This is a genomic window from Chitinophaga agri (genome assembly GCF_010093065.1).
GTDB lineage: Bacteria > Bacteroidota > Bacteroidia > Chitinophagales > Chitinophagaceae > Chitinophaga > Chitinophaga agri.
Map to the genome: position 1 here is coordinate 1268769 of NZ_CP048113.1, position 115343 is coordinate 1384111.

The 115343-nt window shown below is 47.3% G+C and carries 91 protein-coding genes and 1 other RNA gene (2 of these 92 cut by a window edge); 44 read left to right on the forward strand and 48 right to left on the reverse strand.

Annotation, left to right across the window (positions count from 1 at the left end; translation table 11 throughout):
* Positions 1 to 147: the start of a threonine--tRNA ligase gene (gene thrS, locus GWR21_RS04795; protein ID WP_162330637.1), read on the reverse strand. 1794 nt of this gene lie to the left of the window's left edge; the window shows 147 of its 1941 coding nt (coding positions 1–147); the start codon lies at positions 145 to 147; its stop codon lies off the left edge, out of view.
* Between the two features lie 155 nt (positions 148 to 302).
* Positions 303 to 866 carry a DUF3347 domain-containing protein gene (locus GWR21_RS04800; protein ID WP_162330638.1) on the reverse strand — a complete coding sequence of 188 codons (564 nt, stop codon included), beginning with the start codon at positions 864 to 866 and terminating at the stop codon, positions 303 to 305.
* A 115-nt stretch (positions 867 to 981) separates the two neighbouring features.
* On the opposite strand from GWR21_RS04800, the gene GWR21_RS04805 reads away from it, so the two are divergent.
* From GWR21_RS04805 to GWR21_RS04820, 4 genes are all read left to right on the forward strand, one after another.
* On the forward strand, positions 982 to 2970 hold the full coding sequence (locus GWR21_RS04805; protein ID WP_162330639.1) for an ABC-F family ATP-binding cassette domain-containing protein: 1989 nt from the start codon (positions 982 to 984) through the stop codon (positions 2968 to 2970).
* A gap of 240 nt (positions 2971 to 3210) precedes the next feature.
* The gene (locus GWR21_RS04810) at positions 3211 to 3897 is read left to right on the forward strand and encodes a response regulator transcription factor (RefSeq protein WP_162330640.1); all 687 of its coding nucleotides are present in this window, start codon (positions 3211 to 3213) and stop codon (positions 3895 to 3897) included.
* Positions 3894 to 5297, forward strand: a complete 1404-nt coding sequence (locus tag GWR21_RS04815; RefSeq protein ID WP_162330641.1) for a HAMP domain-containing sensor histidine kinase — start codon at positions 3894 to 3896, stop codon at positions 5295 to 5297. The genes GWR21_RS04810 and GWR21_RS04815 overlap by 4 nt, the downstream gene beginning before the upstream one ends.
* A 110-nt stretch (positions 5298 to 5407) precedes the next feature.
* Positions 5408 to 6073: an efflux RND transporter periplasmic adaptor subunit gene (locus tag GWR21_RS04820; protein WP_162330642.1), complete on the forward strand. Its 666-nt coding sequence runs from the start codon at positions 5408 to 5410 to the stop codon at positions 6071 to 6073.
* A gap of 205 nt (positions 6074 to 6278) precedes the next feature.
* Here the strand turns inward: GWR21_RS04820 and GWR21_RS04825 are convergent, their stop codons facing one another.
* The 3 genes from GWR21_RS04825 to GWR21_RS04835 all read right to left on the reverse strand — a co-directional run bounded on the left by GWR21_RS04825 (position 6279) and on the right by GWR21_RS04835 (position 8597).
* Complete coding sequence (locus GWR21_RS04825; protein WP_162330643.1) at positions 6279 to 6818, reverse strand: hypothetical protein; 540 nt, start codon at positions 6816 to 6818, stop codon at positions 6279 to 6281.
* A 257-nt stretch (positions 6819 to 7075) separates the two neighbouring features.
* A complete protein-coding gene (gene trhO, locus GWR21_RS04830; RefSeq protein ID WP_162330644.1) occupies positions 7076 to 8125 on the reverse strand; it encodes an oxygen-dependent tRNA uridine(34) hydroxylase TrhO in 1050 nt (349 codons plus the stop codon).
* Positions 8126 to 8390: 265 nt separating this feature from the next.
* Positions 8391 to 8597 (reverse strand): hypothetical protein, encoded by a 207-nt coding sequence (locus GWR21_RS04835; protein WP_162330645.1) that lies wholly within the window; start codon positions 8595 to 8597, stop codon positions 8391 to 8393.
* A gap of 244 nt (positions 8598 to 8841) precedes the next feature.
* Here GWR21_RS04835 and GWR21_RS31655 point away from each other — a divergent pair, with 244 nt between their 5' ends.
* Positions 8842 to 8964, forward strand: a complete 123-nt coding sequence (locus GWR21_RS31655) for a hypothetical protein (RefSeq protein WP_262888484.1) — start codon at positions 8842 to 8844, stop codon at positions 8962 to 8964.
* Positions 8965 to 9000: 36 nt separating this feature from the next.
* On the opposite strand, the gene GWR21_RS04840 is transcribed toward GWR21_RS31655, so the two are convergent.
* The 4 genes from GWR21_RS04840 to GWR21_RS04855 all read right to left on the reverse strand — a co-directional run bounded on the left by GWR21_RS04840 (position 9001) and on the right by GWR21_RS04855 (position 13831).
* A complete protein-coding gene (locus tag GWR21_RS04840; RefSeq protein WP_162330646.1) occupies positions 9001 to 11550 on the reverse strand; it encodes a DUF5686 family protein in 2550 nt (849 codons plus the stop codon).
* A gap of 119 nt (positions 11551 to 11669) precedes the next feature.
* The gene (locus GWR21_RS04845; RefSeq protein ID WP_162330647.1) at positions 11670 to 12053 is read right to left on the reverse strand and encodes a hypothetical protein; all 384 of its coding nucleotides are present in this window, start codon (positions 12051 to 12053) and stop codon (positions 11670 to 11672) included.
* Between the two features lie 143 nt (positions 12054 to 12196).
* A complete protein-coding gene (locus GWR21_RS04850) occupies positions 12197 to 13378 on the reverse strand; it encodes a trans-sulfuration enzyme family protein (RefSeq protein ID WP_162330648.1) in 1182 nt (393 codons plus the stop codon).
* Between the two features lie 30 nt (positions 13379 to 13408).
* The gene (locus tag GWR21_RS04855; RefSeq protein WP_162330649.1) at positions 13409 to 13831 is read right to left on the reverse strand and encodes an OsmC family protein; all 423 of its coding nucleotides are present in this window, start codon (positions 13829 to 13831) and stop codon (positions 13409 to 13411) included.
* A 126-nt stretch (positions 13832 to 13957) separates the two neighbouring features.
* Between GWR21_RS04855 and metX the strand changes: the two genes are divergently transcribed.
* The 6 genes from metX to GWR21_RS04885 all read left to right on the forward strand — a co-directional run bounded on the left by metX (position 13958) and on the right by GWR21_RS04885 (position 24212).
* Complete coding sequence (gene metX / locus GWR21_RS04860) at positions 13958 to 14974, forward strand: homoserine O-acetyltransferase MetX (protein WP_162330650.1); 1017 nt, start codon at positions 13958 to 13960, stop codon at positions 14972 to 14974.
* Positions 14975 to 15078: 104 nt separating this feature from the next.
* Positions 15079 to 15468, forward strand: a complete 390-nt coding sequence (locus GWR21_RS04865; RefSeq protein ID WP_162330651.1) for a hypothetical protein — start codon at positions 15079 to 15081, stop codon at positions 15466 to 15468.
* A gap of 122 nt (positions 15469 to 15590) precedes the next feature.
* Positions 15591 to 16892, forward strand: coding sequence for a TolC family protein (locus GWR21_RS04870; RefSeq protein ID WP_162330652.1), 1302 nt, complete (start codon positions 15591 to 15593; stop codon positions 16890 to 16892).
* 15 nt (positions 16893 to 16907) lie between these two features.
* Entirely contained in the window at positions 16908 to 17987 is a 1080-nt protein-coding gene (locus GWR21_RS04875) for an efflux RND transporter periplasmic adaptor subunit (RefSeq protein WP_162330653.1), read from the forward strand.
* 14 nt (positions 17988 to 18001) lie between these two features.
* Positions 18002 to 21124, forward strand: a complete 3123-nt coding sequence (locus GWR21_RS04880; protein ID WP_162330654.1) for an efflux RND transporter permease subunit — start codon at positions 18002 to 18004, stop codon at positions 21122 to 21124.
* A 331-nt stretch (positions 21125 to 21455) separates the two neighbouring features.
* Positions 21456 to 24212 (forward strand): TonB-dependent receptor, encoded by a 2757-nt coding sequence (locus tag GWR21_RS04885; protein ID WP_162330655.1) that lies wholly within the window; start codon positions 21456 to 21458, stop codon positions 24210 to 24212.
* Positions 24213 to 24301: 89 nt separating this feature from the next.
* On the opposite strand, the gene GWR21_RS04890 is transcribed toward GWR21_RS04885, so the two are convergent.
* A complete protein-coding gene (locus tag GWR21_RS04890) occupies positions 24302 to 25612 on the reverse strand; it encodes a glucosidase family protein (protein WP_162330656.1) in 1311 nt (436 codons plus the stop codon).
* A 102-nt stretch (positions 25613 to 25714) separates the two neighbouring features.
* On the opposite strand from GWR21_RS04890, the gene GWR21_RS04895 reads away from it, so the two are divergent.
* The gene (locus tag GWR21_RS04895) at positions 25715 to 26728 is read left to right on the forward strand and encodes a phosphotransferase enzyme family protein (RefSeq protein WP_162330657.1); all 1014 of its coding nucleotides are present in this window, start codon (positions 25715 to 25717) and stop codon (positions 26726 to 26728) included.
* An 81-nt stretch (positions 26729 to 26809) separates the two neighbouring features.
* Here GWR21_RS04895 and ychF read toward each other — a convergent pair whose 3' ends face one another.
* Positions 26810 to 27913, reverse strand: coding sequence for a redox-regulated ATPase YchF (ychF, locus tag GWR21_RS04900; RefSeq protein ID WP_162330658.1), 1104 nt, complete (start codon positions 27911 to 27913; stop codon positions 26810 to 26812).
* A 236-nt stretch (positions 27914 to 28149) separates the two neighbouring features.
* On the opposite strand from ychF, the gene GWR21_RS04905 reads away from it, so the two are divergent.
* Together GWR21_RS04905 and GWR21_RS04910 are read left to right on the forward strand one after the other, a co-directional pair.
* Positions 28150 to 29382 (forward strand): nucleoside recognition domain-containing protein, encoded by a 1233-nt coding sequence (locus tag GWR21_RS04905; RefSeq protein ID WP_162330659.1) that lies wholly within the window; start codon positions 28150 to 28152, stop codon positions 29380 to 29382.
* Positions 29383 to 29472: 90 nt separating this feature from the next.
* A complete protein-coding gene (locus GWR21_RS04910; protein ID WP_162330660.1) occupies positions 29473 to 30720 on the forward strand; it encodes a YeiH family protein in 1248 nt (415 codons plus the stop codon).
* Positions 30721 to 30793: 73 nt separating this feature from the next.
* Here the strand turns inward: GWR21_RS04910 and GWR21_RS04915 are convergent, their stop codons facing one another.
* Both GWR21_RS04915 and GWR21_RS04920 read right to left on the reverse strand, forming a co-directional pair.
* On the reverse strand, positions 30794 to 31090 hold the full coding sequence (locus GWR21_RS04915) for a thiamine-binding protein (protein ID WP_238430192.1): 297 nt from the start codon (positions 31088 to 31090) through the stop codon (positions 30794 to 30796).
* A gap of 12 nt (positions 31091 to 31102) precedes the next feature.
* The gene (locus GWR21_RS04920; protein ID WP_162330661.1) at positions 31103 to 32638 is read right to left on the reverse strand and encodes a bifunctional GNAT family N-acetyltransferase/carbon-nitrogen hydrolase family protein; all 1536 of its coding nucleotides are present in this window, start codon (positions 32636 to 32638) and stop codon (positions 31103 to 31105) included.
* A 134-nt stretch (positions 32639 to 32772) separates the two neighbouring features.
* Here GWR21_RS04920 and GWR21_RS04925 point away from each other — a divergent pair, with 134 nt between their 5' ends.
* Positions 32773 to 33975 carry a glycosyltransferase gene (locus tag GWR21_RS04925; RefSeq protein WP_162330662.1) on the forward strand — a complete coding sequence of 401 codons (1203 nt, stop codon included), beginning with the start codon at positions 32773 to 32775 and terminating at the stop codon, positions 33973 to 33975.
* A gap of 4 nt (positions 33976 to 33979) precedes the next feature.
* Positions 33980 to 34606 (forward strand): acyltransferase, encoded by a 627-nt coding sequence (locus tag GWR21_RS04930; RefSeq protein WP_162330663.1) that lies wholly within the window; start codon positions 33980 to 33982, stop codon positions 34604 to 34606.
* Between the two features lie 119 nt (positions 34607 to 34725).
* Here GWR21_RS04930 and GWR21_RS04935 read toward each other — a convergent pair whose 3' ends face one another.
* Positions 34726 to 39189: a PKD domain-containing protein gene (locus GWR21_RS04935; protein ID WP_162330664.1), complete on the reverse strand. Its 4464-nt coding sequence runs from the start codon at positions 39187 to 39189 to the stop codon at positions 34726 to 34728.
* A 501-nt stretch (positions 39190 to 39690) separates the two neighbouring features.
* On the opposite strand from GWR21_RS04935, the gene GWR21_RS04940 reads away from it, so the two are divergent.
* Entirely contained in the window at positions 39691 to 41028 is a 1338-nt protein-coding gene (locus tag GWR21_RS04940) for a lipopolysaccharide biosynthesis protein (RefSeq protein WP_162330665.1), read from the forward strand.
* 146 nt (positions 41029 to 41174) lie between these two features.
* Here the strand turns inward: GWR21_RS04940 and GWR21_RS04945 are convergent, their stop codons facing one another.
* Genes GWR21_RS04945 through GWR21_RS04975 form a run of 7 tightly spaced genes read right to left on the reverse strand, consistent with a single transcriptional unit; the run spans position 41175 to position 48667 of the window.
* Positions 41175 to 41909 (reverse strand): class I SAM-dependent methyltransferase, encoded by a 735-nt coding sequence (locus tag GWR21_RS04945; protein ID WP_162330666.1) that lies wholly within the window; start codon positions 41907 to 41909, stop codon positions 41175 to 41177.
* An 18-nt stretch (positions 41910 to 41927) separates the two neighbouring features.
* Complete coding sequence (locus GWR21_RS04950) at positions 41928 to 43058, reverse strand: glycosyltransferase family 4 protein (protein ID WP_162330667.1); 1131 nt, start codon at positions 43056 to 43058, stop codon at positions 41928 to 41930.
* Positions 43059 to 43062: 4 nt separating this feature from the next.
* Complete coding sequence (gene asnB / locus GWR21_RS04955) at positions 43063 to 44964, reverse strand: asparagine synthase (glutamine-hydrolyzing) (protein WP_162330668.1); 1902 nt, start codon at positions 44962 to 44964, stop codon at positions 43063 to 43065.
* On the reverse strand, positions 44952 to 45875 hold the full coding sequence (locus GWR21_RS04960; RefSeq protein WP_162330669.1) for a glycosyltransferase family 2 protein: 924 nt from the start codon (positions 45873 to 45875) through the stop codon (positions 44952 to 44954). The genes asnB and GWR21_RS04960 overlap by 13 nt, the downstream gene beginning before the upstream one ends.
* Positions 45859 to 47070: a glycosyltransferase gene (locus tag GWR21_RS04965; RefSeq protein ID WP_162330670.1), complete on the reverse strand. Its 1212-nt coding sequence runs from the start codon at positions 47068 to 47070 to the stop codon at positions 45859 to 45861. Before GWR21_RS04965 ends, GWR21_RS04960 begins: the two co-directional genes overlap by 17 nt.
* Positions 47070 to 48224 (reverse strand): sugar transferase, encoded by a 1155-nt coding sequence (locus tag GWR21_RS04970; protein ID WP_238430193.1) that lies wholly within the window; start codon positions 48222 to 48224, stop codon positions 47070 to 47072. The genes GWR21_RS04965 and GWR21_RS04970 overlap by 1 nt, the downstream gene beginning before the upstream one ends.
* Before the next feature lie 50 nt (positions 48225 to 48274).
* Positions 48275 to 48667: a response regulator gene (locus GWR21_RS04975; RefSeq protein ID WP_162330671.1), complete on the reverse strand. Its 393-nt coding sequence runs from the start codon at positions 48665 to 48667 to the stop codon at positions 48275 to 48277.
* Positions 48668 to 49148: 481 nt separating this feature from the next.
* Between GWR21_RS04975 and GWR21_RS04980 the strand changes: the two genes are divergently transcribed.
* The 9 genes from GWR21_RS04980 to GWR21_RS05020 all read left to right on the forward strand — a co-directional run bounded on the left by GWR21_RS04980 (position 49149) and on the right by GWR21_RS05020 (position 67016).
* On the forward strand, positions 49149 to 50339 hold the full coding sequence (locus GWR21_RS04980; protein ID WP_202929048.1) for a glycosyltransferase family 2 protein: 1191 nt from the start codon (positions 49149 to 49151) through the stop codon (positions 50337 to 50339).
* A gap of 371 nt (positions 50340 to 50710) precedes the next feature.
* A complete protein-coding gene (locus tag GWR21_RS04985; RefSeq protein ID WP_162330672.1) occupies positions 50711 to 57691 on the forward strand; it encodes a fibronectin type III domain-containing protein in 6981 nt (2326 codons plus the stop codon).
* A gap of 82 nt (positions 57692 to 57773) precedes the next feature.
* Positions 57774 to 59963: a GumC family protein gene (locus GWR21_RS04990; protein WP_162330673.1), complete on the forward strand. Its 2190-nt coding sequence runs from the start codon at positions 57774 to 57776 to the stop codon at positions 59961 to 59963.
* Positions 59964 to 59979: 16 nt separating this feature from the next.
* On the forward strand, positions 59980 to 61065 hold the full coding sequence (locus tag GWR21_RS04995; protein WP_162330674.1) for an acyltransferase family protein: 1086 nt from the start codon (positions 59980 to 59982) through the stop codon (positions 61063 to 61065).
* 135 nt (positions 61066 to 61200) lie between these two features.
* Positions 61201 to 62640: an O-antigen ligase family protein gene (locus GWR21_RS05000; RefSeq protein ID WP_162330675.1), complete on the forward strand. Its 1440-nt coding sequence runs from the start codon at positions 61201 to 61203 to the stop codon at positions 62638 to 62640.
* Positions 62641 to 62646: 6 nt separating this feature from the next.
* Positions 62647 to 63375, forward strand: coding sequence for a TolC family protein (locus GWR21_RS05005; protein WP_162330676.1), 729 nt, complete (start codon positions 62647 to 62649; stop codon positions 63373 to 63375).
* Positions 63376 to 63390: 15 nt separating this feature from the next.
* Positions 63391 to 65070: a hypothetical protein gene (locus tag GWR21_RS05010; RefSeq protein ID WP_162330677.1), complete on the forward strand. Its 1680-nt coding sequence runs from the start codon at positions 63391 to 63393 to the stop codon at positions 65068 to 65070.
* Positions 65070 to 66230 carry an acyltransferase family protein gene (locus GWR21_RS05015; protein ID WP_162330678.1) on the forward strand — a complete coding sequence of 387 codons (1161 nt, stop codon included), beginning with the start codon at positions 65070 to 65072 and terminating at the stop codon, positions 66228 to 66230. The genes GWR21_RS05010 and GWR21_RS05015 overlap by 1 nt, the downstream gene beginning before the upstream one ends.
* A 3-nt stretch (positions 66231 to 66233) precedes the next feature.
* Positions 66234 to 67016 carry a carboxylesterase family protein gene (locus GWR21_RS05020; protein WP_162330679.1) on the forward strand — a complete coding sequence of 261 codons (783 nt, stop codon included), beginning with the start codon at positions 66234 to 66236 and terminating at the stop codon, positions 67014 to 67016.
* Positions 67017 to 67441: 425 nt separating this feature from the next.
* On the opposite strand, the gene metK is transcribed toward GWR21_RS05020, so the two are convergent.
* Together metK and GWR21_RS05030 are read right to left on the reverse strand one after the other, a co-directional pair.
* The gene (metK, locus tag GWR21_RS05025) at positions 67442 to 68695 is read right to left on the reverse strand and encodes a methionine adenosyltransferase (RefSeq protein ID WP_162330680.1); all 1254 of its coding nucleotides are present in this window, start codon (positions 68693 to 68695) and stop codon (positions 67442 to 67444) included.
* A 178-nt stretch (positions 68696 to 68873) separates the two neighbouring features.
* Entirely contained in the window at positions 68874 to 69692 is an 819-nt protein-coding gene (locus tag GWR21_RS05030; protein WP_146305273.1) for a glycogen/starch synthase, read from the reverse strand.
* Between the two features lie 109 nt (positions 69693 to 69801).
* Between GWR21_RS05030 and panC the strand changes: the two genes are divergently transcribed.
* From panC to GWR21_RS05075, 9 genes are all read left to right on the forward strand, one after another.
* Entirely contained in the window at positions 69802 to 70659 is an 858-nt protein-coding gene (gene panC / locus GWR21_RS05035) for a pantoate--beta-alanine ligase (RefSeq protein WP_162330681.1), read from the forward strand.
* 137 nt (positions 70660 to 70796) lie between these two features.
* Positions 70797 to 71141, forward strand: a complete 345-nt coding sequence (panD, locus tag GWR21_RS05040; RefSeq protein ID WP_162330682.1) for an aspartate 1-decarboxylase — start codon at positions 70797 to 70799, stop codon at positions 71139 to 71141.
* A 28-nt stretch (positions 71142 to 71169) separates the two neighbouring features.
* Positions 71170 to 72189: a lysylphosphatidylglycerol synthase transmembrane domain-containing protein gene (locus GWR21_RS05045; RefSeq protein WP_162330683.1), complete on the forward strand. Its 1020-nt coding sequence runs from the start codon at positions 71170 to 71172 to the stop codon at positions 72187 to 72189.
* Positions 72190 to 72534: 345 nt separating this feature from the next.
* A complete protein-coding gene (gene ppk1, locus GWR21_RS05050) occupies positions 72535 to 74694 on the forward strand; it encodes a polyphosphate kinase 1 (protein ID WP_202929049.1) in 2160 nt (719 codons plus the stop codon).
* A gap of 113 nt (positions 74695 to 74807) precedes the next feature.
* The gene (locus GWR21_RS05055) at positions 74808 to 75689 is read left to right on the forward strand and encodes a Ppx/GppA phosphatase family protein (RefSeq protein WP_162330684.1); all 882 of its coding nucleotides are present in this window, start codon (positions 74808 to 74810) and stop codon (positions 75687 to 75689) included.
* A gap of 57 nt (positions 75690 to 75746) precedes the next feature.
* Positions 75747 to 76562 (forward strand): 3-methyl-2-oxobutanoate hydroxymethyltransferase, encoded by an 816-nt coding sequence (panB, locus tag GWR21_RS05060; RefSeq protein WP_162330685.1) that lies wholly within the window; start codon positions 75747 to 75749, stop codon positions 76560 to 76562.
* Positions 76563 to 76571: 9 nt separating this feature from the next.
* Positions 76572 to 77456: a DUF1338 domain-containing protein gene (locus GWR21_RS05065; protein ID WP_162330686.1), complete on the forward strand. Its 885-nt coding sequence runs from the start codon at positions 76572 to 76574 to the stop codon at positions 77454 to 77456.
* 111 nt (positions 77457 to 77567) lie between these two features.
* Complete coding sequence (gene amaB, locus GWR21_RS05070) at positions 77568 to 79103, forward strand: L-piperidine-6-carboxylate dehydrogenase (RefSeq protein WP_162330687.1); 1536 nt, start codon at positions 77568 to 77570, stop codon at positions 79101 to 79103.
* A 605-nt stretch (positions 79104 to 79708) separates the two neighbouring features.
* Positions 79709 to 81409: a S8 family peptidase gene (locus GWR21_RS05075; protein WP_162330688.1), complete on the forward strand. Its 1701-nt coding sequence runs from the start codon at positions 79709 to 79711 to the stop codon at positions 81407 to 81409.
* 82 nt (positions 81410 to 81491) lie between these two features.
* On the opposite strand, the gene GWR21_RS05080 is transcribed toward GWR21_RS05075, so the two are convergent.
* From GWR21_RS05080 to bioD, 10 genes are all read right to left on the reverse strand, one after another.
* A complete protein-coding gene (locus GWR21_RS05080; RefSeq protein WP_162330689.1) occupies positions 81492 to 81902 on the reverse strand; it encodes a DUF4870 domain-containing protein in 411 nt (136 codons plus the stop codon).
* 68 nt (positions 81903 to 81970) lie between these two features.
* Positions 81971 to 82364: RNase P RNA component class A (gene rnpB, locus GWR21_RS05085), an RNA gene on the reverse strand.
* Positions 82365 to 82398: 34 nt separating this feature from the next.
* Complete coding sequence (locus GWR21_RS05090) at positions 82399 to 83433, reverse strand: Smr/MutS family protein (protein ID WP_162330690.1); 1035 nt, start codon at positions 83431 to 83433, stop codon at positions 82399 to 82401.
* Between the two features lie 326 nt (positions 83434 to 83759).
* Positions 83760 to 84197: a DoxX family protein gene (locus GWR21_RS05095; protein WP_162330691.1), complete on the reverse strand. Its 438-nt coding sequence runs from the start codon at positions 84195 to 84197 to the stop codon at positions 83760 to 83762.
* Between the two features lie 108 nt (positions 84198 to 84305).
* Positions 84306 to 85955 carry an amino acid permease gene (locus GWR21_RS05100; RefSeq protein WP_162330692.1) on the reverse strand — a complete coding sequence of 550 codons (1650 nt, stop codon included), beginning with the start codon at positions 85953 to 85955 and terminating at the stop codon, positions 84306 to 84308.
* Between the two features lie 207 nt (positions 85956 to 86162).
* The gene (locus GWR21_RS05105) at positions 86163 to 87134 is read right to left on the reverse strand and encodes a polyprenyl synthetase family protein (protein WP_162330693.1); all 972 of its coding nucleotides are present in this window, start codon (positions 87132 to 87134) and stop codon (positions 86163 to 86165) included.
* A gap of 47 nt (positions 87135 to 87181) precedes the next feature.
* Positions 87182 to 89365, reverse strand: a complete 2184-nt coding sequence (gene rnr, locus GWR21_RS05110) for a ribonuclease R (RefSeq protein ID WP_162330694.1) — start codon at positions 89363 to 89365, stop codon at positions 87182 to 87184.
* An 11-nt stretch (positions 89366 to 89376) separates the two neighbouring features.
* Positions 89377 to 90444, reverse strand: a complete 1068-nt coding sequence (gene lpxK / locus GWR21_RS05115) for a tetraacyldisaccharide 4'-kinase (RefSeq protein ID WP_162330695.1) — start codon at positions 90442 to 90444, stop codon at positions 89377 to 89379.
* A 1-nt stretch (position 90445) separates the two neighbouring features.
* Complete coding sequence (locus tag GWR21_RS05120) at positions 90446 to 91027, reverse strand: 5-formyltetrahydrofolate cyclo-ligase (RefSeq protein ID WP_162330696.1); 582 nt, start codon at positions 91025 to 91027, stop codon at positions 90446 to 90448.
* Between the two features lie 11 nt (positions 91028 to 91038).
* Positions 91039 to 91665 carry a dethiobiotin synthase gene (bioD, locus tag GWR21_RS05125; RefSeq protein ID WP_162330697.1) on the reverse strand — a complete coding sequence of 209 codons (627 nt, stop codon included), beginning with the start codon at positions 91663 to 91665 and terminating at the stop codon, positions 91039 to 91041.
* A gap of 265 nt (positions 91666 to 91930) precedes the next feature.
* On the opposite strand from bioD, the gene GWR21_RS05130 reads away from it, so the two are divergent.
* The 7 genes from GWR21_RS05130 (at position 91931) to GWR21_RS05155 (ending at position 98243) form a co-directional block, all read left to right on the forward strand.
* Positions 91931 to 92947 (forward strand): PLP-dependent cysteine synthase family protein, encoded by a 1017-nt coding sequence (locus tag GWR21_RS05130; RefSeq protein ID WP_238430198.1) that lies wholly within the window; start codon positions 91931 to 91933, stop codon positions 92945 to 92947.
* A 55-nt stretch (positions 92948 to 93002) separates the two neighbouring features.
* On the forward strand, positions 93003 to 93290 hold the full coding sequence (locus GWR21_RS31460; protein WP_238430399.1) for a CBS domain-containing protein: 288 nt from the start codon (positions 93003 to 93005) through the stop codon (positions 93288 to 93290).
* Positions 93291 to 93298: 8 nt separating this feature from the next.
* Positions 93299 to 94102, forward strand: a complete 804-nt coding sequence (locus GWR21_RS05135; protein WP_238430200.1) for a helical backbone metal receptor — start codon at positions 93299 to 93301, stop codon at positions 94100 to 94102.
* 130 nt (positions 94103 to 94232) lie between these two features.
* Positions 94233 to 95300 carry a class II fructose-bisphosphate aldolase gene (gene fbaA, locus GWR21_RS05140; protein WP_162330699.1) on the forward strand — a complete coding sequence of 356 codons (1068 nt, stop codon included), beginning with the start codon at positions 94233 to 94235 and terminating at the stop codon, positions 95298 to 95300.
* Between the two features lie 210 nt (positions 95301 to 95510).
* Positions 95511 to 96359 (forward strand): acetyl-CoA carboxylase, carboxyltransferase subunit beta, encoded by an 849-nt coding sequence (gene accD, locus GWR21_RS05145; RefSeq protein WP_162330700.1) that lies wholly within the window; start codon positions 95511 to 95513, stop codon positions 96357 to 96359.
* 288 nt (positions 96360 to 96647) lie between these two features.
* Complete coding sequence (gene smpB / locus GWR21_RS05150; protein ID WP_162330701.1) at positions 96648 to 97085, forward strand: SsrA-binding protein SmpB; 438 nt, start codon at positions 96648 to 96650, stop codon at positions 97083 to 97085.
* Positions 97086 to 97106: 21 nt separating this feature from the next.
* A complete protein-coding gene (locus tag GWR21_RS05155; RefSeq protein WP_162330702.1) occupies positions 97107 to 98243 on the forward strand; it encodes a tetratricopeptide repeat protein in 1137 nt (378 codons plus the stop codon).
* A gap of 77 nt (positions 98244 to 98320) precedes the next feature.
* Here the strand turns inward: GWR21_RS05155 and GWR21_RS05160 are convergent, their stop codons facing one another.
* Positions 98321 to 98740 carry a DoxX family protein gene (locus GWR21_RS05160; RefSeq protein ID WP_162330703.1) on the reverse strand — a complete coding sequence of 140 codons (420 nt, stop codon included), beginning with the start codon at positions 98738 to 98740 and terminating at the stop codon, positions 98321 to 98323.
* A 300-nt stretch (positions 98741 to 99040) separates the two neighbouring features.
* Here GWR21_RS05160 and GWR21_RS05165 point away from each other — a divergent pair, with 300 nt between their 5' ends.
* Positions 99041 to 99535 carry a hypothetical protein gene (locus tag GWR21_RS05165; RefSeq protein WP_162330704.1) on the forward strand — a complete coding sequence of 165 codons (495 nt, stop codon included), beginning with the start codon at positions 99041 to 99043 and terminating at the stop codon, positions 99533 to 99535.
* A 268-nt stretch (positions 99536 to 99803) separates the two neighbouring features.
* Here GWR21_RS05165 and GWR21_RS05170 read toward each other — a convergent pair whose 3' ends face one another.
* The 6 genes from GWR21_RS05170 to GWR21_RS05195 all read right to left on the reverse strand — a co-directional run bounded on the left by GWR21_RS05170 (position 99804) and on the right by GWR21_RS05195 (position 105146).
* Positions 99804 to 100448 (reverse strand): START domain-containing protein, encoded by a 645-nt coding sequence (locus GWR21_RS05170; protein ID WP_162330705.1) that lies wholly within the window; start codon positions 100446 to 100448, stop codon positions 99804 to 99806.
* 320 nt (positions 100449 to 100768) lie between these two features.
* Positions 100769 to 101791: an LLM class flavin-dependent oxidoreductase gene (locus GWR21_RS05175; protein WP_162330706.1), complete on the reverse strand. Its 1023-nt coding sequence runs from the start codon at positions 101789 to 101791 to the stop codon at positions 100769 to 100771.
* Between the two features lie 35 nt (positions 101792 to 101826).
* Entirely contained in the window at positions 101827 to 102369 is a 543-nt protein-coding gene (locus GWR21_RS05180) for a YceI family protein (protein ID WP_162330707.1), read from the reverse strand.
* Positions 102370 to 102563: 194 nt separating this feature from the next.
* Positions 102564 to 103019 carry a ribonuclease HI gene (rnhA, locus tag GWR21_RS05185; protein WP_162330708.1) on the reverse strand — a complete coding sequence of 152 codons (456 nt, stop codon included), beginning with the start codon at positions 103017 to 103019 and terminating at the stop codon, positions 102564 to 102566.
* A 33-nt stretch (positions 103020 to 103052) separates the two neighbouring features.
* The gene (locus GWR21_RS05190; RefSeq protein WP_162330709.1) at positions 103053 to 104690 is read right to left on the reverse strand and encodes an acyl-CoA carboxylase subunit beta; all 1638 of its coding nucleotides are present in this window, start codon (positions 104688 to 104690) and stop codon (positions 103053 to 103055) included.
* Between the two features lie 114 nt (positions 104691 to 104804).
* On the reverse strand, positions 104805 to 105146 hold the full coding sequence (locus GWR21_RS05195; protein ID WP_162330710.1) for a winged helix-turn-helix transcriptional regulator: 342 nt from the start codon (positions 105144 to 105146) through the stop codon (positions 104805 to 104807).
* 99 nt (positions 105147 to 105245) lie between these two features.
* Between GWR21_RS05195 and GWR21_RS05200 the strand changes: the two genes are divergently transcribed.
* Positions 105246 to 106061, forward strand: coding sequence for an SDR family oxidoreductase (locus GWR21_RS05200; RefSeq protein ID WP_162330711.1), 816 nt, complete (start codon positions 105246 to 105248; stop codon positions 106059 to 106061).
* 285 nt (positions 106062 to 106346) lie between these two features.
* On the opposite strand, the gene GWR21_RS05205 is transcribed toward GWR21_RS05200, so the two are convergent.
* From GWR21_RS05205 to GWR21_RS05240, 8 genes are all read right to left on the reverse strand, one after another.
* Positions 106347 to 107060 (reverse strand): C40 family peptidase, encoded by a 714-nt coding sequence (locus GWR21_RS05205; protein WP_162330712.1) that lies wholly within the window; start codon positions 107058 to 107060, stop codon positions 106347 to 106349.
* Between the two features lie 13 nt (positions 107061 to 107073).
* The gene (locus tag GWR21_RS05210; RefSeq protein WP_162330713.1) at positions 107074 to 108222 is read right to left on the reverse strand and encodes a CapA family protein; all 1149 of its coding nucleotides are present in this window, start codon (positions 108220 to 108222) and stop codon (positions 107074 to 107076) included.
* Positions 108223 to 108447: 225 nt separating this feature from the next.
* Positions 108448 to 110289: a glycoside hydrolase family 76 protein gene (locus GWR21_RS05215; protein WP_162330714.1), complete on the reverse strand. Its 1842-nt coding sequence runs from the start codon at positions 110287 to 110289 to the stop codon at positions 108448 to 108450.
* A 20-nt stretch (positions 110290 to 110309) separates the two neighbouring features.
* Positions 110310 to 110504, reverse strand: coding sequence for a hypothetical protein (locus GWR21_RS05220; protein ID WP_162330715.1), 195 nt, complete (start codon positions 110502 to 110504; stop codon positions 110310 to 110312).
* Between the two features lie 120 nt (positions 110505 to 110624).
* Complete coding sequence (locus tag GWR21_RS05225) at positions 110625 to 111560, reverse strand: bifunctional helix-turn-helix transcriptional regulator/GNAT family N-acetyltransferase (protein WP_162330716.1); 936 nt, start codon at positions 111558 to 111560, stop codon at positions 110625 to 110627.
* Between the two features lie 119 nt (positions 111561 to 111679).
* Positions 111680 to 112117: a c-type cytochrome gene (locus GWR21_RS05230; RefSeq protein ID WP_162330717.1), complete on the reverse strand. Its 438-nt coding sequence runs from the start codon at positions 112115 to 112117 to the stop codon at positions 111680 to 111682.
* A gap of 2 nt (positions 112118 to 112119) precedes the next feature.
* Positions 112120 to 113418 carry a PQQ-dependent sugar dehydrogenase gene (locus GWR21_RS05235; RefSeq protein WP_238430202.1) on the reverse strand — a complete coding sequence of 433 codons (1299 nt, stop codon included), beginning with the start codon at positions 113416 to 113418 and terminating at the stop codon, positions 112120 to 112122.
* A 544-nt stretch (positions 113419 to 113962) separates the two neighbouring features.
* A protein-coding gene (locus GWR21_RS05240; protein WP_162330719.1) for a RagB/SusD family nutrient uptake outer membrane protein crosses the window boundary here: on the reverse strand, positions 113963 to 115343 show its 3' portion. 467 nt of this gene lie beyond the right edge of the window; the window shows 1381 of its 1848 coding nt (coding positions 468–1848); its start codon lies off the right edge, out of view; it ends in the stop codon at positions 113963 to 113965.

Below are 115343 nucleotides of genomic sequence, written 5' to 3' on the forward strand. Positions count from 1 at the left end.
CCGGGACGTATCCGTCACCTGACCATTAAATTTTGCGGCCAAAACTTTTCTTGCCAATCCCTCACTGATGGATTTGGCAACGTCCATTGCAGTTACTCCTGCCTCATACTGACGAACTGCGCCATCCGGTAATGTAATGTTGATCATACGATTTGAGCTGTTATTCTACAGCTATTGCTGTTTGCTTTTTATGTTGATTTTAAATAGCCTATTTAACAGGCTTGCGAAGTTAAGAAAAATGACGGCATTTTTGTATATCAAATGTAATGGCCCTCACTGCATTCTTACGGCATGTGCCCTGATTAATACTTTAAACTGTCCGTAACCTCGACACAGCCTAACATTCCGTTACCGAAATAAGGATTCTGTAACTTACTGCTGCGGCTCATCCAGTAGGCGCCCTTGTCATCAAATGCCATCGGACAATACTGTCTGTAAACTGTCTGTCCCTTCAGTCCTGTGGTCTGAACAATATCGTATAACATATCCGACACCATATTGAAACCGGCCCGTTTTTCCGCGATCGTCTCCTCTCCCAGTATGCCCGCCAGTTCGGCACTGATACTACCCGTGGCACTACGGATCGCCTCCAGCTTCACGGAATCTACCTGTAATAACTGCACTGGTAAGCTATCCATGTGCTGTTTCAGCATCGCTGACCACTTATCTACATACGTCACATTACCCTGGGACAATCCTTCGGCCAGGTCGTAATACGCATCCATCGTTACCTGAAGGGAATCATAAAACTGCTGGGCATAGGGCGCTTTCAGCGGCTCCTGCGCTGTTGCCTGCTCTGCCGGTTGTCTGGCCGGTTCGTTACAGGACAGGAATGCGATGATAACCAGAAATATAGCTGACCTCATGTTTTATTTCACTTTTGCGGCCAAAGATAATCGAATCATATGATAGAAGTACGCCCCTCCCACTAGGGACTCTCCGCGAAAAGCACTAACTTTGCCGCTCTCAATTAAATTTCGCATGCTGATAGCACTACAGGATATCACTTTTGAGTTTGGCGCAAGAGTCATCGTTGAAAATTCTTCATGGCACATTGTACCCGGCGACCGCGTGGGTCTGATCGGATTGAACGGTACCGGGAAATCTACCCTTTTACGTGTCATCAATGGTGAATACACCGTTTCGAAAGGCAGTGTAAACAAGATTAAAAACCTCTCCCTCGGATTCTTTAACCAGGACCTCCTCAGTTTTGAATCTGATGAATCTATCCTGAACGTGGGTATGACCGCTTTTGAAGCGGCCATCAAACTGGAAAAAGAGATTGAGCGGATCACCAAAGAGCTGGAAACCAATGAAGAAGAGGCCCTGCTCATGGAATATGCCGACAAACTGCACGAATTCGAAGCCCTGGATGGCTATAATATCAGACATAAGACAGCACAGGTACTGGAAGGTCTCGGATTTTCCACTGCCGACCTGGAACGCCCCTACAGTCAGTTCTCCGGAGGCTGGCGGATGCGTGTACTACTGGCCAAACTGATCCTTCAGCAGCCGGACGTACTCATGCTCGATGAGCCGACGAACCACCTTGACCTCCCATCCATCGAATGGCTGGAGAAATACCTCCTGGGCTATAACGGCGCCGTGATCATCGTTTCGCACGACCGTTTCTTCCTCGACAGAATGGTGAACAAGATCGTGGAACTCTACCAGCAGGAGTTACACCACTATGCCGGTAACTACGAAGACTACGAAGAAGAGAAGATCCTCCGCCGTGAAATGCAGCAGCGCGCCTATGAAAACCAGCAGGACTATATCCGTCAGCAGGAACGTTTCATTGAGCGTTTTAAAGCCAAAGCCTCCAAAGCGGCACAGGCACAAAGTATCGCCAAACGCCTGGACAGACTCGAAAGAGTCGAACAGGTAGATAATGGTCCTTCCAAGATCCGTATCAACTTCACTCCCGACAGAATACCCGGTAAGATCATCACCACCCTGAATAACGTAACCAAGAAATTCGGTAAACTGACCATTCTTGAAAACGCCAGCGCTGAGATCAACCGTGGAGATAAAATAGCCCTCATCGGTGCGAACGGTAAGGGTAAATCCACCCTGCTGCGCGTTATTGCCGGTGTTGAACCAATGGAAGGTGAGCGTATTGGTGGTCACAACGTCGTGCCCAGCTTCTACGCACAGCACCAGCTGGAAAGCCTCGACCTGAACAGTGAGATCCTGGACGAACTGAAGAACTTCGGTAGCGGTCGTACGGAGGTAGAACTCCGCGCCCTGCTGGGTTGTTTCCTCTTCACCGGCGATGATGTATATAAAAGGATCAAGATCCTTTCCGGTGGTGAGAAAGCACGTGTGGCACTGGCCAAGACCATTATCAGCCAGGCCAACTTCCTGCTGCTCGATGAGCCGACAAACCACCTCGACATGAACTCCGTGCAGATGCTGATCGATGCATTGGCACAATACGATGGTACCTATGTACTCGTATCGCACGACCGTTACTTCGTGAGCCAGACTGCCAACAAGATCTGGGAGATCGTTGACGGTGAGATCAAGGAATTCAAAGGCACCTACGCTGAGTGGGAGGAGTTTAAAAAACGCCAGGCAGATGCCCTGAAACTGGCTTCCGGCGACAAAGGCAACGAGTCAAAAAAAAAAGAAATAAAGAAAGAGCAGGCCACGAATAACAACAATAATTCCGGTAAAAAAGACAATACCCCTGCTCCTGACCAGCCGAAAAATGCACCTTTTGACAAGGAAAAACAAAAGGAACTGCAGAAGTACAAACGCCAGTTCCAGCAACTGGAAGACCAGCTGGCAAAACTGCATGAGAAAAAGGCATCCCTGGAAACGGCCATGAACAACCCGGACGTCTATGCCGACAGGAAGAAATTCCAGCAGCTGGAATCTGAGTACGCCCAGATCGGCAGAGACCTGAAACAGGCTACCGGTGAATATGAGCAGGTGTTTGAGAAATTAATGGAACTGGAGGGATAGTTAATTGAACATTAAGAACCTGGAAGTAGGAATTGGTGCTACCAATTGACTGACATACATAGAGAGCGCTCATGATTTTACTGTCATGAGCGCTCTTTTTATAATGTGAGGCCGGACCTGCCCAATGCATGATGGCTGATTCCCGGTTCCCGATTTCTTACAACACTTCCCGTAACCTGCACGATCAATAATCCGCCCAAACTCGTACCTTCAGGCCCGGAGAAATATCAATAACAATTTATGCAGCGCATACTCGTAGTAGAAGACGAAATCAAAGTAGCTAATACCGTCAAAAAGGGATTGGAAGAGAATGGCTTTGAAGTAGATGTTGCCTATGACGGCCGGATGGGCAAAAGCCTGGGCTCCAGTAACAATTACGATCTGGTCATACTGGACCTGAACCTTCCTCATGCAAACGGTTACGAAGTATGTGAAGTGATCCGCCGTAAGAATAATGCCATCCCTATCATTATGCTGACCGCCCTCGGTGGTATGGACGATAAAATGCAGGCGTTCGAACTCGGTGCAGACGACTACCTGGTAAAACCCTTTGACTTCCGTGAGCTCATGGCACGCATCCGCGTGTTCCTTAAAAGGGCCGGCTCTGAAGTACAGGAAAATAATCAGTACAAGATCGTCATCGGTGACCTGGAAATAGACCGGGAAAAGAAAGAAGTGACCCGTAGTGGTAAAAAGATCACCCTGACAGCCAAGGAATACCAGCTCCTGGAATTCCTCGCTCTCCACAAAGGCAAGGTGATCTCTAAGCTCGTTATTGCCGAAAAAGTATGGGACATCGATTTTGATACAGGCACCAACGTGATCGAAGTATACATGAACTTCCTCCGGAAGAAGATCGACAAAGATTTTGATAATAAACTCCTGCATACCAAAACAGGGATGGGATATTACCTGGCCGAAGAGTGAAGATCAAATATAAAATAGCGCTCTCCTATTCTGTATCAGCATTTGTACTGTTGAACACCTTTGCCATCCTGGCTTATTACTTCTCTGCGCAATCGCGTAAGGCTGAATACCTGGAGCGCCTGGAATACCGTGCCCGTTCCATCGCTAACGTGATCATCGAAGATGATTATGTGAAAGTGGACCTGCTCCGGAAACTGGATAAGACCACCTTCCAGGACCTGTATAAGGAAACGATCCTGGTATATAGTCCGTCATATGAATTACTTTATTCCAATGTAAAGGATACGGCTATCCGTACGCCCCGCCGGCTGCTGGATTATATAAAAAAGAATGGTGAATACAGCCATGAGCGTGATAATGGAGAACTTGTCGGCGTGTTCTATACCGAGGGCTCCATGTCGGTCATTGTACTGGTCACCTCCTTCGATAAATACGGCTTTCAGAACCTGCAGAACCTCAAACAGATCCTCATCATAGAGATCATCGTGGCGATCATCCTGCTGGTCGTCATTGGCTATTTCTTCGCCAAGCGGATGGTGCAGCCTATTGACAAACTTGTCGAGCAGGTGCAAACGATCAACGCCAATAACCTGCAGGGCATGACGGTCGATGCCAAAGGCAAAGACGAAATTGCGCAGCTGGGTGCTAACTTTAATACAATGCTCGAAAGGCTCAGCAATGCCTTTGACCTGCAGAAAAGCTTTGTAAGTAACGCATCCCATGAACTGCGAACACCCCTCGCTTCGATTATCAGCCAGTTACAGGTGTCCCTGTCCAAGGACAGAAGCAGGGAAGAATATATGGAAGTGCTCAACTCCGTACTCGAAGATGCCCAGCATCTCTCCGACCTGAGTAACGGCCTGCTGCAGCTGGCACAGTCCGGACTGGATGAACGTCAGTTCGTTTTTAACGAGGTCAGGATCGATGAGCTCATGCTGGATATGGGTAACCTCATTAAACTGAAACAAATGCCTGCTACGGCAGGTGCTGAACCGCAGAAGCCCCGCAGGGTTGATATAGACTTCCTGAAAGTGCCAGAGCAGGACACAGACCTCATCTGTGAAGGGAATGAGAGCCTGCTGAAGGTGCTGTTCCTGAATCTGCTGGACAATGCCCTTAAATACTCCAGCGACAATACCGCCTTCGTGACCATCGACTTTACAGGCACCGCCATCCAGGTACAGGTGAAGGATAATGGCATCGGCATTCCGGCGGACGAACTGGATAAGATATTTGAACCCTTCTACCGGGCCAGCAACTCACATTCCGTGCGGGGCCATGGTTTAGGACTATCTATCTGTAAGAAGATCGTACAATTGCATAACGGCCAGCTCACAGCGACGTCAACGCCTGGTGAAGGTACCACGTTCACAGTGGAACTGCCGCACAGACATCAGTAATCTACTTTCACATTTCTTCTCCCACAACTACATTTTAAGCTCATTTTAATTGTCTTTAAAGCCTCCTTTAATTGACATTGCAGAGCTTTGCTGTAATTCTGAAAGACGTCATGAAATGCACATTCTTCTTCACCGTTTTATTCGCCGCAGGCTTGAGCCTGTCAGCCTGTAGACATCAGGAGATTGAAGAAGGTGCTACTGACAAGACCTTCGTATTGAGTGATACCATGCTCAAAACGATCAGGATCGATACCGCCAACCTGAAGCCGGTTGAGAAGGAAGTACAGTTGCCGGGGAAAGTGGTCATCAACAACAGCAGGGTGCGGAAGACGGATGTAGTGATAGATGTCGCCCAGGCTGATCTCCGGAATGTGAAAGAAGGATATGAGGCAGAGATCATTTCTGAAAGTCTGCCAGAGAAAGTGTTCTATGGCAAAGTGGAGACCGTCTGCCCTTCTAATGATACCGGCACCGGAAGACTGAACATTATTCTAAACGACCCGGAAGGACTCCTGAAACCGGAAATGAAAGCAGCGGTGATCGTGCACTGTGATGAAGGGGATGACATGATCGCCATCCCGGAGACCGCTGTCATTGCCGATCACAGTAAAAATTTTGTACTGGTCTTCAAAGACAAATACAATATCCAGGTAAGAGAAGTGGTCACGTACACGACTGCCGGCGCCCTCACTTATATTCTGAGAGGGCTGAATGCAGGAGAGAACGTTATCTCCGCTCATCAGCGGCAGATATACGACGCACTCAGTGATAATTAAACAGATTTATGTTTTAGTTCGCATATAGGTTGATAGAATGGACATGCAAACAGGACTCTCACAGGTGTTATCATTTGTCTGAATCTGTTCTACATGCTCAATTACTCCGCCCCGCCGCAAAAGATACAACGCGGGGCGGTTTTTCTTTTATACCAATAGCTATATGCAGCCAATAACGTGCGTGACTGCACGCCGCCAGCTGGTTTCAGCTGATCAATAATTCTCTGATAGTCTGCCTCCCCGGCAGATCAGCTGCTACCACAATGACTTTACCGCCAGCGGGTAACGCAGCTGCATTATAATACCAGTCTACACCATTCCGGCCTAATACGGCCGCTCCCTTCTCTTTTACCACACCTTCCGCATCGGCTACCTGTACGGTTACAGCCGCTACGCGGAATTCATCCCTGGCTGTTACGATCACGTCCGTGTTTTCCAACCGGATGTTCTGCACTTCGGGAGAGCGGTAAGCGTCTTTCACCGCCATATTATAGGCATTCTGCCCTGGCCCTGCCAGTGACGCATAATAGGCCTTTATCGCGGGATCATTCATCATGTCCCTGGCTACATCCGCCGCTACACGCATTTTATGCCTCGCTTCGAGCTGTTTTTGAGTAGGTTTTTTATTGGAAGGGCGGCGTTTCTTCGCCATAATGATCTGCCCATTCCGTTCGTAGATGGTGACTTGCCTGCCAATGCTGCCCCGTACGAGTTGCAGCAGGATATTGTCTTTAACAATGGCCATATAAATAGTTTTTGAGGGTGTTGCTTACAAAGGTAACGCCTTCGGTCTGTACAATACTTATTATTCAGTGTAAATGAGTACTAATACTTCATCTATATATCACTTCAATATCCAAAGCATATACAAATGATATATAAATATCCTTATAGTGACGGTTTACATTGAATACTAAAGCGAATCAACATGCCTGTTAAAACAAAAGGGCGCCTGCCAGTGCAGACACCCTTTTCTACATATATATAAGTACTAAGCTGTTGTTATACTTCTGACCCCCGTTCTCTTTCCAGGCGTGGGCGTAAGCGTTGTTTGGACTTGTTAAAGATCATCTGGCCCTTGTCAACACCTTTCCTGATCTCGTCTCTCTCTTCTTCCGACATATGCAGGACAGAATTACACTCACTGCTGCAGGTGCCTTCATATTTGGCAGCACACTCCTCACACTGGATAAATAACAGGTGACAGGCGTCATTTGCACAGTTGGTATGTGTATCGCTCGGTTTACCACACTGGTGACACTGACTGATCACCTCATCGGTAATACGTTCGCCGAGACGGTCGTCAAATACGAAGTTCTTTCCTTTGAACTTGACAGGCAGCCCCTGTTGCTTCGCCTTGTTGGTATATTCAATAATGCCCCCTTCAAGGTGGTAGACATTCTTAAAACCGTTGTGTAACATATAGGCAGATGCCTTCTCACAACGGATACCGCCGGTACAATACATCACGATGTTCTTATCCTTCTGGTCTTTCAGCATGTCTACCGCCATAGGTAGCTGCTCACGGAAAGTATCGGAAGGTACTTCTATCGCATTCTGGAAGTGTCCTACTTCAAATTCATAGTGGTTACGCATATCCACGATGATCGTATCAGGATCGTCAGTGATCTCATTGAAGTGCTTCGCATCCAGGTATTTCCCTCTGTTGGTGATGTCGAATGTCGGGTCGTCAATACCGTCTGCCACGATCTTTTCACGCACCTTGATCTTCAGTACCCAGAATGATTTTCCGTCATCATCGACAGCGATGTTGAGGCGGATACCATTGAGGAAATCGTAGGAGTAAAGCGTTTCACGGAAAGCATCCACGTTATGCTCGGGAACACTGATCTGTGCATTGATACCCTCATGGGCTACATAGATACGTCCGAATACACCCAGCGCGAAAAGGCGCTCGTACAATTCGTTACGGAAAGCGGTAGGATCTTCGATCTTTGCGTACTGATAAAAGGAGATAGTGACGCGACGGAATGTCTCAGCTGCCAGCCTGACTTTTAATTCGGCTGCAGAAACTCTGTTGTGTAATGCCATTTGCTGTTTAAGAAATTTTAAGAACACTTGCCCTGTGAGCAAAATTTCATTCTTCGAGCCTTTCCGTTCTTCGTCCACCCCGTACTGCCCTGGTTACACAGGAGAAGCCAGGCTGAAACGCTTTTCCGGTCCAGCTCCGCAAAGATAGCAAAACTTAAATTATGGGGTAATGACAGTCGTCATACATAGCTGACACAACAGCTCATACGACCGCCCATATCCTGACTGCCGTCAGGTTTCTATTGCAAAAGGGGTCAAAGGGAGCTCACCCCTGCCAGGCCTCGGTTTCTCTCGACCATTCGTACAGAATAGCCGTCATGTAATACGCAGCTGCGCTGATAATCAGCACATAACCTGCGAAACCAAGTGTCATAAACTCAGGAGAGGCCGTCCATTCGTTCACTTCAGCAACGTAAGCTACGGTGGCCATCATGATTCCAAGGATAAATGCGAAGAGTGCAATTCGTCTCATAAGGGATAGTTTTGCTAAGATTCACATGAAAGTGTTAGACGATATACTTGTAAACTGGCTCAAAATGTGTTTACTATCTATATAACAGATCAGATGGTGAAATTGTTCAGGTGGGTAATGACATATCCCAACCTTTACAACTATTTGATTATTATCGTATATAAATAAACTCTAAGACTTGGCATCCTTTTTGAAATTGAGGTATTAGGACAAGCAATCAGAGTTTAACCCAAAAATGTTAATTATGAGTACAGTTTTTCTCTACATCTTTTATCTTATCGTGGCTTTATGGATATACCGTCTGCTGGCTTACTTCTACGATCGCGATCCGAAGGAAAGCTATAAGACAAGGAGACAAAGAATTTAGGCAAGCAGGGAAAGTCAGCAAAACGGCTTTCCCTTTTTACTGTACGGTATCGTCCTGCTGTGGCCTCACCAGGCTGCCAAAAAGTCCACCGAATCCAATTCTCACGCCTATGCGGGTATCATCTTTACTTTGGTAGCCTGCAATAACATCAACGCGCAGTACCTTCAGAATATTTTCCAGTCCGGCAAAAACTTCCACATAATTATTATCACGGTTCACATAGAATGCATTCGACCCGGCCACCAGGTTCCACTTTAACCGGTTGAACAGCGGGATCTTATTAGTCAGCAATCCATTAAAGTGATGTTCCACATTCGCAGTACCGAATACAGCCGCCGTGTTGCTGTACCGGTAATAGGGCGCCAGCTGGAAACTATTGAGGTAGCGGATGTTATAAAACATCTGATTACCATTAAAGTGCTGAAAATCAGGAATGTCTACACTTTTACTATTGAGGAATCCGCCCGCCCCAAAACGGTACTGAAATTCCCCGAATAACTTCAGGTTCACATTATCTCTCATCTCTACATTCCATTTGTCGAAATTAGCATCACTGCCGGCTATGTCCGGAATACCCTTGCTGTATGCTATACGGAAGACGGGGTATTTCGAGCCGATAGCGACTTTCCTGTCGGGCAACTCAATAAACCGCTGTCCCGGCTGGAAGCTAAACGCCAGGTTCAGCACCAGCGCCTGATTCCGCTCGAATGGCACACCTGCCAGTTCATAGGGATGGTTGGGCAGGAAGTGCTTACCCGTATCTTTCCGGAAGCTAAAATCGGTTGTATTCTGTACAGGTATCCTGTCTTCATAGGAGATGCCCGCACTGATAGTGGCGCTGCTCTGGAACTTCCTACGGAAACGTAATTCTCCGAACCAGTTCTCATACAGCTTCATATAGTTCTCTTTCAACAGCAAAGTATAGACGATATTGGCAATGGGCGACACCGGATTATCACGGTTAAACTGTGATACGCGTTTACCTCCACCGATCGTCCACGTATTGTAGCCATGTCTGCCCGCCAGTCTGGCTTCTTTGCCGTATGACACGAACGTGTAAGCATTCAGATGGGTATTGCTGAATCCATACCTTACCCGGGGAATAATACGCAGCTGCTGGTTCCGTGGAAGGTCAAGATCCAGTTCCGGTTCCACACTCAGTGCCACTCCTTCCACAGTATTATACTCCACCTGCGACAAAAGTGACTTAATGGAGAGGTCATGTGAGTAAATACCGGTATCCCGTCTGAAATAAAACTTATGTTCGGCGCCTCCCAGACTAAATAATAACTGAGATAGTTTGATAGGTGGCTGATGTGCCTTCAGGGTGTCCAGCCGCCACTGAGAACGCGCGCTATCCCTTCTGGCCCTGGCAGTGCTGTCTTTCGTCCGGAAGTCTTTCACCTCTTCTACTTCCAGCGGCACCGGACGTATACTGTCCCAGTAAGCCAGGTCCTTGCGGTCAAAAGCGGTATCATACCGCATAATGGTACGGTCGAAGTATTTTTTAGAGAAATGGGGGGTCAGGTTGTAATTGGAATATACATTCACGAAACTACCGGCCACATTAAATCCGAACTGCTTAATGGTCAGATTGATCACCTGATCTTTTGTACGCCATACCGCTGCATTCACCGGTACATGGATCTGTGTGATATGCAGTGTGTCCATGATCTCCAGCTGATATTCCTGTGTGACCATCACATCGATACTATGGATACGCCAGTCGTCATCGGTAATAAAGATATACCCCGAAAACAGCGGCTCATATTTACGGCGCGGAATGACCTTGATCTTGTTGATCGTCTTTCCATCCTCCTGGAACACACCTTCCAGCCTGTATTTATAATAGAACAGCGCATTTTCAGCAATCGGTGAGATGTATCCCCTTTTGCTGAACTGAGAAACCATGGCTGTTACATTGTTCTCATAAAAATCAATAAATGCCGGAAAACTGAAGCCAAAGCCGCCACCACTCTGACGGGCGGACAATACCTCCACTTTCACATCATCCGGCCTTCTTACGGCCACTTTGGTCATAGACTCAGACAGGAATAACACACCTCTGCGGTTCGAGTCCAGCCCCATATCTTCCACATCATCCGCACCGATCTTCTTGCCGAAGAAGCTACCGGGCATGTCACGCATCTTGAATACACCTTTAATATAGTCGTTACAGGTATACTCCTTTACCTGCTCGAGGTAGTGGCTGCGTTTCTTTATTGCCTGCCGAATGATGGCATATGCAGGATCTTCTCCACCCGATTTTACGATGACTTCCTTTATCTGCAGGCTCAAAGGTACCAGCACAAAATTCACGGTCTGCTCTGTTGCCGTTACTGTGACAGGCTGTTCCGCCTTTTTATATCCCATATACTGACACACGAGTATGTAGCTGCCTGCCGGCACGTCCAGGTGAAACTGGCCGGCGGCATTGGTGGTTGTACCATTTGTCGTGCCTTTAATAAATACGGATGCAAATGGCAGTGCTTCATTCCGGGCGTTTGTTACCTTACCGCGTATAGTAGTGGCGCCGGCATAATAACAACTGAAGAACAGCATAATGGTCAGTAAGATTCTGGGCATATTGGAGGATTATGATATCACCATGCTATTGCGGGCTGCTGGTTCTATCATTGAATATAATGTTTACGGGTAAGATACGGGTATATCGTGGTGGTTTTTATGGCAACTTTAACACGTCGTTAAGACCGGGCTGTTGCTACAGCCGGTTGCTCAGCGGGCTTCTTTTTATAGCGAAGATAACTACCCGTCAGACTACCGAATCCGGCTACCAGTCCGCCTATAAAAGCACTTACCATACCTATCAGCATAGGGTTCTTTACCTTGATTATCAGCTCGCTCATTCTGTTGGCCAGTATATGGTCGTTCTGGATATCTTTAAAGAATGCCAGTGCCAGCCATAACAGGAATACCGCGAGAAATCCGTTCAGGAAGGAACGTAATGGTGGCAATGGGATCAGTACAGCTACCAGGAAAGAGGCCAGTGCAACGGACCACCAGGTAAAGAAAAGACCACCCAGGTAACTGAGTGCTATAATGAGTATAAAGCGAGGAACGGACTTCATATATGAAAGATAAGGAAAATGTCAGATCAACAGATATATGTATCAAAACAGTTTAGGCATATGCGGGAGGAATCACTGTTCTCAGCTGCTGAAAATTGGGGGAAAAGCATACCGGGAGATCAGCAGACCTCCCGGTGCAATAACTATTTACTGTTCTCCAGTGCCTGAAGAATATCATTCAGTATATCCTGTACATTTTCCAGTCCGACAGATATACGGATCATACCGGCTGTGATGCCGACCTTTGCACGTTCTGCGTCGGTCAGCTTAGCATGTGTCGTACTGGCCGGATGAGAGGCTATACTTCTGCTATCGCCCAGGTTGGCGGTCAGTGTCAGCATTTTCAGTGAATCGAGGAAGCGGGTACCGCTTTGCAGTCCGCCTTTCAGCTCGAAACAGACGATACCGCCACCGGCGCTCATCTGCTGCTTAGCGATGGCATGTTGCGGATGGCTTTCCAGCATAGGATATTTCACCCAGCTGATATGCGGGTTGTTCTCCAGTGCTTTCGCCAGTGCCAGCGCACTTTCCGAATGGCGGGCCATACGGATATACAGGGTTTCGAGGCTTTTGCTCAGCACCCAGGCGTTGAACGGCGACATGGCGGGTCCGGTACTGCGGCAGAAGGTATGGATCTCCTTGATCAGGTCTTTACGGCCTACCACGACACCGCCCAGTACACGTCCCTGTCCGTCCATCCATTTGGTGGCGGAGTGGGTCACGATATGCGCACCCAGTTCTATTGGACGTTGCAGCACAGGTGTAGCGAAACAGTTATCTACGTTAAGGATGATATTGTGCTTGTCGGCAATTTCGGCCAGCAGGCGCAGGTCGATGATCTCCAGTCCCGGATTGGAAGGTGTTTCCACGAAGATCATTTTTGTATTAGGCTTGATCAGCGCTTCCACCGTTTCCGGTTTATTGATATCAAAATAACTGTATTCGATGCCCCATTTAGGCAGGAACTTAGTGATAATGGTGTGGGTAGAACCGAAAATGGAGCTGGCAGAGACCAGGTGATCTCCGGCATTCATCAGCGCCATAAAGCTGGCAAATACCGCGCTCATACCAGAGGCGGTCGCATAGCCGGCTTCAGCGCCTTCGAGTGCACATACTTTGCTGACAAATTCATCTACGTTCGGGTTGCTGAAACGCGTGTAGATGTTATTATCTGTTTCGTCAGCGAAGGTCGCCCTCATTTCTTCCGCGCTGTCGTAAGTGAAGCTGGAAGTGAGGAATAGCGGCGTGGAGTGCTCCATCTGCCATGTCTTTTCTGTCTGGATCCTTACTGCATTGGTCTCCGGCCGGTATTGATCTTTCTCCATCGGTATATCTGCTATAATGGTATGTAAATATTATTTACCGTTCACCTTCGTTTCCCAGGTGAGGTCTCCTCCTGCCCTGCGCAGGGTTTCTGCTACGGAGCAGTATTTGGTCATGGACAGTTCCACCGCACGGGCAGCTTTATCAGGATCGATATCGCCGCTCAGATGAAATACCACATGGACCTTTTCCCAGATGGAAGGTTCTTTCCCCTTCTCTCTGTCGCCGTCGATCTCGATCTGGAAATCGGTGATCTCCTGGCGTTGCTTTTTCAGGATCATGGCTACGTCAATAGCAGAACAACCGCCCAGCCCCATCAGGAGCATCTGCATTGGTCTTACACCATTGTTCTTACCTCCATTTTCCACGGAAGAATCCATCTGCACTGTATGTCCGCCTTCGTCCACTGCTTCCATATTGAACGCATCATCTAGTCTCTTTAGTGATATCTTCATTGTCGATAAATTATATTTCCAAAGATACTTAGTACAAAGCCAAATCCCAAATACCCCCTTGCTTCAAAGTCATTATGCATTAAGCATTTTTTAACTTAGCTTTGCCCCCAAAATTTTTAAGGGGCATTGACAGTACATCATTTCCATAGCAAACAGGCTTTTATATTGGAATCCGGCGCGACGCTGCCGGAGCTGCAGATCGCTTATCATACTTATGGTACGCTCAACAGTACGGCGAGTAATGTAGTTTGGGTATGCCATGCCCTGACAGCCAATTCTGATGTAAGAGACTGGTGGAAGGGCCTCATAGAGGCGGGTCATGCCATTGATCCGGAGCGCGATTTTATTGTCTGCGCCAACATACTGGGGTCTTGTTATGGCACCTCCGGTCCGACGTCTGTCAATCCGCTAACCGGTCAGCCCTACTTCCACTCCTTCCCCCTCATTACAGTGAGAGATATGGTGAACGCGCATGTACTGTTACGTAATCACCTGGGTATCAAACAGATTAAACTACTCATGGGCGGTTCTATGGGTGGGTATCAGGCACTGGAATGGGCCCTGCTGGAGCCGGGCATCGTACAGCGTCTCTGTCTGCTGTGTACCGGTGCTTCGGAAAGCCCGTGGAGCATCGCTATTCATACCGCACAGCGCCTGGCCATAGAAGCAGACCAGACCTGGCGGGAAGACTCCTTCGCTGCGGGTGCCCGGGGACTAAAAGCGGCCCGTGCCATAGGTATGCTTACCTACAGGAACTATCAGACCTTTGTACGTACCCAGGCAGATCCTGACAATGAAAAAACAGATCATTTCCGCGCATCCTCTTATATAGAATACCAGGGCGAGAAGCTGGTGAAACGCTTCAATGCACAGTCGTACTGGATACTGAGCAAGGCAATGGACAGCCACAATATCTCCCGCGGCCGTAACACCGACCTTGCAGGTGCACTCGCGTTGATACAGCAACCGGCACTGATCGTAGGCATCACGAGTGATATACTGTGTCCGCCGGAAGAACAGCTGTTCCTCTCACAACATATGCCGCAGGCCACCTATCATGAGATAGATTCTACGTATGGCCATGATGGTTTCCTGATTGAGTTTGAAAAAATAAATAAGCTACTGGCAGGGTGGATGGATTAGGCATTCCTCTTTCCTGATCCTTAAGGCTGCATTAAAAACGCCTTAAAGTTCCCTAAGCACACACAGATTATACCTGCGTCCATCTATATTTGTATCATAATATCATGGCGAGGTTTTTTGCATACATATTACTCTTTATACACGTCAATACGACGATGTTCGTTCCGGTCGCGGACGAGCACGATGTGTATGATGCATTCGGCCGCCAGATCAATGACATTAATACCTTCCTTGGACTCATCGATCAGATGGTCCTGGGTAATACTGAAATCACTACACAGGATGAAGATGATGACCTTGCGCATTTCTTCACTGGCAGCGCTGGCGTAACCTGCTATGTATCTAATGTGCAGGAAATAGTACTGACAAGGGACGAGCCTTCCACGGTTGATCTTGCAGTAGCCTACCCCCGCCTGCAGGCGCAGAAAATAAGCAGCATTGCCTATGACATCCTCACCCCTCCTCCTGAAACCGGTACTACATACCATTCTTAAGATCTCTCTATCATGCGAGCACGTTGGACAACCTATACAGGTTGACTGGTAAACCTTTTTGTGCCTGTATTGTTGATCTTTTCACATACCCTCTTTTATAAAATCTTATTTAAACGAATCAAATGTCTAGTAAGGACTTTCGTGCAGCCTCGCTCTGCCGGTTACTTACCTGTTGTGTGCTGTTGCTCACAACAGCGATAACCGCCAAAGCACAGGATACCCTGCACATCAACCTTCCCGAGGCAGAGAAGCAGTTCCTTGAAAAGAACCTGCAGCTGCTGGCTGAAAAATACAATGTATCCATCGCGCAGGCCGAGATCATTCAGGCACGGTTATATAATAATCCAAACCTTACTTTCAGTGGTAACCTGTATAATCCTGCCAGGAAACAATTCTTCGATCTTGGTAACAGGACCGGTCAGTATGAAGTAGAGATCCAGCAAATGATCTCTCTCGCCGGAAAAAGGAATAAACAGATACAGCTAGCCCGTACCAATGCCAGCATGGCTGAAAATGCCTTCTTTGACCTGCTGCGTACCTTACGCTATACGCTACGCAGTACCTTTTATCAGACCTACTACCTGCAGCACTCCATGAAAGCCTATGAGGAGCAGATCGCTTCACTGGCAAAAATGGATGCTACCTATAAAGATCTGCAGCAAAAGGGGCTGGTCACGCTGAAAGATGCCGTACGCCTCCGCTCACTGCTGTATAGTCTGCGAGCCGACCGCACCAGTATGCAGAACCAGCTGAATGACCTGGAAGCAGCAATGCAGCTGCTCCTGCAGAATAACCATGCATGGTATGTGCTGGAGATGGCAGATACGGCGGTGAACGGTATTCCGGAAATCAGGCAGACAAGTCTGCAGAGCCTTGTGGACAGCGCCTATGCGAACAGACAGGACCTGCAGCTGGCACAGAACAGCATGCAGTACAACCAACAGAACTACCGCCTGCAGAAAGCAATGGCTGTACCCGACTTTTCACTGGGCGCCGCTTTTGATAAACGGGGTAGTTTCGTGGACAATGCTACCTTTTTAAATGTGGGTATAGACCTTCCTTTCTTCAACCGCAACCAGGGGAATATCAAAGCAGCAAAGTATAATGCCGATCAGGCGAAACTGCTGGTACAGCAGCAAACGCAGGCCGTAGAGAATGAAGTGCAGACGGCTTATGCGAAGGCGATCAATACGGATAAGATGCTGGAAACAATTGATCCGGCATTCCGCGGACAGTTCGAGCAACTGCTCAGCGCTATCACCGACAACTTCCTGAAAAAGAATATCAGCCTGCTGGAACTGACCGACTTTTACGACTCCTATAAGGAGAATATGCTGCAACTGAATCAGCTGCAGAATGCCAGGATGCAGGCCATTGAAACGCTCAACTTTGCTGTGGGCAAAACCTTGTTCAATAACAAATAACAACTGAAATCCGTCATGAAATCTTTCGCTATATATATCCTTTCACTTGCTTTCACAGGCATGTTAGCTGCCTGCGGTTCTCATCATACGGAAACCAGGAAAGATGAACCAGCAGTATCCGATAGCCTGGTCAAAAACGTGGAAACCGCTCCCGCCACTATGGAAGCACCTTCAGAAACTATCAAACTGAATGGTAAGATCCAGCCCGATGAAGGGAAACAAGCCAAAGTATATGCGCTTGTAAGTGGTAAAATCAAAAGCGTACAGGTAGAACTGGGCGACTACGTCAAACAGGGCCAGGTACTGGCGGTACTGGAGAGTGCCGAAGTAGCCGGTATCACCAACGATGTATCGATCGCAGCATCCAGCGTGGAGATGGCCAGGAAGAACATGGAGACACAAAAGTCCCTGTTTGAAGGCAACCTCGCTACCCAACAGGATTATCTCTCTGCACAGATAGAATATAAAAAGGCACAGTCAGAACTGAACAGGGCCCGCCAGGTAGCAAATATCAGCGGTGGTAATAGCTCCGCTTACGCACTCCGGGCGCCGATCAGTGGGTATGTAATTGAGAAAAACATCACTGGTAACTCTGAAGTGCGCCAGGATAACAGCAACAGTTTATTTACCGTAGCCGATCTGTCTACTGTATGGATCATTGCCAATGTATATGAATCAGATATTGCCAATATCCGTTTAGGCGATGAAGTGAGAGTGAAAACGCTTGCCAGCCCCGATAAGGAGTACCTGGGCAAGATCGATAAGATCTACAATGTGCTCGACCCGGCCAACCGTACCATGCAGGTACGTATCAGCATGCCGAACGCCAGCGGTGAATTAAAACCCGAGATGTTCGCTACCGTGAAAGTGAGCGCCAAAACCACCGGTGCAATACTCAGTATTCCGGCGAAGGCAATGGTGATGGACAATAGTAAACAGTTTGTAATTGTAAAGAAGGCAAACAAGCTGGAGATAAAGGAGATCAACCTGCTACGCAGAATTGACGACCGTGCGTTTATCTCCGGTCTCCAGGAAGGCGACCAGGTGGTCACCTCCGCACAGGTCTTTATTTATGATGCGCTTAACCTTAAATAACCAGGCAGGATCTTATGCAGAAGATAATAAAATCAGTCATCGCCTTTTCTCTGAAGAACAGGCTCTTCATAGGTTTTGCTACGGTCATACTCATTATATGGGGTGTGATCGCGTTTAAAAAAATACCTATTGAAGCATTCCCGGATGTAACAAATACACAGATCACCATCATCACGCAATGGCCCGGCAGAAGTGCGGAAGAAGTAGAGAAGTTTGTAACGGTGCCGATTGAAATAGCCATGAATCCGGTACAGAAAAAAACCTCTGTACGTTCTACTACCGTGTTCGGATTATCCGTGGTAAAAGTCATCTTCGATGATGGTATAGACGACGCATTCGCCCGTCAGCAGGTCAACAACCTCCTGCGCGATGTTGAAATACCAGATGGAGCAGAACCAGATGTACAACCGCCCACCGGCCCTACGGGAGAGATATTCCGGTATACGCTGGAGAGTAAAACGAAGACCGTCAAGGAACTGAAAACCCTGCAGGACTGGGTGATCGAACGCCGGTTACTGAATGTTCCGGGCGTAGGCGATGTTGTTAGTTTTGGTGGGGAAGTGAAGACATACGAGATCACGGTAAATCCGCAGAAGCTGGCCTCTTATGACATCACACCACTGGATGTATACAATGCTATTTCAAAAAGTAATATCAATGTGGGTGGCGACGTGATCGTCGATAACTCACAGTCGTATGTGGTGCGCGGTATCGGGTTACTGAATAACGCAGAGGAGATCGGCAATATCATCGTTGATAATATCAATAATACGCCGATCCTGGTCAAGGACATCGCGCAGGTAGACATCTCAGCCCTGCCACGACTGGGCCAGGTAGGACGTGACAAGCAGAATGATGTGGTAGAAGGGATCATCGTGATGCGTAAGGGAGAGAACCCGAGTGAGGTGATCAACCGCGTGGAAGAGCGTATTAAATATCTGAATGAGAAAGTACTGCCAGCCGATGTGAAGATCAACACGTTCTACAACCGTAACAACCTGATAGACTTCGCGACACATACAGTGCTGCATAACATGCTGGAAGGGATCATCTTCGTAACCGTGATCGTATTCCTGTTCATGGCTGACTGGCGTACGACCGTTATCGTTGCCATTGTAATACCACTGGCATTATTGTTTGCCTTCATCTGCCTGACGTTAAAAGGTATGTCAGCCAACCTGCTGTCGATGGGGGCGATAGACTTCGGTATCATCATTGACGGCGCTGTCGTGATGGTGGAGGGGATCTTCGTATTACTCGACCATAAGCAGCATCAGCTGGGGATGGAAAGATTCAACAAACTGTCCAAGCTGGGTATGATCAAACAGACCGGCGGCGAACTGGGTAAAGCGATCTTCTTCTCTAAACTGATCATCATTGCGGGATTGTTACCGATCTTCTCATTCGAGAAAGTAGAAGGTAAGATGTTCTCTCCACTGGCCTGGACACTGGGCTTTGCATTGCTGGGTGCATTGTTACTGACGCTGACACTGATACCGTTGCTGAGTAGTATCCTGCTGAGGAAGAACGTGCGGGAGAAGCACAATGTATTTGTGGAATGGCTCACCAATGGTGTAATGAAGTTGTTCTCCAGCACCTATCGTCATAAGAAGCTGACGCTGATCATGGCCAGTGCACTGGTGGTGGTAGGACTCTTCAACTTTAAATTCCTGGGGTCTGAGTTCCTGCCCGAACTGGATGAAGGAGCCATCTACATTCGTGCAACCTGTCCGCTGAGTGTTTCGCTGGAAGAATCCAAGACACTGGCCAATAAAATGCGCCGTATTATTCTTACCTTTCCTGAGGTGAAGCAGGTCATGTCGCAAACGGGCCGGCCTAATGATGGCACGGATGCTACAGGATTCTATAATATTGAATTCCATGTAGATATCTATCCGAAAAACGAATGGAAAAGCGGGATCAGTAAAGAAGAGCTGATCGACAAGATGCAGGAGGAACTCTCCGTCTATCCCGGAGTGAACCTGAACTTCTCCCAGCCTATCATGGATAACGTGGAAGAAGCCGTATCGGGCGTTAAGGGGTCGCTTTGTGTGAAGATCTATGGCGACAGTCTGACGTATACCGAGGCCCGCGCCAATGAGATCTACGATATTATGAAAGACATTCCGGGGGTAACCGATCTGGGTGTGATCAAAAATATCGGTCAGCCGGAGATGAGAATTGACCTGGATGAAAATAAAATGGCACTTTATGGCGTTACTACAGCGGACGCAAATGCGATCATCGAAATGGCGATCGGGGGTAAAGCCATCACACAGATCTATGAGGGAGAGCGTAAATTCCAGTTACGTCTGCGCTATGAAGAGAAATACCGTAACACGGCGGAATCTATCAGTAATCTGATGGTCCCTACCCTCCGCGGTGCACGTGTGCCAATTAAAAATATTGCCACTATCCGTACACTTACCGGACCAAGTATTATCTTTAGGGACGATAACCAGCGTTATACGGCGGTGAAATTCTCCATCCGCGGACGTGACATGGGTAGTGCAGTTGCAGAAGCACAGGAAAAAGTAAACAAGCAGGTAAAGCTGGATAAAGGATATGAAATGCAGTGGGCCGGGGATTTCGAAAATCAGCAGCGTGCTACCAAACGCCTGACGGAGGTAGTGCCTATCAGCCTGATGATCATCTTCCTGATATTGTTCGTCATGTTCGGAAATGTAAAAGACGCGGGACTTGTATTGATCAATGTACCATTTGCCATCATCGGGGGTATTGCTGCACTGCTTATATCCGGGACAAACTTTAGTATTTCTGCGGGTATCGGCTTCATTGCATTGTTCGGTATCTGTATACAGAACGGGGTGATCCTCATATCGGTATTCAAAAATAATATGCAGTCGGTGAAACGACATGAATTTAATAAGCATACATTAGAAACAGCCATAAAAGACGGGGTACGTACGAGGGTACGTCCAGTGGTGATGACAGCGCTGATGGCTGCTATCGGACTATTACCGGCAGCTCTGTCCAAGGGAATTGGTTCTGAGACTTCCAAACCGTTGGCCATAGTAGTAATAGGCGGCTTGATCACTGCCACCGTACTAACGCTGCTGGTATTTCCATTGTTCTTCTACCTGGGTTACAGGAAGATGGGACAGAAGCTGGATTAATCAGGAATTAAGCAGCAGGAATTGCTGCTACTTATGTTCCTGTAGTGGGCAAATAACCTGAGAATAAGCAGGAGATATTACCCAGTAAGAAATAGGCGCTTCCTAACCGAAGCGCCTATTCTAATTAATAAGCCGTCTCTTACCACCTCTCAGTCCCTGATTCCTAATTCCCGATCCCTAATTATCTAGCCCCTTTTTCCTATCAGAACTAATTCTCTTTCTGGTTGTTAAGTAGATAGACGAGGCCTGTCAACAATTCAGGTATTTTTGTTATATTGATAAAAATTATAAACCTAACGGTAATCCCAAGATCATCCAAAATCGCCACAGTATGAAAAACTACTTACAACTCACCTGTTTGTGTGCCCTCATGTTACTCATGAACCTGTCTTCTGTCGTCTATGCACAGCAGCAACAGACTATTACAGGTACTGTAACAGACAAAACAACAGGCAATCCTCTTCCAGGCGTCACTGTCAGTGTAAAAGGCTCTTTATCCGGGACTATTACCGACGGCACCGGCAACTTCAGGTACAACACCAACCGGCAGTTTCCCCTGACGCTGATCTTTTCCTCAGTGGGCTATTCCAACAACTCATTAGTGGTCGACGGGCCCGGTCATGTTACCGTGCAACTTACCTCTACGGAGATCCTGGGAGAAGAAATTGTTGTTGCCGCCAGCCGTGTGTCTCAAAGTATACTGGAGTCGCCGGTATCTATTGAGAAACTGAATGCCACGGCGATACGGGAATCGGCAACACCCAGCTTTTATGACGCCCTACCCTCTCTGAAAGGGGTGGAATCCAGCGTCCAGAGCCTCACCTTCCGTACCATCACGACCAGGGGTTTCAACACAAATGGTAACACCCGTTTTAATCAGCTGATGGATGGTATGGACAACCAGGCTCCTGGCCTGAACTTCTCCGTAGGTAATATTGTAGGCATCTCGGAACTGGATGTGGCCAGCGTAGAATTACTGCCAGGCGCCAGCTCCGCGTTATATGGAGCAGGTGGTATGAACGGTACCCTGCTGATGACCAGCAAAAGCCCTTTCGAATACCAGGGTCTTAGTCTGAAACTACAGGCAGGGATCAACCATCTTGGTAAGAAACAGCAGAACTATGTTGGCTTCATCCCTGATGTCACCGCCCGTTATGCGAAAGCTTTCGGGAAATTCGCCTTTAAACTGAACTTCGGTTTTATGCAGGCAGACGACTGGCAGGCTGTTGACTCTACCAATTTCGACCGGTTGAACCTCCGTACCAAAGCAGGAACTTCTCACGCGACCGACCCGAATTATGATGGCGTGAACGTCTACGGTGATGAGATCACCAATACTTTTGGGGCAACAGGCGGATTACTCAATGGGCAGGCAGTGTCCCGCACGGGTTACAGGGAAAGAGACCTGGTGGACTACGGCACCCGCAGCCTGAAAACAGGCGCCGCCTTCCACTATAAGGTAACGGACAATACAGAGGTGATCCTCCAGGGTAACTGGGGTACCGGTACAACTGTATATACGGGTTCTGACCGCTATTCCCTGCGTAAATTCAACCTGGGGCAGTATAAGCTTGAAGTACGTGGTAAACGCTTCTTTGTACGTGGTTACACCACACAGGAGCGTTCCGGCGAAGCATACAATGCCACCGCCCTGGGTACGATCATGAACGAGGCCTATAATCCGAGTGTGGTAAGAGATGGCAGCGGCAACGTGATCGGTGGATGGTTTGCAGAATATGCCACTGTTTACAACCAGGCAAGAGCGGGTGTATTCCCGGGCGCGCCAGGTGTAAAGACCAATGAACAGGCACATGCCATCGCCAGGTCCTACGCTGACAGAAACCGCCTGCAACCAGGTTCCGCTACCTTCAACCAGGCAAAGGAAACCATTACCAGTAATTATATCGGTTTTGGTGCCGGTAGGAACGGTGCTAAGTTCAACGATAAAACAAACCTCTATCACTACGAAGGTTTCTACGACTTCAGCGATCATATAAAAATACTGGAAGTGCAGGCAGGCGCCTCTTTACGGCGCTACGCCCTGAACTCTGACGGTACCATCTTTGACGATGCCGACAAGGATATTAAGATAGATGAATACGGCGCGTATCTGCAGGTGGGAAAGAAACTGGTGAACGAGCGGATCAAGCTGACCGGTTCCATCCGTTATGACAAGAACGAGAATTTTGACGGTCGCTTTACGCCACGTTTATCAGGCGTATTCACCGTAGCACCGCGTCATAATATCCGTCTCTCCTTCCAGACCGCTTACCGCAATCCAACCAACCAGGACCAGTACATCGACCTCCCAATCCGTGCGAATACGCGTCTGATAGGAGGTTTACCTGAATTGCTGAACAAGTACAACCTGAATACCAATAAAGGCTACACGCAGGCGAGCGTACAGCGTTATGCGGCAACCGGCGATCCTACCCAGTTACAGCAATATACATTCAACAAATTCAGGCCTGAAAGCGTGAGCGCCTACGAGATCGGTTATAAGGGTCTGATCAAAAACCGCTTACTGATCGACGCTTATTACTACTACAGTTCGTACAAGAACTTCCTGTCGTACGTGGCGCTGATACAGCCTACACAGCCACTGGCACAGGACCCTGCACTGAACAGCGCCAGGATCTTCGCTACGTACGTGAACAATCCTGAAAAGGTAAGCGCGCAGGGCGGAGCGCTCGGACTGGACTACCTGATCCACAGCTGGACATTATCCGGTAACTTCTCCTACAATGCACTGACCGATAGCAAAAATGAGCTGGACAATGCATTCAACACACCTAAATACCGTTTCAATATTGGCGTAGCCAATAAGAACATTGCGAAAAACCTTGGTTTCAACGTGATGTATCGCTGGCAGGATGCGTTCACCTGGAGCTCCAGCTTCGTAAGAGGTGATGTATCGGCTTATGGTACGATCGATGCACAGGTGAATTACAGGATACCTAAGATCAAGGGAACGATCAAGGTGGGTGGTTCTAATATAACTAACCACTACTTCCAGACATCCTTCGGTAATCCGAAAGCAGGCGGTATTTATTATGTAGCAGTGTTGTTTGATGACCTGCTGAGATAGTAACTACCCGATATAGAACAGGAAGGGCCGTTCACTATGTGGTGAACGGCCCTTCCTGTTCTATAACATTGTCGTACGACAGCAATTAATTATTTATTTTTCTCCGCCCATTCGCGCAACATAACGATAGCGTCATACAGCACGCCTGCTTCTCCCCTGAAATCGCCGGAACCTTTGGGCGCACCGGTACGCACATCATACCATTCGTAAAACCCTTTATTCGCCAGTGTTCTTTCTATAATAGGCTGCAACTCTGCTACCGCTTCTTTCACCATACCATTCTCAATCAGCGCCTGTATCATCCTGCCACCGAACCAGGTCCAGTCGCCTCCGTTCTGATAGACGTAAGGATGCATGTTAGGGAAAAGTTCCGCCGGATAGGGAGGATATACCGTAATGCCGATGGTTGCATGTTTTTCTTTCGCAGCCGCAGCGACCATTTGTTGATTGATAGCGGCTATTTCTTTCGGTGTATTAAAACCCGCGAGTATAGCACAGGCAGAACCACCGGTATATAACAGGGCGTTTTCATTAAACGAAGCGGGGAACGGGCTACCATCAAGATACAGATGAGGAATGTACTTCTGCACGTCTGCTTTCCAGAGATATTTGCGCACATTCTTTTTTATCTCAGCAGCAGTTGCCGCCCAGTCTTTTTGTGTATGGTAAGCCGCAGGTTTGATTGCGAGGAAATCGTGTATGGCCATTACATACATCGCGTTGTCATATACATCTATTGCCCATTTCGTCTTATCATTAATACGAACACCCCAGCCGGTTTCAGGTTGTACATCGCCCCAGTCAACCGTCGTAGCACCTTTTACAAGACCATACTTTTCTTCCCACCTGTCGTTCAGGATGTATAATAAAGCCTCTTCCAGCCGGCGGATGACTTTCTTCCCTCCTATCTCTTCTTCCAGTATACCACGATCACCCGTCACATCGATATATTTTCTGACAGCCTGCAACAACGACGATTCCTGGTCGGTCTCCACTGTGTTCTTATGAGCGGCCCACTCAGGTGCGAGATCGGCATAACGGTATTCATAACCGGCGCCTGTGCCCATCTTCTTTTTATCGATCATGCCATCGACAATATCACCACCATCTCCCTGCATTTTCAGGAACAGCAGCAGCATCGATTTCACTTCTTCTTTCGGGTGTGTTTTAAGAGATCCTTTGATGAAAGTGTTCAGGTCACGGATCCAGACCTCTCCATAGGAAGTACCGGCCGTAAAGCCAGTCAGGAGACGCAGCGACCTGGCTTGTATCGTATCCAGGCGGGTGTCATGGAGAATAGTCAGCGACAGACCTTTTTTAGTGGTTTTCTGCGCGGAAGCTGGTGCGTGGAATGCCAGCGTCGATAAGGCAATGAGCAGGTAAGTTAAGCGTATACGCATATGAAAGCATGTTCAGTTTACATACAAATGTACAAACATGATTTCATATGTACAAACATAATAGTAGGAAGGTAATACAAGGTAACCCTGTATATTTGCGCCATGCAACCCATCTTCCCCACCACTTATTCGACCCTGAGCCCTGATGCCTTAGCCACCTACATCAGCCAGCAGTACGCCCTGGAAAATGTTCAATGCCAGTTCATTGTACGTGGCGTAGGTGACACGTACCTGATCACCACGAATGATAACCGCTTTATTCTGCGCATTTACCGGTCTTCGCACAGAACGCTGGGCAATATCCGGGCAGAGGTGACCTTACTGAATGCCCTGAAGGCGGCGGAGGTATCTGTCTCCTATCCGGTAGCAGACAAAGACGGCGGTCATATCCAATCCCTCCAGGCCGCAGAAGGCATCCGGCATGCCGTGCTGTTCTCTTATGCGGAAGGCCGCTCTCACAACATGCTTTCACACGAACAGCTGCGTACCCTGGGCAAAGAGATGGCACGCTTTCACAATGTCTCCGCCGCTATTATCCTGGCAGATGCCCGCTGGAATATTGACATCACCACTACCCTGGACGAACCGGTGGCAGCGGCAAAGGATTATTTCAAAGAAGACCAGGCCACGTATGAATGGATCACAGGCGCTGTAGAAAGGGTCAAAACAGCGCTTTCTACCCTCCCAACGGATCAATTCAGTGCTGGTTATTGTCACTTCGATTTTCTGCCTAAAAACTTCCATTTTGACGCAGCCGGCAGGATCACCATTTTTGACTTTGATTTCTTCGGACGGGGATGGCTGATCTATGATATTACAACTTTCCGCCAGCAGTTGTTGCTGGATAAACTAATGGGAAGACTAACGAATGAGACGATGGAAGAGACGTATGCCACCTTCCTGGAGGCATACCGATCGGAAAGACCACTGAGTGAGGGCGAACAGGCGGCTATTCCCTATATCGGATTGGGGTTCTGGCTGTTTTACATGCGCTTTCATATGACGCACGACCAGTTTTCACCATTGATGCAGCTGCATAATCTGCAAAGCAGGTTCGGGATGCTGAAAAAGCTGATGGAAGAAGAGTGGGACAAAACCGGACAGGTAACGCCATAAATAGGCGACGTCCCGGGATAGGTCCCGGGACGTCTGAGATTTGTTGTACCCTTCAGCGGAGAAAACCCTGAAGTATCTTTATTATACGTTAAAACGGAAGTGCATTACATCACCGTCGCTTACAACGTATTCTTTACCTTCTATACGTAAACGGCCATTATCGCGGCAGGCAGTTTCAGAACCGTACTTCACATAGTCATCGTAACCGATCACCTCAGCCTTGATAAAACCTTTTTCGAAATCGGTGTGGATCACACCTGCAGCCTGTGGCGCTTTCCAGCCGGTGTGGATGGTCCATGCCCTTACTTCCTGCACCCCTGCAGTGAAATAAGTGATCAGGTTCAATAGACCGTAAGCAGAGCGGATCAGGCGGTTCAGACCTGGTTCAGTCAGGTTGTATTCAGACAGGAACAGTTCTTTATCAGCCGGATCTTCCAGTTCGGAGATCTGTGCTTCGATACTGTTGTTCATTACCACTACAGTAGCATTTTCTGCTTTCACAGAAGCCTGCAGCGTTTCAGAGAATTTGTTGCCGGTCAGCATGGAGGCTTCATCAACGTTCGCCACATACAGTACCGGTTTTTCTGTCAGCAGGAACAGGTCAGCGATCGCAACGCGGTCTTCTTTACTCAGTCCCAGCTCACGGATATTTTTACCTTGTTCCAGGTGTGCCTGGCACTTTTTCAGGATTTCAAATTCTACCTTGGCTTTAGGATCACCACCGGTTTTAGCCATTTTCTCGGTACGCGCGATCTTCTTTTCAACGCTCTCGAGGTCTTTCAGCTGTAACTCCGTATCAATGATCTCTTTGTCACCTACAGGGTTGATCGCACCTTCTTCTCTCAGGATGTTGTCATCCTCGAAACAGCGGATCACGTGAACGATCGCATCTACCTCACGGATATTAGCGAGGAACTTGTTACCAAGACCTTCACCTTTACTCGCGCCTTTCACAAGACCTGCGATGTCAACGAATTCAATAGTAGTCGGAACCACACGCTCAGGCTTCACCAGCTCTTCCAGCTTAGCCAAACGCTCGTCCGGTACGTCTACAAGTCCTACGTTAGGTTCAATTGTGCAAAAGCGATAATTGCTCGCCTGCGCTTTTGCGCTGTTGCTTACCGCATTAAATAATGTCGATTTCCCTACATTCGGCAATCCAACAATTCCTACTTGTAACGCCATTTTCAAAAATTTGCGCAAAGATAATACTTTTTTCGCTACTAAAAATCCCACATACGAAGTGTGCGCACTATCAACAGCGAAAAACAGCCGGACTTTTCCCCTGTCAACGCCAGACGTCAGCCGTATATACTACATGGATAGGCCCTATCCCTCGTCTCCTCTCTCCCTGTCACACAGATTTTTACTTTTAATATTAAATTTTTGCCATTAGATTTGATGCTCAATCATTTCACCGTATGGCATTAAACTATGTTTGGCTCGGGTTCTTCCTGATATCTTTTGTTGTGGCCGTTTGCCGCCTCATCTTCCTCCAGGATACCGCCGTTTTCTCTACCGTTATGAACGGCATGTTCGATAGTGCCAAAACGGGAGCCGAAATATCACTTGGGCTGGCTGGCATCATGACCTTCTGGCTGGGCATCATGAAAGTGGGTGAAAAAGGTGGAATGATCAGCATCCTCGCCCGCTGGGTGGATCCCTTCTTTTCCAGGCTGTTCCCGGGTATTCCGAAGAAGCATCCGGCCATGGGCTCTATCCTGATGAACTTCAGTGCAAACGCCCTTGGGCTGGACAACGCCGCTACCCCGGTAGGGCTGAAAGCCATGAAGCAGTTGCAGGAACTCAATCCTGAGCCGGAAGTAGCGACCAATGCGCAGATCATGTTCCTGGTGTTGAACACAGCGGGTATCACCCTGATTCCAACTTCTGTGATCGCACTGCGTATTGCAGCTGGTAGTTCCAATGCCGCTGAGATCTTTATTCCCACGCTGATCGGTACCCTGATCTCTTTTATTTCCGGGTTACTTGCCGTGGCCTTATATCAACGTATCAATCTGCTGAAAGCCCCCATCCTACTCACGTTTGCCGTGTTTGGGCTGCTACTGGCAGGCCTCTTCTACGTAATGCAGTTCCTGACACCTGACCAGATCGCGACCTACACCGCCTTTATCGGTGGCTTCGTCATATTTGCGATCATTGTCTCTTTCCTTGCTTTAGGGGCCGCTAAAAAGATCAATGTCTACGATGTGTTCATTGACGGCGCCAAAGAAGGCTTCCAGGTATCTATTACCATCATCCCCTACCTGGTGACCATGCTGGTGGCCATCAGTACATTCAGGAATACGGGTTGTATGGATTATGTACTGGATGCGATCGCAGCGATCTTCAGCAGCATGGGCCTGAATACCGATTTCGTCCCTGCCCTGCCGGTAGGTTTGATGAAACCGCTCAGTGGTGGTGCAGCCCGTGCCCTTATGGTGGACATCCTGAAAACACATGGACCGGACTCCTTCGCCGGCAGACTGGCCAGTATCATCCAGGGGTCGACAGAAACCACCTTCTACGTGCTGGCGGTTTATTTTGGCTCAGTTAACATCAAAAAGACCAAATACGCCCTGACCTGTGGCCTGATAGCCGATGTTGTCGGCATCGTCGCGGCGATCGTGCTGGCATACATATTCTTTCACTAGATTATTTACTTTCATTAGATTCTTTTATTATCTTGGCTGGCACCACCAATAGATCTGCTTCCACCAGGGGAAAAACTTAATTATTTTGTCATGCCTAAGAAAACGCTTCACGAAGACTGGATTGCTGTTATTATCGCATTTTTAACAATTGGCCTGGTGCTGTTCGGCCTGAAACCCATACTGCCAAAGATCGCTGTATGGGACGATAGTTCTTTTATCACGGCCCAGTTTGCGGGCGTGGCCGTCTGGAAACAGACGGGGATACTTTTCCTGTGGGTCTTCGGCAGTCTACTGCTGGCAAAGGCCTTTACCGGAAAGGTGGAGATCGCGAAACTATTCGTTTCCCTCCTTTTCATCATCTTCATCACGTTGCTGGCGCAGTTTATTGCCAGTTACAAAACACTGAAGGATTTTGGTGTGGAAGTGGTATTATTCAGTCTCATACTCGGACTCCTCATCAGCAACCTGCTGGGCGTTCCTGCTATCCTGAAGGCGGCCATTCAAACCGAGCTGTATATCAAGATAGGACTCGTTCTGCTGGGTGCGAACGTCCTGTTTGATGATATTATCAAAGCCGGTGGTCTGGGGATACTGCAATCTGTTGCGGTAGTCTTTACCGTATGGTATTTCAGTTTCTGGGTATGTCGTAAGCTGAAACTGGATGATGAATTCCGGATGATGATATCCAGTGCAGTATCCATCTGTGGGGTATCGGCAGCAATCGCTACTTCCGGTGCTATAGAAGGCGACAACAAGAAGCTGTCTCATGTCATCTCCCTTGTACTCATCGTTGCCATACCCATGATGCTGTTCATGCCATACATTGCTACCTGGGCACATATGCCACCCGCTGTAGCAGGCGCATGGCTTGGAGGTACTATTGACACATCGGGTGCAGTGGTAGCAGCAGGTACGATGCTCGGGGAAGAAGCCCTTAAATACGCTACGCTGGTGAAATTCTCGCAGAATGTGTTACTCGGACTGGCCGCCTTCTTCATTTCACTGTACTGGTCGTATAGCCATAAGAAAGCCAATTATGAAAAACCTACACTGCGTACTATATGGGAACGTTTTCCAAAATTCGTATTAGGTTTCGTACTGGCGTCCATCCTGTTTTCCTTCCTGCTACCAGCAGGCACCGTGGCGACCGTTAAAGGCCCATTGAAGGAACTGCAAACCTATTGGTTCGCTATTGCGTTTACATGTATAGGACTCGAGACCAAATTCACGGATATCTTTAAAATGGAAAATGGCCGTCCGGCGATGGCGTTCATCATTGCCCAGGCATTCAATATCGTATTCACGCTGGTGATAGCGTATCTTGTATTCGGAAGGTAATACAACCCATAGCTGGTAGTCCGCCGGCATCTCATTCCGGCGGACTAGCGGCGTTTCCAGCACAGGTAACTACTTAATCGTATTTACCTGTCTTATCTTCAATGCTGACATCAGCATCTTTTCTGATCTGCATTTTCACATACACCAGCAGCTGTGATGCGCCTGCCTTGAAGCATACTTCCTGCGCCTTGCGGACTACCTCCATACACTCGTCGTAAGTGCCCTCTATCACAGTCTCGAAAGGACAAACCCTGTATTTCAGTCCGGAAGCCTGGATCACTGCAATGGCTTCATCTACCACTGCATATACCTGGTCACTGGGAACAGAAGGAAGGATCTGTAAGGCTAAATTGATCTTGTGTGCCATCATGTTTATTACTGTTTAACGTTTCTTCCACTTTATTTCATAGAGATCCCTTCTCATGTCTTTCTTCGTCTGCACACTCCCGAAAGCATGCAGCTCCTTGAGTAATACGAGGTCTACGTCCGCAATGACCACCATTTCTGTATTGGCAGTAGCATCTGCTTTCACACCGGTTACAGGAAAGGCAAAGTCTGACGGTGTCAGTACTGCGCTCTGTGCATACTGAAGGTCCATATTATTCACCTTCGGCAGGTTCCCTACACAACCAGCCATGGCCACATAACACTCATTCTCGATCGCCCTGGCCTGCGCACAGAACCGCACCCTGTTGAAAGCATGCTGGGTATCCGTCAGGAAAGGTACAAACAATATCTGCATTCCCTGCTCTGCCAATATGCGTGATGGTTCGGGAAACTCCACATCATAACAGATCTGTATACCTATTTTACCGCAATCTGTATCGAATACCTTGAGTGTATCTCCTCCTTTGATACCCCAGGCATACACTTCACTTGGTGTCGGATGCATTTTGATGTAGTAATCGTGCGTCCCGTCACGGCGGCACAGATAGCAGATGTTATACAATGACTCTCCGATCAGAATGGGCATACTGCCAGAGATGATGTTCACATTGTACGATACCGCATGTTTAATGAACTGGTCGCGGAGCTGTTCCGTATACTGTGCTACGCCCCTGATAGCAGCCGCGCCATCCATCTGATTAAACTCGGCCATCAGCGGCGCATTGAACAGCTCAGGGAAAACGACAAAGTCGGACCCATAGTCACTGACGGCATCTATGAAATACTCCACCTGCTGCAGGAAACCATCAAGTCCGCCGTAATCACGCATCTGCCATTGTACAAGTCCGATACGCACGGTAGATTTATTATATCTGATAGTATCATGGTCTTTCTCATAGTAGATATTATACCATTGCAGCAGGGTAGCGAAACCTTTTGAAGACTCGTCATGCGGCAGATAGTTCTTCAGGATCTTCTTGACCTGGAAATCGTTGGAGAACTGGAAGGTCAGTGTGGGGTCATAGATTTCCTTATCCCGCACCTTTTCGATATAGTCTCTGGGGGACATGTCAGCCGCATATTTCAGATAATTGGGAATACGGCCGCCGGCTACAATACCACGCAGGTTCAGCCGCTCACACAGCGTTTTACGGGCATCATACAGTCTTCTGGCAAGACGGCGTCCGCGATACTCAGGGTCTACGAACACCTCTATGCCATAGAGCACATCTCCTTTACGGTCGTGAGTACTAAACGTATAATACCCGGTGATCTGTTCATAGGTATGTTCGTCACCAAATTTTCCATAATCCACGATAATGGAAAGGGCACAACCTACTACTTTATCGTTCACGGTAACAGCGATCTGTCCTTCCGGGAAAAGCTCTACCAGTCTGCGGATGGTGGGTTCGCGCCAGTAACTGCCTTCCATGTCGGCATATGCGGAAACCATGGATGCCTTCAGGTCTAAATAATCTTCAGGAGTTAATTGCCTGATGTCAATTGTTTCGGGTACGTGTTTCGAGGTCATAACATTAAAGTTATCGGATTCTTTGCTGCCGCTTTTTCTATAATGTAAAAAAAGTAGCTATATTTGAAATGTTTTTTAACCATGCTCCCTTAAAGACCTCGATAAGCAATTGTTCATCTTAATTCGCAACTGCAGTGTCACTTATCAGGAACCGGGATATTGTTATCATTGGCTTACAACAGTGGTATACCCCTATCGGAAGTAATTGTAAGAATATAGCTTTGCAATTTGCGCGCCATAACCGCGTATTGTATGTCAACGCACCGCTTGACAGAAGAACGATCCTGCACCAGAAGGATGATCCGAACGTTATTTACCATCTGAAAACTATACAGAAGAAAGAGCCAGCGATCGTACCTGTCAGGGAAAATCTGTGGAGCTACTACCCTTCTGCGGTACTGGAATCGATCAACTGGTTGCCTGCCCCTGCGCGGCCGATCTTTTCCTTATTGAACAAACGTAATAACCGGAAGTTTGCGGCAAGTATCCGGGAGGCAATGAACCAACTGGGGTTCAGAGACGTTATATTATTCAATGATAATGATATTTTTCGTGGCTTCTACATGAAAGAGCTGCTTAAGCCGTCCACATATATCTATTATAGCAGGGACTACCTGCTGGGCGTGGATTACTGGCGAAAACACGGTGAAAAGCTGGAGCCACTACATATTGCAAAAGCCGACATTGCAGTGGCCAACTCTAACTATCTGACGGACATTCTCAGGAAATATAATCCAAACAGTTACTATGTTGGCCAGGGCTGTGATCTCAGTCTGTTCGATGTGACGCGGCAATATGCGAAGCCCGCAGATGTGCAGCAGATCAAAGGGCCTATAGTCGGTTATGTCGGCGCACTCAACTCCCTGCGACTGGACCTGGGCATCATTGAGCACGTTGCCCGGGAGAAAAAGGAGTGGTCCATCGTGCTGGTAGGACCAGAAGACGAAGCTTTTCAAAAATCAGTTTTACATACACTGCCCAATGTACACTTCCTGGGCAGAAAAGATTTAAAAGACCTGCCGTCTTATATCGCGTCATTTGACGTGTGTATCAATCCGCAGCAGGTGAATGTACTGACTATCGGCAATTATCCGCTGAAAATTGATGAATACCTGGCATTGGGAAAGCCTGTAGTGGCTACTGCTACACGAACAATGGAGTTTTTTGATTCACACACCTATCTTGCCCGGAACGCAAATGAGTATGTTACACTGATCAGCAAAGCTATTATGGAGGACAACACCACGCTGCGGGAACAGCGTATTGCTTTTGCAAGATCACATAGCTGGGAAAACGCTGTAACTGCCATTTACGAGGCAATATTAAATACAGCATAGTCTGATGAGCACACTTACCAGTCTGAAGATCAGGATTAAGAGTAATCCTAATGTGAAACAGTTCGTACACCGAATGTTAATGCCGAAGAACCAGGCCAGACCCCGGTTGTGGGTCAGGTGGATGGTGAACCCCCTTATACATAAGAAGGGCAAAGGCGCTATCATACGTCGTTACTCACGACTTGATGTTTTTCCTTTTAATGCGTTTGATCTTGGAGCAGGCTCCATTATCGAAGACTTTTCTGTTGTCAATAACGGTATGGGCGATGTCCGTATCGGAGACAAGGTACAGGTTGGTATCGGGAATGTACTTATCGGACCGTTGACTATTGCTGATAATGTGATCATCGCACAGAACGTGGTGATGTCAGGTCTTAATCACGGTTACCAGGATGTCAAGATACCTATCGGGCAACAGCCCTGTACGACCAGCGAAATCTACGTAGGCGCTGACAGCTGGATCGGTGCTAACGTGGTCCTCACTGCGGGCGTCAGGATCGGGCAACATGCAGTCGTCGCTGCCGGCAGTGTAGTGACGAAAGATGTGCCTGCATTCAGCGTCGTTGCGGGTAATCCGGCCAGGTTGATCAAACAATATAACCCTGCTACAAACCTGTGGGAACGTGTATAATTAACTGATATTACAGGCGCCTGACTCCGTCGGTGCTCCTTTTAACAGAAAGCGGCCGGACTAGTAGTCCGGCCGCTGTTTTGTGCCCTATGGGCTGCTAATATTGGCGTAGGTATGCACTATTCTGCTTTGATAAATTTGGTCGTCCATTTATAGGTGCTGTTCTTGTACACCACCTGGAGGATGTACGTACCTATTGGCAGTGAAGAGACATCCAGTGACTGTTGCAGGTTATCTCCTGCAGGCAGTGCAAATGTCTTCATCGTCTTACCGGTCATACTGAAGATCGAAATCGTACCCTGACCTGCATTTTTCATACGCTGTTTGTAGTTCAGCGTGCTCACGACAGGATTCGGATAAGTGGTGATCTCCGGAACGACGATGTTACCATCTTCCCCTTTATCCATCACGTTCACTTCAAATGTAGAACGGGCGCTTTGCTTCTTATCGTCAGTTACGGTCAGTTCAAACACATAGCTACCTGGGAACGTCAGTCCGGAGATAGCGGTCGCTTTAGCTGCCGGTGTGGTGATAGATGCCTGTATCGGACCATACACCTGCCTCCATGCATAAGTAGTGATATTAGCCCCGTTTCCGTAAGATCTGCTACCATCCGCATTCATGCTTGAAACAGGCAGCTGGATGGTCAGGTCGCCCTGTGTCAGGGATACCGGTGGCTTACCGGTGCTGTTATCAGCCGGCAGTACCGTGATCTGCACCCTATCAGTGGCAATGGCATTCTTATCGTCTGCTACGGCCAGTTCTATTTCGTAAGTACCCTCGGTGAGGCCGGAGACTACGTTAATAATACCGGTCGGATTAGAGAACCGTACGTCTTTACCTGCTACTTTCAGCCACTGGTATTTTGTTACGATACCATCTGCATCAGAAGAAGCAGCTGCGTTCAGTACTACACTGTTAGCCGGCAGTCTGATCGTCACATCATTACCTGCTCTTGCGATCGGCGGCGTGTTCACCACAGGTGCAGCAGGTTTCACGACCAGCTTCATTGTGTCTGTATCAGTAGCACCATCGTCGTCAGTTACGGTGAGTGCCAGGTAGAAAGTACCTTCTATCAACAGTTGCGCGCTCGTTACAGGTATGTCCTTGTACTTGATCGTACCACCGAGTGGCCCGCTGATCTTATGCCATGCATATTTCACGATCTTACCATCCGTGTCCATTGACAGGGACCCGTCCAGTGTTGCTTCGTTTACAGGCAGGGTGATCGTAACATCCGGACCTGCATTCGCTACTGGTGGTTTATTCGCCTGCGGAGCTGCCTTAACAGTCACTGTTACATTCGCGGTAGCGGTAGCGCCATTGTTGTCGGTAACAGTGAGTGAGTAAATATGCGTACCCACAGTCAGACCAGTGATCGTTGTTTTCACTGCGGATGGCGTTGTGATCGCGCCACCGGCAGGACCGCTTACTTTCTTCCACTCGTATCTGGTAATGGAACCATCTGCATCGCTGGAAGCCTTACCGTCCAGTGTCACCGTGCTCGCAGGCAATGTGATGGTCACGGCACTACCCGCATTGGCTACAGGCGCTTTATTGGGTGCAGGATTCACCGTTACCGTTACATTGGCAGTGCTGGTCGCTTTATCATCATCGGTTACAGTGAGCGAGAATACATAGGTGCCCTGTGTTAATCCGGTCATAGTGGTTTTTACTGCGGATGGCGTCGTGATCGTACCGGCGGCCGGGCCACTCACTTTCTTCCATTCATATCTGGTGATCGTACCATCAGCATCGCTGGAAGCTTTCCCATCCAGCGTAACGGCATTAGTGGGCAATGTAATGGTCACGGCGCTGCCGGCGTTTGCGACAGGCGCTTTATTGGGCGCAGGATTTACAGTAACAGTAACGTTAGAGGTGTTAGCAGCTTTGTCATCATCAGTTACAGTAAGAGAGAAGACATACGTACCCGCAGTCAGCCCTGTGATAGTTGTTTTCGCTGCGGATGGCGTCGCGATCGTACCGGCAGCCGGGCCACTAACTTTTTTCCAAGCATAGCTGCTTATCCTACCATCGGCATCGGTGGAAGCGTTACCGTCGAGTGTCACGGTATTGGTCGGCAGCGTAATGGTTACAGCACTACCTGGCTTGGACACAGGTGGCTTATTTGCCGGAGCCGGGTTTACGTTAACGGTTACACTGTCTACATCGGTAGCAGATTTATCGTCCGTTACGGTGAGTGTAAAAATATAGGAACCTGCCGTAAGGCCCGTAACGCTGGTGGTCGCTGTTGCCGCGTTGGAGATAGTACCTCCAGCCGGACCACTCAGCTTCTTCCAGGCGTACCTGCTGATCTTTCCATCTGTATCAATGGAAGCGGTACCATCGAGCGTCACCGTGTTAGTTGGCAATGTGATCGTGATATCTTTACCTGCGTTTGCAGTTGGCAGTTTGTTACCATTAGAAGGCGCTTTGGGTCCCTGGTATTCGTAGGCACCTACGTCAAATCCGCTATTGACAGGACGTTTCTGATCATCCAGGTCAGTAGTCAGTCCCAGGTCACTGACAGCTTTCGCAATACCGGCGTCTATTGCAGCAGAAGTATTTGTCAGATGGAAGTCTCCGCTGCTGACACTGGTCACGACCTTGCCGGCGTTTGCAGTTGTAACGAACAGGTTGTTCCCGTAGTCCAACTTGATGTTCTGTGCACCGCGGATATAGAGACCGTCTGTAGGATAGCTTCCCCCCAGCGCGTTTTCGATGACAAGATTATTGTAGACCTTGTGACCAACAGTTGTCAGATAAGCATATATTTTTATACCGGTATTACCTGTATTGTAGATAGTGTTATTATAGATATAGGCGGTGACAGGTTGCAGGATCAGTTTATCAGAAACGTTGATACCTTCTCCATTTTCAACATTGGATACCGTGTTGTTATACACGTAGGATATACCTGAACCAAACAATGCAATACCAGGCATAAAACCATTGTCAACCACGTTGTTATACAACTTCACGCGGGAGCCGCCACCCATCAGCAAGCCGTAAGCCTGCGCCTCTATTTTGGTACGGCCGTAGTACCGTACAAGGTTATGATGGATCTTGTTTTCTCCCAGGTCAGCCATGGATACCTGGATGCCATCCTGCGCCATGTACTGCAGGTCATTATCGTATACTTCCAGGTTCTCGATATGGTGAGACTTGATATTCTTACAAAAAGCAAAATCGAGTGTATAGTGCGTATTACCGATGTAAAAACCTTCCGCATCAGAATAACGCGCCTTGATATGGTGGATCTTCACATTCCTCATGACATAGGCGCCTTCCCAGAACTGCGGATTGGAACAGTCCTGCGTGGTTTTAGCCACGAGGAAAGACATTACATCATGAATATAAAAGTTGTGAATATCGATATCAGAACTACCTGATCCGAGGTACACACCCTGCATTTTTATACCCAGCAGGTTTTGACCATTCACATCGAATCCGTATTCAACACCGGGTGTACCGGAGCCATTGATGTGCACGTATTTTCCTCCCATGATACTGAAGGAAACGTCTGTTTTCAGCGTTCTGATACCGGTCCTTACCACGCCCCCGCAGTTCATTATAACGATGGGTTTAGCGGCAGTACCTACCAGATTACCGAGTTGTATGAATTCATAGTCACCGGCGGGAATACAAAGCGTATCACCAGGGTTCAGGTTGAAGGCAGCTTTCGCATCGGTGTACCACATACCATTGCCGACATTATTCTTTGCGATCACTTTTTTATTGCCGGGAGGCGGTGGCGCAGCAACAATACCCCCCTGCTGATATTGCAGCATCCACTCATATATATTCATACCATTCTCCTTATACGCGGGATCATACGCCTTTGACCAGGCATCATGTCCTATTGCGTTGAAGATGGTCAGTTTAGGCTGTGGATTGGGACTGGGCGTATATGCTCCCATCATGGAAGTCCAGTCTTTTGAATATTGAGAAGGAACAATAGGGTCGAGTTCGTTATGCAGGAACCACACCGGCACGTCATTCTTTGCGAGTGTCTTTGGTGCATTGGTCATCTGCCTTGGGTTCATGTTACCGGCTACAGCCACAACTGCGGCAGGAATCTTTGCGTAGGAGTCATTCGCACTCGCGAAATCTTCCGTAACACCACCGCCCATGCTCATACCGGTTACATAAATGCGTTTTTCATCAATCCTGAATTTTCCTTTCAGATAATTGACAAGGCTCAGTACATCTACCGGGCTGGGAATATTTTTAAACTGCGGAGAGGCGACGATAAAGGAAAATGACTTACCGCCCACGGTGAAAGATGCAGGAAACTGGCCTTTATCGATCAGCCTGGGCACACCATTCCGCAGGATCGAAGGAAGATCTGATGTACCATTACCCAGTTCCCCTATCCCATGAATGAAGATCAGCAAAGGATAAGATTCCTTGCTGGCAGCATACGATGGTGGCACATATTCATAATAACCTCCGGAGTTTGTAACTTTCGTTCCGGCTAATGATACCGCTTTCTGCTGGGCGGTTACTGCTAAAGTGGTGAACAGAAGCACTGCAAGGCAAGCAGCTAACTTTCTGAACATAGTAGAGTACAAATGTTTCATCAGTCAGGTTTTTCAAAATTATATGGTGTGCTTGCGGGGCCTATCCCCGTTCAAAAACGACAAGTAATTAGTCGAAAAAAGGTAAAGCACGTTGGTTGTAATCGTGTACGTTGTCCCAGTAAAGGTCTTTCGTCAAAAGTATGTCTTTTGCGCACTAGTCAACTCATAAGGGCGTCTGTCCTGATTATTCTGTACTAGTCATCCAATCCTCTGATAATCTAATACCTTCTGCTGTTTTTTCAAGTTCCGACGGCAAAGTAAACTATTTTTATTTGTCAAATAGAATATTTTTCATATGTAATTATATTAATTTATAAAGCGTGGAAAAATATAATACGTAAGAGAATAAAAAATACAGTATTGATGGGGCTGTTGTAAATTTAATTTTGATAAATTTTTACATATTGGTAATATTGTATCTGAGGAGGAACCTCCCCCAATAACCTGATCCTGTCAAAAAGACCGCTCAATATTTCAATTCACTGGATTTATATCATATACATGGGATTTAAATTATTATCGGTAATCAACAACAGGCATTTTCACTCCTTGTTAGGTAACCTCGTTTCTGCTTTTCTTAACGTACTATCCTTCGCGATCCTCGTTCGTCTACTTTCTTTACCGGCTTTCGGGGAATGGGTTTTATTCATCGGCACCTATACTGTTCTTGACCAGATCCGTACCGCTTTACTCAATTCAGGCATCATTAAATTCTATGCAGGCGTAGATGAAAAGACTGGCCGCGAAGTGGCCGGAAGCGCCTGGTATCTTGTATTGATCCTTACCGGCGTTTACCTCTGTCTCAATCTTGCTGTGGCCGTGGTCATGTACGGTCAATTTGATGAAACATGGCGCTTTTTTATGCGCTGGATCGGCGTGATGATGGTCGTATCTGTCCCGTTTAATATCGCCAGCTGGTTCCTGCAGGCCGAACATCGCTTCGATAAGATCTTACAGGTCCGTTTCTGGCAGAACGGTGGCTTCCTGGTAATGATACTCCTCTTTCATTTTTTCAGCACTGTAACACTACCCCATGTATTATTCGCCTATACCATCGGTCTTGCTGCTACCAGTTGCTTTACACTGATCAGGGGCTGGACGAAAATACGCTCACTCGTCCACAGCACGCACAAGCAGGTGATGATACTCGTTAAATACGGCTGGCTCATCGTCGGTAGCATGATCTCCTCCGGCTTCCTGAACTACTCAGATAACTTCCTCATCCGCACCATGATCAGCCCCGCTGCTGTAGCGATCTACAGCATTCCGCAAAAGTTCATGGAAGTGATCGAGATCATTCTACGCAGCTTCGTGGCCACGGCACAACCTACCTTGTCCAGCGCGGCCAACAGGAACGACTGGAACGGCGTGTCAAAAGCATTCAGCCGCTACACCGGCATCGTTAGCATTGTGATCATCCCGTTTATTATCGGATTGATCATCTTTACCAAACCACTGATCGTCATTCTGGCTGATAAAGCCTATCTGCCGGCTACGGATGTGGTAAGGATATTCCTGCTATGTGCCATCTTCTACCCTATTGACCGCTTCATCGGCGTAGCACTGGATATGATCAACCGTCCGCTGACCAACTTTTACAAGAACTTCCTGAAACTCATCCTGAACATCATCGGTGATATTGTCTTCATCACACTCTTTCATGATGTGCGCTGGGTTGCCTTCGGCTCACTGATCAATATGATCATCTGCGTGGTTGTCGGCTATTACATGCTGAAGAAATACGTTCCGTTTACAATGGGCGAGATCGTTAAACTCGGTTGGGCTGAATGCCTGAATATGCTTGAAAAAATAACCGGAAAACTGAAGCTCGTCAAATAGTAAAACGCGCTGTTATTCCCTGCTATCACAGTTATCACGCATAACAGCGCCGCACCTGATCTCCTTTTAACTTTTAGTGATATATAACGCAAAAGCCCCCGGTTCACCGGGGGCTTTTTGCTCCTTAAAACAATCCTGTTTGTATACTAAGCTTTTTTCAGCACACGCGATCTGATGATGCTCTTACAGATATGCGTGAAAGCGCGTGTTGCTTCCGCGAGTTCTTTCCCCAGCGAGCGCTGTGGAAAATAATGGAGTACCATTTCGCGGGTCCATGGCTCTTCGAAGTATTTAAGAATATCTTTATCATCAGGGTTCACGATAAAGTCAAAGCTACCCTCCCATTCTATACGCATGGTATGCAGGTTGGGGTGCGTTCTCTCCATGATCTTATACCCGATGGATGCTTTGGGCAGATACTCCAGGAAGAGGTCCCCAAAGTCGAAATTGGTCGGGAAAGAGATCCTTTCCTTGTCCACCATCACCACTTTATTGTCTACTTCCAGCAGTACCCATTTATGTGATTTCTTCGGATACAGATGTTCACCCAGCAGAGAAGGCGTTTCCATATATCCTCTCTTTGCCACGCGAAACTGCTCGCGGAGAAATGCATGCGGATTCTCTACATGTTCAAGTACGTGATTGCAGATAACGTAATCAAATTCTTTATCTTTAAATGGCAGGTTCTCTCCATCTGCACTCAGGAACTGCTGATTTCTCAGCACTTTTATATCACCACTACGATGTGTATTGTCATCTACGTATTTGTCTACCACAACATTCGACCGTGGGTGCGGATTGTGGCCGCCTCCAACCTCAAGTACCCTGTCCGTCTTTTTAATGTCCAGGTCAAAACGGGATTGGGGATTTCTGATTTTCATGCGTAAAGTTTAATGATCTTACAATGGCGCCAGCACCTGCTGGTACACCGTTTCAATTTTATGGGTCATATCCCGTACATCGAAGTTAGCCTGTACACACTTACCCGCATTCTCCTGCAGGTGGGTACGCAACGTACGGTCTTGTATCAGTCTTTCGAGGGCTGTTACCAGCGAAGCTTCATCTTTAGGGGGCACCAGCAGTCCGGTCACTTCATGCTCGACCGCCTCTCTTGTACCGTCCACATCCGAGGCTATAACCGCTTTCGCCATGGCCATCGCTTCCAGTACACCGATGGGAAAGCCTTCCCAGAGAGAGGGCAGACAGTAGATATCTACGGCATGCAATACAGCAGGTACATCCTGCCGGAAATTGTCAAATACGACCCTGTCAGCAATATTCAGTTCCTTTGCCAGATCCACGGCAGCCGCTTTCAGGTCGCCTTCTCCTATCATTAACAAGGTAACATCCGGAAAGTTGGCGCATACCCTGGCATATGCCCTAAGCATACCCAGCGGGTCTTTCTGCTCAGTGATGCGCACAATGTAGCCGATCACCAGGTGATGCGCAGGGATGCCATAGGCGGCCTTTACGTCCGGGTAAGTGCCATTACGGTTGAACTTGTCAAGGTTCACGCCGTTTTTGACCACAGTGGAATTAAAATGCCCAAATTCGCGTTCTCCTGTACGGTGATTGGAATCTGATACGGTAATATTGAGCCGGGTAAGACGGGTGATGAATTTTTCTGCCAATATCCGGGCTTTCCTGTTCCATGCCGGCAGACTATCATGAAATGACCATCCATGGATAGTATAGATGACTGGTAATCCGAGGGAGCGGGCCGCCCACAGCACATTTGTGTTGGCGCGGGTACCATGTACATGTACAATGTCCATGCGCTGCGCTTTCAGGAACTGCTTAACTTTCTTCCAGACGCCGATATCAAAAGCGCGCTCTGTATGGATAACATGCGCCGGCACGCCCATCTCGTTCAGTGAGGTGATCATCGGTCCATCGGTAAAGGATAATACCACCGGCTCGAACAGACCTTTATCGAGGTAACGTACCAGGTCCAGCACATGACTTTCTCCTCCACCGACCTTACCCTGACGGATGGTCTGTAAGACCCTGATCTTTTTCGTCGCTTCCATCTCTTTACAATTGTTCTATCCAACGGCTGTACCATAACTGGAACACGAGGATGTTCCAGAGTTTCTGGTGACTCACCTTTCCGCCATTAAAATAGTGCTGTTTCAGTGTTTCGATATGTGAAGGATCGAAAATACCCGTCTGCCGGAGCTTTTCAGGAGACAGATAATATTCCATCTGCTCTTTCAGCTCGTCTCTGAACCAGTGTGTCAGCGGAGCGATAAACGGACGTTTGGGACGGTCCATTAATGTTTTAGGGATATACTGGTGTACAATTTCTTTCAGAATGTACTTATTGATCTTATTCTTCACTTTGATGTGCGCAGGCACCCTTGCCAGGAACTCCACCAGTCTGTGATCCAGCATCGGCTCACGGCCTTCAATGCTCACTGACATGGTTGCCCTGTCCACCTTCACCAGGTTATTATCTACCAGGAAGGTTTTGTAATCGACAGACAACAGGCGGTTCAACGGATCATTGATGTTATTCAGTTCACCGTTCATATCAAAGTTGGTCTTGTAGGCGGAACGTGCGCCTCCCAGGTAACTGGCTGCCTCAGACTCAGTAATATACTGACTGATATATTTCAGTGCCTGCTGAGACTTACCGGATGCCCAGATGAGTTTCATCTTTTCATACCGGCTGGCGAAGTTGTATTGCTTATTGAAATATGGGATAGCAGCGGGATCAACCATGTTCATCACCTTGCTCACCATGCCCTGCAGCGATTTTGGAAAGCGCTCTGTATACTGCAGTGACTGATTGAATTTATTGTAACCTGCGAAGAGCTCATCCCCGCCATCAGCAGATAATACCACCTTCACCTGCTTAGCCGCCAGTTTACTTACCAGCGTGGTAGGCACTGTTGAATTATCTGCGAATGGTTCATCGTAAATCTCAGGCAGATGCTCCAGGATATCCTTCGCATCTTCCGGTCCTACGATCCACTCTGTATGATCTGTACCGAGGTGCTGCGCAATTCTGCGGGCTTCTTTTGACTCATCAAAGGCAGCTTCTTTATAGCCGATAGTAAAGGTCTTCAGACGGTTACCGGAAGAAGCCTGTAAGATGGCCGCTACACTGGAACTGTCATAACCACCGCTCAGGAATACACCGACGGGCACATCTGCCACCATTCTGTAACGGTAGGCACTTTCCATCAGTTCTTTGGTATGACGGATGATATCGCCCTCGTACATGTCGGTAAGCGGCTGGCGGTAAGCTTCGAGCACACTCCAGTATTCGGAGGTGGTCAGTGCTTTATTGGTCAGGGACATATGCATGTAATGCCCTGGTTTCAGTTTATGCGTATGTTCGAAAACGGTATACGGCGCGGGAATATAGCTGTACTGGAGGAACAGGGAGACACTGTTCACATCTATCTTCTTCTCAAAGCCGGGGAACTGATGAAAGCTTTTCAGTTCGGAGGCAAACAGCAGCACGTTATTATGCCAGTAGTAGTAGAGCGGCTTCACGCCGGCTCTGTCGCGGCAGAAGATGACCTGTTGTTCTTCCTTGTCATAGATCACAAAGGCAAACATACCTATACAACGGTCTACGATCTTTTCTTTCCAGCAATCATAACCTTTGATCAGTACTTCGGTATCGCTGCTGGAGGTAAAGTGATAGCCAAGTTGTTCCAGTTCATGGCGGATCTCCTTGAAATTATACACCTCACCATTGAAGATCATGGTGTATTGTTTATAGTGCATGGGCTGATGGCCACCACTGGAAAGGTCCAGAATGGAAAGGCGGCGCTGACCCAGTCCGATCAGTGCATTGGGGTGTTCATACACTTCGTAACCACCGTCATCCGGACCGCGATGCAGCAGGGCATCGGTCATGTCTTTCAGTACGGGAAGGCTGGCTTTTTTGGAGAAATCAATAAACCCTGCTATGCCACACATGGTATTAAATTTAAGTGACGGTGTTTTACGTTCCACATAATGCCTTTCCAGAAAGCTCTTAGGTGTTCCTTTTCTCTTTTGAGCAGGAATTGTAACGTATTCTTGGGAATGGTAAACAACGTCAGGTACAGTAAAAAGATGATCCGGTTCGGTAATGCCACGTTTCTGCGCATGAACAGTATTCTGTTTCTGGTCAGGTAGTATGTCTTCAATGGACTGTTCTTGCCCGTGGACATTGATTCTTTATGATAGATGAGTGATTTGTACTGATAATAGATCTTGTAGCCTTTGCGTTTGAATTGTTCGCACCAGTCAAATTCTTCGTAGTAGAGGAAATACACTTCCGGCATCAGTCCCACGTCCTTCAATACAGCCGCTGTTGTCATCATACCACCACCATGTGCATAGTGCGTGGAAGAGATCTGATCGTATTGTCCCTGGTCAGGTTCTTTACAACCGATCATGCTGTTACGGCCGGTGAATACATCTACTGACTGGTAACCTGCGTACTCGATCGTGCCTTTATGAAAGAAGTAATGAAACTTCGGACTGACCATTCCGGCATCAGGATGATGATAGAACACTTCCAGCAATCCTTCGATCAGGCCATCCGTAAATTCAGTATCATTATTCACCAGGAAGAGATAACTCCCTGTGGCAGCTGCGAGGCCAAGATTATTGCCACCGGCAAATCCTTTATTGGTAGCACTCCTGATGACCTTTACAGCAGGATAGGCCGCTAACAATGCATCCGTAGGATCTTCGGCAGAGGCATTGTCCACTACGATCACTTCTACATTACGATAGCTGTTATGGCTGATGGAATGCAGCAATTCACAGGTAACGGCAGTTGTGTTATAGTTAACCGTTACGATAGAAACCAGCGGTGCTATGTTATTTTCCTGCGACATTGACCAGGGGGTTATCGATGGTAGTTTTGGAATGCTTTGTATGAATGAACGTCTTGTTGGCGCCTTTGAGTTTGAATACCAGGCCCACCATAATACCGACTACACGTGGCAGATTGAGTATAACAGTGAACAGGTATTTTGAGTAGAACTTACCCGGTAAAGGCAGCAGCATACTAACAACAAACGCGCCAAGTGTGATAGCCCATACGTACAGGGGTACTGTGAGATACCGGCCTGCCACGAGGTAAATGAATGAGATAAAGAACAGGCCGGCCAGCAATAACATACGGGGCAGCAGCAGGTTTTGTCCGACGGACATATAGAAGTAGTCTATACGGCCTTTCAGCAAGGCGCTGAAGCCTCTTACAAAGTATTGACGCACGTACACCAGTTGGCTCGACAACCAGCGTTTACGCTGATTTTCGAAGGCGGCGGCATTTTCCACCTTTTCATCAAACATGAGTGCTTCTTCGAGATAATGGATCTTGTATCCTTTCTCTACAAGCAACTGCTGCAGTACTTTGTCAAAACCACCGGTAGCTTCTGTCTCCTTCAGCGCCTGTTTTATCAGCTGGTATTCGAATCCGATACCGGAACCAATGATGGAGGCAGACAATCCGAGCGCGTTGGCGCCTTTCCGGTTGATATGATTTGCGATCATCTCATTAGCTGCATCCAGTATGGCAAACGGCGTGTCCAGATTTTTGGCTACACGTTGCGCCTGGATGGCGTGATGCCCCTGCTGGAATGCGCTATTCATTTTTGTCAGGAAATCTACGGCCGGAATGTTATCGGCATCAGCGATCACGGCCATATCATACTGCTCTTCATCCAGCTGTGTGAATGCGACATTCAGTGATTTAGCCTTTGTACTTTTTTTAAATGAAACCGGTATCACAGTGATACCTTCCGCACGTAGTGTCGTGATTGTTTCAGGTTGCAGGGAATCTGCGATAACGATCACTTCATATTTATCAGCCGGATAATCCAGCGATTCATAGCTCCGTGCAGCGGAGAGAATAACTTCATCCTCCTTGTATGCAGGTACCAGAACGGCAATCCTGCTGTATTTCAGTGCATCCGGTGTATTTCTATTTTTCTTAGGGAACAGTCGGCCTGCTATTCCGAAGAGCAGGTTATAAAACACACAACCTCCCAGATAAATAAGCAGGATAAGTTCAATCGTAAAGATCATTACACATTATCTTTTTGTATTAAAGCTTTAGGGGTGTTTGCCATGATCCACATGTCGTACTTAAAGTTATGCTGATTGGAGTAGTTAATATCCAATGCAATTCTTTCCTGTGCGGACATTTCCTTTTTTCCCCTTTTGCTGATCTGCCACAGACCGGTGATACCAGCCGGAGCCAGAAAGCGTTGTGCCCATTCGTCGGTGGTCAGGGTGGAAGCTTCGTATAAAGGCAGGGGTCTGTTCCCAACGAGGGACATATCTCCTTTTAAAACATTAAAAAGCTGCGGAAGTTCATCGAGGCTGGTATTTCTCAGAAAAGCGCCGAAACGCGTTACGCGCGGGTCATTTGAGACCTTATAAAAAACGGGACCGTCACCGTTCTTATATTGATTCATATGCTGCAGCTGTTGCAGTTTCTTGTCAGCGTCGGCTACCATTGTTCTGAACTTATAAAATTTGAACACCTGATAGTTCCTACCAGCGCGGCGTGCGGCGTAAAAAACGGAGCCTCTTGACTCAAGTTTTATAATGGCTGCAATTAACAATAAGATAGGACTGATAACCAGCAGGGCTGTCCCTGCCACAATGATATCAAAACCTCTTTTTAATATTGCGTTCACCGTACGCTTGTGGTCCTGTTTCCGCTTGCCGCCCACTACCGTGAGAGGCGGAAATGCGTTCAGCTGTTTGAACTTGTTAATGAAAGCTACTTTGGATGCGAGCTTGGGGAGACATTTTGTAGTGATGATCTCGTCGATGAAAGTGTATTTTTTCACCGCGGCCGTCATCTCGGGGGTAACGTCTTCAGTATAGAGCAGGAATGGGATGCATGCGCAGCTGGAATCCTGCTGGAAGAATTGTTTCCAGGCATTCAGGCCTTTTTGATTATCAGTGTGCGACCTGTAAATAATAACGCCCGGCTTTCTGCGAAAAACAGATTGTAACTGCTCAATTGTAACAATTGCAGTATCATAATCCTGTGCGAAAAAACACTTATAACCCTGAGACTCCAGTTCGGGTGTCTCAATATGTTGCCCTACGAACAACACAATATGGCTGTCGGCGACAATCTGACGGGGCATTGTTTGTTCACGTTCTTCAAACTGTTTTGGGGCCGCATTCTTCAATACGCTCAGTTCAGGAGTAAATGTATTCATGCTAACAAAGGAATTAATGGTTACATACTGATAAAATCATCCATCATGTGCTATGAAAAAGCAGGAACATGCTGTGCTTTCAGTACATGATCAATAGTATCCAGTAAGATCACCGGATCAAACGGTTTTTTGATGATCGTCTTTATGTTGCCCGGACGTATGTGGGCGAAGGATTCTTTAGTGTCGTGTACACCAGAGAGGACCATTAAAGGGATGTGCTGGTACAGATTGCTCTCGGTCATAAACTCGATGAGCTCCCATCCGTTAATATTTGGCATCTGGAGGTCGGTGATCACCAGATCGGGGATATTGCCATTCTTTAACCATGCCATAGCTGCGAGACCGTCACACGCTGAAACAACGTTGTAAGTTCTGTTTAGCATCACCTCAAGTAAGTATCGGATGGGTAAACTATCATCTATAATTAAAACTGTTTTTTTCACCTTTAACCAATTTAATATTACTAAAAACAACCAATACCTGTTAGGATACTGGAAAATCTATCTGTTTATTGGCTTTAAATTGGATAAGGTTTCTATGGAACTTAAAACAGTTTCTCAGGGGATATGAAAGAAATGATTCAAATATGGTTTCTCGTAAAACTTCCACTAAAGTACGAAACTAATCATAAAGTGCAAGCTGTAAAAATTAGTAATTGTATATGTATACAACAACGATGTAAAAATATAATACTTTATTCATTTCCCCATATGTTTTCCGTAAACGGTCACTTTTTTTGGGTGAATGCGTTATAAATTATCGTGAACGAATAATCATGAGGGTCATAGGATTATTTTTTTTTAAATGTAGGAAACACTGCTGAAAAAATACTGTACAATTATTATACTTTTGCTCAGGACACCCATATGGGATTGTTATGTAATACGCTACTGGCGCTCCGATTACCCCTTAACTGCTTATATTATGATTGTGATCTCTACGATTTTCTGGTGCAGCATTTTCCTGGTTTGTTATAGTTACATTGGATACGGACTACTACTATATATAGTAATTAAAATACGTCGTTACTTCGTAAAAACCCAACATATTGGAGACGGATCTTCCTTTATACCGGAAGTAACATTTATGGTAGCCGCATACAATGAAGCGGCCTTTATCAGAGAAAAGATCACAAATACGCTTTCGCTAAATTATCCGGCTGACAAATTAAAGATCATCTTCGTCACTGACGGATCTACTGATGATACCAATAATATAATAAGGAGTTATCCACAGATCACGCTTCTGCATGAACCCGAAAGAAAAGGGAAAACAATGGCGGTGAACCGTGCGATGAAACATGTTAAAACACCATTTGTCGTTTTTTCTGATGCCAATACCTTATTAAATAATGATGTACTGATTTGTCTCATGCGTCACTTCCGTGATGAAAAGACAGGGGCCGTCGCCGGTGAGAAAAAGATCCTGGTTGCAGACCAGGCGGAGGCGGAAGGTGCAGGAGAAGGAATGTACTGGAAATATGAATCGCTGCTGAAGAAATGGGATGCGGAACTTTATAGTGTCATGGGGGCTGCCGGTGAACTTTTTGCCGTGAGAACTGTTTTATACGAGGATGTTCCGGCTGACACCATCCTGGATGATTTTATGATCTCTTTCGGCATCAACAAAAAGGGTTACCGGGTCGCCTATGCTCCTGATGCATACGCGCAGGAAACACCTTCTGCGTCCCTGCAGGATGAGTATAAACGAAAAGTGCGTATTGCCGCCGGTGGCTTTCAGTCAATGAGCCGTCTCCTGGATCTGCTTAATGTATTCCGTTATCCAAAGATCACCTGGCAATATGTGTCACACCGTGTATCCCGCTGGACAGTAGCGCCGTTATGCCTGCTGCTTGCATTGCTGTCCAACATCCTTATCTGCATTGCTGGCGGGGGGGGGATATACCAACTGTTCCTGTTGGCGCAACTGGCATTTTACGGCATGGCTTTCGCCGGATTCCTGCTGGCGAAGAAAGGTGTAAAGAGTAAACTGTTATATGTTCCTTTTTATTTCGTCTTTATGAACATCGCCGTATATCAGGGTTTTGGCCGCTTCCTGAGGAAAAAGCAATCCGCCGTATGGGATCGTTCACAACGGCAGTTAACTGTCGGATAATGTGTAATATTTACATTTACTGCTGAGTTATATGGTTTCACGAATCGATTTATAGCATTCACCGTCTAAAAACAGATTTTCGCTAAAAAAATGTCCAACTTAAGAAATATACACTTACTTTTGGAACTTGAACCGAGTACACTGAGCTTAATCCTTATCCAATGTAAGAGAGCTTCACGTGTGATATAATTCCTAACCTCATCCTACATAAAAGCCAATCTTGAGAGTTGCACGATACCTCGTCTTCTCTACTCTGATTTTACCATCTCCTCTGATCTGACCTGCACTAGGTGCTTTGGGTTATTTTATTTTATTATTTCTGGCTAATTACCGGGTTAATCCCCGATTGTCCATAATATATATTTCTTTTTATGAAAAGAACTGTACACTTACTTATCAGCATTCTGATGCTCTTTGCGGGTACGGCTCATGCACAGCAAGCCCTTAATCCCGCAGACCCCATTGTTGTGTACAACTCAGCCTCTCCCCCTACAGCGCCTGCCTATGGCCGCATAGGGAAATGGGTTAAAACCAACCGGCTAAGCTGGAATACATCCGACTTTAAATGTTATATCTACAAGGGACTTAACTTCCGTCTCAAATTCCCTAAGACCTATCAACATAACGTTGCTGACGGCAAGAAGTACCCTGTTTTCGTATTCCTTCACGGTCGTGGTGAAGGCGGTACCGTTTATGATAACGAATACCAGCTCTTACACGGTGGCCAGAACTTTGAAACACAAACGGACAACGGCAACTTTGACGGCTTTCTTTTTTATGGACAAACTGCTGACGGTAACTGGGGTAACGGCCAGTTCGACATCATCAAGGAACTGCTGGACAGCTTAGCTGTACAGACAAAAGCGGATCTCTACAGAGTAATTGTAAACGGCCTTTCGGCCGGTGGGTATGGTTCCTGGGGATTCGCAGAACGCTATCCACAATCCTTCGCCGCAGTAATGCCTATGAGTGGTATTGCCAATGGCGATGGCACCTCCGAAAATGTAAATAAACTGAAGTTCACCTCCATGTGGTATTTCCAGGGAGGTCTGGATAACTCACCTGCTCCCTACACCGCTAACACCGTAATGACGGCATACCAGAATGCAGGTGCAGACATGAAATACACACTTTACCCGAATCTTGGCCACGGCACATGGAACACCGCCTGGGCCGAAACGGACTTCATTCCGTTTATGAACAGGGCCAATGTACTTACACCATGGCCACTGACGGGAAGAGCTGAATTCTGTCCCGGAGAATCTGTCAACGTTGTTGCAGGTATTCCTCCAGGCTTTGCTGCTTATGAATGGCAGAAAGACGGTGTCACCATCCCTAACGCTACCGGTAATAGCATCACCATTACCGCACTCGGTTCCTACGCTGTAAGAGTGAGAAGAACTGCCGGCGGTGCGTGGTCTGAATTCTCCCCTACCCCACTTGTTATTAAAACAAAGGCAGCCACTGTAACGCCGCCTATATCTATTGACGCTCTTGCAACAAACGTACTGCCCGCTCCCGACGGCAGCACCACTGTGACACTGAAACTGCCTGACGGCTACGCTTCTTACGAATGGCGCCGCGTGGGTAACAATACCTCTATTGGTTCTACGAACACTATTGATGTTGGTGTAGGACAATACATCGCCCGCGTAACGGAACAATTCGGTTGTGCGAGCAGCTTCTCTAGTCCTTATGCTGTAATTGCTGCTGCGGGTACCAATGTACCTGATATCGTCAGTGGCGTTACGGTGACTCCTGTTTCACAGACACAGTTAACACTGAACTGGACAGATAAAGCCAATCCGGCTAACAATGAAACAGGCTTCGAAATATATCGTAGTACGACTTCCGGTAATAATTATAAACTGATCGGTAAAGTAGCGGCTGATGTGCTGGTATTTAATGATGCCAATCTCGCAGCTGGCACCAAATACTTTTATGTGATCCGTCCGGTAAATGGGAACGGCGCCGGTCCTGTATCTGCTGAAGCCAGTGGAACAACACAGAGCGACAAGGTGAAACCTACAGCTCCGCTGAATCTGACGGTCACCAATTCCACCACCAGCTCTGTATCCCTCAGCTGGTCAGCTTCTACAGACGATGTAGGTGTAGCGGCTTATGATATTTATGTGAATAATGCAAAAGCCTATACAGTAGAAGGCACACAGCTTTCCATGGTGACCTACGGTCTGACCGACAGGAAGGTGTACAACTTCTACGTAGTGGCAAGAGACGCTGCAAATAACAGCTCCGCTCCAAGCAACCAGGTAACTGGTACTACGGTGAATAAAGGCCTTAGCTATAAATATTATGAAGGCACCTATTCTACGCTGCCAAACTTTAATAACCTGACCCCTGTGGAAACAGGCAGAACACCGAATGTTGATATCACTGTCAGAAACAGAGAAACCAACTACGCCATGATGTGGACTGGTTTCATTACCATTCCGGTTGCAGGTACTTACTATTTCGGTACGAACTCTGATGATGGCAGCAAGCTGTATTTCAATATGAACTATTCCTTCAGCGGTACTGCAACTGTCAACAATGACGGTGCGCATGGTACTACCCAGGTAAGCAGTTCAGCGCTGAACCTTGCTGCTGGTGTTTATCCGATCACAGTTACCTACTTCCAGGGTACTGGTGGTCAGGCAATGAACATCCGCTGGAGATCCACTGCACTTGGTATCAACAGTCTGACCAACATTCCTGATCAGTACCTGGGCGATACCATGGCGATCCCTGGCAATGCGCCAACTACACCTGCCGTTTTTGGTGCGAAAGCTACTTCATTCGACAAGGTAACCCTGACATGGAGTGACAACAGTGATAATGAAACAGGCTTTGAACTATATCGCAGCACATCCCCTACCGGCACTTACAGTGTGATAGGAAAAGCGAATGCGAATGCAACTTCCCTCGTGGATAATTCCGTAGCCGCCAACACCCGCTACTTCTATAAAGTACGCGCAATAGGCCAGTTTGGTGAGTCTGCATTGTCTACTGGTTACCCATACAGCTCGGTATATGCTTTTGATAATAACATCACTGATATTTCTGTCAATAACAATACTACCAGTGCGAATGGTCTGACCTACTCTAATACCGATAAGGTAGAAGGTACCCACTCCGCTGTTTTCAACGGAAGCAGTTCTTATGTAAGTATCGGCGGTAATGGCAGTGGCTACCTGCATGATGCATTCTCTGCACGTACAATTTCACTGTGGTTCAAAGCCAACGTTACTGACAACAACCGGATCATCCTGGATATGGGTGGCAGCGACGCTGGTATTGCACTGCGTATAAATGCGAATAAACTGGAAGCCAATGTGGCCAGCGGTAGCAACCGTAGTACATTGTCAGTACCGTTCACCAGTCTTGCATGGACACATGTAGCACTGGTATACAGCAGCGGTGCCTTCCGCATGTATATTAACGGCGACCTGGCAGCGTCTCTGACAACCAGCTATACCACGATCGCAGCTACCAGCAATAACTCACGCCTCGGTGTGAACAATGGCACCAATGCATTCAACTCTACCGGCGTTTACTTCAACGGTAAGATGGATAATGTTGCGATCATCAGCCAGGCATTGACACAGGCAGAGATCACACAGCTCTCCGGACAGAACCTGCCATTCTACAGCACGTTGACCAATACGCTGCCTGCAGCTCCTGGTACGCCGGCTGACGTGGCGGCTACCGCAAATTCTGCATCAGCTATCCAGCTCACATGGACAAACAACGATGCGAATACCACAGGCTTCGACATTCAGCGTTCCTTCGGTACGAGCAACAACTTCATTCTTGTTAAAACATTAGATACTGTAACAGGTGCTTCCAATACCTACACTGATACAGCACTGTTTGCAAATCAGCAGTATGTATACCGTGTTCGTGCGAAAGGCGATGGTGGTAACTCCGGCTACTCCGCTAACGTTACCGCTGTTACAGGCAATAACAGACCTTCCATCGAAGCGATCAGCAACCAGTCAGCACGCTATGATGTGGAAACACATATCCGGATCGTAGCTACAGATGTGGATGAAGATCCGCTGACACTGACCACTGCTAATCTGCCTGCCTTCGTTACACTGGCAGCTGACGCACAGGGATCTTACCTGAAGGTAACTCCTAACGCAGGCGTGCAGGGTAGCTATACCAACCTTACAGTATATGCAGCTGATGCCTTCGGTGGTAAAGACACCGCTACTTTCAATCTCACGATCAATGACAACTTTAGCCCTATCATAACCTCAATTGCCAACGTATCTCTGAATGAGGGCGCAGGTCAGCAGCTATCACTCACAGCTGGCGACCAGAATACAGCAGACGTTCTTACATGGTCTGGTGTATCTCTGCCCTCATTCATCTCTCTCACCGGTAACAACCGTACCGCTACCCTGAATATCAATCCAGGCTACGCTGATGCGGGTGTATACACTGTGAAAGTGGCAATTGTGGACGGTAACGGCGGTACCGACAATAAGACATTCACCGTTACTGTGGCTGACAAGGATCCTAACTATAAATTCTTCGTCCGCTTCAAACATCAGACAGACATTGCTGCACCATGGAACAACATTTCCACTGTGTCAACGGCTAATCTGAAAAATGATAAAGGAGAAACCACCAGTGTCGGTCTGCAGTTACTGACAGGTAACTGGTTCTCCTGGAACGAAGGTCCTCAGACGGGCAATAATAGTGGTGTATACCCTGATGCTGTCATGAGAGAATACTACTTCTTCGGTTCTTATCCTGGTATCTTCACCTCTCAGAATGCTATTGATGGTAAACTGACAGGGCTGGATGCCAACAGGAAATACTCCTTCAAGTTCTACGCAGGTAGTTCCTGGTCTGTACTGGCCAACAATGGTACCACCATATTCACCATGAATGGTGTGAGCATTCCGATCAATGTACAGGGTAATACCTCTACTACCGCAAACTTTGATAACATCGCACCTAATGGTTCGGGCGAGATCACCTTTAACATGGCTTTAGCCAATGGAACACAGGTAGGTTACCTGGGCGCTATCGAGGTGAACGCGATCCTGGACGATGGTACAACACCAGCTGCTCCTAAAGACCTGACCGCAAGCGAAGCAAACGGTAATGTGTCACTCAGCTGGACCAACATTGCTTATAATGCGACCGGCTACAGGATACACCGCTCTACTGACTCACTGGGCAGCTACAGCCTGCTGGGCAGTCTGAACAGCGCCACCGCCAGCGCCTATGTAGACAGTACTGTGCATGGCAACACGCATTACTACTATAAGATCAGCGCGTCTAACTCTGCAGGTGTATCTGCAGGCTACAGTAACATCGCTGGTGTAGTGGTACCGGTTAAACCTCCCCGCATCGCTGCTATCGCTGACATCAAACTTAAAGCTGAAGCATCCGCACAGTTCAATGTACAGGCTACAGGCGATCTGGGTAATACCGTGACATTGACAGTAGACGGTCTGCCAGCATTCGGTAACTTCACCGACAATGGCGACGGAACCGGCACATTCTCCTTCAGTCCGACCGCCAACAACCTGGGTAGCTATGCAGTGACACTCACTGCTACCGACAACCAGGGTGCAGCGTCCAGCAGTACCTTCAATGTGCTTGTTTCTGATAAGAACACGAAGAGCATCTACTTCGACTTCTCATCCAGCAATCCGGCGCCTGCACCATGGAACAATGTGGCAGGGTTCCCTTACGCTGGTACAAGACTGACGAATGCAAAAGACGAATCAGGTTTCGCAACCGGCATCAATATGATCTTCAATGAAAACTGGGAAAATGATGCTACTGCTCCTGGTATGAGCACTTACGATAACTCAGGTATCTATCCTGACCAGGTAATGCAGTCCGCGGTATATGACAGCAGAAACATCACCCACACGGTAAGACTCACAGGATTGAACAATAGCAAACGTTATAACGTTGTCTTCTTTAGTAGTCTGAACTTCGGTGTGAACGCCAAAGTGAGGTATACTATCGGCACTGACAGCGTGGTAATTGATCCGGCATACAACACTTCTGTCACTAAACAGATCAATGGTGTGGCGCCTAGTGCGGCCGGTGAGATCACCATCCTCGTCAACAAGACCAGCGCAGGTTACTACATGCACATGAACGCGATGGTGCTGGAAGAATATGACGCATCATTAGGCGTACTGAATCCGGTGAACCTCCGTGCAGAAGCTACCGGTGCAAAATCAATCAAACTGGATTGGGCTGACAGGGCTAACAACGAATCAGGTTATCAGGTATGGCGTGCAGTATCAGGCGGCAGCTACTCACAGATAGCAACACTTGGTGCAAATGTGGTGACTTATACAGATAATAATCTGAGTGTCAACCAGAAGTACTACTATAAAGTGCGTGCAAACGGACTGCTGGGCAACTCTGACTACAGTAACGCGGCATCAGCTACGACCCCGGGCTTCAGCGTGCAGGTGAACTTCAGCGAACTGCTGGTAGCTCCTGCTCCATGGAACAACCTGGGTATGCGTCCACAAGCTGGTGTGGCAATCAGCAACATGAAGGACGGCCAGACGAATACAACCGGCATCGGTCTTACCATCCTGCAAAACTTTGATGGTATGTACTCAGCAGGTATGAATACCGGTAACAACAGCGGTGTTTATCCTGACAACGTAATGGTCGAAAACTACGGCCTGTTCCCGGGTAACCACGCTGACTTCAACATTACCGGACTTAACCAGACCCTGAAATATGACCTGGTATTCTTCGGTAGCTCTGTCGAGTGGGAAGACATTACTGGTAAATACACAGTAAATGGCACGAAGATGGCATGGTTGAATGCCTCTATGAACAAGAGTGGTGTAGTAACTATCCGCGATGTCTCTCCTGATGCCTATGGTAAGATCCACATCGATGTTGATCCTGGCACACCAGGATCCCGCTACGGTCTGATCGCAGCACTGACTATCAGAGGACATGTTGATCCTGCTACGCAGGACGAGGAGGGCCCGGTTGATCCTGAGGCTTCACCGGCCGGCAGATTGATCAACAACCTGGTGGGTGTAGTGACCGACGTGGTGAAACCAACTGAAAAAACAGCGGAATTTGGAGATGCGAAGGTGTATCCAAATCCATTCGATAATCAGTTCAACGTAGACATAGTACTGAAAGCAGAAACTGCCGTGAGAGTAGAGATCTTTGACGTAGCCGGCAGACTGTTGTACTCAGATTATAAGGGCTCCGTTCCAGCTGGTAACAGTACCCTGCGCATTAACACCGGTTCAAGGATTAGTGCTCCTGGTATCTACCTGCTCCGCATCAGCGGTAAGAATGGTGAAACCAAGATGGTAAAACTGGTTAAGCGTTAAGCTTAACCAGTTTTCTCCCCAAAAAGTCCGGGTCAACCGGATTTTTTTGCACGCTACAGATGTTAAATAATTACACTTTAATATGGATATTATATATTTCGTTAAAGCCCTGCTGAAAAAGAAATGGTGGATCATCATCAGTACCATCATTGCCATTGTTGCCGCTTTTGTTTTTACCCTTGGCAAACCCCGTATGTACGCCTCTGTAACCCAGATAGCCACCGGATTCACGATGAATGATCAGGTGAAGCTCCGTGATGAGAACGTGAACATATTTGAGGCAGATGTGAAATTCGACAACGCAATTGAAACTATGAATTCACCTGTTGTCATAGGTATGCTGTCTTATGATTTGCTGCTGCACGATCTGACCAGTAAAAAACCTTTTGTACAACTCAGTGAGAAAGACCGTTCATCAGACGCCTATAAAGCGGTTGACAAACAGGCAGCGGTTACCATCTTACGTAACAAGCTGGACTCCCTGCAGGTCCTCTCCTCTTATAATCCAACAGAACGTAATATCCTGGCTTTCCTGAAACTCTACAAATTTGACTACGAGTCTATCCGTAAGCACCTCAGCGCTGGCCGTGTGCAGCGCACGGACTTCCTGGAGATCGTATTCATGGCCGAGAATCCGGAGCAGGCAGCGTATACAGTAAATACCATCTACCGCGAGTTTATGCGTTACTACAGAAGCATGCGCTCTGAAAGATCAGTGGAAAGCGTGGAGTCTTTCGACCAGCTGGCAATACAGAAAAAAGCCGAACTGGATACAAAAATAGAAGCATTACGCGCGTACAAATCGTCACAGGGGCTACTGAACGTGGAAACAGCCAGTGGTAATCAGCTGGACCTGATCAAGCAATTTGAGAAAGGTCTGTCTGATGAAACAGCGAATTATAATACCATCAGCTCATCGCTGGAAAGCGTCAATAACCGTCTTGCCTCCGCTAGTGCCGGTAAGACCGTTTATACCAACAGCAATAGCGAGATCATTGACCTGCGCAGACAGATCAACGACCTCAATGAAGACCTTACGCAGAAAGGTGGAAATGATCCCGCCATCAGTGCTAAGCTGAGTACCCTCCGTGCCCAGCTCCAGAAGAAACTGGGCGCCTCCACCAGCGGTTCACAGAGTGCCACTACCAAAGAGGCACTGCTGGAAGAAAAAGCAAACCTGGAAGCACAGCTGAATGCCTCCAAACTAAATATGAGAAGCCTTCAGGGTCAGATCTACAGGCTGAAAGGTTCCGTAGGTTCCTATGCCAATAAGGAAGCTACCGTAAGCAGCTTACAGTCAGAAGTGGACATGGCCCAGGAAGAGTACAATAAACTGAAGGAAAAACTGAATGCGGCCCAGGACAATCAGACAACGCCTGACCTGAACTTCAAACAGGTACTCAAAGGACAGCCGGCGTTCAAGCCGGAGTCTTCCAAAAGGGTGATCATTATGGGGATGTCCGGTATCTCTATATTCCTGCTCACCTCCTTTATTGTGTTACTGCTGGAATTCCTGGATGGCTCTCTGAAATCGCCTTCTGTATTTGAAAAGCACCTGGACCTGCGTCTTATCAGTAGTGTAAACCATGCAGATCTTACCAAATATAGTATCCTGGAAGTGTTACAACGTACAACGATTCCGGACAAACACACTAAGCAACGTCAGAACACCTTCCGTGAGTTACTGCGTAAACTGCGCTATGAAATAGAAAGCAGTGGTAAGAAATCTTTCCTTGTTACCAGTACAGAATCGCGTCAGGGTAAAACTACGCTGACCCAGGCCCTCGCCTACAGCCTGAGCCTGAGCAATAAGAACGTCCTGGTGATCGATACGAATTTCTGTAACAACGATATCACTGTTCAGATGGAAGCTGCGCCAACATTAGAGACCTTCTCTGTGCCAGCATCAGAACTGAGCATTGACAAAGTAAAAGCAATTGTCACAACCTATGCTGTACCGGGTATTGAGGTGATTGGCTGTAAAGGTGGAGACTATACTCCATCTGAGATCCTGCCTAAGAACAACCTCTTAAACTACCTGCCTTTCCTCGCAGAACATTATGATTTCATTCTGCTGGAAGGTGCTCCGCTCAACGACTATACCGACAGTAAAGAATTGGCGCAATACGTTGATGGCGTCATAGCCGTATTCTCGTCCCAGCTCTCCCTGACACAGGTAGACCGTGAATCGGCGCAGTTTTTTGAAACTCTTGGCGGTAAATTCGTAGGAGCCGTACTGAATAATGTGCAGGAAGAATACCTCGAATTATAACCAATAAGTTAACCACATGCAAAAGAACTTCACGGTTAAATCATTACTCAGCTTCAAACCACCTGAAGCGAACAGATTAGGATGGATAGACTATGCCAAGGGCATAGCTATCGTCCTGGTCGTATACCGGCATGTCGTGTTCGGGCTCAAAAACAGTGGTGTGATGGTTCCTCAATGGATCGTTGATGGTAACAACATGTTCTACAGCTTCCGCATGCCACTTTTCTTTTTGCTATCCGGACTGTTCTTTGAAAGAAGTATTAACAAGAAAGGCGAATCCGGATTCCTTATTACCCGTGTCAATACATTGTTGTATCCCTATCTGCTATGGGCGTTGATTCAGATCACCCTGCAAATTCTCTTTTCTTCAGTTGTTAACGCCCATCGCACCGGTGCCGATTACCTGAATATTCTGATACAACCCCGCCATCTTGACCAGTTATGGTATTTGTTTGCATTATTTAATGTGACCCTGCTATATCTGCTGGTAGCAAAACTTTTTCGCTATGACAAATTTGCCCAGGTACTTATCTCCCTGGCCTTGCTTGCGACCGCCCCTCTTGTGAACAGTATCAGTACACTGTATGATATTGCTTTGCATTACATCTTTTTCTGTATTGGTAACCTTACCGCCAGCTTCTTCTTTTCAGAAAAGACACAGGAACGTCTGTCGTCGGCATACGCACTGATCATACTGCTGCCAGTCTTTGCATGGTGTCAGTATTATTTCCTGCTTCATATGCAGATGAACCTGTTCCTGTATGCAGGGATAGCACTAGTCGGCAGTCTGTTCACCATCATGCTGTCGCTCCAGTTCTCAAAGTATAAAGTGATGCCTGTTTTGCGAACATTAGGCCACTATTCACTATATATCTATCTGCTGCATGTGCCGATAGTCTCCGTGATCAGGTATTTCATGATCGCGACGCAGCTAAGGCAGCATGTGCTGATCACGTTGTTAGTGTTAATGTTCCTTGCGATTTTTTTATCTGTCGTTGTTTACAGATTATGTATGCGCTTTAGACTGGGTTTCCTGTTCACAGGCCCGTTTGCGGCACGACGCTATAATCCGCAGACAGTAACGACACCGAAAACACCGTAATCAATGGCTGTTAAAAAGAAATACACACCGGGCATCAGCAGGTCATTTCATAAGACAATGCTGCTGTTATTTGTGGCCCTGACGATGCTATTACTCTTTATGAAGATCATGTTTTTCTAACGTACCAGTATTATTATGTATAGTCAGCAGACTAAAAGAAACACCGTAATATACCTGTTCATCCTGTTGTGGGTGATTGCTGTTCCGGCGGTTGCCTTCCTCTCATCACTCAATGCGAAACTGAGCATCGTATTGTGCGGCGGTGTGATAGGTCTTGCACTGGCGACAGTGACGGCCCTCAATTTCCGCTTAGGATATTATATCTATATTGTCATCTCTTTCATCATCCATGTGCCTGAAAGAATGGCCAAGACGACGATGCCTGTGGGTGTTGTTATGGATATATTCCTGTTGCTTGTACTGGCAGGCGCCATCTTTACCAGAGAGAAGGAGAAATCCAATATAGAGTATTTTAAAGACCCCCTGCTGCTGATATTGTACCTGTATTCAGCCTATATGCTGATACAGTGCTTTAATCCGAATATGTATTCCTTCCAGGGATGGGTCATCTTTATTCGCGTGTATATCCGCAATTTCATCTTCCTGTTCCTTACGCTGCGGGTGATGAAAGGATGGCCGGAGATATATAAATTCTTCAAATTCTGGCTGGTGCTGGCTACGGCCGCCGCTTTATATGGCTGTCTGCAACAGGCGGTAGGACTACTCCCCTTTGAGAAAGCCTATATCGCTATGAACCCTGACAAGTTCAAAACAGTGGTCTTGCAGGGTCGCCCGAGGATCTTCTCCTTTATGGCCGATCCTGCTGCATTTGGTGTACTGATGGCCTGTAGTGCCATTATCTGTATGGTACTGCTTACGGCCAGTCAGAAACTGATCAGTTTTCCAAAGAAGTTCATATTGATCTTTATGATCGTGGTGCAGCTGCTGGCGCTTGGCTTCTCCGGCACCCGTACCGCGTACGTGATGCTGCCTGTAGGCCTGGTGTTATTCTTCCTGGTAAACCTGCACAACAGGAATACCCTGATCATCGCGGGTATTTTCACTTTCACGATGCTGGCGATACTGTTCGGTCCGTTTTATAGCAGTCCGACCATTATTCGTTTCAGAACGGCCTTTATGGGTAGCCAGGATGAATCGCTGAACCTGCGTGATGTGAACAGGCACAGTATCCAGCCATATATCTACTCTCACCCGATTGGAGGCGGCGTTATGACAGTAGGCGGAGACGGAGAGACCTATAATCCCGGACACCGGCTGGCAGGTTTCCAGCCTGACAGTGGTTACCTGCGTGCTGCGCTGGAACTTGGATGGATCGGTTTAATACTGGTATGCCTTTATACCTATATGGGCATACACTACGCCGTGGCCAATTACTTCAGGGAGGAAGATGAACTGCATAAACTACTACTGATAAGTATTGCCGCGGTGATGTTTGCCATATTGGTTGCCCAGTATGCACAGGAAGCAGCCGGTCTGGTCGAATCCTCTATATTTCTCAATGCCCTGCTGGGTATAACAATCCGGATAAAGTATAATCTTTCAAAATCTAAATAACAAAGTATGAAAAAGGGACTTTTCGTTATTATTGGCCTGGTAAGTTGTCTGTTCGTGCATGCACAAAGAAGAGAGACCAGCCTTTATATCCCTCTGGTAGATTCCCCCGAAGTAGCACAACTGAAAACTGTACTGGTAGAATTAGCCCTGCAGAACCCCGCCCTGAAAGTTTATGACAATAAACTGAAGGCAAACAGGTACGAAACCACCAAAGCAAAGGCGGGGTGGCTGAACATGCTGCAGGCATCCGGTAACCTCAATGAGTACACCCTGAAAAACAACAGTAATAATGCGACCTTCTTCCCGAGGTACAACTTCTCACTGACTATACCGATGGGTAGTTTCCTCACCATTCCGAATGATGTAAAGATCGCTAAAGCTGAAAAGAAAGTGATCATTAACATGAAGGAAGAAGAGCAGCTGAAGATAAAGGCAGATGTACTGAACGCGTATGAGCTCTATGCTGCCAACAAGAAAATGCTGGAACTGGAAGTGCCGCTGCTGGAGGATGTTTACAACCATTATAAACAAACAGAGGAGAAATTCTCCAGTGGCGATAAAGATGTAACGGTGGAGACGCTGAACATTGCGTACAGGAGCTACAATGAGGAAATGGTAAGAAAAGTAATGCTGGAGCGCGATATCAGACAGGCAAAGATTGAAATAGAAAAGCTGATCGGCATCAGCTTCGAACAAGCCGTTTTACAGTCCCAGTCACGGACCTTTTCTAAATAAGTGTAATCCCTGATAATGAAATATTATTTCCAAAAACACTACCCGGTTATTGCCACATTACTGTTCCTGACAGTAATGCTGGCAATTGCCTGTCGTCAGGTACTGACACAAACGGGTGGCCATTTCTGTTACCCACTGGACGATACCTTCATTCACATGGCCATCGCCAAGAATTTTGCGCTGCATGGTATATGGGGTATCAATGCGCAGGAGTTCAGCGCAGCCAGCTCCTCACCTCTTTATACCCTGGTACTGGCCGTGTTCTTTAAAGCCGGTATCAGCAGCATCTGGATGCCTTTTTTTATCAATGTCGTTTTTGCTTTTCTGCTGGTATATATGACTGACCTGTTATTACAGCGTTTCAGTTTACCTGCACCCGCCAGATGCCTTACATTGCTTGCACTGGTCATACTGGTACCCGTACCGGTAATGGTCGCGAGTGGTATGGAGCATATGATGCATGCGTTCCTGGCGATGTGTATGTTGTATCTGTCGGTTGGTTTGCTGCAAACTGCCAATACAACCCGTAGCCATATTCTGCTGTTGTCACTGGTAGCAGGACTGGCCATTCTTGCCCGTTTTGAATCACTGTTCCTGCTGGCAGGCGTTGTACTGGCCGGTATTTATAACAGGCGCTGGCAGCAGACGGCTGTAGTCCTGACACTTTCACTTGTCCCTTTAATTATTTTCGGTTATATCTCCGTGCAACACGGCGGGTATTTCCTTCCCAATTCCGTGCTACTGAAAGCCAGCCGTCTTACCGGCGGCGGTTCGCAACTGATGAGCAGTTTGCAGGAAATACTGATCTACAAGTTACTTTACGGCAATAATACCATGGTCAATATCTTTACCAACAGGTATTACCCCGAAGGGTCTTCTTCCCTGTCGGGTACCACCGTCGTAAGGCTCCTGCTGATCATTCCAGCGCTGATACTCATCTTACGTCCTAATGCAGACAATGTGAATACCATCGGTAAGGTGAAACAGCTGGCCTGCATCCCACTGGTCAATACGTTCCTGCACATGGCGCTTGCCGCAGTAGGCTGGCTGTTCCGTTATGAGGCTTACCTTATTGCGCTGGATGTAGCGGTGGTGGCGGTGCTGCTTTACTATTTTATCCTTCAGCTGCGGAATGCCGCACGAAAATACTCGCTGCTGGAAAAAGCGGTGGGCGTGTTCCTCCTGCTGTTCCTGTGTGCACCGCTGCCGTTCAGGGCATTGGGCGCATTTCACAATCTGCCGGCAGCTGCCCGCAATATTTATGAACAACAGTACCAGATGGGTAGTTTCCTGCAAAGTAACTATAAACAAACAGCGATCGCTGCGAATGATGTCGGCGCTGTGAGCTACTTATCTGACAACAGGATACTGGACCTGTGGGGACTGGGCAACAATGTTGTAGCAGCCGGAAAGCTGCATGGCCAGTACTCTCCGGAGTTCCTGCAGCAATTCAGTCAGCAGGAAAAAGTAAAAATTGCCGTGGTATACGACACCTGGTTTGATAGTAAGTTATTGCAGCAATGGACTAAAGTTGCCTCCTGGAAGATCTCGAACAACGTGATCTGTGGAGGTGATGAAGTGTTCTTCTACGCAGTAGACCCGGCGGAGGCCACTACATTACACAATAAGCTGATAGCATATAAACAGCAGCTGCCAGCCGATGTAACTGTCACCTATTATCCCATTCAGCCATAATGCAAACACAGCCAAATTATATCAAAAGCCTGGATGGCGTCCGTGCCATTGCGATATTACTGGTGATGGCCTTTCATTTCGGTATTATCCGCTTTGGATGGATGGGCGTACAGCTCTTCTTTGTGCTTTCGGGATTCCTGATCAGTAGCATCCTGCTGAAGGAAAAGGATAAACCAGCACCGATGGGCCAGCGTCTTAAAAGATTCTGGATCAGGAGGAGTTTGCGGATCTTCCCGTTGTATTACATCTACCTCACGGTATTTGTGGTCATCTGCCTGTTTACAGCTTTTCCGCCAGGGTATTTCAGCGATCTGCCTTACTTATATTCCTACACATTCAACCTGACCAGGATCTATAACAGCTGGCATGAGAGTCCGGTATATACCCATTTCTGGTCGCTCTGTGTAGAGGAGCAGTTTTACCTGTTCTTCCCTTTTATTGTATTCCTGCTATCCCGGCCTTCTCTCAAAGCATTGCTGATAGCAGTGTTAATAGCAGGTCCGGTATTCCGCTGGTCATTCGGTGGTTATCTCGCAGGCATTGGCAAGAACAGCTTTGAGGTGTTCGATGTTATTTACTGGTTTCCGTTTAGTCATCTGGACGCATTTTTTACCGGACTGGCCATTCCCCTGCTGGGACTGAAGGACCGCATTAAACGTCCGGAATGGCTCTTTATAGCCGGTGCCGCCCTGGCACTGACCGCAGGACTGGCCAACTATTTTTGCGAGAGCCACGGGCACTCGCTGCCCACTTCTATGGGTTATAATTTCGGAGATATCAACAGTTATCAGCATGTCTGGTATTATACGGTGCTGAATCTCTGTGCCGCTTCTCTCCTGTTATTACTGGTTTCAGGTAAAAGCAGTATGATCGGCGATCTGGCGAACAGGATATTGGAGAATAAAGTCCTGGTGGCCATTGGAAAGGTTTCTTACGGTATGTACATTTTGCATTGGGTCATTCAAACACAGCTGGTAGAAAGATGGATTCCCGTCAGCGAAAGCAATAAGTACTGGTTATTCCTGGTGGATGTACCGGTAGTATATGGATGCGCGCTACTAAGCTTTCATTTTATTGAACAACGATTCATTCAACTTAAAGACAAATTTACCACCGGCAACACACCGGCTAAGGCAAGCACACTGAGTACTAAAAACTAAATGATGAAACGAGTATTAATACTGGCCCTGTTGATTGTGGTTACAATGGCAGGCGCCCCTGGTCCCCTGGGTGATTTCAGGGAGATCAAAGTCCCTACCGATGGATGGCACACGGTGCCGGCTTTATTGCACGTTCCGCAAGGCAGCGCAAAGGAAAGATATCCGCTGATCGTCTGCTTTCATGGCAGGAGCATTGCAGGACATGATATCTCTAAACTTTTCAGGGAAGGTATTCCCCGTCAGATCAGGGAAGGCCGCAAGATACAGGCGGTGAACAAGGTGGACGGCAAGATGTATAAATTCATCGTCCTGGCACCACTGGCAGAAAGCTGGGGTATCAATCCGTCACAGCTGGAGTTTATCCTGAATGATGTGCTGAAGAAATATCCCGTCGATTCCTCCCGTATTTACCTGACAGGGTACAGCGCAGGTGGATGGTGTACACTGATGTCGATGACTGACAATAAACGCCTGACAACCCGCATTGCCGCAACGGTGCCGATGTCGCCACCACCGATGTACCCGGAGAACTACGGTCGTTTTAAGCTGGTCGGCGATGCGGGATTACATTCATGGTACTTTGCCGGCAATGCGGAGCCTCAATTTCTGGAGAACAGCCTGCGTTGCATAGATAGTACCAATCATTACCAGAAAGGGCTTATTAAGCTCACCAGGCACGAAAAAGCACATACCGGCTGGCATGAGTTCTATGACCCGGCCTACAGGGACAGCACGGATAATCTGAATATCTACGAATGGATGTTACAGTATAAGCGTAAGAAGTAGGGTTGCACTGAGCGTCATGCCCCGTTTACGTGCAGGAAGGATATAAAACAGCACTGGTCATGCTACAATCATTGTCTACACACCACAGCGACCAGCAGAAAAGGAATTTAAGAGACTGGATTGTCACGATACTATGAATACGAAGAGCGCAGATATTTGCTGTCGCCTTAACAGACAGAGGCACAGTGTTAAGATAATTTAACTACTTATTGATCAACCGCCCACAAGCACAACCCATGAAGGTGTATCACAATGATACACCTTCCAATTTTGTAGCTGGTCTGAAGGTGACGTTGACTGACATTGCTCATAGGTTATTGCCTTATTACCTGTAAGGTAACAAGGCAATCCCTCACAGCTACATAAAAAAAGAGGGTGTATCAAAGTAATTGATACACCCTCTTATAACTTATACATCTGGCTGATTACAGTCCGAATGCAGATTTTACTTTGTCAACGTAGTCCAGTTTCTCCCAGGTAAACAGTTCCACTTCTACTTTCTTCTCGTTCTTTTTACCCTTGTTGAACACTTTGGTAACTACCTTGCTATCGCGGCCCATGTGACCGTAGGCAGCGGTATCGCTGTAGATTGGATTACGCAGCTTCAGGCGCTGTTCGATAGCGTAAGGGCGCAGGTCGAAGATCTCTTCTACCTTTCTTGCGATCTCACCATCATTCAGCTGTACTTTAGCGGTACCGCGGGTATCGATGAACAGACCACATGGTTTTGCCACGCCGATAGCGTAAGATACCTGTACCAGTGCTTCGTCGCAGAGACCCGCGGCTACCAGGTTCTTAGCGATGTGACGGGTAGCGTATGCCGCAGAGCGGTCTACTTTGGAAGGATCTTTACCGGAGAATGCACCACCACCGTGGGCACCTTTACCACCATAGGTATCAACGATGATCTTACGGCCGGTCAGACCGGTATCGCCGTGAGGACCACCGATTACGAATTTACCGGTTGGGTTGATATGGTAAGTGATCTGGTCATTGAACAGCGCCTGTAATTCAGGTTTCAGCTGTGCTTTAACGCGTGGGATCAGGATCTTGATCATATCTTCCTTGATCTTTGCCAGCATCTGTGCTTCTGATTCAAAGTCATCGTGCTGTGTAGAGATAACGATGGTATCTATACGAATAGGTACGTGATCATCAGAGTATTCAATAGTTACCTGGGACTTTGCATCAGGACGCAGGTAAGTGATGTCTTTATTTTCGCGACGGAGCGCAGCGAGTTCGATCAGCAGTTTATGAGCCAGATCGAGCGCCAGTGGCATATAGTTTTCAGTTTCGCGGGTAGCGTAACCGAACATCATACCCTGGTCGCCGGCGCCCTGTTCTTCTGGGCTTTTACGTTCAACGCCCTGGTTGATATCAGGAGACTGCTCGTGGATAGCAGAAAAGATACCGCAGGAGTTAGCTTCGAACATGTACTCACTCTTCGTATAGCCGATCTTACGGATTACCTCGCGAGCTATTTCCTGCACATCCAGGTATGCTTCGGATTTAACCTCACCAGCCAATACCACCTGACCAGTTGTTACCAATGTTTCACAAGCTACTTTAGATGTTGCATCATAAGCCAGGAAATGATCTATCAATGCATCAGATATCTGATCGGCTACTTTATCCGGATGTCCTTCGGAAACGGATTCTGAGGTAAATAAATAAGGCATAAATTAATTGAATTTCGGCTTTTAGATTAGTAATGTTTAGTACAATTTACCATTTTTTTGCACTTTGGTGGTATGCATACTGGTAAACCGGGCCAAAAATAGGAAAAAACTTTGAGAATGAGTTTTTAGTCAATAAAAAAAGCCCCGTTTAAAACGAGGCTTTTCAAAATGGGAAGAACTATTTTCCAAGTAGTTGAGTATATAACTGCAGGTAGTCAGCCAGATCTTCGTTATCCTTTTTGTAAGGGAGGATGATCTTACCTTTTTCCGCTTTCAGTTCATCTACTACTTTCTTTTCTGTTTTTTCTCCGGCCAGTACCACTGCGTCGGCGTATTTACCCGCGCCTCTGTTCAGTGCACTGTTGGTGCCTTCTTTATATAACTCCAGATCTTTTTCCTTGATCTGGGTACTGATGGTCGCTTTCTTTACAAAGCCGGCGCCGAGTTTTTCCTTGAAGGAGTTAGGCTCCATGGAATAAACCACTTTCGAATGAGCAAACACCGGTTCTTTCTTGTAGGCAGTCTTCAGATATAAAGGGATCAGGGAGGTCATCCATCCGCTGCAGTGAATGATGTCCGGCGGCCAGCCAAACTTCTTCACCGTTTCCAATGCTCCTTTACAGAAAAATACTGCACGGGCTGCATTATCGTCGTAGAACTGCTCATTTTCATCCGTAAATAAGGTTTTACGTTTGAAATAGTCCTCGTTGTCCAGGAAGTAGACCTGTAAACGTGCGTTCGGCAATGATGCTACTTTGATAATCAATGGATAATCGTCACCCTCAATCACAATGTTAATGCCAGACAGTCTTACCACCTCGTGTAGCCGGTGCCTTCTCTCGTTGATAATGCCAAACCGGGGCATGATCACCCGCACTTCCAGACCGGACTCATTGGACTTAATTGCCATTTTATTGACCATATTCGCATAATCTGTTAATTCCAGATAAGGCGACATTTCCTGAGCAATAAAAAGAATTCGTTTCTTTGTGGACATCTAATGCTGATATTAATGCAGTAATTTTAAATTTGGTTTGCAAAATTACGGATTTTTAACGGAAGAAAAGACAATTTGGCACTTTTAACATCCTTTTAAGCAATAAATTATGTATCTGTTCAAGCAGAAAGACGATCTCGAAAGGCTCTTATCAACAGCAAGGAAACAAGGCAAACGTATTGGTTTTGTGCCTACTATGGGCGCATTACATCAGGGACACCTGTCTCTGATAGCTGCTGCAAAAGAAAACAGCGATCTGGTGGTTTGCAGTATTTTTGTAAATCCCACACAATTCAATGATCCTGCAGATTTTGAGAAATATCCCATCACGATAGACCAGGATATCCAGTTACTGACCGCTGCCGGCAACGATGTATTGTTCCTGCCATCTGTGCAGGAAATGTATCCTAAAGGCCTGGCACCCGAAATGCATTATGAGTTCGGTCCGCTGGAAACGGTGCTTGAAGGGGCTCACCGTCCCGGTCACTTCCAGGGCGTAGGCCAGGTAGTACATAAATTACTCAGCCTGGTAGCGCCGGACAAACTGTTCATGGGACAAAAGGATTTCCAGCAATGCCTGATTATCAATCGGTTAATAAAATTGTTAGACCTGAAAGTCGAACTGGTCATCTGTCCCACGCTTCGTGAAACGGACGGTCTCGCCATGAGCAGCCGCAACCTGCGACTGAACCCAACCGAAAGGCAAAATGCACTACATATATCGCGCGCGCTTAATTATATCAAAGATCACGTCCACACCGCCCCTTTACAGGCACTCTCCGACCAGGGTATCCATCAGCTCACGGATCACGGCTTTGAGGTAGACTACCTGGAGATGGTGTCCATCCTCCCGGACGGTAACATCAGTTTTCCGGACACGCCCGGTAATGATCCGCTGTACGCTGTTGTTGCGGCCCGGGAGAACAGCAGTGGGGTGCGACTCATCGATAACATGCAGGTCAACTGATCTCCGCAGTATTAATACAGTGCTTCGGCTCAAACGCAGGCGGACTATGACTCTGTCTGAGGCGAAACACTGTATTATATTTTTTCCCTAATTTTGCTACACACTAAGAGCCCCCACGAGGAGTGGGATATTTTAACATGCACATTGAAGTACTGAAAAGTAAGATCCACCGCGCAGTGATCACTGAAGCAAACTTACAATACGTAGGAAGTATCACTATTGATGAAGATCTGCTGGATGCAGCAAACCTTATTGAATACGAAAAAGTACAGGTAGTGAACGTTAATAACGGAGAACGCCTGGAAACATATATCATCAAAGGAAAACGCGGTTCAGGCGTTGTTTGTATGAATGGCCCCGCTGCCCGTCTCTGTGCGGTTGGCGATATCGTGATCATTATCTCTTACGCATCTATGGACTTTCAGGAGGCAAAAAAGCATACTCCTATCGCTATTTTCCCGAAAGAAAATAATAAACTGTAACCGCTGATCCCAAAAAATTACTATTACTATGCCCAAATTTTTGAAGTTTATCTGCTTTTTAGCCATTGGGCTGGGATTAGTTTGGCTCGTTACACATAATCTTACTGACAAGGAAAAGGACGATATATTCAGCTCCCTGCAGCGTGCCAACTACTGGCTGCTGATCCCTGTTATCATTGTCGGTATTGCCAGTCACTGGTACAGGGCAGTCCGCTGGAAGCTGATCATGGAACCGCTGGGCTATCGCCCCAGCACACTCAACACCTTCTTTGCCGTAATGGTAGGATACCTGGCCAATCTGGCCGTACCCCGTCTAGGCGAGGTAACCCGTTGCGGTATTGTAGCCCGGTATGAAAAGATCCCGGTAGACAAACTGGTAGGTACCATGATCGCGGAACGCGCCGTGGACATGCTCCTGTTGCTTATATTAATGGTTATCACTGTTGTGATACAGATAGACGTGATCGGTGGCTTATTCATCAATGAGATCTGGCATCCCATTGAAAATAAACTCGGTGCAGCGGGTAGCTCCCGGTCTATGCTGCTCGCAGGTATCGGAATTGGTCTGCTGCTGATCGGGTATATCGGGTTCCGCCTGATCTCCCGCTCTAGTATCGGTATCAAGATCCGTGCACTTGCCCATGGCGTATGGGACGGTATCCGCTCCATTGGTCAGATGGAAAAGAAAGGATGGTTCATCTTTTACTCTATACTCATCTGGCTGATGTACTTCGCTATGATGTACCTGGGTTTCTACTGTATGGAAGAGACACGCGACCTCGGCCTAAAAGCGGCACTGGCTGTACTCATCATCGGCAGTGTGGGAATGATCGTGACGCCTGGTGGTACCGGTGCCTATCAGTTCCTCGTACAGCGTACGCTCATGGTATATGGTGTACTCGACACTTCCGCCTATGCATTTGGCTGGATAGTATGGTCAGCCCAAACTGTGCTGGTACTGATCGTAGGTCTGGGAAGCCTGATCGCCCTGCCCCTGTTCAACCGTGCGCCGGTACAGACGTCTGGCGCAGCAGCAGATGTACACTAGGCTTATCTGAAAAGAACAAACGCTGGCTACCCACAGCCCTTCAATTTTCATCGAACATAGTTAAATTGTAAGCATCCCCCTACGCTGCTGATATAGCCATATACGGGCTTAATGAAACCTTAACGAACTCGTTGTCTCCGTGTATTTATCTGCCTTCAGCCTATCCCGCCCCGGTCCGATGATTTGTATAGTATATAAGATAAATATTACATGAATTTGCCGGTAAGTCTCGCACTATAATTGCTTACCTTTAAGAAAACGCATCAGAAATTTAACATACGATATTCTTCAAAATATGTATTGTTGCGATTAGCAGTGTAATCACAACCGTTAATCATCTTTCAGATGCGATTGTCCAATAGTGAGCATATAGATACTAATTTTCAAGATCCGGTGATGGAAAAGAAAAGCAATAGCAAAAAAATAGCACCCGCAGCCGCCAAGAAGCCCAAAATGATCCCCAGGGACATCAGCTGGCTGGCCTTTAATGCGAGGGTTTTACAGGAAGCAGCTGATAACAGCGTGCCCCTGCTCGAACGAATCCGCTTCCTGGGTATTTTTTCCAACAACCTTGATGAGTTTTTCCGCGTACGTGTAGCAACCCTGAAGAGAATGTTGCTGGTAGGTAAATCTACCCGCATGCACCTGGAAGAAAATCCTGATGAAATTCTGGATGATATCCAGAGCATGGTAATCGATCAGCAAAGAGAGTTTGACCGTATATGGGAAAGTATCGAAGAGGAACTCAAGCAGCAGAAGATCTTCATCCGTACGGAGAAACACCTCAATAAAGAACAGCAGAAGTTTGTACTCAACTATTTCAATGATGAGGTACGTACGAACATCATACCGCTGATGATCGAGAGTATCCAGCACTTCCCCTTCCTGCGGGATAAATCTATCTATCTGGCAGTAGTACTGGCGAAACAGGATAATTCCATCAGACAGAAATTCGCCCTGATCGAGATCCCCAGTGTACTTCCGCGCTTTATCACGCTGCCCGCCAAAGATGGTGAAGCTGATATCATGTTGCTGGAAGATGTGATCCGTTTCAGTCTGCCGCATATATTCTCCTACTTTGGCTTTGACAAGTTCACCGCCCATATCATTAAAGTGACAAGGGACGCCGAACTGGATATTGATAATGACATCTCTACCAGTCTTATTCACCAGATTGAAAAAGGGCTGAAAGACCGTCGTAAAGGCAAACCCGTAAGATTTGTCTACGACAAAGACATCGACCCGCTCCTGCTCGAATACCTGATGCGCAGACTGGGCCTCTCTGGTAAAGATAACCTGATCCCCGGCGCCCGTATCCATAACTTCAAAGACTTTATGGACTTCCCGTCGGGTGTATTCAAAGACAGACCACATCCGCAACGTAAGAGTTTTATACATCCGCTGTTTGCCAATGCATCCAGTGTGATGCACGTGATACAGATGCAGGATGTAATGCTGCACTTCCCTTATCATTCATTTGATACCATCATTGACCTGCTGAGGGAAGCCGCCATTGATCCGAACGTTACCAGCATTAAGCTGACCGCGTACCGCCTCGCCAGGAACTCCAAGATCGTCAATGCACTGGTGAATGCCGTCCGCAATGGGAAGCAGGTAACAGTAGCCATCGAACTGAGAGCCCGTTTTAACGAAGCGGATAACCTGGAGTGGAAGACACGTCTGGAAGATGAAGGCGTGAAAGTACTTATTGGCATCCCCGGACTGAAGATCCATGCGAAACTCTGCGTGATCAAGAAACGTATTGGCACCAAGACCATTCAATGTGGCTTTGTGAGCACGGGTAACCTCAATGAGAAAACGGCCAGGGTATACGGAGATCATTGTCTGCTTACAGCCAACCGGAACATCATGGCTGATATCAACCGCATTTTCAGCTACCTGGAAAACAGCAAGCATGATATCAAGATGCTGGAAGCCTGCAATACCCTGCCGGTGAGCCCTTACAGTATGCGCCCATTCTTCATCCGTATGATCGAGAAAGAGATCAAGAATGCACGTCATAAGAAAGGTGGCTCCATGGTCATCAAAATGAACTCCCTCTCCGACCCGGAGATGATCAGCAAACTCTATGAAGCAGCCAAGGAAGGCGTGGATGTGAGCATGATCATCAGAGGTATCTGTTGCGCATATACGGAAAATAAAAAGTGGAAGAAGGATATCACGGCTGTCAGCATTGTGGATGAATACCTAGAACACGCACGTGTCTTCACTTTTGGTAAAGAATCGCAGTCACAGGTATACATTGCATCCTGCGACTGGATGCTGCGTAACCTGGACCACCGCGTAGAAGTAGCGATCCCGATATTTGACCCGGCCATCCAGCAGGAATTAAGGGATATACTGGCTATACAGCTGAGTGGTAATGTGAAAGCGCGTATCCTGGATAATGAGCAGAAGAACGAGTACAAGCGGGATAATAGTGGTAAGAAAATAAGATCGCAGATAGAGATCTTTAAGTATCTGCATGAGAAACAGTATAATTAATCAGGAATCGGGAATTAGGAATTGATGTGATATTGTTTCTCTCCAGACATCAGTCTTCGCTGCATTTCAATTCCTAATTCCTAATTTCCTAATTCATAATTATATTTGCGCTCATGAAGCTTGCTGCCATTGATATTGGGTCCAACGCTGCCAGGCTGCTTATTTCAGAAGCGTCGCCAAACAGTCAGGGCCGTATGGATTTTACAAAAGTCAACCTCGTCAGGGTTCCATTGCGTCTGGGTCTTGATGTATTCAGCCAGGGGGCTATTTCTGAGAAAAGAGCGACTCACCTGCTCAATACGATCAAAGCCTACAAACTGTTGCTGGAAGTATATGAGGTAAAATACCTGAAAGCATGTGCAACTTCAGCCATGCGTGATGCAGCTAATGCGACTGAAATATTACAGGATGTCAGACAGCAGACAGGCATTGACATAAAAGTCATCTCCGGACAGGAAGAAGCATCATTCCTCTATGAAAGTCACATCGCAGAGAATCTTGACAAGAACCGCTCCTACATGTATATCGATGTAGGTGGAGGTAGCACAGAAGTGACCATCTTCAGCAACAACAGTCTCCGTCATAAAGAATCTTTTAATATCGGCACGATCCGTCTGATGCAGCATCAGGTCGGAGATGAACAGTGGCAGTATATGAAAGATACCATTAAATCGCGCATCAAGGGCCTTGGCACTATCACCGCTATTGGCTCGGGTGGTAATATCAATAAGGTCTTCTCGCTGTCTAAACGCAAGGAGGGCAAACCACTTACGCTGGATGTGCTGAAAGATTATTATAAAGAGTTCAACGGATTCACCGTAGAAGAACGTATCCATCTCTATAACCTTCGGGAAGACCGTGCGGACGTGATTGTTCCTGCCCTTCAGATATATATTAATATCATGCGGTGGGCCGATGCGACAGAGATCTTTGTACCGAAAATAGGTCTTGCAGATGGCCTTGTCCAGTCCCTGTATGCTGAGATTAGTAAGTAATTGGTAAATATTGGTTACCTTAACGCCCATTTTTCTAATCAATAACTGTGTTTCAGCATGTCAACGCACAAAGAAGTTAAAAGGATCACCACACACATATTACAGAAAATGAAGAATGATGGAGAGAAGATCTCCATGCTGACCGCATATGATTATTCCATGGCACGCATCTTTGACGATGCCGGTATGGACATCCTGCTGGTCGGCGATTCTGCTGCTAACGTAATGGCGGGCTACGAAACCACCCTGCCCATTACACTGGATCATATGATCTATCATGCAGCTTCTGTAGTAAGAGGAATCAGACGCAGTTTTGTAGTTGTAGACCTGCCTTTTGGTACCTACCAGGGCAATTCTAAAGAGGCACTGGCCTCCACCGTGCGTATTATGAAGGAAACCAGCGCCCACGGTGTTAAAATAGAGGGCGGTGAAGAAATTCTTGAATCTGTTAAGCGTATCATCTCCGCAGGCGTACCTGTAATGGGGCACCTGGGACTGACGCCTCAATCCATCAATAAATTTGGTACATATAGCGTAAGGGCTACCGAAGAAGCAGAAGCACAGAAACTGCTGAAGGATGCCCGCCTGCTGGAAGAAGCGGGTTGTTTTGCGATCGTACTGGAAAAAATACCTGCCCTGCTGGCTAAACAGGTGGCAGAAAGCATTCACATCCCTGTGATCGGTATCGGCGCCGGCAAATATGTCGATGGCCAGGTACTGGTGATGCATGATATGCTGGGTATCAACAAAGATTTTAAACCCCGCTTCCTGCGCCGTTATCTCAATTTATATGACGAAATTTACAAGGCGTCACAGCAATATATCCACGACGTGAAAGCAAAAGACTTTCCGAACGATAACGAACAATACTAAAATCGTTTTATGTTAGACTATGTTCTCAGCGGCCTGATGCAACGCTACCAGGAACGTGTTCCTGACGTTGCGGCAATCATTGCCGCCATGATCACTGAGAATCTGATCCAGCTACCGGAAGACATTGAAAATGATCACATTGCCTTTCGTACAATGGGTGTACCCGAACTAGGGGTGCAATCGCTGGAAAAGATCTTCCTTCATTACGGTTACACCAGAAGAGAAGCCTACCACTTTAAAGAAAAGAAGCTGGATGCATTCTGGTACGCCCCTCCTGCTCCCCATTACCCACGCATCTTCATCAGCGAGCTGCGGGTAAAGGACCTCAGTCCGGAGGCACAGCGTATCATTACCAGCTACACCAAAGAAGTGCTGGTAGATCCGGTAAGTAACCTGGACCTGAACGATGGCCCTGCCGTAGATACCTTCCTGCACAGTTCTCTCTGGCGTACGCCTACCTATGCGGATTTCCAGGCGCTGTCGGCAGAAAGTGAATACGCTGCCTGGGTGATCTACAACAGGTACTACCTCAATCACTTCACGATCAGCGTACAGAACCTGCCAGCCGGGTATAATACCGTAGCCGATTTCAACAGGTTCCTGGAGAAAGAAGGATTTACGCTCAATGATTCAGGCGGTAAGATCAAGGAAAGTCCGGACCATCTGCTGCTGCAGAGCAGCACGGTGGCAAAGATGATCCCGGCTACCTTTGCTGACAACGAAATACATAAAATAGCCGGTTCCTACGTGGAATTTGCAGAGCGCAGGGTACTGCCGCAGTTCGCACACCTGCCAGCCGATCAGATCACCCGTGAACATCGCAGGGAAGGTTTTGAAGCTGGCAATGCAGACCGCATTTTTGAAAGCACATACAGTTCACAGACGAATAAATAACGCAGATAAGGCCGGTCATCAGAATGCCCGGCCTTGTTGTTTAGCGCTCCTGTTGAACGCACCGTCAGTATACTACTGCGGATATACATCAAAACAGAAAAAAGCATATACATGATCCAGGATATTCTGCAACAGTTACATATCAGCAACACCAATAGCGGTGTCAGTACAGGTACAAAATGGCTGGATGCCAAAGGAGCCGCTATTCAGGCGTCTTCTCCTGTAGACGGAAAGGATATCGCAGTTGTAACAGGCGCCAGCCGTGCCGATTACGATGCGGTGATTACAGTGGCCCAACAGGCTTTTACAGAATGGCGTTTATGGCCGGCGCCCCGCAGAGGCGAGATCGTCCGTCAGGTAGGCGAAGCGCTGCGCCGGAACAAGGAAGCCCTGGGTAAACTGGTATCCTATGAAATGGGGAAAAGTTTGCAGGAGGGATATGGAGAAGTACAGGAGATGATCGATATCTGCGACTTTGCCGTGGGCCTCTCCCGGCAGCTACACGGACTGACCATGCACTCTGAACGTCCTGGTCACCGCATGTATGAGCAATGGCATCCTTTGGGTATTACCGGCATTATTTCCGCGTTTAACTTCCCCGTAGCCGTGTGGAGCTGGAATGCGATGTTAGCCTGGATATGTGGTGACGTTTGCGTCTGGAAGCCATCAGAGAAGACCCCCTTGTCGGCGATAGCGTGCCAGCAGATCATACAGGATGTACTGAAAGACAATAACGTGCCGGAAGGCGTTTGCTGCCTGGTAGTGGGTGGCCGCGAAACCGGTGAATGGATGGCTGCGGATACAAGGGTACCACTGGTATCTGCAACAGGGTCCACGCGAATGGGCAAGGCAGTGAGCAGCACCGTAGGTGCCCGTCTGGGACGTGCCTTACTGGAACTGGGAGGCAACAATGCAATTATTATTACTGCGGATGCAGACCTGGATATGTCACTCATCGGCTGTGTATTTGGTGCGGTTGGCACCGCCGGACAACGCTGTACCAGCACCCGCCGGCTGATCATCCATGAAAGTGTATACGAGACGTTTACACAGAAACTCGTGAAGGCATACAAGCAGCTGCATATCGGCAACCCACTGGATGAAAATAATCACGTAGGTCCGCTGATCGACAAAGACGCAGTGAACCTGTATCTCAGCTCTATCGAGCAGGTGAAAGCACAGGGCGGCACCTTCCTGGTAGAGGGCGGCGTATTATCCGGCGATGCCTACACCTCCGGATGTTATGTGAAACCTTCTATCGCAGCTGTAGAGAACACCTACCCGATCGTACAACATGAAACCTTCGCTCCTATACTGTATGTGATGAAATACAGCCAGCTGGAAGAGGCGATCGCCATGCAGAACAATGTGCCACAGGGATTATCTTCCGCCATCATGACACTCAACCTCCGGGAAGCGGAACTATTCCTTTCTCAGGCAGGCTCTGACTGTGGTATTGCTAACGTCAATATCGGTACTTCCGGGGCAGAGATCGGTGGGGCATTTGGTGGGGAGAAAGAGACAGGTGGCGGCAGGGAAAGTGGCTCAGATGCATGGAAGTCTTATATGCGCCGGCAGACGAATACTATTAACTATTCAACTAAGCTGCCGCTGGCACAAGGGATCAAGTTTGAGCTTGGAGCGTGAGGAATTAAGATTAGGAACTTTTACTCCCTGCACAATAACACGGACACCAATCCGTTTAATATTCGGATAACTTATAAAATGATAATATTCCAGATATAAGCGGATAGAAAGGCCGCAGAGAAGAATTTTCACAATTGCATGTGAATGAACAACGTAGAAAAGAATAGCGAGGTTAGAGAACCTCGCTTTTTCGTTAAACGGAAACCATGCTTATGAGAAAAGTAGCTATGTAACTTAAGCAAGTTATCAAGTACTCTTCCAGCTCTAAATATTACACTTTTTTCCGGAAATTCATATTCTACTTTTGTGGTATTTGCAAATTTTTTTTGACAAGCGGCAAGATCATTTGCTGCGTTCAATGCAGGCGCGACTTTCGTGGCAACACGTTTTGTTTTCTCCCCTGAGAAATGTTTTACCTGTTAAGTAGTTTACATGTTAAATTAACAGTGAATGAAGGAATACGCAAACGACTATCCCGCTAAATAGCTGTTAGCACATTGTTTGTCTCGTTCATCATTTAAGAAACCCGATTACCTGACATTTTGCATACCTTTAACCTAATTTGGTTTTTGATTTGTAAAGTTTATTGAGAAAAAAACAGACTGATGAAATCTAAAAAAGCTATGGCAGTCATGGCTGGTAGTGTTGTGATGATGGCTGCGCTCACCGCAAACCCGACTTATGCCCAAACCGCAATTCCGAGAAACTGGCACCTGCTGAATTATACACAGGATAGCGTATATGGTACCGGCGTAGAAAAGGCCTACAAAGAGTTACTGAAAGGAAGAAAAAGTACCCCTGTACTCGTTGCCGTGATCGACTCAGGCATTGACACCCTGCATGAAGATCTCAAATCAATCCTCTGGGTAAATCCTAAAGAAATTCCAGGTAATGGCATAGACGACGATAAAAATGGTTATGTGGATGATGTCCACGGATGGAACTTCCTGGGCGGTAAAGACGGCCGCAGCGTAAAGGAGGATTCAGACGAGGCTACCCGTGAATACTATCGTTATAAAAGCTTATATATCAATCCGGATTCTGCCCTGGACAAACAGTCCAAGGAATATCAGTACTGGCAGAAACTGCAGGGTAGAGTGGTGAAGCCCTCTCCTAACGAGAGCAAGGTCACCTACAAAACCATGCTAAAGCTGCAGGAAAGTCTGCATAAATGCGAAATGCTGCTTACCGGCTACCTGAAGCAAAATGACTTCACTGCCGCAAAACTGGACAGTATTCAGACGACTGACCAGGACGTAATGGTAGCCAAGAAGTTCATGCAGCGGATCTTCCAGAATACCGGTGAAGAGAACCTTACCTACTCCGAACTCAAATCTGAATTTGAAGAATACCTTGCTGAACTGAAAAGGAAAGCCGAAGCGGCTGACAGTGAAGGACCTGCTGATAAACGTGCTGAGATAATCGGCGATAACATCAATGACATCAATGATAAATACTACGGCAACAACGATGTGATGGGACAATTCGGTTTCCATGGCACCCACGTTTCCGGTATCATCGCCGCAGTAAGAGGCAATGGCGTTGGTATGGACGGTATCAATGACAATGTACGGATCATGATGGTGAAAGCAGTACCTGATGGTGATGAACGTGATAAAGACGTTGCCCTGGCTATCCGCTATGCGGTAGACAACGGTGCACGCGTGGTGAACATGAGCTTCGGTAAAGGCTTCTCCCCTCATAAGGACTGGGTAGACGATGCCGTTAAATATGCGGAAGAAAAAGGCGTGTTGCTGGTGCATGCAGCCGGTAACGATGGCAATGACAACGACGTGGTTGACAACTTCCCGAATCCTGACTTTGCCGATCACTCTGCCAGAGCCAATAACTACATTACTGTAGGTGCCAGCAGCAATGGCAGGAACACTAAAGTGGCCAATTTCTCTAACTACGGCAAGAAGAACGTAGACCTATTCGCTCCGGGCGTACAGATCTACTCTACTGTGCCTGGTGGTAACAAATACGGCGCAGCAAGCGGTACGAGTATGGCGGCCCCGGTTGTAGCGGGCGTAGCTGCACTGGTATTGGCATACCATCCGAACCTGACTGCCGCTCAGCTGAAATCGATCCTGATGAAATCTGCCACTCCGTTACCTGACGGCACTACAGAGGTCAATAAGCCAGGTGCGGGTGATACCAAGGTGCCTTTCAGTGAACTGTCTATCTCCGGCGGACTGATAAACGCTTATGAAGCGTTGAAGCTGGCAGATACCCTTGACACAGACAAGGGTACACACCCAAAGAAAAAAAAGAAAGCAAAGATGGAACCTGTCAAAAAAGGATAGTCCCACTGAATGCGACATCAATAATGTTCTTTATAAAGAAGGCGGCCTCTCACGAGGCCGCCTTTTACTTTTTCCAACATCTTTATTTCACCAGTCTCCAGTTAAACGGATACCTGTAAAAGATCCCATTGTGCGCCTTAGAGGCTGCTATAGCAGAGAAAATGATATTCAACACAAATACTATCCCACGTGTGCCATTGAGGAAAGTAAAGCCATTATGATTCCAATAATAGTTAAATCCAGGTCTACCCCATGACCATTGCCAGTGATTGACCATGCCGATCAGATTGAGACCGACATTTATGATACTCATAGTGATCTGAAAGTTAAGTGCTTCTTTTCCCGTCTGATTCAGAAAATCAGATTCGTTCCGTTTGATAAGCCACAGGATCAGTACAGCAATAATATTACCCGCAGGCGGAATGAATATCATACCGATGATACCGCCGAGGTGCATAAAGAGCGCCCAGTTTCTTTCTTCGTTTTTTTGCATAAGGGTATTATAATTCGGGTTATGTCTTAGGGATCTTCTGGTTGATAAGTGCACTAAAATATAAAAACAAAAACTACAAACCTATAAGCCGGATTCTGTTCTCCCTGTTAAAAGGAGCTGCTATCATTTATCTTCGATGCCGTTCACACGACACCTGTATCTGCCTACCCTCGGTCATCGGACGAGTAGCCCTAAGCGACCGTATACATGGCATTTCAACACGCAAGGTTTACCCTCCCAATATGTTGCCATACCAGAACGTGGGCTCTTACCCCACATTTTCACCCTTACCTGCTGCTGCTTGCGCAACTGGCAGGCGGTCATTTTCTGTGGCACTATCTGTACCGCTCTTCGCCCTTTGCAGAGAAAAGAGCAGCCCCACCCGTTAGGTGGTGCGTTACTCTATGTTGTCCGGACTTTCCTCATCTACCTTTCGGTTGAAGCGACAGCACGGTTCGTAGTTTTTGCAAATGTAATAGAAAAGCTGACAAATGCCCTAATGCCGGAAAAATATCTCGGTGGCACCGTAGCCATAACGGGGATGGTACTCGTTCACAAAACGCTCTACTCCCGGCGTATCGCGCAGGATCGCATGTATCTCATCTTTCAGTTTTCCTTTTCCTACCCCGTGAATAACGATCATGGTATGCTGATGATGTGCCATAGCCAGTTCCAGGTAGTGCACAAACTCATTCAGCTGAATAGCCAGTATCTCAATATTCTTCAGGCCTTTCCACTCCTTCACCAGCTGCTCAATGTGCAGGTCCAGCTCATATTTCGGCTGGGCTGGTGGTTCGGGGGCTGCCTGGGCAGTAGTCATATTGCTCCCGGCAGACATAGACCCTACACTCGACGCATCGAAATACGGCTTATCATCCTTACTCTTCTCCGGATACTTCTCAAATAAAACCTGGGTCAATGTAGCATCCCGCCTTGTCTGCAATTCAGACAACTGCAGGAATAACTGCTTGGCTTTCGGCTTCCATGTTTTAGGAAAAGAAGAAGCCAGCTTATCATTCTTTTCTTTAGGGAAGAAGACAAACTCGAGCCGCGGACTATCATTCAGCGACTCAAACATCAGGTCAGACAGGTAGAAATTACTAAAGGGCTGGATCTCATTGCGGATCTCCATCTCCATACTGTTCTTCAGCCATACCTGGAAATTAAACCGGTAAGCTTCACTGGTCTCATTCAACAGGTGGAATTTCAGTGACTGTACATGCTCTTCGTAAGCATCCAAACGGAAGACAGGTAATATAGAAAGGAACATACCCCGGCTCATCCGGATATTGTCCTCATACTTCTTTTTCTCTGGCTTGATATCATAGCCCTGTATCCGCTGTTGTGGTTGCGGAGCCGGCTTAGGACTCGTAAAGCGATGAAAATAAGGAAAATCGATCTGGTCAAGGTATACCGGGAAAGTCACCTTTCCTACTTCTACCATTACCATGTCGGCATTAATAATGTCTACGACAGTCCCCTCCTCTTTAGAATGAAGGAGCAATATCTTATCGCCAATCTCAAACTTCATACTTGCAATGCCGCGACTGTAATACAAATTTTAAGGAACTGCCGTTAAAAGACAGTCCGCATCGCGGATAGCAAAGATAACTATGAATTAGGAATTAGAAATTACGAATTAGGAATTGCGCTCCAAAAGGCCAGCCAATCACCAGAGGCAGGTGGTTTTTACACTGCCAGCTTACCCACATAACATCCTCCTGCTGACATGGAAGTCAACAGGTTGTACTATTTACAGCAAGTAAGCGAGTATATAACAGGTACACCCTACAGGCTATGGATGATTTCCATAACAGGTACCATTCAGCAACCTCAGTTCCTAATTCCTGATTTTCCTCAAGCCGGGTGACGGCGCATATAATCATCGAATGACATGGGGCCGCTTCCCTCTACAAGAAAGAAAACAAGTAGAAGCAGAACAAGGATAGAAAGGCCGACTCCTCCGTGTACATTAAATAACCCGGTTGTGGTATGTACAAAGATAATGGCACCTAATAAGACAGGAATGTTGGCAATAATAGCCACGCGTGTAAGTAAACCGAAGATAATCAGAATTCCGCCAGCCAGATGAGCAAAGACAATGTAGTGAGCAAGCCAGAAGGACATAACTGTGAGCACCGGACTTTCGTTGATCACAGACTTAAGTACATCAATATTTTGTATGAAAACCACCCCTTTGTAGAATAAAAATACGCCGAGGAGCACGCGTATACCATCCAGCCAGCGCGGATGGTGCGCCTCGCCCCAACGGTCTATTCGTTGTAGCAGATTCATAAAACATGATTTTAAGATCAAAGAGCTTACCGAATATACGCATTAAAGTTGACTAAAGCAACAGTTAACTTGACGGAAGCAATTATTTATCTTAAAATATTGATATACTTATACTTGTGCCAACTTACTCTTCCTGTAGCCGTAGCTGAAATAAATAACCAGGCCTATCAGCAGCCAGATGGAAAACACCACCCAGTTGCGGAATCCGATCTCAGTCATGAGGTAGAAGCAGCTTAGCAGTCCCAGTACAGGGATCAGCGATAACTTATGTACGAAGGACAGCACCGTAAATACCAATGCTGCTATTACAAAGAAGAAGAAAGGAATATTATGCTTCCACACTTCCCAGCCGCCGGCAAAAGAGAAGCGCGCTGGTAGCTCATTGCGGAAAATGTAAGCAAAAATAATGATGATCGCCGGTACAATATATTGACCATTGACATAAGGGAGCCTGAAGCCCCTGGTGTTTGCATCCTTCGGCTGCTGTGGTAATAACAGCACGCCACCACACACGAGGATAAACGCGAATAACGTACCGATGCTGGTAAGATCTGTCACGACGGTCAAATTCAGGAACAAAGCAGGAATACCTACCAGGAACCCTGTAACGATCGTAGCAAAAGAAGGTGTCTTGAACTTAGGATGGATAATGCTGAAACGCTTTGGCAACAGACCATCACGGCTCATACTCATCCATATACGTGGCTGCCCGATCTGGAATACCAGCAATACGCTGGTCGTTGCGATCACTGCACTTACCGAGATCAGGAAGCTCACCTTCGGCAGATTTACCGCGTTAAACACATATGCTAACGGGTCATCTACTTTCAGGTCAGCGTATGACACCATACCAGTCAGTACAAAAGCTATCAGAATATATAATACGGTACAGATGATCAGTGAATAAATCATACCCTTCGGCAAGTCACGTTGCGGATTAGCACATTCTTCAGCGGTGGTGCTCACCGCATCAAAACCAATGTAAGCAAAGAATACGGCAGAAACGCCTTTCAGCACGCCTGAGAACCCATTGGGCATAAACGGCGTCCAGTTGTCTACGTTCACGAAGAATGCACCCACGATGATCACAAAAAGGATCACCAATATCTTCAGTCCCACCATGAAGTTAGCACTGCGTTTACTCTCCCTGATACCTACAAAGGCGAGGTAAGTCACCAGTACCACAATTATAAAAGCAGGCAGATTCAATATCACTGGTACTCCCAGAATATGTGGCGCTGCGATGTATACGGCCTCTGATGCACTGTCATAGTTGTTGGTCAGCCACTCCGGCAATGACATATTCACTCCGACCGCATTACCAACACCTGTCAACAGGTTATTAAAATACCCACTCCAGGAAATGGCCACTGCAATATTCCCGATCGCATATTCAAGGATAAGCGCCCAGCCTATTACCCAGGCTGCCAGTTCTCCAAAAGTGACATAGGAATAAGTGTATGCACTGCCCGATACCGGCACGCGGGATGCAAACTCCGCATAGCAGAGTGCAGAAAAACCACAGGTAACAGCCGTTATAATAAATAATAAGGAAACACCGGGGCCACCATGATAGGAAGCCTCCCCGATCGTAGAGAAGATACCTGCGCCAATTACTGCCGCGATACCCAGTGCGGTCAGGTCACGCACCTTCAAAACCTTGTTGAGTTCCCCTCCTCCATGCGCATCCGTTAAACCATCTTGAGCATCTTTGAGTATACTAATAATAGATTTCTTACGAAAAAGCGATTTGGACATCAGGTAATTAGGTTCAGGTTTAGCTAATGCGCGAATATATATAAATTAACCGATAAGCAAACTTTCATGGCCCTTTTGATTAGAAAAAACGCTGCTGGAAGTACAAATTGCCTCCTTTACACCTTCCACGGGCCATACCCGGGCACTACAAAGGCAAAAGCCGTATCAGGCTGATACGGCTTCACAAATACGGTTATTTATTACAGATCAATGTTCCCGCTTCAGGAGAAAATCCGCCAGTTCTATCAACGGCTTCTTCCTGGACGAGATCACGGCAATATTTTCAAGATGCTCAAATGCCAGTTGCTGGAAACGCTCCTTCTCTTTCCCGGCCCATACATCCACTTTACAATCACGGAACAATTCCAGCACCTGGTTTACCTTGTCATCCGGACTCGTCGCCAGTAATGTTTTCAACTGCTTATGTTGCGCCGGATTGCACAGCTCCAGTGCCTTCAGCAACAGGAAGGTCTTCTTGTTGACCAGGATATCGCCTCCCTGCTGTTTACCGAATTTCTCCGGATCTCCAAACGCGTCCAGGTAGTCGTCCTGGATCTGGAAGGCAATACCGATATTCTTACCAAACTCGTAAATATGCTGCTGGTTATAGTCACTACCACCGCCAATGATCGCTCCCATCTGCAGACTGGCCGCCAGCAGTACGGAAGTTTTCAGCGCGATCATGTTCACATAGTCGTTGTACTGCACCTGTTCCGGTTCTGTCTCTTCGAAGTCCATGTCCATCTGCTGACCTTCACAAACTTCAATAGCCGCCTTATTAAAAGCAGTGATCAGTTTCTGCTTGTACTGTGGTTGTACCTTATTCAGGTACTCATAGACTTTGATCAGCATCACGTCACCCGCCAGGATAGCAGCCGTGTCGCCATACAGCGTATGTACAGTTGGCTTATTACGGCGCAGCGGCGCTTTATCCATGAGATCATCATGCACCAGTGTAAAGTTATGGAACAGTTCAACGGCAGTACCTACATGAAAAGCATCCTGATGGATGTCGTCAAATAGCTCATTTCCCATAATAGCTAATACAGGTCTTATGCGCTTGCCACCTATAGTTAATATGTGGCTGGCTGCGTCATACAACTTCTTCGGCTGTTGCGGGAAATGCTCCTTACTGAAATGTTCTCCAAACTGAATGGTCAATTCTTGAAATGAATGCATGGTGTAATATCTTCTATAAACGGCTGTAAGTTATATAAAATTGAGTATTAGTTCCTGCTGCTTTTACGGGAAGAAGTTCCTCCCTTCTTAGCAGCCGGTTTCTTCTTTCCACTTCCCTCTTTCCTGGTGCCTCCATCTTTCCTTGAACTTCCTTCTTTTCTGGAACCGCCTTCCTGCCTGCCACTACCTTCTTTCTTTCTGCCTTTCGCTTTATACTCAGTGCGCTCACCAGCAGGTTTCCTTGCTGATCTCGCCCCCGGGAATGCTGCAGGTGCGCTACCTTCCGGCTCTACCAGGTCATAATCCAGCTGGCGTTTGGTCAGATTAGCGGCTACTACCTGTATCCTCACTTTGTCACCTATACGGATCTTCCTGTTTGTAAACAGGCCGATCAGCGCATACTCCTGCTCATCATATTTAAACTCGTCTTTGGTATTCATACTTTGCAGGCTCACCAGACCTTCACATTTGGTATCTACGGTTTCCACCCAGAATCCGAAATGCGCTACGCCGCTCACTACACCATCAAATTCTTCCCCGATGAATTGCTGCATGTACTCCACCTGCTTGTATTTGTTAGCCGCTCTTTCTGCTTCCATGGCTTTACGTTCCATTTCAGAGGAGTGCTTACATTTCTTTTCCATCTGTTTATCAGGATGGATGTCATGTGTCAGGCATTGCTGCAACACACGATGTACCAGCACGTCCGGGTAACGGCGGATAGGTGAAGTGAAGTGGCAATAGTGATCAAAGCCCAGACCGTAGTGTCCGATGTCATCTACTGTATAAGCCGCTTTCGCCATGGTACGGATACCCAGGGTCTCCAATACGTGCTGCTCCGGCTTACCTTGTGCCAGTGCCAGCATCTCATTGAAGGAACGCGCCAGTTTATCCGGGTTGTCTATTTCCAGCCTGTGGCCGAATTTACGGGCGAAGCCAGAGAACACTTTCAGCTTTTCCTCATCTGGCGTATCGTGCACGCGGTAAGGGAACGGCACCTGCTGATTGGTGCCTATACGGATATTAAATACATATTCGGCCACGGTCCTGTTGGCGAGCAACATCAGTTCCTCGATCAGCTGGTGTGCTTCCTTACTTTCCTTGACCACAATACCGACGGGCTTTGCGTTCTCATCCAGCTGGAAACGCACCTCCTGGGAGGAGAAGTTGATCGCACCATTCTCAAAACGCTCTTTGCGCAGGGATCTGGCTATCTGATTTAACAGCAGTACTTCTTCCTGGTAAGGGCCTTCTCCTTTTTCGATGATCTCCTGTACTTCCTCATAGGTAAAACGATGGTTGGAATGGATCACGGTACGGCCGAGCCAATGTTCCTTGATCTCTCCTTTATCGTTCATTTTAAATACCGCAGAGAAGGTCAGTTTATCTTCGTGCGGACGCAGGGAACAAAGCTCGTTAGAGATCTTCTCCGGCAGCATCGGCAATACACGATCAGGCAGGTACACGGAGGTCGCACGTTTGTCCGCCTCTTTATCCAGTGCTGTTTCCGGCAGCACATAATGGCTCACGTCCGCGATATGCACCCCCACTTCATACCAGTTTCCACGCAGTTTACGGATGGAGATGGCATCGTCAAAGTCCTTCGCATCTACAGGGTCGATCGTAAACGTCAGGGTCTTACGGAAATCCTTGCGCTTTTTAATCTCTGCTGCGTCTATATTTTCCTGGATCTCACTCAGCTCTTTCAGTACCTCATCCGGGAAACTGAGCGGGAATCCACTTTCGATCAATATTTCCTTCATCGCCAGGTCATTGGTATTGCTGGCATCCATCACCTCTATCACCTCTCCCACAGGCTTACGGGTCTTTTCGCCCCAGGCCACTACACGCACTACGGCCTTATCGCCGTCCTTCGCATCTTTCAGGGAATTGGCAGGAATATATATATCCGGCATGAACAGTCCTTTCTCGGGTAACAGGAAAGCAAATCCCTTGTTCACCTGTAGCGTACCGGTAAATTCAACCTTCTTGCGTTTAATGATCTCCGTTATCACACCTTCCATCCGGCCTTCGTTCCTGCCCTGTTTGATCACGTCAACAAGTACGTCGTCTCCATCAAGTGCAGTATTAAGATTCTTCTGGCGGACCATTACATCCTTCTCCTGTCCTTCAACAACTACAAAGGACATCCCGGAGCGGGTTATTTCGACAGTGCCTCTGAAGGATTTCTTCTGGCTACTGAGTTTTTGAGGTTTTTTCTTTTTTGTCATTCTCGTAACGTTTAATCATGGTTACTTCCAAACTGATCCACGTAAGTAAAAATATAATTATTAAATGAATCTCCTTCCCCAAAGAGGAAAGATATTTCCACCGGCATAACGGCTATGGGCAAGTTCGTAGGACGCAGCTGTTCTGATAGCAGTTGCAGGCGTACTGCGTCTTTCTCCGTTGTTACCACCATCTTGCGGGTGCCGGGCAGGTTGCCGAGTTCCCTTTGTATTTTCTCCAGATCAGGAACGGAATAGTAATAATGATCCGGGAAAGAAAGCAGGAACACATTGTTATAATCCGCCTTCAGTTGCTGTAAAAGTGGTTCCGGACGGGCAATGCCACAAACCAGTAACACAGTCGTTTCCGCACTGTTGTCAACCGGTGTACCGGTGAACATATCATACAAAGCGCCATACGTCAGAGAAGTAAAAAACAGTTGCTGATGTGGCAGGGGATCAATCTCCTGCCGGATGGCGGCTTTCTCGGTGTCCGACAGTTGCGGCGGACATTTGGACACAATGATACAATTGGCCCTTTCATACCCCTTGCGGCCTTCACGCAGGCGGCCGAAGGGTACTACATGATCTTTGGTGAACCTGCGCCCATATTCGGTGATCAGGATGTTCTGTCCCGGTTTCACAGAGCGGTGCTGGAAAGCATCATCCAGCAGTATGACCTGTGTATCGGGCCGTTCTCCCAGCAGCTGTGGTATAGCCAGCATACGTTCCTCTCCTACGCAGACAGCTATATCGGGAAACTTGCTATGGAACTGCATCGGTTCATCTCCCAGTTGTGCCGCAGTGCTTTTCGCATCTGCCAGCAGGTAACCGCTCGTACGCCGGTTGTATCCCCGGCTGAGGGTAGCTACCTGGTAAGTATCTTTCAGAAGCCTGATCAGGTATTCCACATGAGGCGTCTTACCCGTCCCTCCCACGGAGAGATTCCCTACGGCTATCACCGGCAGGTCAAATTCTACTGCCGTCAGGACATTGCTGTCGTAGAACCGGTTACGGATCCACATCACCAGTCCATACAGCAATGAGAAAGGATATAATAAGACTTTCAGGTATTTCAGCATTTTAACTCTTTTTGAAATAATAAATGGTTTGCGGCGTCACCACCATGTCCAGCGGCACATCATACGCACCTGCATCCGCAATTTCCTCTACCGGCGCAAATAAAGACAGACCGATAGTGGTTACTGCTGGTGAACATTGCTGCAGAAAACGGTCATACATGCCTTTACCATATCCGACGCGCTGCCCTTTTTTATCGAATGCCAGCATAGGAACAAACACCAGGTCCATCTCAGCAGGTGACAATGTGATACCGCCTGCCGGTTCGGGTATACCATAGGCATTCTTCACCAGCACGGTGTCCGGTTGCCACAGGAAATGCTCCATCGAGGCATTGCGCATGTCCGATCTGGACAATACCCATTGCAATGCAGGATAGGCATCCCTGGCCCAGTCGACCAGTGCGTGCGTGTCCGCTTCTTTCTTTTCTGTGATGGGAAGAAAAATGTGTGCCATTCTGAAAGCGCTGTAGTCCAGCCGCTTACATTGTTCCAGTAACTCCCTGTTAAGGGTGGCAATCACATCGTCCGGAAGGTTCAATCGTTTTTCCAGGTATTCCTTTCGTATATCCTTTTTTGTTAACAAGTGGATCAGAATTACCGTAAAGATAGCTTTTCTGCCTGTTCCTTCACAAATGTCCTGTTCACCAGTGCCGTATGAGGGATCCTTCCCAACAGCGGATAACCGCTCCATCCTATCACCTCGTCCTCATTTGTATGATGCGCCCCGCTGAATATCCACCCCATAACCGGGATATCACGCTGTTTCAATACCTGTGCCGTCAGTAATGCATGGTTAATGCTCCCCAGGTAATTCTGGGCTACAATGATGACTTTGGCGTCCAGTTGCTGTATAAAGTCGATAGTAAAGATCTGCTCTGTCAGCGGTACCATCAGTCCGCCGGCCCCCTCTATTACCAAAGGTCGTGCCGAAGGCTGAATACCAGCTACCTGTGCTACCACCCCTGGGACATCTATCGTCACATGCTCCAGCCTTGCAGCCAGGTGCGGCGATGCCGGGGCTTCCAGCCTGTATGCTTCCGGGTGACATACGGACACCGGATTGGATATCAGACCTTTAACAGTATCCGTATCTGTTCCTTCCAGTAATCCTGTCTGTATCGGCTTCCAGTAATCTGCCTGCAGTGCTTCCACTATACAGGCGGATGTCAATGTTTTTCCGACGCCAGTGCCTATGCCTGTTACAAATATCCGCTGACTCATGACATGCAAATATAGTGTAATAGGAATTATTGGGCTGTGATCCTTAATACGGCAATATTAAAAAGGTAACCCATACGATATTTAAAATATATACCCTGATTGCCAGCTCGCCTGGCAATCTGACACTTTCCTGGTCATTGTGTAGCGTTACGCACAGGTCCCATTCCCGGCACCTGCCTCCCGTTGATTATCCATCGCCTGCTCCTTTCCACGCATGCCCGAAAAAGGAAATTCCTTACATTCGCTACAGTCCAACAAGATCTATATGAAATTTTGCAACAGTATACTTGAAACGATTGGCAACACTCCACTTGTGAAACTGCATCGCGTTACGGCCGGACTTCCATGCCCGGTATTCGCGAAAGTCGAATTTTTTAACCCCGGTAACTCTATTAAAGACCGTATGGCCCTCAAAATGGTAGAAGAGGCGGAAAAGAAGGGTTTACTAAAACCCGGCGGAACCATTATTGAAGGCACCTCCGGCAATACTGGCATGGGGCTGGCACTCGCCGCGGTGATCAAGGGATATAAGTGTATTTTCACGACAACTGATAAACAATCCAAGGAAAAGGTAGATATACTCAAAGCAGTAGGTGCCGAAGTGATCGTATGTCCGACAAATGTCGAACCGGAGGATCCCCGCTCCTATTATTCCGTTTCCCGCAGACTCTCTACCGAGATCCCCAACTCATTTTATGTGAACCAGTACGATAACCTCGCAAACCGGGATGCACACTATGAGCAGACGGGTCCGGAGATCTGGGACCAGACAGATGGTAAGATCACGCACCTCGTGGTAGCTACCGGTACGGGAGGTACGATCACCGGCGCGGGCAAGTTCCTGAAAGAAAAGAATCCCGCTATACAGGTCTGGGCGATAGACAGTTATGGCTCATTGCTGAAAAAGTATCATGAGACCGGAGAGATTGATATGAGCGAAGTATATCCCTACATTACGGAAGGTATCGGGGAAGACTTTGTGCCGGAGAACTATGACATGAACATCATTGACCGCTTTGAAAAAGTAACAGATAAAGATGGCGCGGTCATGGCCCGCCGTATCACCAAAGAGGAAGGCATCTTTGTAGGTTACTCTGCCGGCTCTGCCCTCTCAGGTCTGATCCAGCTGAAGAGTCACCTCAAACCGACGGACGTGGTAGTTGTCATCTTCCATGATCACGGCAGCCGCTATGTAGGGAAAGTATACAATGATCAGTGGATGATGGAGCGTGGGTTCCTGGATGTAAAAACGGTGAAGGATGTGGTGAAATGGCCGTCGTAATCAGCCGCTCGTAACTATCACCCAGGAAGAGAAGGTAAGTGATGCCATCGTGAAAATGAAGAAATTCGACATCGAGCATTTACCGGTATTACATAACAATGAGATCGTAGGCGCTATTTCAGAAGGTGGACTCTTCAACCGGTTAATTGACGACGTCAACCTGAAAGATGCACAGATCAAACAGGTCATGCACGCTGCTTTCCCGGAAGTAAGCATGGATATGCCGATCGAAAAACTGTCCGCTTACATCAACAAGGAAAATGGAGCCGTGATCAGCAAAGACGAAAGCGGCAAACCGCATATCGTAACAAAATATGACATCATTCAGGCATTAGGAAGCTGATGCAAACGATGAAACAATATAAAGATCAGCTGGGGCGGGAAGTGGTGATACCATTCCCGCCCCGTCGTATTATATCGGTTGTACCATCGCAGACGGAGCTGTTGTTCGATCTCGGGCTGGAAGCCGAAGTAATTGGCATCACGAAATTCTGTGTTCATCCGGAGCAGTGGTTCCGGATGAAGCAACGTATCGGAGGGACGAAGCAATTGCAGCTGGAACAGATATTGCAATTACAACCAGATCTCGTGATTGCCAATAAGGAGGAAAACACGGCTGCGGACATCCAGTATCTCATGAAACATGTCCCGGTCTGGGTCAGTGATATCAAAAACCTGAACGATGCACTTGACATGATCAACTGTATAGGTGAAATAACCGGAACACTTCAACGAGCGCATGAAATAACACACTCTATCTCCATCAAATTCAGTGAATTATTAAATCAAATAAAAGGCACTCAAAAACGTCCCTCTGCTTATTTTATCTGGCGGGAGCCGTGGATGGTAGCAGGCGGTGATACATTTATCAACCACCTGATGGGGTGCTGCGGACTGGAAAATGTATTTGCCGGGACACCCAGGTACCCGGTTGTCGACATAGCGGATCTCCCGGCTACAAAGTGTCAGCTCATACTCCTATCCTCCGAACCCTACCCATTTAAGGAACAGCATATCACCGAATTGTCAGCCGTTTTACCGGAAGCACATATACTATTGGTAGATGGAGAGATGTTTTCCTGGTATGGCAGCCGGCTGGATAAAGCGGCAGATTACCTGTACAGGTTATGGAAGGATTTGTGTAATTGTCAATAAAGAATAAAAATTTACGAGAAAAATGCCATTTTATTTCGTAAATCATTATAGATAATTACGAATTGTGCTATAATAGTTAATCTTTAGTACTTATATTTGCCATCCTTAAATGTAAAACAATCCGAAAGCTATGGGAAAATACAGAGCTGGCGTGTTATTCGGCGAAGAGCTGGAAGCGCTGTACAATGATGCCAAGAATAACGCATTCGCAATGCCTGCCGTTAACGTGGTGGGAACCAATTCCGTAAACGCAGTACTGGAAACCGCTGCTAAAGTAAACTCACCTGTAATTATTCAGTTCTCCAATGGCGGTGCGCAGTTCTTTGCCGGTAAAGGAATGCCGAATGACAAGCTGCAGGCAAATATTGCTGGTGCGATCTCTGGTGCAAAACACGTACACGAAGTAGCTAAATACTACGGCGTTCCTGTAGTATTGCATACTGACCATGCTGCGAAAAAGTGGTTGCCATGGATTGATGGTCTGCTGGATGCGGGTGAACTGTTCATGAAACAGACAGGTCAGCCACTGTTTAGCTCCCACATGCTGGATCTTTCTGAAGAGCCACTGCACGAGAACATCGAAACTTCCGTAAAATATTTCGAAAGAATGAATAAACTGGGTATGTCCATCGAAATCGAACTGGGCGTAACTGGTGGTGAAGAAGACGGTGTTGACAACTCCGGTGTAGAAAACGACAAACTGTATACACAGCCTGAAGAGGTATTCTATGCATACGAAAACCTGGCTAAAGTAGGTAGCCGTTTCACTGTTGCTGCTGCTTTCGGTAACGTTCACGGCGTATACAGCCCGGGTAACGTTGAGCTGCGCCCGGTGATCCTGCACAACAGCCAGGAATTTGTACAGCAGAAACTGGGTACTGCTCCAAAACCAATCTACTATGTATTCCATGGTGGTTCAGGTTCTCCGAAACATCAGATCGCTGAATCCCTGGGTTATGGCGTGATCAAAATGAACCTCGATACAGACATGCAGTGGGCATTCTGGGAAGGTATCCACGATTTCTACGAAGCGAAGAAAGATTATCTGCAGGCACAGCTGGGTAATCCGGAAGGCGCAGATAAGCCAAATAAAAAATACTACGATCCGCGCGTATGGCTGCGTAAAGGTGAAGAAACCTTTGTTAAACGCCTGGAAGAAGCATTCGCTGACCTGAACTGTGTTAACAGAAACGCATAATTACCGAAGCGGGACCACACTATAGATCCTCAGGAAGTACTTCCTGAGGATTTTTTTGTAACTGTATTTTTATTATAGGACTTATATATATATCTTTCCAATCAAATTATTGGTTGCCAGGTACTTTAATTATAATTATGCCCTAAGCATACTTTGGAAGTTAATATAATTTGTATCTTGCACAACTATTTTGTAACCTAATAGCACAATATGTCAAGCTGGTTTAAGCGCATTAAACAAGGCATTCAAACGTCTACAAGTGAGAAGAAAGAAGCGCCGGATGGGTTGTGGCACAAATGTCCTAACTGCAAAAAAACCTCTACAGTAAAAGATCTGAAAGAGCACTTTTATGTATGCGACAAGTGTAATTACCACAATCGCATTAATTCGGCAGAGTATTTCGAGATTTTATTTGATAAAAATGAATTCGAAGAGCTGTTTGGCAACATCTATCCGAAAGACTTCCTCGGATTTAAAGACCTGAAGCCTTATGGTGCAAGGCTTGTTGAAGCTCAGAAGAAATCAGGCCTTAAAGACGCTATGCGTGTAGGGGTTGGTCAGGTATTGGGTAACGATCTGGTAATAGCCTGTATGGACTTCGCCTTTATCGGCGGTTCCATGGGTTCCGTGGTAGGTGAGAAGATCGCCCGCTCCATCGACTACTGTATCGCACACAAAATGCCGTTAATGGTGATCTCTAAATCAGGCGGCGCCCGTATGATGGAAAGCGCCTTCTCCCTGATGCAGATGGCCAAAACTTCCGCAAAACTGACACAGCTGGCAGATGCAAAACTGCCGTACATCTCCCTGATGACAGACCCGACTACTGGTGGTGTAACAGCCTCCTACGCGATGCTGGGTGACCTGAACATCGCGGAGCCAAAAGCACTGATCGGTTTCGCCGGTCCGCGCGTTATTAAGGAGACTATCAAAAAAGACCTGCCGGAAGGTTTCCAGAGTGCAGAGTTCCTGCTGGAACATGGCTTCCTGGACCTGATCATCGACCGTAAGGAGATGAAACAACGCCTGGCAGTGTTACTTGAACTGTTTAAAAAATAACAACAAAAGAGATTAGGAATTGAGAATCAGGAATTAAGAATTGAACCCGTTTCGTCTTAATACTTGACTCTTAATTCCTAATTTTCGTTTACGTTCATCATTTTATTAATCCCAGCAAGAATATAGGAACCAGGATTAAACAATTGTGTCGCTTCGTACAGCTCAATGCCTGATCCTACTTCCTAATTCTTAATTATTGATCGGCTTAGGACCCCGGAACCAGATAATTGCGCCAGTTCACACAGCTCAATTCCTACATCCTACCTCCTAACGCCTAATTTTTTTCCCATGGCAGAACTCAAGAACAGATCGGCATATTTCGAGTACGCAATAGAGGATAAGTATATCGCCGGCATGGTGCTGACAGGTACGGAGATCAAATCTATCCGTGGCAGTCGCGTGAGCTTTAACGATTCATTCTGCTATTTTAACAAAGGAGAATTGTTTGTCAGAAGCCTGCATATCGCCGAGTATTCACACGGCACCTATGCTAATCATGATCCCCTTCGTGAACGTAAGTTACTGCTAACCAAGCGGGAACTCAGAAAACTTGAGAACAAGATCAAGGAAAGAGGCTATAGCATCATTCCATTGCGCATCTTTATTACCGACAAAAGCCTGGCTAAGATCGAGATCGGCCTGGGTAAAGGTAAAAAGCTGCACGACAAACGTGAAAGCATCAAGCAACGTGAAACGGACCGGGAGATCAGAAGATTCCTGAAATAAGAAAAATCCATTATCGAGCATATGCGAAACCGTTTCTGGTGGCTGATAGCACCTATCCTATTTATCCTCTCCTGTAAATCAGGCGAAAAGTCGTACAACAAGGGACGATACGACGAAGCTGTTACATTATTTGTAAAGAAACTGCAAAAGAAACCTGCAAGTACTACTTCCCTGCAACTGCTTCCTGACGCTTACGCTCAGGCAAAACGGATGCATGAAGATAAAGTAACCGGGTACCTTTCTTCCAATGATCCACTGAAGTGGGAATACGTACGCAATGAATACCGTAGCCTGCAGCGCCTGTATGATGCGATACACGCCTCCCCTGCAGCATTGGCCATTGTCACTCCTAAAGATTATCGCAATGCCATCACCGGCGCCCAGGAAAACGCCGCCCAGGTCAGATATGACCGTGGCGCTGAACTGCTGGACCAGGGTGATAAGGCGGCTGCCCGACAGGCATACGATGAGTTTCAGGCAGCCCTGGCACTCATCCCGAACTACCGTAATGCAGCACAGCTCAGAGAAGCAGCCTTCCAGAAAGGGCTTGTTAATGTAGTGATCCGACAGATAGATGTCCGCTCTCCCTACTATCAGTTCAGCGCTGACCAGTTCAGAGATGTTCTGATAAAAAACCTTCAGCAGCGAAACATCAACCGCTTCGTACAGTTCACCGACGAACGTATCGCCAAAGCGAACCGGATACAGCCTGACCAATACCTGGAAATGCGCTTCTATGACTTTGTTGTCGGACAAACATACGTAGACCGCTCCGAGAGAGAGGTATCCAAGGAGATCGTTGTCTCTTCGGTAAAAGACAGTACCGGTAAAGAAACCATCAAACGTTACGCTACCGTAAAGGCAAAGGTATATGTCAATAAAGCCACCGTTATTTCCAAAGGTGTGCTCGACTACCAGCTGCTCGATGTCGTATCCGGTAATATCATCCGTACCGACAGACTACCTGGTAGCTATACCTGGTTTAACCAGTGGGGCTATTACAAAGGTGATGAACGTGCCCTGAGTGATCAGGATAAAGCGCTGATGGGAGGTGACGATATCCCGCCTCCGCCTCCTCAGGAACTGTTCTTGCAGTTCACCAAACCTATCTACGATCAGATGACCAGTGAAATGCAGCAGTTATATAATAACATGTAATATTCTGGTTTATCGTCTTATAAAAATAATGGGTCCGCCACATGGCGGACCCGTTATTTTTATAAAACGATGTCTTCCTAACCTTTCCGCCTAAGAAGGTATTGCAATGCGCCTGTAGACCATAGTGCCCAGAGGATCAATACTGGCTGGAAAAATAAACGGATCAGCCGCGCCTGATCTGTATCCAGTCCAAACGCATCACGGTGTTCCGTATACTGCGCAATATTACCCGGAAAAACAGCGACATAAAATAATGCCAGTACAATTCCGACCAATACCTTTTGTTTCGCCCACCACACCATACTGAGACCTAACACCAGCTCTGCTACACCTGACAGTAAAACAACCATATCTTTACCAATGGGTACCCAGTCAGGCACCTGCGCCTGAAATTCCGCCCGCTGAAAGGTAAAATGTCCGATGGCTGCCATTATCATAAACAACCCCAGGATGACCCTGAAAACATTCTGAAGCTTACTTGTAGTAATAGATTGCATGTCTGCTATTTGAAAATTAATAAATGATATACCTGCTATAAAGTTATACAACATTCACACCAGCAGCCAGCCTGATTGCCATCCGGCTTCGTTACGGACCGGCTGGGACCCAGCGGCCAGTAGATACTAATTAATAACATTAGCTGTAAGTACTGTCCTATACCATCTGATCTAAACAACTTCTCTCACCTTAACTAATTGATTAACAAAAACATAATAAATCAGCATACTGATATGTTAAAATTTTGTATATATTTGCGCCGGCATTCCAGAACGGAGCCTGATCAAACCATATAACCTATGAAAAAACTTGTACTGTACTTATTTACCATCGCAGCTTTTGCCATTTCCTGCACAAAGGAAGAAAAAGGAGACCCAGTTACACCTGCCATCAATACCGGCACTTATACTATTGAGGGCAAGACCTACACAGCAGACTACACCTATTGGACTGGCAGAGACGGACTGGTTATCACCAACCTCCCGCAGGCGCCTGAGTATATCGAGAACTCCGTGCAGATCTCTGTAGACAGCCTGCATTTATCCGAGACCTTTACATACATGGGACGCAGCAATATCAACTACGATAAAACCAAAAACTTCTTCGGCTCTTATGTAAAATATACGCCAAGTGGTATCTACGGTGAAGGACGTGAGATCACCGGCGTTACAGCAGGTACACTGAATGTCACCAGGGAGAAAGAGGTTTTCACTATTAAGTTCAATATGACAGTCGCTGGCAAGCAGATCGAAGGAACTTACGTAGGAAAGGTAGAAGGCAAGAAATGGTATTAATATCACATTTTACTATAACAGGAAAGGGAAGCAGTGCTTCCCTTTCCTGTTATAGTAATGTCTTAGCTGTCCCACATACACAAAGTCCACCAGCAGGCCCACTCACCCCTTAACTTTCTGAGGGCTATCAATCTCCCGCCCCAGTTACTTCCCGGCTGTAATGATACCATGTATATAAGACCGATAGTATTATTGCTTATAAAAACAGGTGGTGTCAGTTCGTAAACGGAGGTTGACCATTTGTACTAAATCAATAACTGCTCAGTCCCTAGTAATTCTTGATAAACGCAAACTGTACTTTCCTGTACTGCGGCTTATCTACCTGGACCTTCAATTTCTTAAATGATTCCATAGGCCCCTTTGTTACAAAGAGGTTCACCAGCCATGCCGGCAAACTACCACCCGGATTTGCCTCCAGGGTATACTCAATATTGACCATGTTAGGCCCCGCCGGTGTGATGATCCATTTACCGGAAGACTGTGTTACACGTACAATACCATCCTTTGCAGGCATATAATCAGGTACTACCGGCCCGTCGATCGTTACGACTTTGGTACGCGGGTCCTGGCTGGCAGTCAGGTGACAGATAAAGTCCCTGTTGCTGAGCGGCCATGGAAGTCCCACCTCAGAATAGTAATACACTTCAGCAGGAGAAACCTGCTTCAGGAGGGTACTTGACTTAGTAGCATACAGCCACTCTCCTGCAGTATTGACATCCATTATGACAGCGGTAAACTCAGTAAGTGTAGCTGGCAATGAGCATTTAACCTTGATGCCCTTGTAGTCAGAGTTCTCTATGGTCTTGGTATAGATCTGTATACCATCTTTATTATGCTTGAGTGTCCAGTTGGTCTGCGCATAGCTCATTAAACTGAAAAGCATTGCCAGGCCAGTGATCAGAAAGTTCTTCATGTTCGTCTATAGGTTGAAATCCGACACAAAACTACGAACTATAACGGGAATATCTAAAAGTGACCGGATAATGTACTAAAAACGGACATTTTGGTCCTTTCTTAAAATCCTAACCGGCTGAATGCAAGCATATTAATATGCCGGCACTTACTTATCGGCAGAATTGATATTCCGCTCATATCTGAAAGCACAATAACAAAACGTCCGTCGTAGAGACGGACGTTTTTATTCAGATGCATCAAAGACACAGGACCCCGGAACTACCTAATTACCTCAGTTCACACAACACAATTCCTAATTCCCAATCCTGATCTATTGCATTATGCGTTTACCAATGGCTTGACCTTCTTACCGATCAGCTCAATGGATTGCATCAGTTTGTCATGTGATACTTCAGCGGAATCCATCTGAAAGGTCAGTCTGGATATGCCTCCCAATGCATTTGCGTGCCGCAGGATCTTTTCTGCTACCTCTTCCGCACTTCCAACCAGCAATGCACCTGTTGGACCTGCCTGTGCCAGGAAATGGTCTTTGGTCGTCGGAGGCCATCCTCTTTCCTTTCCGATCTTGGTCATGCTGGCGGCATAACCCGGATAGAAATCGTTAAAGGCTTCTTCAGTAGTATTGCCTACATATCCCAGCGAATGGAGTCCGACTGTCAGTTGCTCCGGCGCATGCCCTGCTCTTCTTCCGGCTTCACGGTACAGGTCTATCAGCGGACGGAAACGATGGGTCTCTCCTCCGATAATGGCCACCATCAATGGTAAGCCGAGGGTACCTGCGCGCACGAACGATTGCGGCGTACCACCTACTCCCAGCCATATAGGCAGTTTTTCCTGTAACGGACGGGGGTAAACAGGCTGGTTCTTCATGGCTGGTCTGAACTTACCTGACCAGGTCACAAATTCCTTATCGCGTATTTCGAGGAGCAGGTCCAGTTTTTCGGAGAACAGTGCATCGTAGTCATCCAGCTTATACCCGAACAACGGGAATGCATCGGTAAAAGAACCACGGCCTACGACCATTTCCGCACGACCATCAGAGATCAGGTCGAGTGTAGCAAAGTTCTGAAAGGCACGGACAGGGTCCATGGAACTCAGCACCGTAACGGCACTCGCCAGCTTGATCTTTTTGGTACGCGACGCAGCGGCTGCCAGTATATGTGTAGGCGCTGAATCGAGGAAGCCCTTGCGGTGATGCTCTCCTATACCAAAAACATCCAGGTCCGAGCGGTCGGCATGTTCCATTCGCTCAAGCAACTGGAACATAGCGTCCCTGTCGTTGAGTGCAGCAGCTGCATTATCACTGAACCTGGCCGCAAAACTATCTATTCCTATTTCCATATATTAATAAAGGTTTGCTGTTTAGTGGCAGCTGGTTACGCCAGTACAGGCGCTGTTTCCTTTACCAGCTGTACTTCCATCAGCAGTTTAACCTCGTCGCTCAGTACGATGCTACCTGCTTCAGTTGCTGCATTCCAACGCAGACCATAGTCTGCACGGTGCAGGTGTCCTTTGATAGAGAAGCCATCTTTCTCCTGTCCGTACGGATCTGTTACAACACCATGGCGTTCTACATCCAGCTCGATGCTATGTGTATGACCTTTGATAGTCAGCTCACCGATCAGCTTATAATGCTCGTCTGTTACTTTTTTGATCTTCTTAGATACAAAAGAGATCTTCGGGAAGTTGGCGCTGTCGAAGAAATCAGCTCCGATCAGGTGTTCATCTCTCTGTTTGTTCTTGGTGGTGATGCTGGCAGTGGCAGCTTCGAATGTGATCGTCGCATCATGAAAATCCGCGCTCTCCGTCTTAACACTTCCTGTAAACTCTGTAAAGTAGCCACTTACGTTCGTAATCATCAGGTGTTTTACTTTGAAACCAATTTCGCTATGTGCGTCGTCAATCTTCCAATGTGTCATAAACTAAATCTTTTAGGCATTGTTTAATGACGTAAAAATAATACACATTGTTATTTTAATGGATGGATAGTTTACGGATATTGGTGCACAAATTTCATTATTTCATTAAATAAATGTTAAAGTGCCTCAGGTGGATACATAAAAATAGGGCTACCCGTAACGGATAGCCCCTGCTATTCAAAAACAATTCAGTTTTACGCTTCTTCGAAACCGACATCTTCCAGCCAGTTCCTGCTGTCCGCAGCCTGTGTGGCCAGTTCATCACAACGATTATTCATAGGGTTAGTGGAGTGGCCCTTTACCCAGTTGAATTTTACGTGGTGCTTTTTGAATGCCGGTATAAAACGCTGCCAGAGGTCTTTGTTCTTTTTGTCTTTAAAACCGGTCTTTACCCAGCCCCATAGCCAGCCCTTTTCGACACTGTTGACCACGTACTGACTGTCCGTAAAGATCTTTACCTGCAATCCGTCTCTCTTCAGTGCTTCGAGGGCCACGATAACGGCCATCAGCTCCATGCGGTTATTCGTCGTAAGCCGGTATCCCTGTGATAATTCCTTGCGGACGCTGTTCCACATCAGGATAACACCATAGCCACCAGGACCTGGATTACCGCGGGAAGAGCCATCCGTGTAAATAATAACTTCTGACATAGCGGGCAAAGATAAGGATTAAGCGCTATGCTTTTACACCTGAAATACCCCCAGACTGAAGGAATCTTCCACTGGTGCGTTATTGGCGGCAGCGATACACTCGGACAATGTCTTCCGTGTTTCCAGCGGATCAATGATCTCGTCTACCCATAAACGACTGGCGGCGTAGTAAGGTGTCGTCTGACTATTATACCTGTCCGTGATCTCTTTCAGCAATCTGCTTTCTTCTTCCGGTGTGATCTCCTCTCCTTTTGCCTTCAGGGAAGCCACCTGGATCTGCAACAATGTTTTGGCCGCCTGTTCTCCACCCATCACCGCGATCTTGGCATTCGGCCATGCAAAGATGAACCGTGGATCATATGCCTTTCCGCACATGGCATAATTACCCGCCCCATATGAGTTACCAACGATCACGGTAAACTTCGGTACTACAGAATTAGCCACTGCATTCACCAGCTTCGCACCATCTTTGATAATACCCGCGTGTTCACTACGGCTACCTACCATAAAGCCGGTCACGTCCTGCAGGAACACCAGTGGTATCTTTTTCTGATTACAGTTCATAATAAAGCGGGCTGCCTTGTCTGCGCTGTCATTGTAGATCACACCACCCATCTGCATCTCGCCTTTTTTACTCTTCACCATCTTACGCTGATTCGCCACAATACCTACAGCCCAGCCATCGATGCGTGCATAACCACAAAGGATGGTCTTACCATAATCTTCCTTATACTCATCAAACTCAGACCCATCTACCAGGCGGTGGATGATCTCATGCATATCATACGGACGGGTGCTATCCTCCGGGATCACGTTGTATAACGTAGCAGGATCAATCTGCGGATCAACAGGTGCGATACGGTTAAAACCCGCATTCGCAGGATCACCTATCTTACTCACGATCTTTTTGATATGATCGAGGCACGCTTCATCAGAATCAAACTTATAATCTGCAATACCCGAGATCTCTGTATGGGTAACGGCGCCGCCTAACGTTTCCGCATCAACCGTCTCCCCGATAGCGGCCTTCACGAGGTAAGGCCCTGCCAGGAAAATAGAGCCGTTGCCATTCACCATCAGTACTTCATCACTCATAATAGGCAGGTACGCACCGCCTGCCACACAGCTACCCATTACAGCAGCGATCTGGGTAATGCCCATGGCACTCATGCGTGCATTGTTCCGGAATATACGACCGAAGTGTTCTTTATCAGGGAAGATCTCATCCTGCATAGGCAGGTATACACCGGCACTGTCTACCAGGTAGATCACGGGTAATCTGTTCTCCATCGCTATTTCCTGCAAACGGAGGTTTTTCTTGCCGGTCATGGGGAACCAGGCGCCGGCCTTCACGGTCATATCATTGGCGACGATCATACACTGGCGACCGCTGATATAACCAATGCCGCCAACAGTGCCCGCTGCCGGACAACCACCGTGTTCAGCGTACATGTCATAAGCGGCAAAAGCGCCGATCTCTGTAAAAGGAGTGTCTTTGTCAAGCAGGTAAGCAATTCTTTCTCGTGGGGTCAACTTACCTTTCTGCCGTACTTTTTCGAGGTTCTTTTTTCCTCCCCCCTGTTCAATGACAGAGAGGCGTTGCCGGAGCGTGCTGAGAGATCTGCGCATCGCATCTTCATTCCGGTTCATGTCCAGTTGCTGTGCATCCATATGATTGTTTTTGGTTCGGGGCATTTTTATGGCCACAACTAAAAATAAGGAAAAACACAGAAACAGCCGCATGCTATCCCGGCAGGCCGGCTGATACAATAGTGGGCTGTGATCTTATATCACCGTACGGTGATGCTTTGCCCATTTGATCATTTCTGACAGGATAGGCCATAATGTTTTGCAATAGTCGGTCAGCGCATATTCCACCTGCATGGGCGACAGTTCATCTGCCGTCCTCGTCACCAGTTTATTCAGTTCCATTTCCCTCAGCTCCTTCGACAACATTCGAAAGGTGATCTTAGGAATACTCCTGGCAATATCCCGGTAACGCGTATTACCATTTACCAGCGATACCATGATCAGTATCCTCCATTTTCCATTAATTACATACAGCGTATCCTGGATATACTTCATGTTTTGCTGATCCTTCTCTGTGCACGCAATTTCTGTACTCATACCCAAGCTTTTATCAATTGACAACTGCTATACTCTATGATAGCATCCCCAAAGATATACCACCCCGCCAATACCTTTGTCAGAAATTAAACATCATACATGAAAAAGACAATTCTGATAACAGGAGCCAGCAGTGGCTTAGGAAAAGCAACGGCGGAATACTTTGCTTCAGCAGGCTGGCAGGTAGCTGCCACCATGCGTACCCCGGAAAAAGCGACTACACTGACTGAGATACCCGGCATTCAGATATTTAAGATGGATGTCACAGATAACGCTACGATCACCAGAGCCGTAGCTGATATCATCAGCACTTTCGGTAAGATCGATGTGGTACTGAACAACGCCGGAATGGGACGCTACGGCGCACTGGAGCTATGTTCAGAAAAAGACATCAATGATATCTGGCAAACGAATGTACAGGGTGTTGTAAACGTGATACGTGGTGTACTGCCGCACTTCAGGGCCAATAAAGCAGGTACCATCATTAATGTAGGCTCTGCCATGGGACTCACTACCACGATGCCCCTGCTATCATTATATCACATGACGAAGTATGCGCTGGAAGGATTGACCGAAGGACTGTATTATGAACTTAAACCACTGAACATCGATGTGCATATGATAGAACCCGGCGGCTTCCCTTCGGAATTAAATCAAAACCTGGTGTTCCATCGTCGCGAGGACATGAAGGAGTACGATGTGGTAACGGACAAGATAGAACAGCTGCTTCTGCACTATAACGATTTGCCACTGGGTACAGTAGAAGAGATTGTGGACGTGATCTATGCATTATCTGAAAGAAAAAGTACACAGTTCAGAACAGTGATTGGTACTGCTGCGAATGAACTGGTAGCAAGAAGAAAATCATTAACTGATGAAGTATTTCTTGCGTCTTCACTAAGCTATTTCAGCTAGTAAGCAGATATTATTTTTTACACAGAGGATTACGCGCAAGTGTGATCCTTTCGTGCGTTCGGAACAGCGCTATTCCGGAAACGCTTGCCTCACCTAATCCGAAAACGGAGCATCTTCCTCCTTCAATTCAAGATCTGCTTCAAAAAATGGCCTTACCCAAGCCTGATAACTACCGTGGTCAATGCCGTGTATCATAGAAATCAACGTAAACAAGATCAGGAGACATATTACTGAAGTTTCAGCAACATGTCTCCTGCGTATTAAATATCCTGAATTGAACAGCAATTAATAATCAGACAGCCGCTGCTCCGTACCAGGATGTATCACAGTGTTCGTAGAATCCACCTCGATCACGCGTTTCGCGCCAATAAAGCGTTTCTTATAATACTCACTATTCGTGATATCCACGATATTCACGCCCTGATTGCTGGAGTGGATCATCAGCACCTTTCCATTATCAACCTTGTACACACAACCTACGTGCGCAATCCTCTTTGCTTTGGATTTCAGGCTACGGCCGGTGAAGAACAGCAGGTCGCCCGGGCTCCAGTCGGAAGGTGTGATCAGGTTTCCAAGGGTGCTCATATCGGCAGCTGTACGGGGCAGCGTCATACCGATAAAGGAAAAACCGAACTTGATCAGACCACTGCAATCAAATGCCATCGGGCCGATCGCTCCGCGGATATAAGGTTTACCCAGTTCTCCTTCCAGAACAGCCAACAGCTGTTTGATGTTGCTTCTCAGCCCGGAAGTATCGTATGTATTGATGGTAATGTCAGCGTTTGGAAAATACAAACTATCAGGCATCCGTGGTGGCGTCACTACTTTAGGATGGGCCACATGATGCGCTACCGCTTTGGATTTATGAGCGGTCGCTTTTTTATGGTAAGCAGTGGTATGCTTTTTAGCTGGCGCGTGCTTAACAGGCTTTTTCTTAATTTGTGCCGCAACAGTGGTAATGCTGGCAACTGATATGATTATCGGCAATAACTTCTTCACAGTAACATGTTGTTTAGTCAAATGTCCCCGCTTCTACCTCCTGATATCCAAAATCGGCAGTTGATAAAGAACGGATCATTTTGAAAGCTCTCAATGTTGTATCCGGTTTAGGTATGCCCTCCCCTTCTTGCAGGAAAGAAAACACTTTATGCTCGACAAGGTTTCCCTCGCTGGTGATTTTTACCCGCAGCAAAGGTGCAACATTATTGGGATATTTCAGATTAAATAAGTGATAAGTTGCAAAATTTCCTAAACTATAAGCCACTAATTTACCTTTATAACGCTCCATCCCCCTTACAACGTGGGGCCCTGAGCCGATTACGAGGTCCGCTCCTTCATCAATACACATATGTGAAAAATGTCTTACATCTCCTCTGTCCTGTCCTAAAAACATTTCGCGTCCCTTCGGTGTATGGGTACGCGCCGAACCTTCACCGCCTCCATGAAAGAACACCACCAGCAGCTTGCATAATGGACGCACTTCGGCGATGGTCGCCTTTATAAGCGAATCGTCATTTAGATCAAGACAGTTGGCATGTGGTGCAAAAGACACAAAGCCGATCGTCGTACCACGCACCGACAGTGTGTCAAATACGTGTTGCGGCACTCCGCTGGTCCTGATGTTCACACTATCCAGAAAAGCCAGCGTATGCTTTACCCCTGTCAATCCGAAATCATACGAATGGTTATTGGCCAGGTTGAGGTATTCGAAGCCCGCCTCTTTATACCACAGGGCATAATTGTACGGCGTACGGAAGGCAAAACACTGGGTAGAGGTTCCACAGTTCTTAAACACTTTCGCATCATCAGATACAACGCTCTCCAGGTTACCGATACGCAGATCCGTTTCCGCCAGCAATGGCATCGCATATTGCAGGATATTGCCCTCGTCTGCCTTCGGCAGGAAAGACTTCGCGGGGTAGGAAGAACCTACCATCATGTCGCCCACAATGGAGAAACTGATGGTATCAGGCAATGTATCGACTACCGCCACTGGTGGCAGCAGCGTATCTGAAAGGGCTATCCGGCTGCCCCAAACGGTCATTTTATAAGATTGTCTTGACTTCGTATTCTTATCCCCTGAAATAATATGAGGCAGAAACAGCAACACAATGAAATTGAAAGAAAACAAATGAATGCTCTTAACAGCAACTTTCGGCATACAGTAAACTAAATATTAAAATGAAAATCAGTCTCTTAAAGAATACAATATCATTCCTGGGGGAACAAGAAAAAAGTCAGTACATCACGTTTACATTCACGAACCGTTCCTTTGAGGTTTTATGCCAGCAAATATATAGCAATCCCGGGGTATTTCATAGCAGAAAGGCCGGGCCCGTCACTCGGGTACCGGCCTTTTTGCTGTATACAATTCTGTTACAACAAGTTATTTCACGAAAGAAATTGTACTTTTTTTGCCATCCTTGACTATCGTGATCCAATATACGCCACCATGGAGGCGTGATACATCTAAATTATTGGTAGTCAAACGACTGCGTAGCACCACACGACCTGTCACATCCACCACCGTTACGTCTGAGCCGGTGATATTCAATGATGTTTTCAGATACAACGTATTGCCGGCAGGGTTAGGATATAGTGTCACGCCTTTCAGCAGACTGCGCTCCTCCTCGTTCACCCTGGCGGTCGTATTAATAGCAGGTGCTGCGCCGGTGGCTGTAATACGGATAGAGGTAGCCTTGTCATTGAAGTTCTGTGCTACCAGGCAGCTGTTATCACTTGTAGCGGTCACACTCGTACCGGCGAAATTGTCATTTTCGTACAAGATCACCTGGTAGCCATTGCTCACCCGCAATGAAGAAATATCGTCATTCAGTATGCCTTTCGCCTGTAACTGCGTCAGGGTATAGTTGCCCGCTGGCAAACTCACCACTGCCCCTGTATAGTTACAGTCCTTGAAGAAAGAAGCGCCGGCGGTATAACTGATAATGATAGACGATACGCTATCATTCCATGGGCCGCCTATCCACGGACTGTTACTGGTCACTACCAGGTTGTCACCGGTGAAGTTATCATTCTTGTATAGTGTTGCCTTAAAGCCGGTAGGAATAGAGAATCCTGTCACATCATTGTTGTTGATCCCCTTTGCCTGTAACGCGGCGGTATTATAACTACCTACGCCTAAGCTCCAGTAACTGCCACCGTAGTTAATGTCCTTGTAAAAGAACGACTGGTCCAGTAATGCGGCCGCTTCTACCAGCATAACACCACTCAGCTGGGTAGAATAATCCGTACTGCCTGATGGCTGTTGTGACCACACCGTACCCACAAGATTAGTAGCAGGATTAATGCCACTGGTCTTCAGGGTCTGCGCATTGAAGCGGATCGCCTCATTGTACGCATCCCTGGTAGCCGCAGGCACATTACCTTCCCTGGCCAGTTCCGCGAGATAGCGGATAAAGATGCCTTTGAATAATCCGCCGTCACCGCCACCATCTTCATTCGCAAAGAACATCCCGTTCGTGCGTCTGGAATTCATAGCATAGTTGGCCGTTTTGACCGCCTCATTCAGATAGTATGCATCTCCCGTTACCTTGTACAGCTCCCAGCCAGCACCAATGAACGTACCTACATTGTAGGAGAAGATCCAGTCTTTGTTAGTTACGCCGGTATTGAGATTGATGTTGTCCCATACGGCGCCGGTCACAGGATCTACCAGGTTGTTCTTCATAAAGGTGAAGATGTCTTTGATGAGCTGAAGGTCTGCAGCTGATCCTGTTATCTGATACAGTCTTGCTCCAAGGATAATGGCGGGACCATTGGTACAGGAGTTCTTACATCCTGCGCAACCCTTGTTCCAGTCGATGGCCCCATTACTGTAACCTCCCTTGATGTCGGCCCATAACTGCGTGGCGACGTTATAATACTCAATGTCTCCTGTTGCCAGCCAGGCACGCAAAGTTGCAATGCCCATCCAGTCCATGTCGTCGTAGAAATAGTTGATGTAAGTATTCCCGTTTGCGCTCTTTGTACCGAGCAGCAAGGCTTTCATACGGGTCTTGTAAGTTTCGGAACGGGTACGCATATAGCCGTCTGTCAATGCATGTACACCATTAGCGGACCACCAATAATTATTGTTTGGCACACCGAAAGTGTTATACATACTTGTTTGCAGCGCTTCTGCCGTGGAATTGAAATTAGCGAGCTGGCCGAATGAAGAGAGCTGCATGCATAGCAGCAGTACGGCCACTTGTAGAAGTGATCTCATGTTGTAAAGGTTTTGAAGGATCAGTATAAATGAGTAACAGAACTGTATGACGCGTGGAAATGCAACGCCGGCCGCCGCAACGTGGAAGGAACAGCCGGCAATCCGTCAGTCAGCCGACGGGTTACGTAATAAAACACACCGCTGCCTTCAGACAGGCGGCCGAACAATTGTTTGTAAATGGAAGAGAGATAATGAAGAATGAATGGATACTTCATTGAAAAGGGTTTTATGTAATGATGACTACATGTTACCCTGGATAGAACTACAGCGTAATAAAAATATTCAAATATTTTAAATAAAGCAAGAGGGGGTTAACAAATTCATGTACCCCCTGCTTAAACCAGATCAATCTCGTACCGTTCTTCTGTCAGCTGCAACCCCCACATAGGCATATGCTTTTCGCCCGACTTGCGGAAACCGTTCTTTCTGAACATAGATGTCGCTGCTACCTGCTGACTGGTCGTAATGAGATAAATTTTCTGAAACAGCTTTTCTTTAGCGGCATTAATGGCTTCCGTCAGCAGGCGCTGTCCGATACCAATACCGCGATAATCCGGATGTACCAGGAACCAGCGTAACTGGGTAGCATAACGCGAATGCCCGAGCACCGCAATGGAACCTATGATCTGATTGCCATGCATTGCCAGGAATACCTGATCTTTAGAAGAGTTATACGCTTCCAGGAATTCATAGAAGGTCTTACAGGTATGTGTTTCAAACTCCAGGTTATACCCTGCTTCCTTTGCATACAGGGAGCCATGCATGTGCATGATAAAACCAGCATCGCCCGGCTGCAGGTCACGTCTGTAGGTGATATCTTCCGGCGATATCCTGGCGTCATCAGAGAGGATGTGACGCACGGTCTTCATCGCTCCCGCCAGTGCCACCTGCTGTTCTGCCGGAACGGGTTCCAGCAGTTTGTTGACCTGTGCTGCGGAGCCTTCTTCCAGCGTTTCGAGCAACTTCGCTCCCTTCGCTGTCAGCTGCAGGTACCAGGTACGTCCGTCCAGGTTGGACTTACGTTTGGCGATCAGCTGATTCATTTCAAATGATTTAAGGATGCGGCTCAGATATCCGCCGTCAATACCTAAATTGGCAATCAGTTTTCCTGCCGTGCATTGCTCTTCCTCTTCTTTTAACTTCCTGAGTACCCTTAATGCAGATAACGAAAGATTGTTGTCTGCCAAATGCCTGTTTAATAACTCCGCCAGGCTGTTGTAATAATTATTGAATTCACTAACCTCCCGCACCACTTCAAGATTCACTGACATGTCCCTAAAATTTTCCGCAAATGTTAAAAATCTGTTTGACAAAAGCAATTAAAAAACAGCGACATTTACCCACATTGGGTGCCTGTCGCTGTTAAGATATTCAGATTCTTTGTGTTATATTACTTTATGGTAGCCCGTACCTGCGTCACCTCGGCGGCTGAAATGGTACTGGCCTTGTTCCCGAAGCTGTTCCTGACATACGACAGGATATCCGCGATCTCCTGGTCTTTTAATGCTGCCTGTGAAGGCATCGGATTCGAGTAGTATTCCCCGTTGATCTCCACCTCTTCGTTCAGTCCCTTCAGCAACACGCCGATCAGTCGTACCTTATCGCCCAGTACGTATTCCGTTTTTATCAGCGGTGGGTTCATACGGGGTACCCCGCTCCCATTCTCCTGGTGACAGGATATACAATACTGCCGGTATAACACCTTTCCTTTTGCGATCTGTGCGGCCGAAGTGCCACCGGTTTTAGTACCCGCCGTTTTCTTTACCTGTGCGTTCACTGATAATGCAACTATCAGCAATGGCATCACCGCCCCTATCCATCTGCCCATACTTATTTTGCGTTATAAACGATCCTGTAAACGGTTCCTTTCGCATCATCTGTTACATACAGTGAACCATCCGGTCCCTGTGCCAGTCCGCACGGACGATGAGCCGCATCACCCGGGTTCTTTATTGGCCCCTTGCCGGCGAAACCATCTGCAAACACTTCCCATTTACCGGAAGGCTTCCCATTCTTAAACGGTACGAACACCACATAATATCCGGCCTGCTCTTCAGGATAACGGTTCCAGGAGCCATGAAATGCAATAAAAGCACCGTTCCGGTATTTCTCCGGGAACTGTGTACCTGTGTAGAACAGTAAGCCGTTAGGCGCCATATGTGCCGGAAAGGCGACTACCGGATCTTCCGCATTCTCACCACCCGTTTTCTTACCATCCCCGCCATATTCTGGTGCCAGCATTTTCTTTTGCTGATACTGATCGTAGTAGATGTAAGGCCATCCGCAGTCAGACCCCTGTTTCACGGCAAACATACATTCCGCGGGCAGGTCGGCCGATTGTTTTTCGGAATACAATGCAGGGAACAGGTCGTGTAACTGATCACGGCCATGCTGCATAACAAAAAGCTGCTGCTGTGATTTATTCCAGTCCAGTCCTACTACGTTCCTCAGACCAGTGGCATACCGCACGCCATCACCGTACACCTGGTTCAGTTTATCTGCCCGGAACTGCCAGATGCCTGCGGCAGAATCGAGTACAGGACAAGGCTGCATACCCATGGAACCCGCTGTTCGGTCCTGCGTCTGACAGGAGTTGGAATACGCACCGACATTCACGTAAATATTGCCCGCATCGTCCAGCACAATTGATTTGGATTCGTGCTGTCTGCGGTCAATCAGTCCGCTAACCACTGTTTCCGGATGCTCCGGGTCCGTCACCTGTTGCTGTGCATCCACTTTATACCGGTAGATCGCCGTGTTAGACGTGGCGTACAGGTAATCGCCTTTCAGATAGATACCTGTACCGCCGTAGTTACCGAAGGCGGTTTGCTTATCGACCCTGCCATCACCGTTGTTATCCTGGAGGAATAAGATGCCATTGTTATTTTTTGCCCTGTCCAGTTTGATGTAGATGCTACCGTTACCGGCCACGGCAATGTGACGCGTGCGGCCCAGCCCATCGGCCACCTTGAGTGCACCAAAGCCGGCAGGCAGTTTCAGGCCGGCGTTGTCGGCATCCGGTTTCACCACTGAGGCGCCTGGCTTACCAGGACCACCTGCAAATACGGAGGAGGCGATGCTTGTCATGGCAATGACAGACATCAGTAATACCTTGCTTGTTGTTTGCATCGGCATATCGAGATTGTGTTAATGAAGAATAAAGCCGGTGGAAAATTACGAAAACTAACAGGGAAAATGCTGCCTGCTACGTCTCCAGGCGGATACAATACCACTATTTTTTGAGATATCTGGCCTGCCCCTGACCGTGCCGGCCCCCCCGCATAAGATCGCCGCTGGTCAACCCCAGATCCCTTTCTCGAGATACCTGATCAGGGACAGCCTGACCCCGGCACATGTCTCCCGGTCATTAGCGGCCAATGCCTCCGCCAGATCATTACCAGACACGTCTTTTGGACGCTTTCGGCCGACCAGCTGAACGGCTCCTGATCTTTGTACTAAATGCGCACTAATACATCACCAAAAGGTCACTTCAAGGGCACTTCAATATCCAGGGGATATTGAAGTGCCCTTGAAGTGACCTTTTGGTGTCCTCTTGGTACCCTGAAAGTGAGCCGTTCAGGACATAAAAAAAGGGCGTTCAGCCCTTAAAAAGAAAGGCAGGAAGTCATTACAACCTCCTGCCTTTTTCTCATCAAAACAACCAGAGCGGTAACTAGTAGCCAGGGTTCTGGACCAGTTTATTATTTCTGTTCATCTCATCGCGCTGAAGCGGCATGAAATACATCTTATCCAGCCAGATCCTGTTCTCATTAACCAGGGTCACGGCAGTATAAGTATAATCATAATTCGCCTCATCATGCTGATAGAGCGTCACTTTAACGTTTGGCTTCAGTTTACCCACCACGTTAATACCACGCAGGGCACGACCTACTGTAGCAGGTGCGATCATCCAGCGGCGTACGTCAAAGAAACGCTGCTCTTCAAACACCATTTCTATTTCCTTCTCACGCTGGAAGCGGGCTTTCAGGGCGGCACCTGACTCGGTGAAACCAGGCATACCTGCCCGGGTACGGATCATATTCAGGTAATTACGGGCTTCCGCATCCTGACCCAGTTCGATACAGGCTTCTGCATAGTTGAACAGTACTTCAGTATAGCGGAAGAACGGATAAGGTACTTCCTGACGGAAATACTGCGCATCCACATTCGGATCAATGAATTTTTTCATATAATAACCGGTGAAGCTGCCATTCCAATTCTCTACCGGCCCCTGCCTCGTATCGAGACCAGGAGCATTGATGATCTTTGACTGCTCAGGGTCCCATACTTCGTATACACCTGTCTGCGCCTGGTTGGCCGGATCTTTCGCTGCCACGTCCGTAGGACGCTGACGCCAGTTAGCACCATCATACAGGATGCTGGCATAAAAACGCGGATCGCGGTTACGGTAAGGATTGGCCTTATGCGCTGCCTCGCCCCAGTTAAAAGGCGTACCATCGCTCATTTCATAGTCGTCAACCAGCAGCTGCGTAGGAGTATTACCTGACCAGTTATGATAACCATTCAGACCATTATACAGCCCGATCTGTCCGCCGGCTTCCGATTTCGCGTTGAGGAAATAACGGGAGAAGATGCTCTCGGTATTATCCTTCAGGAACATTTGCTGATAATTGCTGCTGGCTTCTTCCGGTGTAGCAGGTGTTGGGAATGCCAGTGAGTAACGGCCCAGGTCCATGACTGCTTTAGCAGCATCCTTCGCACGCTGCCAGCGTTCAGTACGGCTGCCACTGGTGTAACCCAGTACCTCCGGATGTTGTGCCGCAGCAATGATGTTTGACTTAGTTTTAGCCGTTGGGATATCATGCAGGTCACTTGCAGCATATACCAGGATACGGGACTTCAGTGCCAGGGCAGCACCCTCTGTCGCACGCCCCTTAACGATATTGCCATCTTTACCATGGAGATAATAGGCGGCGGAATCACAGTCCTTTACGATATGGTCCACACAATCGGCAAAGGTACCCCGGTCGATGGTGTAGTCTTTATCATCCAGTGTATACACAACGTCTATCAGTGGCACACCACCATAGGCG

Coding starts and splice junctions, on each gene's coding strand:
- GWR21_RS04800 (WP_162330638.1), bottom strand. CDS start 866: ATGAGGTCAGCTATATTTCTGGTTATCATCGCATTCCTGTCCTGTAAC.
- GWR21_RS04805 (WP_162330639.1), top strand. CDS start 982: ATGCTGATAGCACTACAGGATATCACTTTTGAGTTTGGCGCAAGAGTC.
- GWR21_RS04810 (WP_162330640.1), top strand. CDS start 3,211: ATGCAGCGCATACTCGTAGTAGAAGACGAAATCAAAGTAGCTAATACC.
- GWR21_RS04820 (WP_162330642.1), top strand. CDS start 5,408: ATGAAATGCACATTCTTCTTCACCGTTTTATTCGCCGCAGGCTTGAGC.
- GWR21_RS04825 (WP_162330643.1), bottom strand. CDS start 6,818: ATGGCCATTGTTAAAGACAATATCCTGCTGCAACTCGTACGGGGCAGC.
- trhO (WP_162330644.1), bottom strand. CDS start 8,125: ATGGCATTACACAACAGAGTTTCTGCAGCCGAATTAAAAGTCAGGCTG.
- GWR21_RS04835 (WP_162330645.1), bottom strand. CDS start 8,597: ATGAGACGAATTGCACTCTTCGCATTTATCCTTGGAATCATGATGGCC.
- GWR21_RS31655 (WP_262888484.1), top strand. CDS start 8,842: ATGAGTACAGTTTTTCTCTACATCTTTTATCTTATCGTGGCTTTATGG.
- GWR21_RS04840 (WP_162330646.1), bottom strand. CDS start 11,550: ATGCCCAGAATCTTACTGACCATTATGCTGTTCTTCAGTTGTTATTAT.
- GWR21_RS04845 (WP_162330647.1), bottom strand. CDS start 12,053: ATGAAGTCCGTTCCTCGCTTTATACTCATTATAGCACTCAGTTACCTG.
- GWR21_RS04850 (WP_162330648.1), bottom strand. CDS start 13,378: ATGGAGAAAGATCAATACCGGCCGGAGACCAATGCAGTAAGGATCCAG.
- GWR21_RS04855 (WP_162330649.1), bottom strand. CDS start 13,831: ATGAAGATATCACTAAAGAGACTAGATGATGCGTTCAATATGGAAGCA.
- GWR21_RS04865 (WP_162330651.1), top strand. CDS start 15,079: ATGGCGAGGTTTTTTGCATACATATTACTCTTTATACACGTCAATACG.
- GWR21_RS04870 (WP_162330652.1), top strand. CDS start 15,591: ATGTCTAGTAAGGACTTTCGTGCAGCCTCGCTCTGCCGGTTACTTACC.
- GWR21_RS04875 (WP_162330653.1), top strand. CDS start 16,908: ATGAAATCTTTCGCTATATATATCCTTTCACTTGCTTTCACAGGCATG.
- GWR21_RS04880 (WP_162330654.1), top strand. CDS start 18,002: ATGCAGAAGATAATAAAATCAGTCATCGCCTTTTCTCTGAAGAACAGG.
- GWR21_RS04885 (WP_162330655.1), top strand. CDS start 21,456: ATGAAAAACTACTTACAACTCACCTGTTTGTGTGCCCTCATGTTACTC.
- GWR21_RS04890 (WP_162330656.1), bottom strand. CDS start 25,612: ATGCGTATACGCTTAACTTACCTGCTCATTGCCTTATCGACGCTGGCA.
- GWR21_RS04895 (WP_162330657.1), top strand. CDS start 25,715: ATGCAACCCATCTTCCCCACCACTTATTCGACCCTGAGCCCTGATGCC.
- ychF (WP_162330658.1), bottom strand. CDS start 27,913: ATGGCGTTACAAGTAGGAATTGTTGGATTGCCGAATGTAGGGAAATCG.
- GWR21_RS04905 (WP_162330659.1), top strand. CDS start 28,150: ATGGCATTAAACTATGTTTGGCTCGGGTTCTTCCTGATATCTTTTGTT.
- GWR21_RS04910 (WP_162330660.1), top strand. CDS start 29,473: ATGCCTAAGAAAACGCTTCACGAAGACTGGATTGCTGTTATTATCGCA.
- GWR21_RS04915 (WP_238430192.1), bottom strand. CDS start 31,090: ATGATGGCACACAAGATCAATTTAGCCTTACAGATCCTTCCTTCTGTT.
- GWR21_RS04920 (WP_162330661.1), bottom strand. CDS start 32,638: ATGACCTCGAAACACGTACCCGAAACAATTGACATCAGGCAATTAACT.
- GWR21_RS04930 (WP_162330663.1), top strand. CDS start 33,980: ATGAGCACACTTACCAGTCTGAAGATCAGGATTAAGAGTAATCCTAAT.
- GWR21_RS04935 (WP_162330664.1), bottom strand. CDS start 39,189: ATGAAACATTTGTACTCTACTATGTTCAGAAAGTTAGCTGCTTGCCTT.
- GWR21_RS04940 (WP_162330665.1), top strand. CDS start 39,691: ATGGGATTTAAATTATTATCGGTAATCAACAACAGGCATTTTCACTCC.
- GWR21_RS04945 (WP_162330666.1), bottom strand. CDS start 41,909: ATGAAAATCAGAAATCCCCAATCCCGTTTTGACCTGGACATTAAAAAG.
- GWR21_RS04950 (WP_162330667.1), bottom strand. CDS start 43,058: ATGGAAGCGACGAAAAAGATCAGGGTCTTACAGACCATCCGTCAGGGT.
- asnB (WP_162330668.1), bottom strand. CDS start 44,964: ATGTGTGGCATAGCAGGGTTTATTGATTTCTCCAAAAAAGCCAGCCTT.
- GWR21_RS04960 (WP_162330669.1), bottom strand. CDS start 45,875: ATGTCGCAGGAAAATAACATAGCACCGCTGGTTTCTATCGTAACGGTT.
- GWR21_RS04965 (WP_162330670.1), bottom strand. CDS start 47,070: ATGATCTTTACGATTGAACTTATCCTGCTTATTTATCTGGGAGGTTGT.
- GWR21_RS04970 (WP_238430193.1), bottom strand. CDS start 48,224: ATGAATACATTTACTCCTGAACTGAGCGTATTGAAGAATGCGGCCCCA.
- GWR21_RS04980 (WP_202929048.1), top strand. CDS start 49,149: ATGATTGTGATCTCTACGATTTTCTGGTGCAGCATTTTCCTGGTTTGT.
- GWR21_RS04985 (WP_162330672.1), top strand. CDS start 50,711: ATGAAAAGAACTGTACACTTACTTATCAGCATTCTGATGCTCTTTGCG.
- GWR21_RS04990 (WP_162330673.1), top strand. CDS start 57,774: ATGGATATTATATATTTCGTTAAAGCCCTGCTGAAAAAGAAATGGTGG.
- GWR21_RS04995 (WP_162330674.1), top strand. CDS start 59,980: ATGCAAAAGAACTTCACGGTTAAATCATTACTCAGCTTCAAACCACCT.
- GWR21_RS05000 (WP_162330675.1), top strand. CDS start 61,201: ATGTATAGTCAGCAGACTAAAAGAAACACCGTAATATACCTGTTCATC.
- GWR21_RS05005 (WP_162330676.1), top strand. CDS start 62,647: ATGAAAAAGGGACTTTTCGTTATTATTGGCCTGGTAAGTTGTCTGTTC.
- GWR21_RS05010 (WP_162330677.1), top strand. CDS start 63,391: ATGAAATATTATTTCCAAAAACACTACCCGGTTATTGCCACATTACTG.
- GWR21_RS05015 (WP_162330678.1), top strand. CDS start 65,070: ATGCAAACACAGCCAAATTATATCAAAAGCCTGGATGGCGTCCGTGCC.
- GWR21_RS05020 (WP_162330679.1), top strand. CDS start 66,234: ATGAAACGAGTATTAATACTGGCCCTGTTGATTGTGGTTACAATGGCA.
- metK (WP_162330680.1), bottom strand. CDS start 68,695: ATGCCTTATTTATTTACCTCAGAATCCGTTTCCGAAGGACATCCGGAT.
- GWR21_RS05030 (WP_146305273.1), bottom strand. CDS start 69,692: ATGTCCACAAAGAAACGAATTCTTTTTATTGCTCAGGAAATGTCGCCT.
- panC (WP_162330681.1), top strand. CDS start 69,802: ATGTATCTGTTCAAGCAGAAAGACGATCTCGAAAGGCTCTTATCAACA.
- panD (WP_162330682.1), top strand. CDS start 70,797: ATGCACATTGAAGTACTGAAAAGTAAGATCCACCGCGCAGTGATCACT.
- GWR21_RS05045 (WP_162330683.1), top strand. CDS start 71,170: ATGCCCAAATTTTTGAAGTTTATCTGCTTTTTAGCCATTGGGCTGGGA.
- ppk1 (WP_202929049.1), top strand. CDS start 72,535: ATGCGATTGTCCAATAGTGAGCATATAGATACTAATTTTCAAGATCCG.
- GWR21_RS05055 (WP_162330684.1), top strand. CDS start 74,808: ATGAAGCTTGCTGCCATTGATATTGGGTCCAACGCTGCCAGGCTGCTT.
- panB (WP_162330685.1), top strand. CDS start 75,747: ATGTCAACGCACAAAGAAGTTAAAAGGATCACCACACACATATTACAG.
- GWR21_RS05065 (WP_162330686.1), top strand. CDS start 76,572: ATGTTAGACTATGTTCTCAGCGGCCTGATGCAACGCTACCAGGAACGT.
- amaB (WP_162330687.1), top strand. CDS start 77,568: ATGATCCAGGATATTCTGCAACAGTTACATATCAGCAACACCAATAGC.
- GWR21_RS05075 (WP_162330688.1), top strand. CDS start 79,709: ATGAAATCTAAAAAAGCTATGGCAGTCATGGCTGGTAGTGTTGTGATG.
- GWR21_RS05080 (WP_162330689.1), bottom strand. CDS start 81,902: ATGCAAAAAAACGAAGAAAGAAACTGGGCGCTCTTTATGCACCTCGGC.
- GWR21_RS05090 (WP_162330690.1), bottom strand. CDS start 83,433: ATGAAGTTTGAGATTGGCGATAAGATATTGCTCCTTCATTCTAAAGAG.
- GWR21_RS05095 (WP_162330691.1), bottom strand. CDS start 84,197: ATGAATCTGCTACAACGAATAGACCGTTGGGGCGAGGCGCACCATCCG.
- GWR21_RS05100 (WP_162330692.1), bottom strand. CDS start 85,955: ATGTCCAAATCGCTTTTTCGTAAGAAATCTATTATTAGTATACTCAAA.
- GWR21_RS05105 (WP_162330693.1), bottom strand. CDS start 87,134: ATGCATTCATTTCAAGAATTGACCATTCAGTTTGGAGAACATTTCAGT.
- rnr (WP_162330694.1), bottom strand. CDS start 89,365: ATGACAAAAAAGAAAAAACCTCAAAAACTCAGTAGCCAGAAGAAATCC.
- lpxK (WP_162330695.1), bottom strand. CDS start 90,444: ATGCTGAAATACCTGAAAGTCTTATTATATCCTTTCTCATTGCTGTAT.
- bioD (WP_162330697.1), bottom strand. CDS start 91,665: ATGAGTCAGCGGATATTTGTAACAGGCATAGGCACTGGCGTCGGAAAA.
- GWR21_RS05130 (WP_238430198.1), top strand. CDS start 91,931: ATGAAATTTTGCAACAGTATACTTGAAACGATTGGCAACACTCCACTT.
- GWR21_RS31460 (WP_238430399.1), top strand. CDS start 93,003: ATGAAGAAATTCGACATCGAGCATTTACCGGTATTACATAACAATGAG.
- GWR21_RS05135 (WP_238430200.1), top strand. CDS start 93,299: ATGAAACAATATAAAGATCAGCTGGGGCGGGAAGTGGTGATACCATTC.
- fbaA (WP_162330699.1), top strand. CDS start 94,233: ATGGGAAAATACAGAGCTGGCGTGTTATTCGGCGAAGAGCTGGAAGCG.
- accD (WP_162330700.1), top strand. CDS start 95,511: ATGTCAAGCTGGTTTAAGCGCATTAAACAAGGCATTCAAACGTCTACA.
- smpB (WP_162330701.1), top strand. CDS start 96,648: ATGGCAGAACTCAAGAACAGATCGGCATATTTCGAGTACGCAATAGAG.
- GWR21_RS05155 (WP_162330702.1), top strand. CDS start 97,107: ATGCGAAACCGTTTCTGGTGGCTGATAGCACCTATCCTATTTATCCTC.
- GWR21_RS05160 (WP_162330703.1), bottom strand. CDS start 98,740: ATGCAATCTATTACTACAAGTAAGCTTCAGAATGTTTTCAGGGTCATC.
- GWR21_RS05165 (WP_162330704.1), top strand. CDS start 99,041: ATGAAAAAACTTGTACTGTACTTATTTACCATCGCAGCTTTTGCCATT.
- GWR21_RS05170 (WP_162330705.1), bottom strand. CDS start 100,448: ATGAAGAACTTTCTGATCACTGGCCTGGCAATGCTTTTCAGTTTAATG.
- GWR21_RS05175 (WP_162330706.1), bottom strand. CDS start 101,791: ATGGAAATAGGAATAGATAGTTTTGCGGCCAGGTTCAGTGATAATGCA.
- GWR21_RS05180 (WP_162330707.1), bottom strand. CDS start 102,369: ATGACACATTGGAAGATTGACGACGCACATAGCGAAATTGGTTTCAAA.
- rnhA (WP_162330708.1), bottom strand. CDS start 103,019: ATGTCAGAAGTTATTATTTACACGGATGGCTCTTCCCGCGGTAATCCA.
- GWR21_RS05190 (WP_162330709.1), bottom strand. CDS start 104,690: ATGGATGCACAGCAACTGGACATGAACCGGAATGAAGATGCGATGCGC.
- GWR21_RS05195 (WP_162330710.1), bottom strand. CDS start 105,146: ATGAGTACAGAAATTGCGTGCACAGAGAAGGATCAGCAAAACATGAAG.
- GWR21_RS05200 (WP_162330711.1), top strand. CDS start 105,246: ATGAAAAAGACAATTCTGATAACAGGAGCCAGCAGTGGCTTAGGAAAA.
- GWR21_RS05210 (WP_162330713.1), bottom strand. CDS start 108,222: ATGCCGAAAGTTGCTGTTAAGAGCATTCATTTGTTTTCTTTCAATTTC.
- GWR21_RS05215 (WP_162330714.1), bottom strand. CDS start 110,289: ATGAGATCACTTCTACAAGTGGCCGTACTGCTGCTATGCATGCAGCTC.
- GWR21_RS05220 (WP_162330715.1), bottom strand. CDS start 110,504: ATGAAGTATCCATTCATTCTTCATTATCTCTCTTCCATTTACAAACAA.
- GWR21_RS05225 (WP_162330716.1), bottom strand. CDS start 111,560: ATGTCAGTGAATCTTGAAGTGGTGCGGGAGGTTAGTGAATTCAATAAT.
- GWR21_RS05230 (WP_162330717.1), bottom strand. CDS start 112,117: ATGGGCAGATGGATAGGGGCGGTGATGCCATTGCTGATAGTTGCATTA.
- GWR21_RS05235 (WP_238430202.1), bottom strand. CDS start 113,418: ATGCAAACAACAAGCAAGGTATTACTGATGTCTGTCATTGCCATGACA.